This is a genomic window from Erythrobacter sp. SD-21 (assembly GCF_000181515.1).
GTDB lineage: Bacteria > Pseudomonadota > Alphaproteobacteria > Sphingomonadales > Sphingomonadaceae > Qipengyuania.
Genome location: NZ_ABCG01000002.1, coordinates 454,752 through 539,035 on the forward strand (window position 1 = coordinate 454,752; position 84,284 = coordinate 539,035).

Here is an 84,284-nt window from a genome sequence, read left to right on the forward strand (position 1 = left end):
GCGTTGGCCGGTTAGTCGGCGATCAACGCCCGTAGCGCCTCTATCCGATCGGCTTCATGGGGTGGCTTGTCCCAACGGATACGGTGAATGCGGGGAAAGCGCATGGCGAGGCCGGACTTGTGCCGCTTGCTCTCATGGACGCTGTCGAAGGCGACTTCGAAGACAAGGCTCTTGTCAGTCTCACGCACCGGGCCGAAGCGGTTGATCGTGTTCGAGCGTACATGCCGGTCGATTTTTTTCAGTTCATCGTCGGTGAAGCCTGAATAGGCCTTGCCCACCGGCAGCAGGTCGGCGCCCTTGTCGGGATCGCCGTCCCAGCAGCCAAAAGTGTAGTCCGAAAAGAAGCTCGACCGCTTTCCGCTGCCGCGCTGGGCGTACATTAGCACGCAGTCGACCAGCAGCGGGTCGCGCTTCCACTTGTACCAGTATCCTACGCGCCGCCCGGCTATATAGGGACTGTCCTTGCGCTTCAGCATCAGTCCTTCGATCGCGTCCACGCGGCTGCCTTCGCGAATTTGCGCCAGATGGTCGAAATCCTTTGCCTCCACGACGGAACTCAGGTCGAAATGGCTGCCGGGCAGGCGTGACGCCAGCGCTTCGAGCCGCCCGCGCCGCTCGGTCCAGGGGAGGGTGCGGACATCGTCACCCTCTATCAGGAGCGCGTCGTAAAGCCTTATGAAGGCCGGGTATTCCGTGAGCATCTTCTTCGAGACGGTCTTGCGTCCTAGCCGCTGCTGCAAGGCGTTAAAGCTTGCCGCCCCGCCTTCTTCGCCGCCCTGGTGTGTGCCGCGCACCAGCAATTCGCCGTCGAGGACCGCGTTAATCGGCAGAATGTCGAGAAATTCCGGGAAAGTGGTCGAAATATCGTCACCGGAGCGCGAAAACAGGCGCGTTTCGCCGCCTGCGCGCACTAATTGCACGCGAATGCCGTCCCATTTCCACTCGGCCGCGTAATCCTGAAGGTCGACGACCGTCTCCTCCAGCGGATGCGCCAGCATGAAGGGGCGGAAGGTGGGGAGGTTCTCGATATCGGGCGGGTCGGCACCCTCGGCGGCCCACGCGAAGAGATCGGCGTAGGGCGGGGTGAGGCCGTGCCAATACTCCTCTACTTCGTCCACCGAGACGTCGAAGGCTTGCGCAAACGCCGTCTTGGCAAGGCGCGAGGAAACGCCGATCCGCATCCCTCCCGTAGCAAGCTTCAGCAGAGCGTAACGACCCGAAGAATCGAGTCGGTCCAAGAGCTTGGGCAGCTCTGTTAGCACCGTCTTGCGGCTCATCTCTCCGAGCAGCGCCACCGTCTCGCTCATGGTAGGCGGGGACGGCGGCGCATCGGGCGCAGGCCAGAGGAGGCTTGCCGTCTCGGCGGTATCGCCCACGAAATCGCGGCTTAGCGTCCAGAGAACCGGATCGATCCGGTCTTTCAGCAGGTTGCGGATGGTCGAACTCTTCACCGCAGGAAAGTCGAGCCCGTCGGACAGCGCCGCCAGCGCCCAGCCGCGGTCGGGATCGGGCGTGGCGCGCAGATACTCCGCAATCAGGCGCAGCTTTTCGTTTCGGCTGCGGGTGTAGACCAGCGCGTCGATGAGGGCGGCGAACTCTTCCACGCCTAGTCGTCCTCGTCCTCGTAACCGACCAGCGCCAGCGCGCGGGCGCGGCGCTGGTGGAGCTGGCACCAGCGCAGCAGCGCATCCTCGCGGCCGTGGGTAATCCAGTTCTCCTGCGCGTCGACTTCCTTGATTGTCCGCGTCAGTTCGCCCCAGTCGGCGTGGTCGGAAATGACCAGTGGCAGCTCGACATTGCGCTGGCGGGCCCGCTGGCGCACGCGCATCCAGCCCGAGGCCATGGCCGTGATCGGCTCGGGCAGGCGGCGGCTCCAGCGGTCGTTGAGCGCGGAGGGCGGGCAGATCACGATATGGCCGAGGATGTCGTCCTTGGTGGCGTCGGCGACCAGCCGCAACTCGCCGAGATTGACGCCATGCTCTTCATAGAGGCGGCACATCTTCTCCATCGCGCCGTGGAGGTAAATCGGGTCGTGATGGCCTGCCGCGCGCAGTTCGGCGATGACTCTTTGCGCCTTCCCCAGCGCATAGGCGCCGACCAGTACGCAGCGATCGGGATAGGCGCGCAGGCGCTCGAGCAGCTTGGCCATCTCCTCCTCGATCGGTGGATGCTCGAAAACGGGCAAGCCGAAGGTCGCCTCGGTGATGAAGATGTCGCAGGGGGTGACTTCGAAAGGCGGGCAGGTGGGGTCGGCACGGCGCTTGTAGTCGCCAGTGACGATCACCCGTTCGCCCGCGTGTTCGAGCAGGATCTGCGCGCTGCCGAGCACATGGCCAGCGGGAATATAGGTCGCATCGACGCCGCCCTTCAGCCGGATCGTCTCACCATATTCGACCGGCACGGCGCGGTGCGGGATCTCGCCCGCATCGTCCTCCGCCCCGGTGCGATAGCGCAATTCCATGATCGCCAGCGTTTCGGGCGTCGCCACGGTCTCGCCATGGCCGCCGCGCGCGTGATCGGCATGGCCGTGGGTGACCAACGCCCGGTCGACCGCGCGGCTGGGATCGACCCAGCAATCGGCGGGCGGGATGTAAATCCCGTGCGGTTCGGGTTTGATCCAGGAAAAGGGCGCGGCCATCGCTTGGTTAAGCGAGGACGACCCCTGTGCGTTCCCGGTGTGCGTTGCCGTCAGGCGTTCTGGGGCTGGGCGCGCAGCCGCGCGAACACGCGCTTCAATGTCGGCTTATGGCCGGTCGAAAGCAGGCTCGCACGGAACAGGCGGCCGATAAACACGAGTTCGAGCGCAATGGCCACGGCGAGGAGCAGCCCCGAACCGATCAGTACCCAGGTCTCGATCCCCATGCCGAGCCGCGCGAGTACGGCGAAGGGTGTCCACAGCGGGACCCACGTCAGCACCTGCACCATCAGCCCCTCCTTGCCCGCCACGATCATCTGCAGAAGGAAAGTGATCGGCAGCAGGATCCCCAGCAGCACAGGCATGAGATACCCCTGCGCCTCGCTCATCGAATCCACCATCGCCCCGATGGCGACGAAGATCGCCGAAATGCCGATGTAGCCGGCAATGAAGAAATAGAGGATCGCGAGAATGACGCCGGGCGAGGAGACGGGCTCCAGCGCCGGGCGGATCATGTCGGATATCACCCCATGGGTGGCGTAGGCGGCAACCCCGGCGCATCCCGCCCAGACGAGGATCATCAGCAGGCCGACCGACAGGCCACCAAGGAGCTTGCCATACATCAGCTCTTCGGGGCGAATGCAGGCGAGCAGGGATTCCAGCAACTTGTTCGAGCGTTCCTCGACCGAGCCCTGAAGCATCCAGCTGCCCGAGAGCATCAGGCTCATCATCAGGATGTAGGACAGCGCCAGCGGCACGATGGAGCGCACCAGCAGCGCCTCGCGCGCGCCATCACCCGGCGGCGGTGTCGTGACGGCAATGGCGGGCGCGGCCGACTGGATCGCGCGGGCCTCGTCACCGGAAATGCCGCGTTGGGCGAGCAATTGCGTGCGCAAATCCCCGGTGAGGACCTCCTGCAGCACCGTGACGAAGCTCGAACGCGGCTGGTTGGCCGAATAGAGCCCGATGCGCGGGTCCGCAGGATAGTTCTCGCCGATCCGCAGGACCACTTCGGGCGCGTCTGCGGCATCGCTGTCGAAGAGTTCCTGCGCGGCTTCGGCAAATGCCTCGCCCTGAAGCGCGACAAGCCCGGCGGGTGCAGGCTGGAAGGTGTAGATCGGTTCTTCCGGTTCGAATTCGGGCACGCCTTCGGGACGCACTGCCTCGATCTTTTCGATGGCGGCATCAACTCCGCCGGCTTCGCGGAAGGCAGCAATATCCTCGGCGGTGTACCAGCGGTCGTGCTGCGCCCAGGGCGCGTCGGCATCGGCGCTCTCGAGGTCGTAGCGCTGCACATGGCGCGAGAGATTGCGCAGCGTGTTGCGGTCGTCATCCTCGGCAAAGCGGACTTCGAGCGCTTCGGCCACGCCGCTCTGCGAACGATCGACGACGGCGACTCGGGTCGGCTCCTCGTTCGACAGGCTGTTGCCAAGCAAAGGCCCCAGTGCCAGCGCCACGGGCAGGATGAGCAGGGTAAGCCAGAAGCTCTTCATCGCCAGGATCTGGCGGATTTCGCGCTTGGCGACGAGCAGGACGTTGGTCATCATTCCTCGACTCCTTCCCCGCCGACCAGTTCGACAAAGATATCGTGCAGGCTGGCGTGGCGTTCGTCCCAGCGGCGCAGGGCAATGCCGTGGGTGCTGCAATGTTCGAGCACGCTGGCCGCTTCCACGCTCTGATCGAGCTCGACCTGCCATTCCTGCCAGCCGTCCTGCGGTGCGCCGACCGGCTCGGCCGAGGCGACTCCGGGGAGGGCGGAAAGATCGCCCTTGCTGCTGGCGACAAGGCTGGCGGGAAGCTGGCGGCGGACCTCTGTCAGCGTACCCTCGAAGCGCTTGCGCCCTTTGCGCAGCAGCAACAGTCGGTCGCAGAGCCGCTCGGCGTGCTGCATGACGTGGGTCGAAAAGATGACCGCCGCGCCGCGCTGCGACGCGCGCAGGATCTCGTTTTCGAGCAGCCCCTGGTTGACGGGATCTAGGCCGGAGAAAGGCTCGTCCAGCATCAGCAATTGCGGTTGGTTCACCAGGCTGGTCGCAAGCTGGACCTTTTGCGCCATGCCCTTGGACATATCGCCGATATCGCTCTTGGCGCGGTCGGCGAGGTCGAAGCGTTCGAGCAGTTCCATGCCGCAGCTGCGCGCGGAGGCTGTGTCCATCCCTTTGAGGCGACCGAAATAGACGATCGTGTCGATCGCGCTCATGCCGGAATAAAGGCCGCGCTCTTCGGGCAGGAAGCCGATGGCGGCAGCCTGGCGCCGGTCGGGCGCGCTGCCGAGCACGGAAATTTCACCCGAAGTGGGGCGGATTATGTCGAGCACCATGCGCAAGGTCGTGGTCTTGCCCGCGCCATTGCCACCAAGAAAACCGAAGATCTCGCCAGGCGCGACGGAGAAGGACAAATTGTTCACGGCGAGGACATCGCCGAAGCGCTTGACCAGATTGCGTACTTCCAGAACCGGCGTGCTCATGTCGTTCCCCAAAACCCAGTGCAGGGCTATGGTGGAATTGCCCGAGCCACAAGGTTTCGCGCGACCAAACCGCAAAAGGGGCCGACCAACGCCGATCCCTTTCTTGGTGAGTTACGGAAGCAGGCTCAGCTTTCGCCGTCGCCCTCGCTCTTGCCTTCGCTGGCGCCCGCTTCCGGCTTCTGCTTTGCGGCGGGTTTTTTCTTGGCAGCCGGCTTCTTCTTGGGCTTTTCCTTCGGCGGGGCGGGGGTGAGTTCGAAAGACGGTTTGCCGTCCTTCATCGTCACTGAGACCTCGCCGCCATCGGCGAGCTTGCCGAACAGCAGTTCTTCCGCCAGCGGCTGCTTGATTTTTTCCTGGATCAGGCGGCCCATGGGCCTCGCTCCGTAGAGCTTGTCATAGCCCTTGTCGGCCAGCCAGGCGCGGCTTTCCTTGTCGAACTGGATGTCGACGTTCTGTTCGGCCAGCTGCAGTTCGAGCTGGAGGATGAACTTGTCGACAACGCGCGCGACGGTGCTCTTGCCGAGGTAGCCGAAGGGCACGATCGCATCGAGGCGGTTGCGGAATTCCGGCGTGAACATGCGCTTCACAGCCTCTTCGCTCGCATCTTCCTTCGACACGTCGCCAAAACCGATACCCTGCTTGGCCATGTCGGACGCGCCCGCGTTGGTGGTCATGATGAGGACCACGTTGCGGAAGTCGACCGTCTTGCCGTGATGGTCGGTCAGGCGGCCGTTATCCATCACCTGCAGCAGGATGTTGAAGAGGTCGGGATGCGCCTTCTCGATTTCGTCCAGGAGCAGCACGCAATGCGGGTTCTGGTCGATGGCATCGGTGAGCAGGCCACCCTGATCGTATCCCACATAGCCCGGAGGCGCACCGATCAGGCGCGAAACGCTGTGGCGCTCCATATATTCGGACATGTCGAAGCGCTTCAATTCGATACCCATGATCGAGGCGAGCTGGCGCGCGACTTCGGTCTTGCCGACGCCGGTGGGGCCGCTGAACAGGAACGAGCCGATCGGCTTGTCCGGATCGCGCAGGCCTGCGCGGCTCAATTTCATCGCGGTCGAGAGCTTGTCGACAGCGGCATCCTGGCCAAACACGACGTGCTTTAGATCGCGATCGAGGTTCTGGAGCGCCTTCTTGTCGTCGCTCGACACCGATTTGGGCGGGATGCGCGCCATGGTCGCGATCACAGCCTCGATTTCCTTGGCTGTGATCTTTTTCTTGCGGCGGCTGGGCGGGACCAGCATCTGCATCGCGCCGACTTCGTCGATCACGTCGATCGCCTTGTCGGGCAGCTTGCGGTCGTTGATGTAGCGCGCCGAGAGCTCGACCGCGGTCTTGAGCGCATCGGGCGTGTACTTTACCTTGTGATGCTCCTCGAAGGCCGAGCGCAGGCCCTTGAGGATGGCCACCGTGTCCTCGATCGTCGGTTCGTTGACATCGATCTTCTGGAAGCGCCGCAGCAGCGCGCGGTCCTTCTCGAAGTGGTTGCGGAATTCCTTGTAGGTGGTCGAGCCGATGCACCGGATCGCGCCACTGGAAAGGGCGGGCTTCAAGAGGTTCGAGGCGTCCATCGCCCCGCCGCTGGTCGCACCTGCACCGATGACCGTATGGATTTCGTCGATGAAGAGGATCGCCTCGGGCATGTCCTCCAACTCGTTCACGACCTGCTTCAGCCGCTCCTCGAAATCCCCGCGATAACGGGTACCCGCGAGCAGAGCGCCCATGTCGAGCGAGTAGATCACCGCCTCCTCGAGAACTTCGGGAACGTCGCCCTCGACGATCTTGCGCGCGAGGCCTTCGGCAATCGCAGTCTTGCCCACGCCCGGATCGCCCACGTAAAGCGGGTTGTTCTTCGAGCGGCGGCAGAGGATCTGCACCGTGCGGTCGACTTCGGGGCCACGGCCGATCAGCGGGTCAATACGCCCGTCTTCGGCCTTCTGGTTGAGATTGACCGTGAACTGGTCGAGCGCGGTTTCCTTCTTGTCGCTGGGCTTGCCGGCCTCGGCGCCCGGTTCGCCTTGCGTCTCTTCCGCGCCTTGCGGTGGCTTGCCCTCGACCTGCTTGCCGCCCTTGCCGATGCCATGGCTGATATAGCTCACCGCATCGAGGCGGCTCATGTCCTGCTGCTGGAGGAAATAGACCGCATAGCTGTCGCGCTCGGAGAACAGCGCGACGAGGACGTTGGCGCCCGTCACCGTGTCCTTGCCCGAGGACTGGACATGCAGGATGGCGCGCTGGATCACGCGCTGGAACCCGGCGGTCGGCTGCGGATCGGCGCCTTCCTCGGTCTTGAGCGACTGGTATTCCTGCTCGAGATACTGCTTCACCACTGCCGACAATTCGCCGCTATCGACGCCGCAGGCCGTCATCACTGCGACGGCATCCTCGTCGCCGATCAGCGCGAGCAGCAGGTGCTCGAGCGTGGCGTATTCATGGCGACGCTCGCCCGCATCGGTCAGCGCGGCATGGAGGGTCTTTTCGAGATTGGCGGCAAAACTGGGCATCAGGTCTCTGCTTTCCGAAGGACTCGCGAGGAAGTACGATGACGACAGGCTACCTCTTCAAGGTTAGCCAAAGCTGTATGTTCCGACGATATGGGAACGAGGCGGAGGATTTTCAGCCCCCCGGCCATAGTCAGTCTTTTCGCCCGAACAGCGCATCGGCCGCGTCGCGGTGGGCAGCGGCCTTGAGCCGGTGCGATTCCACACGGGCGATTTCCGCTTCCAGCAGGGCGATGCGTTCATCCAGCTCGTCCTGGGAATAGGGGCCGAGGTCCTCGGCGGCGAGCTTGCTCGCGGCGTCGCCTTTGGGGCGGGGACGATCGTCGTCTTCCATCGCGTCCACAATCCACCGCAGCCCGGTTGCTGTCAACACGCCCCCAAGGTAATGCACCGCTCGTTCAGGCGATGACGCCACGCTTTCAGGGGGCTCTTTTGGCGACTGGCTTACCCAAGACCATGACTGCAATGGGTTTCGATACGCCCGGCGGTCCCGAAGTTTTCCGTGCAGAAAAGCTCGATCTGCCCCAGCCGGGGCCGGACCAGCTGCTGATCGAGGTTAGTCACGCTGGGGTGAACCGTCCCGACGTCATCCAGCGGCAGGGCTTCTATCCGCCGCCCCCGGGGGCCTCGCCGATTCCGGGGCTGGAAGTGTCGGGCAAGGTCGTCGCCATCGGGCCGGGCGTTGCGCCCGAGATGCTCAACCGCCGCGTCTGCGCGCTGGTGAGCGGCGGGGGCTATGCCGAATACTGCCTCGCCCATGCGGCGCATTGCCTCTCGGTGCCGCCGCATATGGACATGGCCGAGGCGGCCGCCATTCCCGAAACGCTGTTTACCGTGTGGCATAACGTCTTCGAACGCGGCTTTGCCGTCGATGGCGAGACCCTGCTGGTCCATGGCGGCACTTCGGGGATCGGCACAATGGCGATCCAGCTCGCCAAGGCCTTCGAACTCGACGTCGTCACGACCGCCGGCAGCGAGGAAAAATGCAACGCCGCCCGCGAGTTGGGCGCGGACCTTGCGATCAATTACAAGACCGAAGACTTCGTCGAGAAGGTCAACGAATTCACGGGCGGCAAGGGCGCCAACGTCATTCTCGACATGGTGTCGGGCGACTATGTCCAGCGCAATCTCGACTGCCTCGCGGTGGACGGACGCCATGTGACCATCGCCGTGCTAGGCGGGCTGAAATCCGAGATCAACATGGCCAAGCTTATGAGCAAGCGGCAGGTCATGACCGGTTCGACGCTGCGTCCGCGCTCGGACGAATTCAAGGCGCTGCTGGCCGACGAGATCTACACCCATGCTTGGCCGCTGTTTGAGGACCGGACCATCGCGCCGGTGATGGACAAGACCTTCCCGCTAACCGAAGTATCCGCCGCCCATGCGCGGATGGAGGCGGGCGACCATATCGGCAAGATCGTGCTCGAGGTGCGTTCGGCTCAGTGACGCCAAAGCGTAGCAATTACCTGATTCCGTAACGGAAAAGAGATTCGCGCGTAACATTCGGCGGCTAACCGTCCCCCGATACAGCTTCGGGGGATGAAGCATGACCGAACTGCCGCGAAACCTGTCCGACTTCACCAGTGTCGCGGGATTTCCGCCCGGCGAACCCAGCGTGCCCGAGCGCACCCTGGGCGAGCGGCGCAAGTATCGAACGATCTGGATCAGCGACGTCCATCTCGGCACCAAGGGCTGCAACGCCGAACTGCTCATCGACTTCCTCGACCATACCGACAGCGAGACGATGTACCTCGTGGGCGACATCATCGACGGATGGCGGCTGAAGAAGAAGTTTTACTGGCCGCCTGAGCATAACGACATCGTCTGGCGCATCCTCAAGCGTGCCAAGCGCGGCACGCGGATCGTCTACATTCCCGGCAATCACGACGAGATGGTGCGTCCCTTCTCAGGCATGGATTTCGGCGGGGTCGAGATCCGCCGCGCCGCCTTCCACGACACAGCCGACGGCCGCCGCCTGATGGTGCTCCACGGGGACGAATTCGACACGATCATGCTCGCCCACCGCTGGCTCGCCTTCGTGGGCGACGCGCTTTACCACATGGTGATGAAGCTCAACGGCTGGGTCGCGAGCGTGCGCAAGCTTTTCGGCCTGCCCTATTGGTCGATTAGCAAGGCGGCCAAGCACAAGGTCAAGAATGCCGTCGAGTTCATCTCGAAATACGAGGAAGTGGTCGCCCGCGCCGCCGGCGAGCGCGGCGTCGACGGGGTCGTCTGCGGGCACATCCACACCGCCGAAATCCGCGAATTCGAGCATGAGGGGCGCGCAATAACCTATTACAACGACGGCGACTGGGTGGAGGGCTGCAACGCGCTGGTCGAACATTTCGACGGCACGATGGAACTGCTCCACTGGCCCGAGGAAGTCACGGCGCGCGAGGCGCGGCTGGCTGCCAAAAACCTGGAAGCGGCGTGAAATTGCCCGAGGACGGCATGCCCGCCCCGCGCATCGCTGCGCAGGAGAAACAGCGGGTCGCCATCGTGACCGACGCCTGGCTGCCGCAGATGAACGGCGTGGTCCGCACGCTTACGACGACGTGCGATCTCCTGCGCACGCAGGGGCACGAACTGCTGGTGGTCTCGCCCGACCAGTTCGCTTCGCTGCCGTGCCCGACCTATCCGGAAATCCGGCTGGCGATCAGTCCTCCGGGCGCGATTTCCCGCAAGCTGCGAGACTTCGCGCCTTCTGCGATCCACATCGCCACCGAGGGCCCGTTGGGCGTGGCGGCACGGCGCTATTGCGCCCGCAGCGGCACGCCCTTCACCACCGCCTATCACACGCAGTTCCCCGAATACCTCGCCCGGCGCACCCATCTGCCCGCCGCGTGGTTCTGGCGCTATATCGAGTGGTTCCATGCGCCCGCGCGGCGGGTGCTTGTTGCGACCGAGAGCATTCGCGAGGAATTGCGCGACCACGGGCTCGGCAAGCTCCATCACTGGACGCGCGGAGTGGATCTTGCCTGTTTCGATCCCGCTGCCCCGCCGCCGAGCGAATACGCCGATCTGCCCAGACCTATCCAGCTTTATGTCGGTCGCGTATCGGTGGAGAAGAATATCGAGGCTTTTCTCGAGGCGAGCCATCCCGGCAGCAAGGTGGTGGTGGGCGATGGCCCGGCGCTCGAGGCGCTGAAGCGCAAATTTCCCGAGGCCCTGTTCCTGGGCCGCAAGTCGGGCCCGGAGCTGGCCGGATGCTACGCCGGGGCGGACGTCTTCGTCTTCCCCAGCCGGACCGACACCTTCGGCCTCGTCATGATCGAGGCGCTGGCCTGCGGCACCCCCGTAGCCGCCTACCCCGTCGCAGGGCCGCGCGATATCGTGACCGACGATGTGGGCGCGCTGTCGGAGGACCTCGACCGGGCGATCGACGCGGCGCTGTATTGCGCCCGCCGGGCCTGCGCCGAATATGGCGCGCGTTTCAGCTGGGAAGCGGCGACCGAGCAATTCCTGTCAGGCCTCGCCACGCTCGATCCCGAGCCGCTGCCGGTCTAGCCCTGGCGATATCGGGCGAAGGGCCCAGGCCCCGGCGCCTCAGTTGCCGTTGTCCGTCTCGCCGCTCGCGTCCGAACCCCAGCCCGCATCGCCAGCAGAGTAGTCGCGCTCGGTGGTTTGGTTGCGCATCATCGCGAGGTTCTGCTCCATCAGCGAAGCGTCGCCCGAGCCGTCGAGCGTTAAGTCGGTGGAATTGGACGATCCGCACCCGGCGAGCGCCAGCGCGGCATACGAAACGACCCATATACGCATGATCGCAAACCCCATCTGTTCGCAACCGCAATTGCCAAGTGGGCTTAAAGCAAGTCTTGCGCGCCGCATTCGCTTGCCGAATCCGCCGCTCTCGCCTACATGAGCCGGGCAATGGCCGCTCCGCGAGGGGCGGCCCTTCTATTTTGAGACATTCGAAAAGGCATATTCCATGGCCGACCAACCCACCCCGCTGATGCCGCATGCGACCGCCACCTGGCTGGTCGACAACACCGGGCTTTCCTTCGAACAGATCGCGGAATTCTGCGGTCTCCACATCCTCGAAGTGCAGGCCATGGCGGACGATCTCGCGAGCAGCAAGTACACGGGCCGCGACCCGCTCCATTCCGGCGAGCTGACGCAGGAAGAAATCGAGAAGGGCCAGCAGGACCCCGAATACCGCCTCAAGATGCAGCGCGCGCCGGTCGCGGTCAGCCGCACCAAGGGCCCGCGCTACACGCCGGTATCCAAGCGCCAGGACAAGCCCGACGGTATCGCCTGGCTGCTGCGGAGCCATCCGGAAGTATCCGACGCGCAGATTTCCAAGCTCATCGGCACCACGCGCAACACGATCACCGCGATCCGCGAGCGCAGCCATTGGAACATCCAGAACATCCAGCCCAAGGACCCGGTAACGCTCGGCCTGTGTTCGCAGCGCGAGCTCGACGCCGTGGTGGCCAAGGCGGCCAAGAACCTGCCGGCTCCCGAGGAAGGCGAAGAGGCGGCTCCCGCCCCCAGCGGCGCGAGCGATCGCGAGAAGCTGATCGAGGAACTGCGCGCCGAGCGTGACGCCAATGAAAAAGCCGCCGCCGAAGCCGCGCAGGAAGCCGAGGCCGAGGCCTGGCTCACCGCCAAGCGGGCCGCCGAGGCCGAAGGGGGCGCGGGCGAGGCCTGAGCCGTAACTGACGATTTGACGAAAGGGCGGGAGGGGCAACAGCTTTTCCCGCCCTTTTTGCTTGCGTTTAGGCGCATTTGCGCCATGCTACTGACATGGATGTAAATAGCTACACCTATCACCATCCCACGTCGTGGGACACGCAGTTCCAGCTGGCGAGCCTGCCCGAGTTGCTGGAGCAGACGCTGGCGAAACACCCGGACAAGCCCTTCCTCCACTTCCTCGGCCGCAGCTACACCTATTCCGAGGTCCATCGCGAAGCGCAGCAGTTCGCCGCGGGGCTGATTGCGCGCGGCATCAAGCCGGGCGACAGGGTCGGTCTTTTCCTGCCCAACGTCCCGATCTACGCCTCCGCCTATTACGGGGCGATGATGGCGGGCGCGATCGTGGTTAATTACTCGCCGCTCTATACGGTGGAGGAACTGGCCTGGCAGGTTGCCGATTCGGGAACACGGTTGCTGGTCTCGCTCGATGTGCCCGAACTCTACACCACCGCCGCAAGTGTGCTCGATTGTTCGGAGCTGGAAACGCTGGTGGTCGGCTCGCTGGCCGACATGCTGCCGTGGTACAAGGGTCTGGCGCTCAAGACGCTGGGCCGGAGCAAGGTAGCCAAGGTCTCCTACTCGAACACAATTCTCGGCTTTGGCGACATGCTGGGCGACCCGGCCAAGACCAGCTTCCCGCCTATCGATGCGGCGGAAGACATCGCGCTGCTGCAGTACACCGGCGGCACCACGGGCCGGCCCAAGGGCGCCATGCTCGGCCATTCCCAGCTGGCGATGAACGCGCAGCAGACCGCCGGGCTCAACCCCTTTGGCGATCCGTCGAGCGAAGTCTTCATGGGCGCGCTGCCCTTTTTCCACGTCTTCGCCAACACCGCGCTGCTAAACCATGCGATGGTCACCGGCGGCTCGATTGCCATGGTGCCGCGCTTCGACGCCGGACAGGTGCTCGACACCATCGCCAAGTACAAGACTACCGGTTTCCCGGGCGTGCCCACGATGTTCCAGGCGCTGCTCGACCATCCCAAACTCGCCAAGACCGATATTTCCTCGATCAAGGTTTGCATTTCCGGCGGCGCGCCCATGCCCGCGCCCGTGCACGACAAGTTCGAGGCGGTAACGGGTGTGCGCGTGGTCGAAGGCTATGGCCTGACCGAAAGTTCGGGCGTGGTTTCGGCCAACCCCTATGAGGGCGTGCGCAAGAAAGGCACCATCGGCCAGCTGGTGATGGGCACAGAGGTCATTTTCCTCGACAAGGAAGACCCCGAAAATCTTGCTCCCGAAGGCGAGCCCGGCGAACTTGCGATCCACGGCCCGCAGGTCATGCGCGGTTACTGGAACAAGCCCGAAGCCGGCAACGACACTTTCGTGGTTCGCGACGGCAAACGTTACCTGCGCACCGGCGATGTCGCGGTCATGGACGAGGACGGCTTCCTCGAGATCGTCGACCGCATCAAGGACATGATCGCCGTCGGCGGCTTCAAGGTCTTTCCGAGCCAGGTCGAGGACGTGCTGCTCGAAAACGAGGCAGTGAAAGAGGTGTTGGTGATCGGCGTACCCGACGAATACCTCGGTGAACGTCCGCGCGCCTATGTGACGCTCAACGACGAAACGGCAACGGCTGAAGACCTGTGCGAATGGCTCAACGCCCGCGTCGGCAAGCACGAGCGAGTCGAAAGCATCGTCATCCGCGAGGAATTGCCGAAGACGCTTGTCGGCAAGCTCGACCGCAAGGCTCTGCGCGCCGAAATCGGCATTTGACCCGCACGTATAGAAAGGGCCGCACCCGTTCTCGCGGGACGGCCCAATCCTCTCCTAGCTGGAGAAAGGCGTAAACTTAGTTCGCGAGCTGGAGCTCCGGCTTCGTGTCACCCTTGGGCGCAGCGGTTGCCGCCTTCTTCGGATTGCGGTGGGCGAAGCGCCCTTCGACCTGTGCACCCTGCTCGATGGTCAGCGCGTCGTAGAACACGTCGCCGGTAATGCGGGCGGTCTTGAGTATCACCAGCTCGCGCGCGGTGATCGAACCGTCGACCGTGCCGGCAAGGCGGGCGGTTTCCGCTTCCACCGCGCCGGTGACCTTGCTGGATTCGCCCTGCACGAGGCTGGTGCAGGCGATGTCGCCCTCGACGTTGCCGTCGATGTGAAGGTCGGCCGAAGCCTTGATATCGCCCTTGATGGCGAGGTCCGAACCGAGGACCGAGAAAGTGGAGCTGTTCTTGGATGCCATGGAGGAAGTGCGTCCTGAATTAGTGGGCGGCGTGGGCGAGCTCTGGGGCTCGGCGGATTTCTTCGAGAACATTGGGGGCTGTCTCCAGGAAGGTACGAGGGTTGAGAGGCCGTCCGTTGCTGCGAACCTCGAAGTGGAGGTGCGGGCCGCTCGAACGTCCGGTGCTGCCAATAGCACCGATGACCTCGCCCGGCTGCACCGTTTCGCCGACCTTGGCCCGGAAAGCCGACATGTGTGCGTAGCGGGTCATGAGGCCGTTGCCATGCGTGATCTCGACCGTGTTGCCGTAACCGCCCTTGCGGCCGACGAAGGTGACGCGGCCCTTGGCGGCGGCGAAGATCGGGGCGCCGGTGGCGCCGCGGAAGTCGAGTCCGTTGTGCATGGCGGCGCGGCGGTTGAACGGATCGCGGCGATAGCCGAACTTCGAGGTGATGATGCCTTTGGCCGGAGCGAACTGGGGGACGCCTTCGAGCGCCTGCTCGAGCGCGCTCATGCGGGCCATCGAAAGGCCGAGGCGTTCGAAACGCGGATCGATCGTGCCGTTGGCATCGGTGGCGAGGCCTTCGAGCGGACCACCCATCGCCTGACGTTCGCTGCGGCGCACGACGGCGTCGGGGTTGATTTCGAGCTTCTTGAGCGCGTCGGCGGCGCGCTGGGCGCGCCAGTCGGCGTAACGGGTCAGCCCTTCGACGACGGCAAGCTGGCGGGCTTCGATGCGGGCGAGTTCGGCGGCCTGCGGGAAGGCGGCGCTGACTTTTTCGACCGTGGCGGCGGCTTCGCCCGAGGAATCGCTGATGCGGGTGTCGACCTTCATGTCGGCCGGCAGCAGTTCGGCGACACCTTCGATGAATTCCATGCGGCGATCGAGATCGCTGCTGACCGCTTCGAGATTGTCACCGTAAGCGGCGAGACGTTCTTCGGAGGTGGCGACCTTGGCTTCGCGGCTCAGCAGGCTCGCGCGGTCGGCGCTGGCGCTGTACTGCGCCCAGCCGGCGATCGCGAGCGACACCGCCCACACGAACGCAACGAACACGGCGGTAGCCGCCGCAGCCTTCTGCACCCGCGAGGAGATGGTGATGAATCGAACCTGGCCTTCCGAACGCATGAAAAATTCGCGATCCGGAAACCAGCTGTTGATACGGCTTACCCAGCCGAGCTTGGCTTGTGTGTTGTCCAAAACGACCCGTCCCTTGGTCTTTTATCCCTGAGACTGGTCGTATGCGAGAATCCTAACAAAATCGAATCCGGGTTCCCGGGGAATCCACGAGTTGAGCAATCGACGGGACGAAGCGTTTCGACACAGGAAAATTTTCGAAAATTGGCAGGCTTAAAAAGTTTCAAAGTGGTTAACCATAAGCTCGCGATTCGTGAATGCCCGCACGCGCTGACAACTGGGGTGCGGCCTGATAGGGCGGAGGCATGACCGTGCGAATCCTGCAAGCCGCCGCCAACGCAAGCCCGTGAACCGAACTGGCCCGAAAATCGGCCTGCTCGGCGGTAGCTTCAATCCGGCGCATGGCGGGCATCGCCGCGTGTCGCTGTTCGCAAGGGACGCCTTGGGGCTCGACGAGGTCTGGTGGCTGGTGTCGCCCGGAAACCCGCTGAAGCCGAAAAAGGGCATGGCGCCGCTGGCGGCGCGATTCGCGGCCGCAACCGCGCAGGCAAGAAGAGCCCCGATCCGCGTCACCGCAATCGAGCGCGAGCTTGGCACGCGCTATACCGTCGACACGCTGCGCGCGATCACCAGCCGCTTTCCCAAGCGCCGGTTCGTGTGGCTGATGGGGGCGGACAACCTCGCCCAGTTTCACCTCTGGCGCGATTGGCGGGGGATCGCCCGCAGGATGCCGATTGCGGTGATCGCGCGGCCCGGCTATGATGCCCAGGCTGTCGCAAGCCCCGCGACGGCCTGGCTCAGGCGCTTCCAGCGGCCTTTGTCCAGTTTTCGAAATGGGGGCGAATGGAGCGCACCGGCACTGGTGACATTGCGTTTCGATCCCGACCCGCGTTCGGCCACGGCGATCCGCCGCGTCGACCCCGACTGGGCATCGCGCCACGCCGGTTTTTCCCCGCGAGACCAGGTTACACACCGTCTGATTCCCGCAAGGGAGGAAACGACCACGTGAGGAATCGCGTTGTTCTTTCCATGACGCACCCTATCTCAAGGGCCTACCAACTCAGGAGCAAGACAAACGCCTATGACTCAGGCGCATACAGACCCGGCTGCCTCCGGAACCACGAGTGCGAAGGTTATTCGCATGACTGACGCCGACAAACAGGAACTGCTCGACTTCGTGCTGAAACAGCTCGACGACGACCAGGCGCAGGAGGTCGTGACCATCGATCTCGCAGGCAAGAGCTCGATCGCCGATTACATGGTGATCGCCTCTGGCCGTTCGACGCGCCAGGTTGCCTCGATCGCGCAGAAACTCGCCGAAAAGCTGAAGCAGAACGGCTATGGCCCGGTTAAGCTCGAAGGGCTTCCGGCGGCCGACTGGGTGCTGCTCGACGCGGGCGACATCGTCGTCCACCTGTTCCGCCCCGAAGTCCGCAGCTTCTACAATTTGGAGCGCATGTGGGCCTTCGGCGACGCGCCGCCCGTGGCCGGCACGGCGTAAGCGCTTTTGCTTTCCGCTCGCGCCTCCGCGCGAGCGTCCTCGGCGCTATTTCGACGCTTGCAGCGTCGAGCACCTGTGGGCGGGCGGTCGCCCTTTGACTGCCGTGACCCGGGACAGGTGCGCTTCGTGAGGTATGTCTTTGCTTCTCCACGTCATCGCGCGCGGCAAAATCGCTCGGTCTCCCGAGGCCGATCTCGTCGCGCGGTATGAAAAGCGGCTGACGTGGCCGGTGAAGTTTACCGAACTCCCGGAGACGGGCGGGCGCATTCCTGATCCGCAGACGCCATACAAGACCGTCCTGCTCGACGAGCGGGGCAAGGATCTCCCTTCCGAAAAACTCGCCGAAATTCTCGAACGTTGGCGCGACGACGGCATGCGCGAATGTCGCTTCGTGCTGGGGGCGGCCGACGGGCATTCGGAAGCGGAGCGGCGCGATGCGGATCTGCTGCTCGCTTTCGGCAAGGCGACCTGGCCGCACCTGCTCGCGCGCGCCATGCTGGCCGAACAGCTTTATCGCGCGACGACGATCATTGCCGGACACCCCTACCATCGCAGCGGATAATCGGGCAGAGCCTGTGACGCTATGAACCGCGCCGCCGCCTACCTGCTTGCCGTCAGCCTGGCGATTTTCGCCGGATGGCAAGGGCTTGCGCCGCTTGCCGCACAAACGGCCTCGACCGCGCCAGACCTCGAGAGCGCGCGCCAGGCGCTCGACATCGCGCGCCAGCAGCAGCGCAACGCCCGCCGCCGCGCGGAAAATCTCGAACAGGAAAGCGCGCGCGCCGAGGAAGCGGAGGCCAAGGCGCTCAGCCAGGCGGCCGCGCTCGCCGCGCGCGTGCAGCAGGCCGAAGCCGGCGTTGCCGCCGCGCAGGCGGAAGTGGCGCTGGTCACGCGCGAAAGGCGCACACTCGACCGCCGCCTTGCCGAGCGCCGCGAGCCGCTCGTCCGCCTGACTGCCGCGCTCGAGACCATGGCGCGCCGCCCGCTGGCGCTGGCTGCGCTCCAGCCCGGATCGCTGCGCGACGTCGTCCACACCCGTGCGGTCCTAGGCAGCGCGATCCCCGTCGTCCGCCAGCGCACGGCAGGCCTGCGCGGCGAACTGGCGCGCGCACGCGACCTCGAGAACCAGCGCCGCGCCGCCCTGGGCGAGAGGCGCGAGGCCGAAACACGGCTCGAAACGCGCCGCCGAGACATGGCGGCGCTCGCCGAAAGAGAGCGTGTCCTCGCAGCCCAGGCAGCTGGCGGCGCGAATCGCGAAGCGGCTCGCGCCCTCGCCTTGGCCGAGGAGGCGCGCGACCTCGACGCGCTGGTCGGCGGCTTCGAACAGAACGCCGCGCTGCGCACGCGGCTCGCCGCGCTCGACGGACCCATTGCCCGCCCCTCCGAACCGGGCGCCGCCCCACTGCCCGCTCCTGCACGGCGTGCCGAGAGCAGCGGCGGCCTCGAAGGCTACATCCTCCCGGTCACCGGGCGCGTAAGCGCGGGCTTCGGTGAACAGATCGCGGGCGGCTCGCGCCGTCCCGGCATCGTCATGGCGCCGCGCCCGGGTGCGCAGGTAGTCGCTCCGGGCGCGGGACGGATCGCTTTTGCAGGGCAATACGAGGGTTATGGCAGCATCGTTATCATAGAGCATGAGGGAGGCTGGACGAGTCTCCTGACCGGGCTTGCCTCGATTTCTGTGCGCACGGGGCAGGGGGTCGGCGCGGGCTCCCCGCTCGGCCTTGCGCCGCGCAGCAACCCCTCGATAGGCCTCGAATTGAGCCGCGGTGGCACGCCCGTAAACCCGCTTGATCGCGTGCGCTGATCGACCCTGCGAGTGCTCGGTCGAAAAACCATAGCGCTCGAGGGCCTTTGCGGCTCATCTTTCATTCACTGGCGATGCGATATAGACTTCGCTCAAAGCCTGGAGTCCTCTCTTTTATGAAATTTGCCGCCCTCGTCCGTTCGGCCGCTCTCGTCACCGCCGTCGCGCTCGTGCCCGCTACCACTGCCGGCATGGCCCGTGTGGATGGCAGCGCCGGTCCGGAATTTTCCAAGCTTTTTGCTGTCTATCAGCGGGTTAAGGCCAGTTACGTCGAGCCGGTGGAGGACGATGTCCTGATCAACGGCGCGATCAGCGGGATGCTGACCGCGCTCGATCCGCATTCGGCCTATCTCGACGGCAGCGACCTGCAGCGCCTCGAAACCATGATCGACGGCAATTACTCCGGCCTCGGCCTCTCGGTCGTGGGCGAGGATGGCGCCGTCAAGGTGATCTCGCCCTTCCGTGGGAGCCCGGCGGACAAGGCCGGCATCAAGGCGGGCGACTATATCACCCATCTCGACGGCGAGCTGATCTACGGTCTCGAACTGGACGAGGCGGTCGCCCGCATGCGTGGTCAGGCTGGCACCTCGATCCGCCTGACCGTATTCCGCCCCGGCGCGGAGGAGCCGCTCGAAGTCGATGTGACGCGCGGCGTTATCGAACTGGAGCCGGTGACCTGGGAGCTCCAAGACGGCAATATCGGCCATATCATGATCAACGAGTTCTCGCGCGATGTCGGCAGCGATGTCTTTGCCGCGTGGAAGGACTTGCAGGAACAGGCCACCGGCCGCCTCAACGGGCTGGTGCTCGACATGCGTTCGAACCCCGGCGGCTCGCTCGACGAGGCGGTGGCGCTGTCGGACTTGTTCCTTTCCAAGGGGCAGATCGTCTCGCAGCGCGGCCGCGCCCGGGGCGAATCGATCACCTACGACGCCGAAACCGTATTCCGCGGCGATATTGCCGAGGGCCTGCCGATCGTCGTCCTGATCGACGCCGGATCGGCCTCGGCCAGCGAAATCGTGGCGGGCGCACTGCAAGACCACCGCCGCGCCGTGGTCATGGGGCAGCGCAGCTTCGGCAAGGGCAGCGTCCAGTCGCTGCTGCCGCTGGGCCGCGACGCCGCCCTGAAGCTCACCACCGCGCGCTATTACACCCCTTCGGGCCACTCGGTGCAGGAAGGCGGCATCAAGCCGGACATAAAGGTCCCGCAGCTGACCGATCCCGATCTGGCCAAGCGCAGCAAGTTCACCATGCGCGAAAGCGATTTGCGCGGCCATCTGATCAACGAACTCGGCATCAAGGACGAGGAACTGGAGAACGACACGCGCTCCGACCCCCGCTTCCAGCTGACCGCCGAGGAGCTGGAAGAGCGGGGTATCGAGGATTTCCAGCTGCATTACGCCGTGCAGACCTTGCGCCGGACCAGCCCGAGCGCCGTTGCCAGCCGCAAGAAGTGAGGCTAGCGCTCGCCGGGTGAGCATGATCGACAGTCCGCATCTGCGCCTTGCGCAGCGCCTCGCCCTGGCGGTCCCCGCGCTGTTGCTGGCGGGGGCCTATATCTCGCAATTTGGGTTCGGCCTCTATCCATGCGAGATGTGCTGGTGGCAGCGGTACCCGCATTTTGCCGCAGTCGGCCTCGCGCTGATCTCGTTTTTCGTCGCGCCCAAGCGCCTGTGGGTGGCGCTGGCGGCGGGCGGCATCCTCACCTCTGGCCTCATCGGCTTCTTCCACGCAGGTGTCGAATACGATCTGTGGGAAGGGGTGACCTCCTGCGCCGCCGTGCCCCAGCTCGAAGAGGGCCAGAGCGCGCTCGACGCGATCATGAACGCCCCCGTGGTGCGCTGCGACGAGGCCCCGTGGACGCTGGTGGGCATCAGCCTGGCCGGGTTCAACTTCCTGATCTCGACCGGCGCGGCCCTGTTCATCCTTTCCCTGCTGCGCAAGGACGCCAAAGCATGACTACGACGCGCAAAACCGCCACGCCCGATCACATCGCCCGGATGATCCGGGTCGACCAGGCCGGCGAATTCGGGGCCACTCGGATCTATGCCGGACAGCTTGCCGTCATGGGCGATCGCGGCCCCGACTCGGCGGAAATCGCCGGCATGGCCGAGCAGGAGGCGGGGCACCGCGCCAAGTTCGATGCGCTGATGGCGCGCCGCAGCGTGCGTCCCACCGTACTCCAGCCCTTCTGGGACAAGGCCGGGTTCGCGCTCGGTGCCGCCACGGCGCTGATCGGTCCCGAAGCGGCAATGGCCTGCACCGCCGCGGTCGAAACCGAGATCGACAAGCACTATTCGAAACAGCTGGACGAGCTCGAAGCCACCAACGAAGATCCCGAACTCGCCGCGATGATCGAGGAATTCCGCGAAGACGAGCGCGAGCATCGCGACGCCGCGCTAGCCGCCGGAGCCGAGCGTGCGCCCGCCTATCCCGTGCTGTCCGGCCTCATCCGCCTGGGGTGCAAGGCGGCGATCAGGATTTCCGAACGTATCTGACGGGAACGAGCCCGCTTCCCCAAGCGCTTCATTGACAGTTCACCCTCCCGCGCGCCTAATCCGCCGGTCCCCAGCCAAGAGGCATCCGATGACCCGTTTCCTGTTCGCCCCCATCGCCCTTTCCGCCGCCGCGCTCACCACGCCCGCGCAGGCTCAGACCCCGGTCGATACGGGAGACGAGAGCTACAATATGGTTATCGTCTATGGCGACGACGAATGCCCGCAAAGCGATGACGGCACCATCGTCGTCTGCGCGCGGCAGGCCGAAAGTGAGCGCTACCGCATTCCCGAAAGCCTGCGGTTTACCGACGGCCCGCAGGCCCAGAGCTGGGCCGAACGCGTCGAGCGGCTCGAAATGGTAGGCGATTTCGGCACGCTGTCCTGCTCGCCTGCAGGCGCCGGTGGCATGACCGGCTGCACGCAGGAAATGATCCGCAAGGCCTATGCCGACAAGGAGGATTCCTCCGACGTACGCTTCAGCGAAGTGATTGCCGCCACGCGCGCCGAGCGCCTTTCGACGATCGATGCCGATGCCGAGCGCACGCAGGAAGAGGTCGAAATGATCGAGCGCGAATATATGGAGCGGCTCGAACGCGAACGCGCGGCCGCCACGCCGGGCGAGGAAGAGGCGCTTCCGGAAGTCGGCCCGCCGGCCGAGGCGGAGGTCGTCGCGGGCGATCCGGACGGCTGATTTTCCTTTGTAGGACGGGGGTTTGCGGTTAGCCCATCACGGATGAGCAGGCCCCGCATCCTCACCGTTTTCGGTACGCGTCCCGAAGCGATCAAGCTCTTTCCTCTGGTCCACGCGCTGGAAGCGGACGACCGCTTCGAGAGCCGCGTTTGCGTATCAGCGCAGCATCGCGATATGCTCGACCAGGTGCTCGCCATCGCGGCCATCTCGCTTCACCACGATCTCGACCTGATGACCGATCGGCAGACGCTCGACTCGCTGACGGCGCGGGCGTTGATGGGAATTGGCGCGGTGCTCGACGAGGAAAGGCCCGACTGGGTGGTGGTGCAGGGCGATACGACCACGGTCATGGCGGGCGCGCTGGCTGCCTATTATCGCAAAATCCCGGTCTGCCATGTCGAGGCGGGCCTGAGGAGCGGCGATATCCACCAGCCTTGGCCCGAAGAGGTGAACCGGCGCATGGTGGGGACCTTCGCCAGGCTTCATTGCGCGCCGACGCGGGCCGCCGCCGAGGCCTTGCTAAGGGAAAACACCAATCCGGCGACGGTGCATGTTACCGGCAATACGGTGATCGACGCGCTGGAATGGGTGACGAAGCGGATCGAGGAGCACCCCTCGCTCGCGCAGGGCCTTGCCGGACTGGAAGCGCGCTTCGCTGGCAAGCGCATCATTGGCATGACCGCCCACCGGCGCGAGAATTTCGGCGAGGGCATGCAGAATATCGCCAATGGGGTTAAACGCATCGCCTCTCGTGATGACGTGGCGGTTATTTGCCCGGTCCATAGGAATCCCAATGTCCGCGCGGTGATGAGCGCCGAACTCGAGGGGCTCGAAAATGTCGCGTTGATCGAGCCGCTCGACTACCCGCATTTCGCCCGCCTGCTCGGTCTCAGCCACTTGATGCTGAGCGATAGCGGGGGAGTGCAGGAAGAAGCGCCCGCGCTGGGCAAGCCGGTGCTGGTACTGCGCGAGACCACCGAACGCCCCGAAGGGGTCAAAGCGGGCACGGCAAAGCTGGTTGGCACAAATGCCGACACTATCGTGCGCGAAACCTTCCGCCTGCTCGACGACGAGGCCGCCTATGCCGAAATGGCACGCGCGCATAATCCCTTCGGCGACGGAAAATCTGCGCAGCGCATCTGCGACCTGCTGGCAGAGAGCGAGCGCTGATCACCGGACTCATCATCCTCGCCTTCGTCGCCTACATGCTGGGGCGGTTATTGCGGGTGGATTGCCGGCGGGTGACGCGGCCGAATGTGGCAGTCGACGCGGAAGTGATCGAGAACCCCCGCCACTCAGGGTTCCTCTACTGGGAGGGGCCAACCACCCGCTATCGTTTCGAGTACGAAGGGCAAAAATACGAAGCGGACCGGTTTTTCCAGGCTCGGTCCGAGATTGGTTCGACCGAGAGGCTCACCTTCGCACAAGGGCATCCCGAAGACGCGCGCGAGCGACAATTGATTCCGCGCAGCTTCCTATATTTCTTGTTGCTGGCGGCTCTCGTCTACGCAGTGAGCTTGATAATGGGCTGGGTCTAAAAGCTAGACCCCGTGGTACTCACGGTACCACTCGACGAATTTCGGAATGCCGTCCTCGATCCGCGTGGTCGGCTGGTAGCCGAGATCGCGCTGGATCGCGTCGATATCGGCATAGGTCCGCGCGACATCGCCCGGCTGCATCGGAAGCAGTTCGACCTTCGCCTTCCTGCCGCAAGCCTCCTCGATCAGTTCGATCACGCGGGTGAGCTTCTCGCTGCGATGATTGCCGATGTTGTAGAGCGCATGGGCCTTGGTGCTGCCGCCGGGCTTGGGCGCGCCGTCATTGGCGGGCGGGCTGTCGATACAGGCGAGAACGCCCGCGACGATATCGTCGATATAGGTGAAGTCGCGCCACATTTCCCCCTTGTTGAACACCTTGATCGGCTCGCCCTTGAGGATCGCCTCGGTGAAGAGCCAGGCGGCCATGTCGGGGCGCCCCCAGGGGCCATAGACGGTGAAGAACCGCAGGCCCGTTAGCGGGATGCCGTATAGATGGGCGTATGTCTCGCTCATCAGCTCGTCGGCGCGCTTGGTCGCGGCGTAGAGCGAGACGGGGTGGTCGACCCGGTCCTCCACTGCAAAGGGCAGCTGCTCGTTGCCGCCATAGACGGAGGAGGAGCTTGCATAGACCATGTGCGAACTGCCGCGCGCGCGGGCGACCTCGAGGAGGTTCAAATGCCCCAACAGATTCGCCTCGACATAGGCACGCGGGTTTTCAAGGCTGTAGCGCACGCCGGCCTGCGCGCCGACGTGGACGATGCGGTCGAAGCTCTCGCCTTCCAGCGCCGCGCTCAGCGCGGACCAGTCTGCAAAGTCGACCTGCTTGAAAGCGAAGCGCCCCGCCGCGCCGTCCTCGACATGCGCCACGCGGTCGCGCTTCAGCGATACCTGATAATAGTCGTTGAGGCTGTCGATCCCCAGAACCTCGTCGCCGCGCGTGCAAAGCCGCTCGGCGACGGCCGCGCCGATAAAGCCCGCCGCCCCGGTGACAAGGATCCGCATGAAGCCGTCAGCCCTTGTCGAGCGCGATGTCGGGCGCGTCTTCCTGCTTCATGCCCACGATATGGTAGCCGGCATCAACGTGATGCGTTTCGCCCGTCACGCCGGAGGAAAGATCGGAGAGGAAATAGAGGCCCGAGCCGCCGACGTCGTCGATAGTGACGTTGCGGCGCAGGGGCGAATTCAACTCGTTCCACTTGAGGATGTAACGGAAGTCGCCAATGCCGCTGGCGGCCAGCGTCTTGATCGGCCCGGCACTGATGGCGTTCACACGGATGCCCTCGGGGCCAAGATCGTTGGCGAGGTACTGGACGCTGGTTTCCAGCGCAGCCTTGGCCACGCCCATCACGTTGTAATGCGGCATGACCTTTTCCGCGCCATAATAGGTCAGCGTCAGGATCGATCCGCCATTGGGCATCATTTCCCGCGCCCGCTTGGCCACGGCAACCAGAGAATAGGCCGAGATGTTCATCGTCACGAGGAAGTTGTCGAGGCTGGTATCGAGATATTTGCCGCGCAGTTCGTTCTTGTCGGAAAAACCGATGGCATGCACCACGAAATCGATCGTGTCCCAGCGCTCCTTCAACGTGTCGAAAGCGCGGTCGAGCGCGTCCATGTCAGATACGTCGCATTCGAAGGTAAAATCACTGCCGAGCTGCTCGGCGAGGGGGATGACCCGCTTCTTCAGCGCATCGCCCTGGTAGGAGAACGCCATTTCCGCGCCATGTTCGTGCAGCTTCTTGGCGATGCCCCAGGCCAGCGATTTGTCATTGGCCAACCCCATGATGAGGCCGCGCTTGCCCTTCGTCAGACCGCTCATTCCTCAATTCCTTCCCGTTCTTCCAGCATTTCCCTGGCGAGCTGCGCCCTTCGCCGATCGTCTTTCTGCCCGACCATGGTCATCTCCTCTTCCGGAGTTTCCGCAAGGGCAGCGTTCAGTTCCGCGCCGATAACGACACCGAGGCCGACAAGCCAGAAAAAGAACAGCGCGATCATCACGCCCGCCAGACCGCCATAGGTGAGATCGTAGGTAAAAAAGCTACTCAGCACTGCGGGCATGATCGTCGTCACCGCGATCCACCACAGCGTCGTCAGCAGGACACCCGGCCATTTGGGGTAGCGGTGGCGGCGGTATTTCGACGGGGTCAGCGTGTAGAAGATAAGGTAGAGCGAACCGAACAGGCCGAAGGCGGGCACGATGCGCGACAGTTGCAGTTCGAGCAGCCGGTCGACTAGCTGGGGGAAATAGGCCTCGATCACCTGCTGCGCCGTGCCGATCACGAATTGCGCCATCAGACTCAGCATGAGCAGGAAAACCGCACCGAGGATCACGCCGGTCGAAAACAGGCGGTACTTCCAGAACGCCTTCGTCGCCTCTGTGCCATAAGCGCGGCGCAGGATGTCGCGAATGGTTTCGACGAGGCTGCCGACAGTCCACAAGGCGACGAAAGCCCCGGCCCAGAGCAACCAGCCGCTGCGCGCCTGCACGACGTCGCGCGCGACCGGCTCAATGACGTTGCCGACCACCGGGGGCAGGGCGTAGAGGACGGCGTTGATCGTGGCCGCCCGCTCGCTTTCCTCGCCGATGGCGGAAAACACGGCCGCACCGAGGATGAAGAAGGGGAAAATCGCCAGCATCGCCAGATAGGCGAGGTTGCCGGCGTGGATGAAACCGTCGTTATAGGTGCCGACCAACGTGCGCTTGGCCACTTGCCAGGCGCGCGTTCCCGGGCCGACGTGGTTCTTGATCCGCCCGCTGAGGTGATGCGCTTCCTTGCGGCGTGCCTCGGGCGAGAGCGAATAGATTTCGCGCTCTTGCGGCGGGGGAAGGTGGGAGGGAGACAGTCCTTAGGCTCCGAGGTCGGCTCGCGGGTCGCTGTCGTCCTTCCACCCATCGAGCCGCTTGGCAAGTTCGCCGAGGTCTTTCGGCAGCTGAATTTCCAGCGTCACCAGCTGGTCGCCGCGGCTGCCGTCCTTCCTGGTGAAGCCCTTGCCCTTGAGGCGCAGCACGGTCCCGCCACTCGTGCCTGCCTTGATGCTCATCATCACCGGCCCGTCGACCGTGGGCACGCGGACCTTGCCCCCGTTCACCGCCTCGTCGAGCGTGATCGGCAGGTCGAAACGCACGTCGAAACCGTCGCGCGTGAAGAGCTTGTGCCGGTCGACCTTGATGGTGACGAGGCCGTCACCCGCGCCGCCGGGGCCCTGCTGGCCCTTGCCCTTGAGGCGCATCTGCGTGCCGTCCTCGAGCCCCTTGGGCAGTTTCAGGTCGATCGTCTTGCCGTCGGCCAGCGTGATCCGCTGGTCCTTCAGCGTGGCGGCGTCGGTGAAGGCGACCCGCAGATTATAGGCAATGTCCGCGCCCTTCTGGGGTGGGGGGCGCCGGCCACCGAAGGGGTCACCGCCCATGCCGCCGGAACGTCCGCGCGCGCCGCCCCGGCCACCGCCGAAGAGGCCTTCGAAAATGTCACCGAGGTCGACGTTCTCGTTGCCGAAGCCTTCGAAATCCTCCGCCCGGAAGCCGCGCTGGCCACCGGATCCACGCGCGCCGCCGAAACCGCCACCGTTGAAGCCGCCGCCGCCCATGCCTCCGAAGGGATTGGTCGGATTGCCTTCCATGTCGATCTCACCGCGGTCGAACTGGGCGCGCTTGTCCTTGTCGGACAAGAGGTCATAGGCCTTGGTCACGTCGGAGAACTTCTCCGAAGCCTTGGGATTGTCCTTGTTCTTGTCAGGATGCAGTTCCTTGGCGAGCTTGCGATAGGCGCTCTTGATCGCCTTTTCGTCTGCGCTGCGCGCGACGCCGAGGGTGGAATAGGGGTCTGCCATGGTGTGTTAGCTAGTTGCGACGGTGGCAGCGCGCAAGTGGGGCGCTGGCGAGCGACGGCCCGATCGGCCTTTCCTACTTTTTGCAAGGGGGCTAGGGGTGCGCATCATGTGCTTCTCAAACCGTCCGAAAACCGCAGAAGTTCCGCATTTGACGGGCGAATTCGGCGGTCCGCGCTTTTTCCCGCAGGACCGTGTTCCATCTGTTCCAAGCTGTAGGACGGTCCGATGAACGAGACCGAAAGCGCGATTCCCGTCACGGACCCCTTCACGCTGTTCGAGGCATGGTTCGCTGAAGCGAAGGAAGCGGAGCCGAACGATCCCAACGCCATGGCGCTGGCCACGGCGACGCCCGAAGGACGACCATCGGTGCGTATGGTTCTGCTGAAAGGGCATGGCAGCCATTGGGGCGATGGCGGTGGTTTCGTCTTCTATACCAACGCGGAGAGCCGCAAAGGCGAGGAAATCCGGGCGAACATGCAGGCCAGCCTGCTGTTCCACTGGAAGAGCCTGCGCCGCCAGATCCGCATCGAAGGCCCGCTGACCGAGGTGTCGAGCGAGCAGGCAGATTCCTATTTCCATTCGCGCCCGCGCGTTTCGCAGATCGGCTCTGCGGCCAGCGACCAGTCGCGGCCCCTGCCGGACCGGCAGGTCTATCTCGACCGCGTGGCCGCGCTGGAGGAGCGCTATCCCGAAGGCGACATTCCGCGCCCGCAGCACTGGACCGGCTTCCTGCTGACCCCGACGGCCATCGAGTTCTGGTCCGACCGCGAATTCCGCCTCCACGACCGCCGCCGCTTCACCCGCGAAGGGCCGGGCGAGGCGTGGACCAACACGCTGCTCTATCCATGACCGACAATCGCGCTCGCCTCGCCCGCTCGGCGGCGATAGCCTCGATATTGGTGGCGGTCATCCTCGTCGCGCTGAAGGCTTGGGCGAGCTGGAAGACCGGCTCGACCGCCATGCTCGGCAGCCTTGCCGATTCGGCGCTCGATCTGATCGCATCGATCGCAACGCTCACCGGGGTCTGGATCGCTTCCATGCCCGCCGACGAGGATCATCGCTTCGGCCACGGCAAGGCCGAAGCGCTGGCGGCGATCTTCCAGGTCATGCTGATCGCGCTTTCCGCCTTCGGCATCGCGGCGCGCGCCATCACGCAGCTGGTGGATGGCGGGCAGACCTCCGCGGCCGAGGAAGGGATCGCCGTCTCGGTAATTGCCATCGCGCTCACCTTCGCGCTGCTCGGCTGGCAGCGCTATGTGATGAACCGGACGCGCAGCCTGGCGATCCAGACCGATCACCTGCATTACAAGTCCGACCTCTTCCTTAACCTCGCCGTCATCGCGGCGCTGGTGCTCGACCAGTTTGCGGGTTTCGGCAGGGCCGATCCGCTGTTCGGCCTTGCAATCGCAGCCTGGCTCGGCTGGGGCGCGTTCACCGCCGCGCGCGATGCGGTGGACGATCTGATGGACCGCGAATGGCCGGAGGAAAAGCGGCTCGCCTTCGTGGAAGCCGCGGCGCGCCATCCGGAGCTTTCCAACCTCCACGATTTGCGTACGCGCACCAGCGGCAACCGCGATTTCGTGCAGTTCCATGTCGACCTGCCCGGCGCGATGACCGTCGAAGAGGCGCATGACATCATCGAGCGGGTGGAAGAGGATCTGTGCAAGCGCTTCCCGCACATGGAGCTGCTGATCCACATCGACCCCGAAGGCCATGTCGACGAGCCCGGCAACCTGCTGGTCGAGGAAGACGAATTCGCAAAGCTGGAACAGGACGAGCAATGAAACTGCCCTATACCCATGTCGATGCCTTCGCCTCGCGGCCCTTCACCGGCAATCAGGCGGCGGTGATGCCGCTCGATGCGTGGCTCGACGATGCGACGCTGCTGGCCATCGCGGAAGAGAACAACTTCGCCGAAACCGCCTTCCTCGTGAAGGACGGCAGCGGCGAGGCCGAGTACGAGCTGCGCTGGTTCACCCCGACCGAGGAAGTGCGCCTGTGCGGCCATGCGACTCTGGCAAGCGGGCATGTCCTCCTCACCCGCGACGGCGGCGACGCGGTGACCTTCCGCACGCGGCAGGCGGGCGTCCTCGAAGTGCGCCGGAGCGAAGCGGGTTACGAGCTCGCCCTCCCTCTCATCCCGACCGAAAGGGGCGAATGGGACGAGGCGGTGGCCCTGCTGGGTGCGAAACCGAGGGAAGTCTGGCTCAACCCCGATGGATACGGCATCTACTTGTTCGGCAGCGAGGCCGAGGTGCTGGCCCTCGATCCCGACCTCAAGGGCCTGAAGGCGCTCGGGAACGACCAGTTCATCTGCACCGCCTTCGGCCAGAACACCGACGTCGTCAGCCGCGTCTTCGTGCCCGGCGGCGGGGTGGATGAGGACAGCTTCACCGGCTCGGCGCACGCCTGCCTCACCGATTTCTGGACCATGAAGCTGGGGCGGGAGAGCTTCAGCGCCTTCCAGGCCTCTCAGCGGGGTGGCTATGCGCAATGCCGCAAGGATGGCGACAAAGCCGTGCTCGGCGGCCAGTGCGTGACCGTGGTGGAGGGAAGCTTTTACCTGCCCTCGTAGGGATAGAGCTCCACGACATCGGCGAGCTGCTGGAGCATCGCCATCCGCTCCTCGCGGTTGGAATGGCCCAGCCGCACCACCGTAAGCCCCTGTTCGGGCGAAACGAACACATATTGCCCCATATGGCCGATCATCGAGAACGCCGATTGCGGCGCGCGGTCCGGGAACAGCGGGTGTTCGGCTTCACCCGTCGGGCGGTTGAGCCAGGTCTGCAGCCCGTAATGCGGCGACTTGGGGCTGGGCGTGACCATCGCCTCGACCCAGCTGCGCGGGATCAGCTGCTCGCCCTCGTGCGAACCCTTGCGGCGCATCAGTTCGCCGAGCCTGGCCCAGTCGCGCGCGGTGGCGTGCATCAGGCTGCCGCCGACCAGCGTGCCCGCGCGGTCGAATTCGGGGACCATCGAGGTCGCGCCCAGCGGCTCGAACAGCCGGGCGTAGAGATAGTCGCTCACCGCGCGCCGGCGCGCTGCGGGATGGTCGGCATCGCTGAGCGCCCGCGCGGCGATGTCGGCGAGGATGACCGTGGTGTTGGAGGAGTATTCGAAGCGCTCGCCCGGCTCGGCCTCGGGCGGCTGCGCGGTGGCGTAATCGGCCATGTCGTCGCGCCCGTCGAGGAAGAGCATGCGGACCTCGCTGCTCTCGTAAGGAATGGGGCCGGCCTCGGTATGCTCCAGCCCGCTGCGCATCTGGAGGAGGTGGCGCAAGGTAATGTCGGCGCGCGGATCGCCGCTGCGCTGCCAGCGCGGGACGGGGGCAGGCTGGTCGAGACGCAGCAGGCCGTCGCCCACCAGTTGGCCGATCAGCAGCGCGGTGACCGTCTTGGCCATCGACCAGCTGACGAAGCGCGTGTCCGCGTCATAACCCTCGGCGTAGCGTTCGGCCGCGATCTTGCCGTCCTTCATGACGATCAGCGCGCGCGTTTCGCCAAGGCCTTCCATGGTGAAGAGATCGTCCACCTCGCGCGCCAGCGCCTTGGCCGGCGCGCCAGCGTCCTTGGTGATGGCGGAGAGCGCTTCCTCGCTCAACTCGGGCGCTTCGGCAGGGCCGGGCGAACCGCACGCGGCAAGGCTTGTCGTAGCAAGGGCAAGGGCGATAAGGGGGCGCGACCGAGTGAACATGGTGTCGCGTCACTCGCATGAGGAAATGACCCGCGCAATGGCCAAAAAACGCTCTCTCCTGTCCCGCTGGTGGTTCTGGCTGGCGCTGCTCGTGGTGCTGGCGCTGGGCGCCGCCTGGCTCTTGCGCGGAGAGGCGCTCACGCGCACCGGCGAGGCGGGTACGGCCTATGCCGCGCGGGTCGGGTGCTCGTGCCGCTTCGTCGCGGGCCGAAGCCTAGAGGATTGCGCTAAGGACAAGCTGGAAGGCATGGAGCTGGTCTCGCTGAGCGACAACGAGACGACCAAGAGCGTCACCGCTTCGATTCCCTTCGTCGCCTCCGACACGGCGAGCTATCGCGAAGGCTACGGCTGCGTGCTCAAGAAGTGGGAAGACTAGGCGGCAGGCTAGTCGCAGCGCGTGGTGGAATCGATCCAGCCGCCGCCGAGGACGCGGTCCCCGGCATAGATGACCGCCGCCTGCCCTGGCGCCACGCCGAATTCGGGCGTTTCGAAGCGCAAGGTGGTTGCCGCCCCTTCGCCGAGCGGTCCGTCGAGCGTGATTGGGACCGGCTTGGCGAGGCTGCGGACCTTGGCGGTCAGCGGGACGTCAGGCAGCGGCCCGATGCGATTGGTTTCGACCAGATGCGCCGCGGAAACGGCCAGCATGCGCTTGGGGCCAACCTTCACTTGCGCCTGGTCCGCGTCGATGCCGACGACATAGAGCGGTTCGGGCTGGCCACCGATCTCGAGGCCGCGGCGCTGGCCGACGGTGTAATGGACGACGCCCTTGTGAGTCCCCAGCTCCTCGCCCGTAGCGGCGTGGACGATTGCCCCGGGTGCCGCGCCTTCGGGGCGCATCTTCTTGACGATCTTGGCGTAATCGCCGTCGGGCACGAAGCAGATGTCCTGGCTGTCCGGCTTGGCCGCGTTGCGCAGACCGGCGGCTTCGGCCAGCTCGCGCACCTGCGCCTTGGGCAGGCCGCCCAACGGGAAGCGCAGGAAATTGAGCTGGTCTTCGGTCGTCGCGTAAAGGAAATAGGACTGGTCGCGTGCCGGATCGTTTGCGCGATGCAGTTCGGGACCCGCCGGCCCCATCAGCCGCTGGACGTAATGGCCGGTCGCAAGGCAGTCCGCGCCGAGCTCCCGCGCCATGGCGAACAAATCGGTGAACTTGGGCCCCATGTTGCAGCGGATACAGGGCACCGGCGTGCGCCCGGCGAGATATTCGTCGGCGAACGTCTCGACCACCTCCTCGCGAAATGCGCTCTCATGGTCGGAGACGTAATGCGCGATTCCCAGCCGGTCGGCCACGGCGCGTGCATCGGCGATATCGTCGCCCGCGCAGCAGGCGCCCTTGCGCCCCGTTGCCGCGCCATAATCGTAAAGTTGCAGCGTTATTCCGATGACTTCCGCGCCGCTTTTGGCCGCCAGCGCCGCGACGACCGACGAATCGACGCCGCCCGACATGGCGACCACGATCCGGCTTTCGGATGCAGGCTTTTCAAGATCGAACAATCCGGCGGCGAGCGCCGGTTCGAGAAGGCGGGATTCGGGCATAGCGGCCCTGTACACAAGCTTGGCCGCGCTCGCCAGTATTAGCGGGATTGCGCGGCAGACGATGATTCACAGTCCTTTTACCATGTCGCCCTATCAAGGCAGCATGTTTGAGGGGCACATCAAGAAGAAGACGCTCGGAGACGCGCGCGAAAGCACGGGTCTGCACCAGTTTCGCTGGACGGAACTGGTGGCAAAGCTCTCCGCGACTCGCGAACTTCGCGAGGAGCTTTCGAGGGGAGAACCCGGGGGATTCGAGGCGTTTGGCGATGTCCGCCGGGAAAACGGCGAGGAAAGTAAACGGGCTGTTAACCACACTGCTTTAGCGCATGGCAAAGACGAGGCGCTAGGTCAGGACCGAGCCGCAACTGGTGCGGTGCAAGGCGACCGAGAGAAATAGATGATCGAAAATCAGGACATCCGCCCTGCACAGGTGATCGGCCCGCTTGGCGAGCCGCTGACCCTTGAGGATTTGCCGTCCCCCTCGACGAGACGTTGGGTGGTGCGCCGGAAGGCTGAAGTCGTGGCTGCCGTGAACGGCGGGCTACTGACGATCGACGAGGTCCTCGAACGTTACGGTCTGACGCTGGAGGAATTCGCTTCCTGGCAGCGCGCCGTCGATCGTTCGGGCATGCAGGGCCTGCGCGTGACGCGTATCCAGCATTATCGAGATCTCTACGAACGCCAGTTCAAGTACTGATCCGGAGCCTTTCCGCTGTATGGCGGGAACCAAAACCTCCTGAATCCGCTCCCTTTCTGCCCCCATGCAGACAAGGGGAACCGCCGATCCTGCCCAACGTTGGGATAATACAGGGTCGGACGGTAGAGAAACAGGAGGATTTGCAATGGGTTGGATTATCGCAATTATCGTCGGCGGCGTCGCCGGCTGGCTCGCTAGCTTGGTCATGGCGCGTGATGCGTCGATGGGCATTTTCTGGAATATCATCGTCGGCATCATCGGCGCGCTGATCGGTAACTTCCTTGCAGGCGCTTTGTTCGGCATCGAAGGCACGATCCAGTCCTTCAACTTGACCGGCTTTATCATCGCGATCGTCGGCGCCATCGTGCTGCTCGGTATCGCCAATCTCGTCCAGCGCGGCCGCGTCCGCTAAGACAGGTTAGCTTCGAGAAACAGAAGAGGGGCGGTGCAGCAGAAGCTGCGCCGCCCTCTTCGTTTGCGGCATCAATCACGCGACCTGCCATTCGTCCGCGCCCCTTCCACCCCGGTCGAGACGGAGATTGCCCCTCATACGTGCATGATCTACACGGCAATACGCAGACTTGCCTATTGTGATTTACCTCACTAATACACCGGGAATTGACGGAAGTCGGCGCCAGACGGGGCATGAAGAATGACGTATGAATCGGAAATAAGGGCTGAGAACGCGGGCGCGGAGAGCGTGACGCTGGATGGCGAGCCGGTGGTGGGCGCAAAAACGCATCGTAGTCGCAAGCGCCTCTACATCATCATCGCGATCGCCGTGCTGGCGGCCATTGCCGCTGCCTACGTCCTGCTCACGATGGGCGCCACCGAGGAAGAAACCGATCGCGGTTCACAGGCTCCGGCCATCACCGTGGTCTCGCCCGGTCGCACGACCGTCGAAGGCCAAGTGATCGCCACCGGCGTGCTTGCCGCGCGTCGCGAAGCGCCGGTTGGCGTGGTCGGCGAGGGTGGCCGAGTCGTGTCGGTCCCCGTCGAAGCCGGCGACTGGGTCCGCCAGGGCCAGGTTCTCGCGGTCATCGATCGCTCGGTCCAGTCGCAACAGGCACGCGCCGCTTCGGCGCAGGTGCAGGTCGCGCAGGCCGATGCCGATCTCGCCCAGTCGAACCTCGACCGTGCGCTCCAGCTGGTCGAACGCGGCTTCGTATCGAAAGCTGATGTCGATCGTCTGACGGCAACGCGCGATGCCGCCGTTGCCCGCGTTCAGGTGGCCCGCGCGCAGGTCGGTGAACTGCAGGCGCGCAACGCCCGCCTCAATATCGTCGCGCCGTCCGCCGGTCTGATACTCGAACGCAATGTCGAAATCGGTGCAACCGTTTCGGCAGGCTCGGGCGCACTGTTCCGTATTGCGCGCGGAGGCGAACTCGAAATGCTTGCGCAGGTGGGAGAGGAAGAGCTTGCGCGCCTTCGCGCCGGCGTTTCCGCCGAAGTCACGCCGGTTGGGTCCAGCGAAAGCTTCACCGGGCAGGTCTGGCAGGTTGCACCGACGATCGACGGCCGCACCCGCCAGGGAACGGCGCGCATCGCCCTGTCCTACGATCCGGCCCTGCGCCCCGGCGGCTTTGCCACCGCACGCATCCTCAGCGGCACGACGACGGCCCCCCTGCTTCCCGAAAGCGCCGTCCTCTCGGACGACAAGGGCAGCTTCGTCTACGTCATCGACAAGGAAAACAAGGCCCAGCGCGTGGCGGTCGAGACCGGCCTCGTCACCAGCGAGGGCGTCGTCATCACCAGCGGTATCAACGGCACGGAGAAGATCGTGCTGCAGGCGGGCGGCTTCCTCACCGAAGGCGAAACGGTCAACCCGCGCCCGCAGGGCAATTGACGGGAGGCTCGCAATGAACTTCCAGAACATTTCCGCCTGGTCGATCCGCAACCCGGTCATCCCCCTGGTTGCCTTCACCGCACTGTTGCTGGCCGGCATCCTCAGCTTTGCGCGGATGGACGTGGTCAACAACCCGGATATCGACTTTCCGGCTGTCAACGTCACAATTTCGCAGCCCGGTGCCGCGCCGACCGAGATCGAGAACCAGATTACGCAACGGGTGGAATCGGCGGTGCGCGCCGTCAACGGGGTGAACAAGATCACCTCGACCGCGCGCGAAGGAAGTTCCAACACCTTCATCGAATTCGAAATCGGCACCGACACCAACAATGCGGTCGCCGAGGTCAAGAATGCCATCGACGGAGTGCGCTCGAGCCTGCCCGACGGGATTCTCGAGCCGCGTATCGAGAAGGTGAACATCGCCGGCGGCTTCCTCGGCATCTACGCTGTCGAGGCAAGCGACATGACGTTGGAGCAGCTCAGCTGGTTCATCGATGACGCGGTCGCCAAGCGCCTGCTCTCGATCGAGGGTATGGCCGAAGCGGGCCGGTTCGGCGGCGTCGACCGTGAGATCGAGGTCACGCTGGATCTCGCCAAGATGCAGGCCTACGGCGTCACGGCTAGCGAAATCAACCAGGCCCTCCGCCGGGACAATATCGACGCGGCGGGTGGCATGGCCGAAGTGGGAGGCACGCGCCAGTCTGTCCGCGTGCTCGGCAACACCGAAAGTGCGTATGCGCTGTCGCAGCGCCAGATCCGCCTTGCCAATGGCACTACGCTCAAGCTGGCCGACGTCGCTACCGTGCGTGACGGCAATTCCGAACGGAGTTCGATTTCCAAGGTCCGCGACAAGGAAGTCGTCAATTTCTACATGAGCCGCGCCAAGGGCGCCTCGGACGTGACCGTTTTCGAGGACGCGCAAGAGCTGATCGCGCAAGTTGAAGCGGAAAATCCCGACGTCGAATTCATCCAGCTGTTCGACACGGTCAAATACACGAAGGACCAGTATTCCAGCTCGATCGCCGCCATGATCGAAGGCGCGATACTTGCCGTCGTCGTCGTGTTCTTCTTCCTGCGTGACTGGCGCGCGACCTTCATCTCCGCGGTCGCTATCCCGCTTTCGGCGATCCCGACCTTCTGGTTCATGGATTTGCTCGGCTTCAACTTGAACCAGCTTTCTCTGCTGGCGCTGGGGCTTGTGGCCGGAGTGCTGGTCGACGACGCGATTGTGGAAATCGAGAATATCGTACGGCACATGCGGATGGGCAAGACCGCCTATCAGGCGTCGATCGACGCCGCCGATGAAATTGGCCTGCCCGTGGTGGCGACCAGTTTCTGCATTGTCGCGGTATTCCTGCCGGTCGGCCTGATGCCGGGCGTGACCGGGCAATTCTTCAAGAACTTCGGTCTAACGGTCGTCATTGCCGTGCTGATGAGCCTTGCCGTGGCGCGTATGATCACGCCAATGCTGGCGGCCTATTTCCTTCAGGCCAAGGGCCATGCCGCGCATGGCGAGGGCAAGTGGATGGACCGCTACATGCGCGTACTCCACTGGTCGCTCGAACGGGGCAAGATGCACGCGCGCCGCGCCGGTTTGCCTGGCCCCAAACACCGTTGGCTCTACGTCCTCTCGCTGTTCTTCATCGTACTGGCGCTGCTGGCGATTTCCGGCATGGCCGTCTTCATGACGTTCAACATGATCGACGGGCTTGCCGTCCCGCAGACGCTCGCCGATGCGGTGGCCGACGAGGACAGCTTCGTCCACGCGCTGGTCATGCGTCCGCTCCAGTTGATCCAGTTGGCGGTGGCCACCGCAGTCGGTTTTGCGCTGACGTTCCTGTTCCTCAAGCTGCTCGGCCTTATCACTCGTATCTTCGGCGAGCGCCTTGCACAGACCTGGCGCTATCTCGAAGCGCGTTTCTATGACCACCGCGTGTGGATGCTCGGCCTCGGCTGGTTCTCCTTCCTCTTGACAATCCTGCTGTTCGGGCAGACCCCGTTCCAGTTCAATCCGGAGGTCGACAGTGACAATTCGCAGGTGCGGATCGAAATGGTCCCCGGCACCACGCTGGAAAGCACCGAGCGCGTAGCCGACGACGTTGCCGAACTGCTTTACGAACAGCAGGAAGTCGACCTCGTCCTCGAACGCGTCAACGAAGGCAGCGCCACGCTCTACATCACGCTCGCCGAGGATCGTGAGCGGCCGTCCTATGTCTTCGAGCGCGACCTCGCGCCCGAACTGGCCAAGATCCCCGACGCACGCGTGCGCTGGAATTCTATGAATGGTCCCGGGGGCGGTGGAAGCGGGCGTGACCTTACCATCATGCTTGCCGGTTCCGACCCGGTTCTGCTCAACGCTACCGCCTCCTCGCTGGTCGAAGAAATGAAGGATCTCGACACGGTAGTCGCGCCGCGGATTACCGCCGACGTGCCTCGCCCCGAGATCATCATTCGCCCGCGTACGGAACTGATGGCGGATCTCGGCGTATCGACCGCTTCGGTCAGCCAGGCGATCCGCATCGCGACCATGGGCGAAATCGAGCAGAACGCGGCAAAGTTCTCGCTGTCGGACCGACAAATCCCGATCACCGTGCGTCTTCCCGAAGCCGCGCGGGAAGACATCACGACGATACGCAACCTGCCCGTTCCGACCGCCAATGGAAGCTCGGTCCCGCTGGGACGTATCGCCGACATCAGCTTCGGCTCAGGTCCGACGACGATCCAGCGCTACAACCAGAACCGCCGTGTCTTCATTGGTGCAGACCTAGCTAGCGGAGTCCTGCGCGGCAATGCGATGGAGGAGATCAACCAGCTCCCCACACTCGCCAACCTGCCGCAGGGCGTGATCCGCGACCAGGTGGGCGAAGACGAGCTGCAGCAGGAGCTGCTCGACAACTTCAGCGTCGCCCTGCTTGCGGGTATCCTGCTGGTCTTCGCGGTGCTGGTCCTGCTCTACAAGCGCCTGATGAGCCCGCTGGTCAACATGACCTCCCTGGCGCTCGCGCCGCTGGGCGGAATTTTCCTTGTCTGGCTGGTCGGCCAACCGCTCTCCATGCCGGTGCTTATCGGTATCCTGCTGTTGCTGGGCATCGTCTCGAAGAACTCGATCCTGCTGATCGATTTCGCGATTGAGGAGATGGAACGCGGCACACGCAAGATCGACGCGATCATCGATGCCGGGCACAAGCGCGCGCAGCCGATCGTCATGACCACCGTCGCCATGACGGCGGGCATGGTGCCGACCGCGCTAAGCCTTTCGGGCGATGGTGCTTGGCGGGCCCCCATGGGCACGGTGGTGATTGGCGGTCTTATCTTGTCGACGCTGCTCACACTCCTGATCGTCCCGGCGGGCTTCAGCCTCGCCGACGGCTTCGAAAAACGAATCGGGCCGTGGATGCGGACCAAGTTCCTCACCTATCGTCCCGGCGACGAGGACCGCAAGGTTCCCCCGCAAGGCGGACAGCCCGGGATCGAACCGGCGGAGTGAGCGTCGCCTAGGATATGGCGGGCACTACGCGACAAGAGGTAAGTACGGGCGGCGCGCCGCTCCCGCCCGATCGCGCCCGTGCGATGCGCCGGACGGCCACGGGCATGCTCGTGCTCATGGCAGCGATCTTCATTGCCTCGGGGGGCTGGCTCGACGTGCACCCGGCCTGGGGCTACGTCCATGCCTTCGCAGAAGCCGCAATGGTCGGTGGCCTCGCCGACTGGTTCGCGGTCACCGCCCTATTCCGCCGTCCGCTGGGCCTGCCGATCCCGCACACGGCGATCATCCCGGAAAACAAGGACCGGATCGCCGACACCATGGCGGGCTTCCTGCGTGAGAACTTCCTCACGCCGCAGGTGGTCGCGCGCAGGATGGGGGCGATGAACCTCGCGGGCGCGGTCGGCAGCTATCTCGCCGATCCCAAGGCGGTGCGCGATTCGCGCGTCCGCGTGGGGGCAGGCGAGCTTGCGGTCGAGGTCCTCGAGTCGCTCGATCCGGAACGGCTGGGCACGCAGGTTCGCGCCGGACTCGCGGCGCAGATCGAAAAGCTGGAGATAGCGCCGCTGCTCGGCGGCATGCTCGAAGCGATGATCGAGGACGGGAGGCACAAGGCCCTGATCGACAAGATCATCCGCTGGGCCGGCCTCGTGCTAGAGGACAACGAAGAGATGGTCCGCGAAATGGTCCATCGCCGCGCCAACGCCGTGCTGCGTTTCACCGGCCTCGACGAACGCTTGGCCAATTCGGTGATCGACGGGCTCTACAAGCTGCTTGCCGAGGTGCTTGTCGATCCCGAACACCCCTTGCGCGACAAGATCGAAGAGGGGCTGGAAGAGCTCGCCAAGGGCCTGCGCGAAGATCCCGAGATGCAGGCACGCGTGGAGCGCCTGAAAGTCGAACTGCTCAACAATCCGGCGATCGCGAACTGGTGGCAGTCGGTCTGGGAGCGCATCCGCGCCCGGCTTATCCGGTCGATCCGCGAGAGCGGCGGCGCAGGCGGCGGCTATCTCGGCGAAACGCTGGCCGAGTTGGGCGGCGCGCTACGCGACGATATCCGCCTGCAGCAGCAGGTCAACCGCTTTGCCCGCCGCACAGCCGTGGGCGTTGCCACGCGTTACGGCGACCAGATCGTGCAGTTGGTGTCGGAAACCGTCCGCCGCTGGGATGCAACCACGCTGACGGATCGCGTCGAAAGCGCGGTAGGTCGTGACCTGCAGTTCATCCGGATAAACGGGACGCTGGTGGGCGGGCTGGTGGGAGTGACGATCCACACGCTGAGCCATTTGTTCTAGCCGCCCCAGCGCCCACCATGCGCGCCGGAATTCCAGGCGCCATAGGGTGAGAGTCTGATCGAGAGCGTGAAAAGCGAGGGGAAAGCTTCACCCTCTTTATTCAAGGCCGGCTCGAACTGCATCTCCGAAATCTCGGCGCAGATATCGGGAATATCGCTTTGCCCGGCGGCCAGGGTCTCGAACTTGCATTGCGAAACCGAACCGTCGGCTTCGACACGCGCCCGCAGCCGGACCAGCGCCCCATCGCCCGAAAGCTTCTTGGCGCGCAGGAGCTCCCGGTTGAGCCGCGCAAAATAGGTTCGCGGGTTGGGCATTGCGGCGGGCGTGTAATGATCGTCTTCGAAAGGGCTGAGACCCCAGTCGCCGAGCAATTCCGCTGAGCAGGCATTCAGCGCTTCGAATGGTGCGCGCATATTGCCCGTTTCGAAGGAGACGATCCGGGTCGTGCGCTGCAGCACGAGCCGGTCGGACATTTCCGCTGCGTTGAGGTCGATTGCGGTTGCCGCAAGTGGCTTGCCGCTCGGTGTGTCTTCCGGCTCCTCTTCCAAAGCAGCTCCAGCAAGCGTCGCCGCATCGCCGTATCCCGGCAGGTCGAACTCGATTGGTTCGATCGTGATAAGCGGCCAGTCGTTTCGCATTCCGCCGTAGAACCATGCGCCGCGCCGTGCACTGGCGAGATCAGGGGCGGCCATTGTCACGTCGAACCGGCTACCCGGTGCAAACTGCTCGTAGGCAAGCAGCCCAGGACCATCCTCCGAAGAGAACTTGCGCGCGAGGGTGCAGCGATCCGCGCCAGCGTCCAATTGCCACGCAGATAACGGCTTGAGAACAATGGCTCCGTCCTTCTCGGCCAACTCGCCGGGAAGCGTCCGCGCCCCCAAGCCGGCCGGAGCAGTTGCAACTCCCACTGCGAGCGCAGCAAGCAAGAGCGAGCGGGTAGACTTCTTGCTTCCGGTCATTCCTCGTCTTCCGAATCTTCCGAGCCTCGATCATGCCTGATGGCAAATCCATGGGCATCGGCAGAGAACGGTCTTTCTCCGAAATTGATCGCGTAGCGGATCGATTGGAAAGCAAAATCCTTCGCCGGATTGCCGTTGGCATCAAGCGCAGGAAAGTAGCGGGCGTGTTCGATCATGCTTTCGCACGCCGTATCCCGCAGGATCTTGGCAGTGAGGAAATCCGTAACATGGCAGTGGCTCACGCGGCCGTTCTCGTCGATGATCAGGCGCAATGGAACCGTACCCTGCCGGTTCGAGCGCAAGGCTTCGCGCGGATAGTCGCGCTGGATCGCCGGGGCCCACTCGGCGAGATCCTTCGGCGTCACATGTTTGCTAAGCTGGCTGTGTGCTTCGAGATCGAAGCCGAACTCGAGAAGCTTCGTTGTGACGCAAGCATCGAGCGCGGTTACGGCCTTATCGATCGCCCGCGTATGGAGGGTGGTCGTCACACCGCGCGGATCGACAATGATGAAATCGGTGACCTCGTCGGGGCGAGTGCGCCGGATATCGTCCTTGGTCCGCGGCAAGAGCCTGCCGGCGAAAACCACACCCTCGCGCTCTCCAATCTAGGCGGCCGCCACGCGCCCAAACCGGTGGAGCTCCTTGCCCGGAACAAAGCCAGCCTCGAGCGACCCGCTCTGTTGCAGGATGGGCGCTCCAATCACTGCGAACTGGACTGCGGAACGCGGATGAATGCGCTTGATCGAAAAGGTCACGCGCTCCTCGCCGCGAGTGAAATCGCGCGCGACCGAGCAGCCGTCCTCAAGTGTATTCAGCCGCCACTGGCCGTCGGGCTGAAAGGTGCGCTGTTGTTCGACTTCCTGTGCGAAAAGCGGACTGCCAGAACAAACATACGCAGCTGCGACAAATAAAAATCGACCCCTCATTCCTTGCGCTTAGCAAGGAAGGGGGGGTCGAAGCAAATCCCGTAGGATCCTATAGTTAGAGCTTCTCGGTCAGCTCCGGCACGATCTTGTAGAGATCGCCGACGATGCCGATGTCCGCAACCTGGAAGATCGGGGCGTCTTCATCCTTGTTGATCGCAATGATCGTCTTGGAATCCTTCATGCCGGCCAAGTGCTGGATGGCGCCCGAAATGCCGATGGCGAAATAGACTTCCGGGGCGACGATCTTGCCGGTCTGGCCGACCTGGTAATCGTTCGGCACATAGCCCGCATCGACCGCGGCGCGCGAGGCCCCGATGCCGGCGCCGAGCTTGTCGGCGAGCGGGGTGATGACCTGCTCGAAAGTTTCCGCGTCCTTGAGCGCGCGGCCACCCGAAACGATGACCTTGGCGCTGGTCAGTTCGGGGCGGTCGCTCTCGGCAATTTCCTCGCTCACGAAGCTGGAGATGCCAGCGTCGGCGGGGCCGGAGATGTCTTCGATCGTGCCCGAACCGCCTTCGGTCGCGGCCTTCTCGAAGGCCGTGCCGCGAACGGTGATGACGAGTTTTTCGTCCGAACTCTCGACCGTGGCGATGGCGTTGCCGGCGTAGATCGGACGGGTGAAGGTCTTGTCGCCTTCGACCGAAAGAATGTCGGAAATCTGCATCACGTCGAGCAGGGCGGCTACGCGCGGGGCGATGTTCTTGCCCGTGGTGGTGGCCGGTGCGACGAAGGCGTCGTGATGGCCCATCTGGTCGGCGATCAGCGGCGCGACGTTTTCGGCCAGCGCATGCTCGTAAGCTGCGTCGTCGGCGAGGTGGACCTTGCCGACGCCTTCGATCTTGGCGGCTTCCTCGGCCACCGCGCGGCAGCCCGAGCCGGCAACGATCAGATGGACTTCGCCCAGCTTCGAGGCAGCGGTCACCGCGGCCAGCGTGGCATCGGCGACGGTCTTGTTGTCATGTTCGACCCAAACGAGGGTTTTCATAGCTTTCGTTCCTTCTCGTCCGTGGGGCTTCAGGCGATGCCGAGCGCTTTGATCTTGGCGACCAGCGCATCGACGTCTTCGACCTTCTCACCCGCCTGGCGGACCGGCGGTTCGGAGACGTTGGTGGTCTTGAGGCGCGGCGCGGTGTCGACGCCGTAATCGGCCGGGCTCTTGGTATCGAGCGGCTTCTTCTTCGCCTTCATGATGTTCGGCAGCGACGCATAGCGCGGCTCGTTGAGGCGCAGGTCGGTGGTGACGATGGCGGGCAGGGTCAGCTTGACCGTCTGCAGGCCGCCATCGACCTCACGCTTCACGGTAACGCTCTCGCCATCGACTTCGACCGTGTTGGCGAAGGTGCCCTGGGGGCGCCCCATGAGGGCGGCGAGCATCTGGCCGGTCTGGTTCGAATCGTCGTCGATCGCCTGCTTGCCGAGCATCACGATGCCCGGGCTCTCTTCCTCGGCAATGGCCTTGAGGATCTTGGCGACGGCGAGCGGTTCGACCTCGTCATCGGTTTCGACGAGAATCGCGCGGTCGGCGCCCATGGCGAGCGCGGTGCGCAGCGTTTCCTGCGCCTTTGCCGGGCCGATGGAGACGGCGACGATTTCTTCCGCCTTGCCGGCTTCCTTGATGCGAATGGCCTCTTCGACTGCGATTTCGTCGAAGGGGTTCATGCTCATCTTGACGTTGGCAAGGTCCACGCCCGAGCCATCGGCTTTAACGCGCGGTTTGACGTTGTAATCGATCACCCGCTTGACGGGGACGAGGATTTTCATGGGTGTACCTTCCTCTCGATAAGAAACTGTGGCGCCCGCCTAGCTTGCGTTTACGTAAACGTCAAGTTGGGCGGAGCGGTATTTCGTGACCCTTCGCGCTGCCCCTCGCCCGCAGGAATGCTGAGGTCAAGCGGCGCTGGGCCGTCCACCTTTACTATGGACGGGGCGGGGAATAGTTTCAGGTGAACGGCAGGAGGTTTGCGATGCGCGGTTGGATGATGATTTCGGTGGCCATGGCCTTGGCGGTGAGCCCGCTCGGCGCGCAGGAAACGCGCGTTGCGCCCGAAGACCACACGCCTCCGCCCGCCACGCTGGAGCAGATGGACTGGCTGGTCGGGCAATGGGTCGGCACCGGCATCGGCGGCGCGCCCGCGATGGAAAGCTGGCTGCCCCCGAGCGGCGGCACCATGGTCGGGTCTTTCGTCCAGCAGACCGGCGAGGGCGCCATCCGTTTCACCGAGCATCTCTACCTGATGGAGGAAGAGGGCACGCTGGTCCTGCGCCTCAAGCACTTCAACGCCGACCTCACCGGTTGGGAGGAGAAGGACGGGATGCTGACCTTCCGCCTGATCGCGATGGAGGACTGCGCAGCCTATTTCCGCTCGCTGACGCTTAGATGCGCCGATCCCGAGAGGCCGGGCGACGGACTTGTGGCAGCGGTACGCATGCGCGAAGGGAACGAGCTGCTTTTCAATTTCAGGGCAATGTAGACGCGAGACCAGATACCTGGTCACGGCAGTCAAAGGGCGACGGCCCGCCCGCAGCGGGCGCATCTCCGATGCGTGTCTAGCGAGGACGAGGGTGCGGATGCGCCCTCGCAACCAAGCTAAGCCGCCTTCTTCACCTCTGCCACGATCTTCCGGGCGGCATCGCCCAGATCGTCTGCCGGAACGATCGGAAGGCCCGAATTGGCGAGGATGTCCTTGCCCTTCTCGACATTGGTGCCTTCGAGGCGAACCACCAGCGGAACATCGAGATCGACTTCCTTGGCCGCTACGACGATGCCTTCTGCGATGGTGTCGCAGCGCATGATGCCGCCGAAAATGTTCACGAGGATACCCTCGACCGCCGGATCCTTGAGGATGATCTTGAACGCCGCGGTGACCTTCTCGGTCGTCGCGCCGCCGCCCACATCGAGGAAGTTCGCCGGGAAGGCGCCATTGAGCTTGATGATGTCCATCGTCGCCATGGCGAGGCCGGCGCCGTTGACCATGCAGCCGATGTTACCGTCCAATTTGATGTAGGCGAGGTCGTATTCCGATGCCTCGACTTCGGCCGGGTCTTCCTCGGTCTCGTCGCGCATCGCTTCCACGTCCTTGTGGCGGTAGAGCGAATTGCCGTCGAAGCTCATCTTGGTGTCGAGGACGAGGAGGTTGCCTTCCTTGTCTTCCACCAGCGGGTTGATCTCGAGCATTTCCATGTCGAGGTCCATGAAGGCGGTATAAAGCTGCTTGGCGAGCTTCTGGCACTGCTTGTTGGTGTCGCCGGTCAGCTTGAGGGCGAAGGCCACCGCGCGGCCGTGGTGGGGCATGAAGCCCTGGGCCGGGTCGATGGTGATGGTGGTGATCTTCTCGGGCGTCTCATGCGCGACGTCCTCGATGTCCATGCCGCCTTCGGTCGAAGCGATCATGGCGACGCGGCCGGTGGCACGGTCGACCAGCATCGAAAGGTAGTATTCCTTTTCGATGTCGACGCCGTCAGTGACATAGAGGCGGTTAACCTGCTTGCCTTCGTCGCCCGTCTGGATCGTCACCAGCGTGTTGCCGAGCATTTCCTTCGCGTTGGCCTCGACGTCATCGATGCTCTTCGACAGGCGGACGCCGCCCCTGGCATCGGGTCCGAGTTCCTTGAATTTGCCCTTGCCGCGGCCACCGGCGTGGATCTGCGCCTTCACGACATAGAGCGGGCCGGGAAGTTTCTTCGCGCCTTCGACAGCCTCTTCGACGGTCATTGCTGCGTGTCCTGCGGGAACGGCGATGCCGTATTTCGCGAGGAGTTCCTTGGCCTGATATTCGTGGATGTTCATGTCGGTCGCTATTCCTTCGCGCGAGGCCGCGCGTTTGGGGGGTAGGGAGTCGATGCGCGCATAAGCATACGTAGGCCTTCTTGAAAAGAGCCGGATTCGGGTGCAGGGCGCTGGCGACTTCCATGATCGACAGCAAACGCCTCGAATCCATCGTCGCTCACGCCGGCGAGATCGCCCTTGGCCTGTGGCCGGGGGCGGGCGCCGAACTGCAATCCTGGGAGAAGTCGCCCGGCAGCCCGGTGTGCGAGGCGGACCTCGCGGTGGACGCCTTCCTCAAGCGCGAACTGGGCGCGCTGTTGCCCTCTGCCGGCTGGCTATCGGAAGAGACCGCCGACGATCCCGCTCGACTCAAGCGGGACCTCATCTGGCTGGTCGATCCGGTCGACGGCACGCGCGATTTCATCCGCGGGCGCAAGGGCTGGGCGGTTTCGGTCGCGCTGATCAGCAACGGGCGGCCGCTGATCGGTTCGCTTTGCGCCCCGGCGCGCGGCGAGGTCTGGCACGCGGTGGCGGGGCAGGGCGCGACTCGCAACGGCGAGAAGCTCGCTGCCTCCACGCGCGACGAGTTTGCCGGTGCCCGCGTACCTGCTGCCGACCTGATGAAGCAGGACCGGATGCTGACCAAGGTCGACCAGCCCAATTCGATTGCGCTGCGCATCGCCATGGTGGCCGCCGACGAAGCGGATCTCGTGGCGACGCTGCGCTGGGGGTTCGAATGGGATATTGCCGCTGCCGGGCTCATCGCGCGCGAAGCGGGGGCAGCGGTGTCGGACAGTTTCGGCCGCAAGCTCGATTACAACAAGCGCGACCCGCGTGCCTTCGGCGTGGTCGCCAGTTCCTCTGCCATCCACCAGGCGACGATCGACCATCTGGCCGAGCGCGCGGCAAAGGTCTCTGCCCAATAAAAAGGGCCGGGCTTGCGCCCGACCCTTCTTCTGTGACAGTCCCGAGGAACTCTCTCGCGAGGTAACCTATTGGTTTGCCTGCGCTGCTTCCACATCCTGCTGGTCGAACGGGATGATCTTGATTTCGACGCGGCGGTTCATCGGCTCGTTCACGCCATCGGCGGTTTTCACCTTGAGGTGTTCATACTGCTCGCCATAACCTTGCCAACGAATGCGCGAAGAGCTGACACCGCGGCTGATCAGGTAGTTGGCAACCGCCTGTGCGCGCTGTTCGGACAGGCGCTGGTTGAGCGAATCCGAGCCGGTCGTATCGGTATAGCCATACACGTCGATAAGGCTGTTGGGATACTGCACGAGGTTCGCTGCAACGTTGTCGAGCGTGTTGCGAAAAGCCGAGTTGATCGTGGCGCTGCCAGTGGCGAAGGTTACGCCATCCGGCAGGTTGACGAGAATCGCGTTGCCGCCATCAGTTTCGCTCACATCGATGCCCGAACCGGCGGTCTGTTCTTCCAGTTCTTTGATCTGCTGGTCCATGCGGTAGCCGACATAGCCGCCTGCCGCGCCGCCGGCAGCGGCGCCGATGATGCGTCCGGTCTTGCCGCCGATAACGCCGCCGAGCAGGCCGCCGGCAACCGCGCCGCCGACACCGCCAAGGACGGTACGCGAAACCTTGCGCTCACCGGTGTTGGGGTCCGTCACACAGGCGGAGGTGCCCAGAAGGGCGATCGAGGAGAGGCCTGCGAGGAAAAAGCGTGATTTTTTCATATGTTCTGTTCCCTTTTGTCGAGCCGGGTTTTGGCGGAGCGCTCCAGCCCCTCCCATGCCCGGTTGCGGTGGGACGCACCCACCGGCGTCTCTAGAAGGGTCAAACCACTCAAAGCACGCAGTGTTCCGAGAGACGCTGGCAGAGCCTGTCTTTTGTGCTAGCGGGGGTGCGTGACACCCTTTCCCTGGACCGACCTTCTCATCATCGCCGGGCTGATCCTGCTCAACGGCATCTTTGCCATGAGCGAGCTCGCCATCGTTTCCGCGCGCACCGGGCGGCTGCGTTCGGCTGCCAACCAGGGGAGCTCCGGCGCGAAGACCGCGATCGACCTTGCCGCGGACCCCGGAAAATTCCTCTCGACCGTGCAGATCGGCATCACGCTGGTGGGGATCATTGCCGGCGCCTATTCGGGCGCGAGCCTTGGCGGGCCGGTGGGCGAGCGGCTTGAAGCCATGGGCGTGCCGTCCGACTGGGCCGACCAGGCGGGCTTTGCGCTGGTGATCGCGCTCACAACCTATTTCAGCCTCGTGGTGGGCGAGCTCGTGCCCAAGCAGGTCGCCCTGCGCGCTGCCGTGCCCATCGCCATCGCCATGTCGCGCGCCATGGCGCTGCTCGCCAAGGTCGCCGCGCCGCTGGTGTGGCTGCTCGATGCGTCCTCGGGCGCGCTTATCCGCCTGCTGGGCGTGAAGCCCGCCGGTCAGAGCGCCGTGACGGCTGAAGAACTCCACATGCTTTTTGCCGAAGCTACCCGGACAGGCATCATTGAAACCGAGCAGCACCAGATGCTCGCCGGTGTCGTGCGGCTAGCCCAGCGCCCCGTGCGCGAAGTGATGACGCCGCGCACCGATCTCGACTGGATCGACGTCAACGCCGACGAAGAGGCGATTCGCGCGCTGCTCGACGAAAGCCCTCACTCTGTGTGGCCGGTGGCGGACGGCACGCCCGACAAGGTGATGGGCCTCGTGCGCGTCCGTGAGGTCCTGGGCGCTCTGCTGGCGGGCGAAGGCATCCGGCTCGAAGAGCTGATGACAAAGGCCGAGGTCGTCCCCGACCAGCTCGACGCGGTCGATGCCCTGCGTGTGCTGCAGCAGGCCGACATCGCCATGGCGATGGTGCACGACGAATACGGACATCTCGACGGTATCGTCACCCCGGTCGACCTGCTCACCGCGCTGGTGGGCGATTTCGCCAGCGACCAGGACCCGGACGACACGCCCGGTATCGTCGAGCGCGACGACGGCTCGCTGCTGGTTGCGGGATCACTCAGCGCCGATGCGCTCGCCGACCGTCTGAGGCTCGATTACGGCGACGACCGCGAATTCGCGACCGTGGCGGGATATTGCCTCGCCGTGCTCAGGAAGCTCCCCGCCGAGGGCGAATGGTTCGAGGAACAGGGCTGGCGCTTCGAAGTGATCGACCTCGACGAACGCCGCATCGACAAGGTGCTTGTAAGCGCGGTCGGACCAGCGAAGGACGAGGACGTCTCGGGGGACTGAGGCGCGGGGGTTTTTTGTTTGCGCGGTTTTTTGTGTTTCGAACCGACCTCCGTCGGTTCGTCCTCGCTAGATGTGCGGCAAGCCGCACCCGCTGCGGGCGGGCGGTCGCCCTTGCGGTCGCCTAGTCGCCGACCGTATCAGCGCAAAATAGCTAGGGCGGTTCTTGGTCGCGGCAGCCAAAGCGCGACCGCGCGCCGCCGCTTATGCGGCGAAGCCAAGCGACGCGGACGCGTCGTGCCCGGCGTTTGAGGGCGCAAGCAAAAAACTGGGAAGCCGCGAGGGCCGCAGGTAAAATACCTACGCCCTAGCGCTCGAAATTATCCCGGGATCACGGCCTGCGCAGTAGCACCGTCGCCTTCGGGGGCGGCGATGATGTCGCGGGTCACGCGGCCCTTGGCGACCGTGTTGGTGCCTTCCGAGCCGACCTGGCTGCGGATGCCGGGTTCGGCCACGCCGGCGCGGTCGAGCGCGCTGGTTTCCACCGTGCTACGCTGGGCCGGACCGCCGAAAAGCGCTTCGAGCGTCTGCTCGGCTGCCGAACCTTCGGCCGGGCGCGGCGCACCCGGAGCGGGCGGCACGAGGTTGAAATCGGGCGGGACCACCAGCGGCGCCTGGCGCTGCACGGCAAACTCGTCCGGACGGTCACGGTCGAGGAAACCGCCGCCGCCACAGGCTGCGAGCAGGCTCGAAGTGGCGCCGAGAAGGGCGATACGGGCGATGGTGTTCATTGCGTATTCTCCGCGGCGTCTGCCGGCTTGCCTTGCATGAGATCGTCGACCTCGTCTTCCTCCTTGTCGCGCATGAAGAAGGCGCGGGCAAGGATAATGAGGACGCCGATGGTGATAGCGGCATCGGCGACGTTGAAAATGAGGAAGGGGCGGAAATCCCCGAAATGCAGGTCGGCGTAGTCGATGACATAGCCGAGCTCGTAGCGGTCCTTGATATTGCCCAGCGCGCCGCCGAGGATCATCGACAGGCCGAGGATGTCGCCGAAAGCCTTCTCGCGGAACATCCAGATGGTGACGACCAGCGCGATCAGCGCGGTCACGCCGACGAGGATCCAGCGTGATTCGAAGCTGTCGGCCTCGAACATGCCCATCGAAACGCCGAAATTCTGCGTCCAGCGCAAGTCGAAGAAGGGCAGCAGTTCGATCACGCGGACCTGCCGCAATTGCAGCGGTGCGACCATCAGCCATTTGACCCACTGGTCGACCGCATAGATCGCAAAGGCGATGACGACGCCGATCAGGCGCAGTTTCAGGAGCGGGTTCATTCAGCTGCGTCCAGTTGGGCGACGACCGTTTCGCAGCGGTCGCAAAGCGCGCCGTCTTCCGCAACGGAAGGCAGCAGGCGCCAGCAGCGGCCGCATTTGTTTTCGTCGGTGCGCGAAACAGTCACCTCGTCGCTCTGCCCACGCGTGACTGACGCGGTGATGAACAGTTCGGCGAGATCCTCGTCGGTAAAGCCTTCGGGCACGGCGCTGGCCGGGACCACCACATCGGCCTCTAGGCTGGAGCGGATGGTCTTGTCGCGGCGCAGCGGCTCTATCGCCTCGGTCACACGTTCGCGCAGCGCCCGCAGCTTGTCCCAGCGCGCGCCGTCGGCAGAGACGCCCGGCACCGGCGGCCAGTCGAGCAGGTGGACGCTGCCACCTTCGGGATAGCGCGTGGTCCAGACCTCTTCCGCCGTGAACACCAGCACCGGCGCGGCGTAGCGCACCAGCGCGTGGAACAGGAGGTCGAGTACGGTGCGATAGGCGTTGCGGCGCGTCGAATCCGGGCCGTCGCAATAGAGCGTGTCCTTGCGGATATCGAAGTAGAAGGCTGAGAGGTCCTCGTTGCAAAAATCGACCAGCAGGCGCGTGTAGGTGTTGAAGTCGTACTCTTCGAGCGCCTTCTTCAGCTTGCCGTCGAGGTCCGCCAGCAGTGCGAGGATGTAGACTTCCAGCTCGGGAATCTCGCCCGCATCGCCCATGTCGCCGACGAAACCGTCAAGCGCGCCAAGGAGGTAGCGGAAGGTGTTGCGCAGGCGGCGGTACTGGTCGCCCACGCCTTTCAGGATCTCGTCGCCGATGCGGTGGTCTTCGGTGAAGTCGACGGAGAGCGCCCAGAGGCGGATGATGTCCGCGCCGTACTGTTCCATGACCTTGAGTGGGTCGATGGTATTGCCGAGGCTCTTCGACATCTTCTTGCCGTCGCTCGCCATGGTGAAGCCGTGGGTCAGCACCGCGTCATAGGGCGCGCGGCCGCGGGTGGCGGAGCTTTCGAGCAGGCTCGACTGGAACCAGCCGCGATGCTGGTCGCTGCCTTCGAGATAGAGGTCGGCGGGCCAGCGCTGGTCGGGCCAGCGGCCGCCTTCCAATGTAAAGGCGTGGGTGCAGCCCGAATCGAACCAGACATCGAGAATGTCGGTCACCATCTCGAACTCGTTGGGGTCGTGATCTGCGCCAAGGTATTCGGCCTTGCGGCTCTCGTCCCAGGCATCGACGCCCTGTTCGCGCACGGCTTTGACGACGCGGGCATTGACCGCAGGGTCCTGCAGATAGGTCCCATCCTGCCGCACGAAGAGCGTGATCGGCACGCCCCATGCGCGCTGGCGCGAAAGTACCCAGTCGGGGCGGCCTTCGACCATGGAGCCGATGCGGCGGCGGCCCTTCTCGGGGTAGAATTTCACCCGCTCGATTTCGCGCATGGCGATTTCGCGCAGGGTCGAGTGGTCCTTGCTCGTGGCCATGGCGACGGCCGCGCCAAAGCCCTCGGGCACGGCCACATCGAAATCGCCCACCTCGAGCGGCTTGTCCATCGGCACGAACCACTGCGGCGTGCAGCGATAGATGACCTTGGCCTTCGAGCGCCACGAATGCGGGTAGGAGTGCGCGTAGTCGTCGCTGGCCGAAAGCAGCGCGCCCGCTTCGCGCAGATCGCTGCAAATCGGCCCATCGGGCGAATTGAAGGTCTTGTTGATCACCGCGCGGCGGCGGTCGTCGCTACCGCCGAGCCATTCCCAGTCGTCGCGATAGCGCCCGTCGCCCAGAACTGCGAAGACCGGCTCGATGCCGTGCTCGCGGCAGAGCAGGAAGTCGTCCTCGCCATGGTCGGGCGACATGTGGACTAGGCCCGTACCGCTGTCGGTGGTGACGAAATCGCCTGCGAGCAGCGGACGTGGGCGAGCATAGAATCCGCCGAAATGGTGCATCGGGTGGCGCGCGATGGTTTGTCCGCCAACAGACTGATCGTCGGTCAGACCGAACATTTCGCCGTCGAAGAGCACGTCGTCGACTTCGTCCTGGATTGAAGGATCGTATTCCAATCCTGCACGTGCGAGAAACTCATCACGCAGACTTTCGGCGACGACGAAGCGGCGACCATCGGCGACGCGAAAAACCTCGTACGTGATGTCGGTGCCGAACGATATCGCCTGGTTCACCGGGATCGTCCACGGTGTAGTCGTCCAGATCACTACCTGAGCGCCGATGAGATTCGGCATCGGGCTTTCCACGATCTCGAAGGCCACGTCGATCTGGGTCGAGGTGATGTCCTCGTATTCGACCTCGGCTTCGGCCAGCGCGGTTTCCTCGACCGGCGACCACATCACCGGCTTCGATCCTCGATAGAGATTTCCGGCTTCGGCGAACTTCATCAGCTCGGCAACGATAGTCGCCTCGCTTTCCGGCTGCATGGTCAGGTACGGATCATCGAAATCCGCCATCAGGCCGAGGCGCTTTAACTGTTCGCGCTGCACGTTCACCCAATGGGCGGCATAGTCGCGGCATTCCTGGCGGAATTCGGCTGCGGGGACGGCCTTCTTATCCTTCTTCTTCTTGCGGTACTGTTCCTCGACCTTCCACTCGATCGGGAGGCCGTGGCAATCCCAGCCGGGCACGAAGGGCGCGTCCTTGCCGAGCAGCGTCTGCGAACGCACCACCATGTCCTTGAGGATACGGTTCAGCGCATGGCCGATATGCATGTCGCCATTGGCGTACGGCGGGCCGTCGTGAAGGATGAACTTCTCGCGGTCCTTGCGGGCCTCGCGCAGCTCTTCGTAGAGGTTTTCTTCCTGCCAGCGCGCAAGGATCTTCGGCTCCTTCTGGGGGAGGCCGGCCTTCATGGGAAAATCGGTCTTGGGAAGGAAGACCGTGTCTCTGTAATCGCGAGTGGCGTCTTTGGGTTCAGTCATTGCCGCGCGCGCTTAGAAGATGGCGCGCATCAGAGCAATCTTTCTCCATCTGCGCGGTCAATTCGTCGAGGTGATCGAATTTCGCCTCACCGCGCAGGAAGTGGTGGAAGGCCACTTCTACCTCCTGACCATACAGATCGCCCGAGAAGTCGAAGAAATAGGGCTCGAGTAATTCCTTGGGTGGCTCGAATTGGGGGCGCACGCCGATATTGGCAGCGCCTTTCAGCTCCTGCCCGGTCGAAAGGATGCGTCCGGTCACGGCATAGATGCCGTATTTCGGGCGCAGGTAGTGTTCGATCGAGAGGTTGGCTGTGGGATAGCCGATCTCGCGGCCGCGCTTGTCGCCGTGCTGGACCACGCCGCGAATCGCGAAGGGGCGGGTGAGCAGGCGCGCAGCCTCCTGCGGGTTGCCCTCACGCAGCGCGTCGCGCACGCGGCTGGAGGAGACGGGCGCGCCGCCGTCCATCACCGGATCGACCGCACGCGCCTCGATGCCGACCTCCTTGCCGAGTTCGACCAGCCGCTCGAAATTGCCGCCGCGCGCCTTGCCGAAGGTAAAATCGCCGCCGGTCACGACGCCCTTCGCGCCCAGCTTTTCGGCCAACAGCACGCGGACGAAATCCTCCGCCGTGGTCCCAGCCAGTTCGCCGTCGAAATGGAACACCAGCATCGCGGTCGCTCCCGCGGCGAGATAGAGTTCCTGTCGCTGTTCGAGCGTGGTCAGGCGGAAGGGCGCGGCGTCGGGCTTGAAGAAGCGCACCGGATGCGGGTCGAAGGTAGCGATGATCGCAGGCCGACCCTCGGCGCGCGCCCAGTCGATCGCTTCCTTCGCCACCGCCTGATGGCCAAGGTGGAAGCCGTCGAAATTGCCCAGCGCAATGATCGCACCGCGCAGGCTTTCGGGCAACGGATCGCGGTGGTCGAGGAACCTCACAGGCTCGCCGCCTCACCGACACGCCGATAAGTGTGGAAGCTGTAGGCGGGGGTGTCGCCATCCGCCTCGAAATCCTCGGTCCCCGCCAGATCCCATTCGGGGCCGAGCGGCGGCATAAAGACATCGCCATCGAAGTCGCGGTGGATTTCGGTCAGCTCGACCTTTTTGGCCAGCGGCATGAAGACATCGAAAATCGCCGCCCCGCCAATGACCGCGATGTCGCCCTCGCCCGCCTTGGCGACAGCTTCCCCGACCGAGCGGACCACTTCCGCACCGGTCGAATCCCAGCGTTCCTTGCGGGTGAGCACGATGTGGCGGCGTCCGGGGAGCAGGCCGGGCAGGCTCTCGAAAGTCTTGCGGCCCATGATCATCGGCTTGCCCATGGTCAGCGCCTTGAAGCGTTTCAAATCGGCGGGAAGGTGCCACGGCAGGCGCCCCTGCTTGCCGATCGCGCCATTGGCGGCGCGCGCATAGATCAGGAACAGGCTCATGCGCGGGTGTCGCGGGAGATCTGGGTGATGTGGCCCATCTTGCGGCCCTCGCTCGCCTCGGCCTTGCCGTAGTCGTGGAGGTGGACGCGCGAATCGGTCAGCTTCGCCGCCGCGCTGTCGATCTCGCTGCCGAGGATGTTGCGCATCTCGACCGCTGCCGAGGATGTTGCGCATCTCGACCGCGGCCACGGTGGTGCGCGTATCGCCCAGCGGCAGGCCGGCGACCGCGCGGATGTGGTTCTCGAACTGGCTGGTGGCCGCGCCTTCGATGGTCCAGTGGCCCGAGTTGTGCACGCGCGGGGCCATCTCGTTGAAGATCGGCCCTTCGCGCGTGGCAAAGAATTCCAGCGTCAGCACGCCGACGTATTTGAGCGCATCGGCGACCTTGCGCGCCAATTCGCGGGCATGGGCGACATGGCGTTCGATCTCGGCTCCCGCCGGATAGCGCGAGGCGGCAAGAATGCCGCCCTCGTGGATGTTGCGGGTCGAATCCCAGAAGCGGATTTCGCCGTCCTGCGTGCGCACGAGGATGACCGAGAATTCCGCGTCGAATTCGACGAAGCCTTCGTAGACGCACGCCACATCGGGTACACGCAGGGCCTGCGCCTCGCGGATCGACATGATGCGCCACTGGCCCTTGCCGTCGTAACCGTCGCGCCGGGTCTTGAGGATGCCGGGCGCGCCATAGCGATCGACCGCGGTGATAAGGTCGTGCGAGGAATCGACCTTGGAATAGGCGGCGGGCTTGCCGCCGAGCCCTTCGATGAAGCGCTTTTCGGTCAGGCGGTCCTGCGCGGTTTCCAGCGCGATGGGGTCGGGAAAGATTTTTTCAGCCGGGATGGCGCGTGCGGCGGTGACAGGGACGTTCTCGAACTCCCAGGTCACGACATCGCATTGCGCGGCGAAACCGGCGAGTGTCACTTCATCGTCCCACTCGGCGGTGACGAAACCATCGCAGACCGCGCTCATCACATTGTCGCCTTCCGGCGCGTAGCCAATGCAGCGATAGCCGAGTTGCGCGGCGCTCATCGCCATCATCCGGCCAAGCTGGCCGCCGCCGAGGATGCCGATGGTGAAGCCGCGCGCGAGCATCAGTCGGCAGGCCTTTCGGTGACGGCGGCGCTCCGGGCGCTGCGCCAGTCCTTCAGGCGCTGCCCGAGTTCCGCGTCGTTATTGGCAAGGATGGCAGCGGCCAGCAGGCCCGCGTTGGTCGCGCCGGCCTCGCCGATGGCCAGCGTGCCGACGGGGACGCCGGCGGGCATCTGGACGATGGAGAGCAGGCTGTCCTGCCCCGAAAGCGCGCGCGACTGGACCGGGACGCCCAGCACGGGGACATGCGTCAGCGCGGCGATCATGCCCGGCAGATGCGCCGCCCCGCCTGCGCCCGCGATGATGACATGGAAGCCCTCGTTCTCGGCGGCCTTTGCGAAATCGTACATCCTTTCGGGCGTCCGGTGAGCCGAAACGATGCGCACATCGGTGGCGACGCCCAGCTCCTCCAGCACGTCGGCGGCGCATTTCATGGTCGACCAGTCCGACTGGCTCCCCATGACGATTGCAATCTTTGCTCCTCCCCCTTGCGCCATCTTATGCGTCCTTCAGGTAATAGCGTTCGCCCGAAACCGTCGCGCCGTCGAATTCGTAGACGATCGGCTGGCCGGTCGGGATTTCGAGGCCGGTTATTTCTTCGTCCGAAATGTTGGAAAGGTGTTTCACCAGCGCACGCAAGGAATTGCCGTGGGCCGAGATAATCACCGTTTCGCCTTTCGCGAGTCGCGGCAGGATCGCCTCTCCCCAATAGGGCAGGACGCGCTCGATAGTGAGCTTCAGGCTTTCGGTCAGCGGCACGTCGATCCCCGCGTAACGCGGGTCGTCCGACAGGTCGAATTCGCTGCCGCGTTTCATCTCGGGCGGCGGCACGTCGAAGCTGCGGCGCCAGATGTGCACCTGCTCGTCGCCATGCTTTTCGCGGGTTTGCTGCTTGTCGAGGCCGGTAAGGCCGCCATAATGGCGCTCGTTCAGATGCCAATCGCGGGTCACCGGGATCCACAGCCGGTCGCATTCCTCCAGCGCCAGGTTGAGCGTCTTGATCGCGCGTTTCTGGAGCGAGGTGAAGGACACCGTCGGCAGCACGCCCTTGGCCTGCATCAGCCGGCCCGCCTCGCGCGCTTCGGCTTCGCCCTTCTCGGTGAGGTCGACATCCCACCAGCCGGTGAAACGGTTGGCGAGGTTCCACTCGCTCTGGCCGTGGCGAACGAGGATCAGCTTCGTCATGACTACTCCGGTTTTCGCTAGGAGTGCCGTGCGTTAGCGCTCCGTATTGGGCTTGGAAACCCCGTCCTCGCCCGATTCGCGCATTTCGCGGTTCTGGGCTTTTCGGCGGCGGAGGTTCTCACGAAGTTTCGTGGCGAGGCGTTCCTCGCGTGTCATCTTGTCGTTTGCGGCGCTCATGGCGCATTCCTTTTGCGAATTTCGTCAATCCGGGCAAGCGAAGGTTGACTTATCCGCCGCGTCTGCCAATAGCGCGCGCCTCCACCCCATCGGTATGACCGACGGGCAGCATGTGCTGCTGTAGCTCAGTGGTAGAGCGCACCCTTGGTAAGGGTGAGGCCGGGAGTTCAATCCTCCCCAGCAGCACCATTTTCTTCGAGAATGTTTCCTGTTTTCGCGCCGACCTCCGTCGGCGCGTCCTCGGCGTGGTTTCGAAGCTTTCGCGTCGAGCACCTGCGGGCGGGCGGTCTCCCTTGCGGGGCCTCCGCCGGCCCGGTTTTGGGTTGCACTTGGCCACCTATCGCGGCACTCCTTTTTCCGAGGGAGAGCTTCATGGATTTCCGCCTTACCGACCAGCAGCGCGAGCTACAGGATGCTGCGCGAACCTTTGCGCGCAAGGAATTGCCCCATCTCGCGCGCGAGATGGAGGAGAAGGATTTCTCCGTGCCGGCCGAGATGGTGCGGCGGTATGGCGAGATGGGCTTCCTCGGGGTCAATCTGCCCGAGCAATATGGCGGGCTGGGGCTCGGCCATCTCGAAGCGCTGCTGGTGCTCGAACAGTTTGCGATGATTTCGAACGCGGTCGCTTTCCCGATTTTCGAGGCGCTGGTGGGTCCGGCCCGCACCATCGAGCGATTCGGTTCGGACGCGCTCAGGGCAAAAATCATACCGCAGGTCGTCAGCGGCGAGGCGACGGTGGCCGTATCCATGTCCGAACCCGATGCGGGAACCGCGCTGACCGATCTTTCCACCCGCGCCCGCGAGGAGGGCGACCAGTTCATCCTCGATGGCAACAAGCGCTGGACCTCGGGCGCGGGCCATGCGCGCTATTATGTCGTCTACACGCGGCTTTCCGATGCGCCGGGTGCCAAGGGGATCGGTGCGCTGCTGGTCGACAAGGAGATGCAAGGCATGTCCTTCGGCTCCCGCGAACAACTGATGGGGTTCCGCGGGATCGAGACGCGCGACATCACCTTCGATGGCGTGAAGGTGCCGCGCGAAAACCTCATCGTGCCTGCAGGCGGTTTCGGGAAACTGATGAGTGCTTTCGGCCTCGAGCGCTGCGGGAATGCGACGCAATCGCTCGGCCTTGCCGCCGCCGCACTCGAACAGGCGACCGAATACGTCCAGGAACGTGCAGCTTTCGGCAAACCCATCGTCGACTTCCAGGCGGTGCAGATGCGGCTTGCCGAAATGGCGATGCAGGTCGAGGCCGCACGCCTCCTCATCTACCGCGCCGCCGCCAACTCCGAGCAGAACGAGGACGGCCTGCCGAGCGTCTACGAAAGCTCCACCGCCAAGTGCTATGCCAACGAGATTGTCCGCAGCGTCACCGCCAACGGCATGCAAGTGATGGGTGGCTACGGCTATCACAAGGAATACGGCATGGAGCAGCGCGTGCGCGACGGCTTTGCCTGGGGCATCGCCGGCGGGACGACCGACGTGCAGAAGACCAACATCGCGGCGGCAATCGTCGGAAGGCGCTTCGATCAAAGGCGTTGATCGGCTCAACTGTGTTGCTTAAGTAAACCGGTATGGACGGACCCGAAGACCTCACCCAGCTCGACCCGCGCTACAAGTCGATGATGCGCCTCGTTGCCGGCCTTTTCGCCATAGCCCTGCTTGTGGCGGCGACCATCGCGGAGATCGCTATTCCCGGCTGGACCGGCGTGGTCTGGGCACCCGTGACACTGGTGGCCGCCTATCTCGTGCTCTACCTCCCGATGCGCCGCTATGCGACGCGCGGCTATTCCATCGCCGAAGAGCGCCTGCGGGTGGTGCGCGGAGTGCTGTTCCACACCGACACCATCGTCCCGTTCGGACGGGTGCAGCATATCGATGTCGACCAGGGGCCGCTCGAACGCGGCTTCGGACTGGCAACGCTCACGGTCCACACCGCCGGCTCGCACAACTCCTCGGTCTCGCTCCCGGGACTGTCGCATTCCGACGCGCTGGCCATGCGGGACGGTATTCGCGCGGCAATCCGGCGCGATACGCTGTGACCACGCGCGAGCCGGAAGCCCGGCGCACCGATCCCAAGGGCTTTGTCGTTCGCGCGGTGACCATGCTCGCCCAGCTGGTGATCCCCCTCGGTGTCGCCGCCGTGACGATTTTTGACGATGGCGGCGCGTCGGCGAAGATCGCCTGGGCGATGCCCTTCGTGATCCTGCTGATCCTGGCCAACCTCGTCATCGCCTATCTCCAGTGGACGCGGCTCACATACACGGTTGGTGACACCGATATCCGGGTCGAAAGCGGCGTCTTGGCGCGCGCCGCGCGGTCGGTTCCCTACGAAAGGATTCAGGACATCAGCCTCGAACAGAAGCTGCTGCCGCGCCTCTTCGGACTGGTGGAAGTGAAGTTCGAGACGGGGGCGGGCGGCAAGGACGACCTTTCGCTGACCTACCTCTCCGAAGCCGAGGGCGAGCGGTTGCGCGAATTGGTACGCGAACGGCGCGAGGGCCCGGCTGCCACGCTCGCGACCGATACCGCGCCGGACGCTGGGCAAAGACCGGCCGAGGCCGAAGTGCTGTTCGCGATGGGCCCGAAGCGCGTGTTGACCTTCGGCCTGTTCGAGTTCTCCCTTGTGGTGGTGGCAGTGATCGGCGGCCTTGCGCAGCAACTGGATTTCCTGCTGCCCTTCGACTTGTGGGATTTCGACGAATGGGAGCAACGGCTCGCGGGGCCCGGCCAGTACCTTTCTGGGCTGGGGCCGCTGGCGCAATTTGCGGGCCTGCTTTTCGCGTTGTTGACGCTGGCTTTCGTCGGCGTTGCTACGGGCCTCGTCCGTACTGCGCTGCGCGAATGGAATTTCCGGCTCGAGCGCACGGCCAAGGGCCTGCGCCGTCGCCGCGGCCTGCTGACGCGCACCGACCTCGTCATGCCGCTGCACCGGGTCCAGGCGCTCCGCCTCGACACCGGCTTTCTGCGGCGGCACTTCGGCTGGCACGGGCTCAAGATCATCAGCCTCGCGAGCGATAGCGGCGGAGCCAATCACGACGCGGTGCCTTTTGGCCGGATGGAGGAAATCCACCCCGTTGTTCGCACCACCGGCTTTTCCCTGCCGCCGGAAGGCACGCAGTGGGACCGAGCGTTGAAGAGTTACCGGACCGACAAGGCGCTGCTGGCGGCGCTGTACCTAGTGCCGGCCACCATCGTAGCGGCGCTTCTGGCAAACAACTGGCTGTGGATTGCCCCGCTCGCGGGCCTGCTGTTCCTGCTGGCGGAGCAATACTGGCGCTGGAAGCACGACTATCGCGCGCTGGGCGAACGCCAGCTTTATTCGCGCCACGGCTGGTTCAGCCCGAGCCTGGCCATTGCCTCGCGGGTGAAACTGCAGTCGGTCGAGATCGCGCAAGGTCCGCTCGCGCAGATGCGGGGATACGCTAGCCTCCACCTGGGCCTTGCGGGGGGCAAGCTGCGCGTACATGGCATGCCGCTGTCCGAGGCGCGGCGCTGGCGCGATGCGCTGGCCGAGAGCATGGCGGGCAGCGATTTTTCCGTCTTGCTGGAAAAGAAGGGCGCGCCCGCACTCTAGGCGCGCAAATCGGACAGATCCTTATGCCTGTCGAAATAGCGTTCGACGTAAGAGCAATCGGGCGCGATCTTGAAGCCCTCCTGGCGCGCATCGGCAACCAGCGCCTTCACCAGCGCCTCGGCCACGCCCTTACCGCGCGCTTCGGGCGGCACGAAGGTGTGTTCGGCATGGCGCACGCCCTGCCGGTCGGTCCAGCTGAGCTTTGCCGTGCTGTCGCTTGTATCCAATTTTGCAATATAATCGCCGTGTGTGACCCGATCGCGGCGTTCTATTTCGATTTCTGCGTGGCTCATGTTCTTTTCTTTCCTTGCTACCCAACCAATGCATAGGTCGCTACACGCGTTCCAATGCAGTTCCTCTCCGACAATGCCGCCAGCGTTCAACCTGCCGTATGGGAGGCGATGCGCAAGGCCGATGCGGCTTCTTCTCCTTACGATGGCGACAGGCTGAGCGTTTCCCTCGACGAAAAGATGGCGGCGTTGTTCGGGCGCCAGTGTGCGGTGTTGTGGGTGGCGACGGGCACGGCTGCCAACTGCCTTGCGCTGGCCACCATGGTGCCGCCGCACGGCGCGGTGGTGTGCCACGAGGAAGCGCATATCGAGATGGACGAGGGCGGGGCGCCCGGCTTCTTTCTCCATGGGGCGAAACTGCTCCTGTGCCAGGGCGAGGGCGCCAAGCTGACGCCCGACGCGATCCGCGCGGTCATCGACCCGATCCGCGACGACGTGCACCAAGTCCAGCCGCACGCGATCTCGATCACGCAGGCGAGCGAATACGGGCGGGTCTATCGGCCCGAAGAACTCGCCGCGATCCGCACGCTAGCCAGCGAGCGGGGGCTCGGCCTCCATATGGACGGCGCGCGCTTCGGCAACGCCGCCGCCTTTCTCGACTCTCCGGCAGGCGATGTTGCGGGCGAGGTCGATGCGCTCAGCTTCGGTTTCGTGAAGAACGGCGCGATGAGCGCGGAAGCCATTGTCTTTTTCGACGAAGGGCAGGCCGATCTCGCGCGCTACCGCCGCAAGCGGGCCGGGCATCTGCAGAGCAAGGGCCGCTTCCTCGCCGCGCAAATCCACGCCATGCTCGACGGCGATCTCTGGCTCGAGAACGCGCGCAGCGCCAACGCCGCGGCTGCGGAAATCGCGGGCGCTTGCGCCGACCGACTGATGCATCCGGTCGAGGCCAACGAACTCTTCGTGCGCTGCACGCCGCAGGAGCGCGAGGCGCTGCGCGGGCGAGGCTTCGGCTTTTACGATTGGGGCGAGGGCGCGGCGCGCTTCGTCACCGCCTGGAACACGCGCGAAGAAGACGCCCTCGCGCTGGCAAAGGCCATTGCAAGCCTATGAGCGCGTCCAGTGGCGGCGAGAGCCTGCTCGCCCCGAAGAACCTTGCCGCCTTCCTGCTGGTGAGCCTGATCTGGGGCGGCACTTGGCTGGTGATCCGCGACCAGATTTCGAGCGTGCCGCCGAGCTGGTCGATCACCTGGCGCTTCATCGTGGCCGCGCTCGGCATGTTCGCCTTGACGGCACTGCGCGGCGAACCGCTGATGCTAAGCTCGGGGGGCTGGCGCTGGGCGGCGGCGCTGGGGCTGTTCCAGTTCACGCTCAACTTCACCTTCGTCTATCATGCCGAGCATTACATCACCTCCGGCCTCGTCGCGGTAATGTTCGCGCTGCTGGTGGTGCCCAACGCGATCCTCGGCAAATTTGTGCTCGGCCAGCCGATCCGGCGCGAGTTTGTCATCGGCTCACTGATCGCGGCCATCGGCGTGGCCATGCTGTTCGCGCAGGAATACCGCGCCACGCCTGCTACGCTCGGGCAGGTGCTGCTCGGCGCAGGCCTGACGGTGGGCGGTATCCTGTCGGCGAGCGCCGCCAATATCGTGCAGGCGATGGAGGGGGCGAAAAGGCAGCCGCTGCTGACGCTGCTCGCCTGGTCGATGGTGATCGGCGTGGTGCTCAACACGATTTACGCGCTGGCGACGCAGGGGCCGCCACAATGGGACGCGCGCCCCTCCTATGCGCTCGGCATCCTCTATCTCGGCCTCGCCGGTTCGGTAATTACCTTCCCTTTATATTACGGGCTGGTCCGCAAGGTCGGGGCGGGCACGGCGGCCTACAGCTCGGTGATCGTGCCGACCGTGGCCATGATCCTGTCGACGCTGTTCGAAGGCTTTGTCTGGGGCCTGCTTCCCGCAGCGGGCGCAGCAATTACGCTGGTTGGCATGGTCGTTGCCATGCGGGGCCGCGCTGCCCCGCCGCCGCGCCGCGCTACGCCGGAGCCCTGATCGCCGCCAGACCTTCGCGATAGGTCGGATAGCGCGGCTCCCAGTCGAGCACGCGCTTCGCCTTGCCATTCGCCACCCGGCGGTTTTCGGCATAGAAGCCGCGCGCCATGGGCGAGAGGTCGGCCTCCTCGATGGTCTGGAGCGGCGGCGGGGAGACGCCCATCAGACGGCAGGCTTCCTCGATCACGGCGTTCTGGCTGGTCGGGAGATCGTCGGCAAGATTGTACGCCCCTTGAGGCGCCCCGCTTTCGATGGCAGCGACCACGCCTGCGACAATGTCGTCGACATGGACCCGGCTGAAGACCTGTCCGGGCAGGTCGATTCGGTGCGCCTTGCCGCTCTCCACCCGCTCGAAGGCGCTGCGCGAAGGGCCGTAGATCCCGGGCAGCCGAAAGACCCGCGCGCCCGCCTCAAGCCAGCACGCATCGCACTCGGCGCGCGCGCTGCGGCGGCCGCCGTCGGTTGGTGAGCTTTCATCGACCCATGCGCCATCCGCATCGCCGTAGACCCCAGTCGATGAAAGGTATCCCAACCATTGCCCATCAAAGATGTCGTCGTAAAAATCGAGTACGGGGTCCACTCCGTCGTCGCGGTCCGGCGGCACTGAAGAAAGGACATGGGTGGCGCGCTCAAGGTGTTCGACGACGGAAACTGCATCCATCCAGTCGATATTCCCCGCACTTCCCGTCGCGTCGACCTGCCATCCGCGCCCACGCATCTCTTGCGCAAAACGCCCCGCCGTGTAGCCGAGGCCGAAAATGAACAATCGGGCCATCGGGGCGTATTAGCTCACGAACCCGGAAATGACAGGAAAACCATGGATATTGCACGCACCCCCGCAACCCCCGATGGCAATATCGAGATGGCCGACGCCGCCGTCGAACCGAAAGAGCCGGCGATCATCCGCCGGGAGGATTACACGCCTTTCCCCTGGCTCGTGCCGACGACGCACATGGACTTCGTGCTCGGCCTCGAGAAGACCCGCGTCACCACACGGATGGAGGTGGAGCGCAACCCCGACGCAGACCCCTCGCCCACCATCCGCCTCAACGGCGATGGCATCGCGCTCGTCTCCCTGAAATGCGATGGCGGCGAGTGTGCGGGTCATGCGATGGATAACGACGACCTCGTTGTGACGCTCGAGGGCGATAAGCACACACTCGAAATCGTCACCGAGATCCAGCCCGGCGCGAATTCGCAACTGATGGGTCTCTACGCCTCTTCGGGGATGCTTTGTACCCAGTGCGAGGCCGAAGGCTTCCGCCGCATCACCTTCTTCCCCGACCGCCCCGATGTCCTCTCCACCTACACCGTGCGGATGCGCGGACCCAAGGCCCAGTTCCCCGTGCTGCTGTGCAACGGCAACCGCGTCGAAACCGGCGAGGAGGGCGATAGCCACTGGGCCGAATGGCACGATCCCTGGCCCAAGCCGTCCTATCTCTTCGCGCTGGTCGCGGGCGATCTCGTCGCACGAACCGACAGCTTCACGACGATAAACGGCCGCGAGGTCGAGCTGAACGTCTATGTCCGCGATGGCGACCTCGAGCGCACCGAACACGCGATGGAGAGCCTCAAGCGCTCCATGAAATGGGACGAGGATGTCTTCGGGCGCGAATACGACCTCGACCTCTTCAACATCGTCGCGGTAAGCGACTTCAACATGGGTGCGATGGAGAACAAGGGCCTCAACGTCTTCAACACGAAATACGTGCTGGCCGACCCCGAAACCGCCACCGACGGCGATTACGACGGGGTGGAAGGCGTGATCGGCCACGAATACTTCCACAACTGGTCGGGCAACCGCATCACTTGCCGCGACTGGTTCCAGCTTTCGTTGAAGGAAGGCTTCACCGTGCTGCGCGACCAGCTCTTCAGCCAGGACATGGGGTCCGAGCCGGTCAAGCGTATCGAGGACGTGCGCGTCCTTCGCGGCGTGCAGTTCCCCGAGGATTCGGGCCCGCTCGCGCATCCGATCCGCCCTGACAGCTACCGCGAGATCAGCAATTTCTACACCTCGACCGTCTACAACAAGGGCGCCGAAGTCATCCGCATGATGCGCACGATGGCGGGCGAAGAGGCCTTCCGCAAAGGCACCGATCTTTATTTCGACCGCCACGACGGCGAGGCCGCGACCTGCGAGGATTTCGTCAGTTCGATCGAGGACGGCACCGGAATGGACCTCGCCCAGTTCCGCCTCTGGTACAGCCAGGCCGGTACGCCCAAGGTGGCGGTCGAGCTTGCGCATGAAGGCGACGAAGCGGTGCTGACCCTCACCCAGACCGTGCCCGACACGCCGGGTCAGTCGGACAAGCAACCCATGCCGATCCCGCTGAAGATCGCGCTGTTCGATCGGGCCAGCGGCACGCATTCTGATGAGCAGCTGATCGTGCTCGACAAGGCGAGCGACACCTTCCGCTTCGGCGGCTTTGCCGAAAAGCCGGTGCTTTCGATCAACCGCAGCTTCTCCGCGCCCGTCACCATCCAGCGCGACATTTCGGGCGAGGATCTGGTCTTCCTTGCCGCGCGGGACGACGATCCCTTCGCGCGCTACGAGGCGATGCAGGACCTGATGGTCGGCCATCTCGTGGCCGCCAGCACGGACGCGCTTGCCGATGCGGGCCGCGAGGTGGGTCGCAGCGATATCGTCGCGGCGCTCAAGACCATCGTCGAGGACGAAGCGCTCGACGACCTCATGCGCGGCGAGCTTCTTTCCATGCCGAGCCAGACCTATATCTCCGAGCAGATCGAGGCCGCCGATCCGGGACGCATCTTTGCAGAACGCGAGGAGCTGAAGGGCGCTATCGGCAGCGCTCTAAGGGATAAGCTTCATCGCCTCTACGATCGCGCCGAGAAGGTGCCGTATTCGATGAGCGCCGAGGCCAAGGGGGCGCGCAAGCTGAAGACGCTGATCCTCGTCTATGCCGCCGCCAGCGATCCCGAAAAGGCCGCCGAGCTTGCCGCGCACCAGTACGACCGGGCCGACAATATGACCGACCGGCAAGGCGCGCTGATGGTGCTGACCGGCATCGACAGCGCCGAGCGCACGGCGCGGCTGATGAACTTCTACAACCGTTACGAGGGCAATGCGCTGGTGACCGACAAGTGGTTCTCGCTCCAGGCCATGTCGCTGCACCCCAAGGTGATCGAGCATGTAAAGGCGCTGGCCGACCATCCGGACTTCACCATGAAGAACCCGAATCGCGTGCGCTCGCTCTACATGGCCTTCGCCGCCAACCCACACGGCTTCCACGATGCGAGCGGCGAGGGATACCGGATGATCGCGGATCTGATCCTCGAACTCGATCCGATCAACGCCCAGACCGCGGCGCGCTTCATCCCTGCCCTGGGTCGCTGGCGCAAGATGGAGCCGGGGCGCAGCGCCCTGATGCGCGAGCAGCTGGAGCGGATCGCCGCCGCGCCCAAGCTCTCGCGCGACACCTTCGAACAGGTCACCCGCTCGCTTGGCTGAGGTGCTGACCAGCGCGGCACTCGGCGCGGTGCCGCATGGCTTCTCGAACCGCGCGGGGCTGGAAAGCGCCGACGTGTTGCCCGGCGCGCCGCTGGTTAAACTCAAGCAGGTACACTCTGCCGATGTCTGCGTGATGCGCGAAGCAGGCCGCGAGGTGCGCGAAGGCGATGCCATGGTCACCGACAGGCCCGGCCTCCTGCTCGGCATCGTCACCGCCGATTGCGCGCCGGTGCTCTTTGCCGATGCCGAGGCCGGGGTTGTCGGGGCCGCCCATGCGGGATGGAAAGGCGCGCGCGCCGGTGTGCTGGAGGCAACTCTGGAAGCGATGGAAAGCCTCGGCGCGGACCGCGTGCACATCACCGCCGTCATCGGTCCGACCATCGCGCAGGCGAGCTATGAGGTGGGCGAATCCTTCCGCGCGCAGTTCGACGAGGCAGATGATCGCTTCTTCGCACCGGGCCGCGAGGAGCACTGGCAGTTCGACCTGCCCGCTTATGCCGCGCACCGGCTGGAGGCCGCAGGCACGGGGCGAATCGCCGATCTCGGGCTCGACACTTATGCCGACGAGGCGCGCTTCTTCTCCTATCGCCGGGCTACCCATCGCGGCGAGCCGACCGCCGGACGCCAGATCAGCGCCATCGCCCTGCCGTAACGTCCAGCCGCAGGCGAGGCGCTCTCACGCTTGCCCGAACCGGCATCGGTGTTGCCAAAATGGCGGTTGGCAACGCGCGACAGAGAGGCTAGAGGCGCGTCCAAACCGGAACACCGGGGGCTTTCGCGCAGGCTGAATCCGCCTATGCGAGTGCAGCCGGTTCCCGCTCCGGTCAGGTTCGCAACAATTTTCTCCGCCGCGCTTTCATGGCGCGGTATGTAAGGCAGGCAAGGCAAGGCGCTGATGGCAGACACGACTGCAACCGCTACCCCCGAGACGGTGACCACCACCGAAGACGGTATCCGTCGCCGGGATTTCCTCGATATCGCAGCGGTCAGCGCGGCAGGCATCGGCGGTCTCGCCGTGGTCTATCCGCTGGTCAGCCAGATGGCGCCGTCGAAGGACGTGCTTGCCGCCAGCTCGACCGAAGTCGACATCTCGGCCATCGAGCCGGGCCAGGCTATCAAGGCCGTGTTCCGCAAGCAGCCGCTTTTCGTAAAGCGCCTCACGCCTGCGGAAATCCAGGCCGCCAACGCCACCGCCACCGGTTCGCTGCGCGACCCGCAGAGCCTCGCCGACCGCACCAAGGAAGGGCACGAGGACATCCTCGTCACCATGGGCGTCTGCACCCACCTCGGCTGCGTGCCGCTGGGCGCTGCCGAAGGCGAAGTGAAGGGCGAGTTTGGCGGCTATTTCTGCCCCTGCCACGGTTCGCACTACGACACCGCCGGCCGCATCCGCAAAGGCCCGGCGCCGACCAACCTCGAAGTGCCGGAATACGAGTTCACCTCGGATACGGTCATCCAGGTCGGCTGAGTTAGAAGACGAGAGACAGACACATGAGCTTTCCCTGGGCACGCCAGTACGAACCGAAGAACGGTCTGACCAAGTTCCTCGACGAGAAGCTGCCGCTTCCGCGCCTCGTCTACAACGCCGTCGGTGCCGGCTATCCGGTCCCGCGCAACCTTTCGTACTTCTGGAATTTCGGCGTCCTCGCCGGCTTCTTCCTCGTGGTGCAGATCGTCACCGGCGTGGTGCTCGCCATGCACTATGCGGCGAATGCGCAGGTCGCCTTCGCCACTACCGAGCACATCATGCGCGACGTCAACTGGGGTTGGCTGATGCGCTATGCCCACGCCAACGGCGCGAGCTTCTTCTTTATCGTCGTCTACCTCCACATCTTCCGCGGCCTGTTTTATTCGAGCTACAAGGCCCCGCGCGAGATGATCTGGCTGCTTGGCGTCGTCATCTTCCTCCTCATGATGGCCACCGCCTTCATGGGTTACGTGCTGCCCTGGGGCCAGATGAGCTTCTGGGGTGCCAAGGTCATCACCGGCCTCTTCGGCGCAATCCCGCTGGTGGGCGAGCCTATCCAAGTCTGGCTGCTCGGCGGTTTCGCCCCCGATAACGCCGCGCTGAACCGCTTCTTCTCGCTGCACTTCCTGCTGCCCTTCGTGATCGCGGGCGTCGTGATCCTGCACATCTGGGCGCTGCACATCCCCGGCTCGTCGAACCCGACGGGCGTGGAGATCAAGAGCGAAAGCGACACCGTTCCCTTCCACCCGTATTACACGGCGAAGGACGGTTTCGGCCTCGGCATCGCCCTGCTGCTGTATTTTGCGCTGGTCTTCTTCATGCCCAACGCGCTCGGCCACCCGGACAACTACATCGAGGCGAACCCGCTTTCGACACCGGCACACATCGTCCCCGAATGGTATTTCTGGCCATTCTACGCGATCCTGCGCGCCTTCACGGTCGACTTCCTCATCGTGCCCGCCAAGCTGATGGGCGTGATCGCGATGTTCGCGTCGATCCTGCTGTGGTTCTTCCTGCCCTGGCTCGACAAGTCGCCAGTGCGCAGCGGCCACTATCGTCCGCTGTTTCGCAAGTTCTTCTGGTTCGGCCTGATCCCCGCGATGGCAGTCCTGTTCGTCTGCGGCGGCGCCCCGGCGGAAGAGCCCTTCGTGATACTCAGCCAGATCGCGACGGCTTACTACTTCCTCCACTTCCTGGTGATCCTGCCGATCGTCTCGAGCGTCGAGAAACCCGAACCGCTGCCCTATTCGATCACCGAAGCCGTGCTCGGCTCGGACAAGAAGGTCGTCAAAGGCGAAAACACGTCGCCGGCCGTCTAAGCGATACGAGAAAGATTAAAAGGTCATGCTCAAACTCCTCAGCGTCCGCCTCGTTGCAATGCTCGTCGGCCTCGTGTTTGCGGCCGCAGCGCTCTGGGCCCTCGTTATCGGCCTCATCGCGCTTGCCACCGAAGAGCCTGCCGGACACCTGCCTTATGAAAAGCCGATGGACCTTGCCTGGTCCTTCGATGGCCCCTTCGGCAAGTGGGACCAGCAGCAGCTCCAGCGTGGCCTCAAGGTCTACGACGAGGTCTGCGCGGCCTGCCACAGCCTCAAGTTTGTGGCCTTCCGCGATCTCGAACAGCTTGGCTATTCCGAAGGCCAAGTGAAGGCCTATGCCGCTGCCAAACAGGTTCCGGGCATCGATCCGAACACCGGCGAAGACACCATGCGGCCCGGTCTCCCGACCGACTACTTCCCGTCGCCCTATCCGAACGCTGTTGCGGCGGCTGCGGCGAACAACAACGCGATCCCGCCCGACCTCTCGCTGATGACCAAGGCGCGTGGCGACGGCACCAATTACGTTGCCTCGCTGCTGATGGGCTACCAGGATCCCTCGCCCGAACTGCTCGCAGAGCATCCCGAAGCGGCTCCGGGCCCGGGCCTCTATCACAACCCCTATTTCCCGAACCTCAACCTCGCCATGGCTCCGCCCATCGGCATGGACGGCCAGGTTACCTATGACGACGGGACCGAGGCAACGATCAAGCAGATGAGCAAGGACGTTGCGGCCTTCCTCACCTGGACCGCCGAGCCGACGATGGTGAAGCGCAAGCAGACCGGCTGGCCGGTGCTGATATTCCTGCTGTTCGCTACCGTTCTGGCCTATATGTCGAAGCAGCAGATCTGGTCGGCGGTGAAGCCGAAGAAGTAAGCGCTTCTCGCACAGCAAACTTGAAACGCCCCTCCATCCCCGCGATGCGAGGGGCGTTTTCGTTACCGGGAGAAAGCCCATCACGCCGCAGGAACTCAAAGAGCTCGTCCGGACCATCCCGGATTTCCCGATCAAGGGCATCCAGTTCCGCGACATCACGACGCTTATCGGCGACGGGGATGGCTTCGCCGCCACCGTCGATTGGTTGGCGGCGCGCGTGCGGCAAAGCGGTGCCGAAGCGATTGCGGGCATGGAGGCGCGCGGTTTCATTTTCGGGGCAGCGGTAGCGGCTAAACTGGCGCTGCCCTTCCTGCCCGTACGCAAATCGGGCAAATTGCCCTGCGAAACGATTTCGGTCGATTATGCGCTCGAATACGGTTCGGACCGGCTGGAGCTGGACCCGGCCTCGGTGCGCCAGGGTCAGCGTGTGGCGATGGTCGACGATCTTCTCGCCACCGGGGGCACCGCCTGTGCGACGGCCAAGCTGCTCCGGCAGGCCGGTGCGGTGGTCGACCATGCTTTCTTCGTCATCGACCTGCCCGACCTTGGCGGAGCGGCTAAGCTCGCAAAGGTCGGCGTAGCGGTCGCGGCGCTGATGGATTTCGAGGGCGATTGAGGTTTTCCAGCGCGGCCTTGGATATTTCCCGCTCCTAAGGCATTGATGGGACGAGCCGGCCTTTCGTGAGGTCGCAAGCGTTCGAGGGGCATGGAACAGACACTCGTCATAGCCTTGGTGGGCATTCTCGGCATCGGGGCGCAATGGATCGCGTGGCGTACCGGCTGGCCGGCCATCGTGCTGATGCTGGCCGCGGGCTTCCTTGCCGGGCCGGTCTTCGGCGTGTTCGATCCGGAGCACGCCTTTGGCGAGTTGCTTGAACCTATCGTCGCCGTCGGCGTGGCGCTGATCCTGTTCGAGGGCGGTCTCAGCCTCGATTTTCGCGAGCTGAGGCACACCGGTGGAGCGGTCGCGCGGCTGGCGACCATCGGCGTGGTGCTCGGCTGGCTCTTCGGCGCGCTCGCCGGCATCTACATCGCCGGGCTTGCCCCGGAAGTTGCGATCCTGTTCGGCGGCATCCTTGTCGTCACCGGACCGACTGTGGTGATCCCGCTGCTGCGCCAGAGTTCGATCAAGTCGAGGCCCGCCTCGATCCTGAAGTGGGAAGCGATCGTCAACGATCCCACCGGCGCGCTGTGCGCCGTCATCGCCTACGAATATTTCCGCAAAGTCGCCGAAAGCCCGGGTGCCTCGCTCTTCGAAGTCGTCCCGCCGCTGATCATCGCCGCGATCCTCGCCGGCCTCATCGGCTATGTCGCGGCGCTCGCGATTGCCTGGTCCTTCCCGCGCGGCGCAGTGCCCGAATACCTCAAGGTGCCGGTCCTCCTCACCGCGGTTATCGGCGTCTTCGTGATCTCCAACCTAATCGAGCATGAGGCCGGGCTCGTCGCGGTCACCGTGATGGGCGTGGCGCTGGCGAACATGAACGTTACCTCGTTGCGATCGATACATCCCTTCAAGGAAAACATCGCGGTCCTTCTGGTCTCGGGGATCTTCATCCTGCTCTCCGCCTCGCTCAGCATCGAGGACGTGCGCTACATCAACTGGCCCATAGCCTGGTTCCTGCTGGCGCTGCTTTTCCTCGTGCGCCCTGCGACGATCCTGTTGAGCCTGCTCGGCAGCAACATCCCCTGGAACGAGCGGCTGTTCCTTGCCTGGATCGCGCCGCGCGGGATTGTTCTCGTGGCCATTTCCGGCCTTTTCGCATTGCGCCTCTCGGACCTTGGCTTCACCGATGGCAACCTTCTCATCGGCCTCAGCTTCGCGGTGGTTGTCGTGACCATCGTCGCGCATGGCTTCTCGGTCGATTTCGTGGCCAAGCTGCTCAAGGTGAAGGGCGTGACGCGGCCGGGCATGCTGATCGTCGGCAGCACGCCCTGGACTATCGCGCTGGCCGAACAGATGAAAGACATGAAGGCGCCGGTACTTGTCGTGGACCCAAGCTGGCAGCGCCTTGCGCTCGCGCGGCAGAAGGGCATCTCCTTCTATCACGGCGAAATTCTCAATGAGGCGACCGAGCACAATCTTGAACTCGCGCCTTACCAGAACCTTGTCGCGGCGACCGAGAACGAGGCCTACAACGCGCTGGTCTGCAACGAGTTCGCGCATGAGATTGGCCGCGATAGCGTGTTCCAGCTGGGCGAAAGTGCCGATGGCGATGATCGCCACGCACTGCCGGCCTCTCTTCGCGGCCGCGCGCTGTTCGAAAGCGGCTTCGGGGTCGAGGATGTGAGCGAGCGCCAGCGTCAGGGCTGGGTCTTCCGCAAGACCCGCCTGTCGGAGGAATTCGACTTCGAGAAGATGCAGGAGAAGCTGCCCAACGCCGCCAACATGCTGCTGCTGGTGCGCGACAACGGCACGATCCGCTTCTTCACCCACGCCGCCAAGCCCGAGCCGCGTGCGGGCGACGTAATCCTGAGCTTCTCGCCCCCGCAGACGAAGACGGCGGGAAAAATGGCGGCAAAGAAGGCGGGCAAGAAACAGGGAGTTCAGCCGACATGAGGCGGGTAAGGTATACGGCGAAGATCTGCGCCGCTCTGGCGGGCGCGCTCGTGCTCGCAAGCTGCGGGACGAAGGAGGAGGAGGCCCCCGATCCGGCGGCAACCGCCGATGACGGACCGCGTTCGATCTTCCGCGAAGATCCCGCCGAAGCGGGTGAAGGCGTCCTGCCCGCTCCCACGCTGCCTCCGCTCGAAACCACGCTGTCCTTTGCCGACGGCATGCCCGAGCTGACCGAAGCGGTGCGCGCCGAACTGGCGACCATCGTCGATTCCCCGCAGATGGAGGCGGGCGGGGCGATTGTCCTGCGCGGCCACTCCGATTCGGACGGTTCGGACGAAGACAATCTCGAGGCGTCGCGCGAACGCGCCGAAGCGGTGCGCGATTTCTTCGTCGAAAACGGTATCGACGAGGCGCGAATCACGGTGATTGCCTTCGGCGAGCAGAACCCGCTCGCGCCCAACGCGCTGCCTGACGGTTCGCCCAACGAAGAGGGGCGGGCCACCAATCGCCGGGTCGAGGTTACTATCGAGACGGGTCGCAACGCGGAGCGCAAGCAGACGCTAATCGAGACCCTGTCTGAAGAGACGGCGGAAGAGGGCGCGGGCCCTGCCAGAAAGGCAACACCGGCTCCTGCCAAGACACCGGTGCAATGAGCTGTTGACGAAACCCCTGCCGCGGTGGCATCTGCGCCTCCGCTCTAACGGCCAAGCCGCCGGGATGCGGGTATAGCATAGTGGTAATGCTCCAGCCTTCCAAGCTGGCTAGAGGGGTTCGATTCCCCTTACCCGCTCCACTCTCCCCAATCCGCACAAGCAATCCGCTGCCGCCCAAATGAAATGGCCGGATGCGAGCGGGGAGGTGCGCGCATCCGGCCAGGCAACCCGAAGGGCATTCGATGGCCCTAAACGGACTTCAGCCTCTATTTTAGAAAATGCTGATTTGCCAGTCACCCGATGCGGGGACAGCGATGGAAAAACTAACCGTACCTTGGCGCAAGTGCCTGTTGCGAAACGAACAATTGACTTCGCCGTGATCCTGTATCACATACGTATGCGTCGGTGGGGAGTCCATTGGCGCACACGTCAATCGAGGGAGGCTCGATCATGGCATACGAAGCCGATTACGGCGTTTTTATCGGACGCTTCCAGCCGCTACACCTAGGTCACGAACACATTATCCGCGATGCGCTCGAACGCGTTGCGAAGCTGATCGTGCTGGTCGGGTCGGCCAATGTCGCGCGCGATCCGCGCAACCCCTTCACCTTCGAAGAGCGCGAGCACATGCTGCGCGGGTCCTTCGCCTATGAACTGGCGCAGGGGCGTATCGTCGTTCAGCCGCTCGACGACCATCTCTATTCCGACACTGCCTGGGTCGTCGAGGCGCAGCGCCGCGTTAACGAGGTGATCCTGCGCGACGGCAATCCGGAGGGGCTTGGCCTGCACGGGAAGCAGGATTTCAGCGTGGTCCTCGCCGGTTTCGGCAAGGACAACACGAGCTATTACCTCAAGCTCTTTCCCGAATGGGGCTCGATCCAGCTGGAATCGAGCGATTCCACTTTCGGCGCGACCGAGGTGCGCGAGCGCTTATTCCAGCGCATTCCCGAAGTACCGCAGCGCGCGCTGTCGAAGGGCGTAGCCGGGCAGCTCGAGGATTTCGCCCGTAGCGCGGAGTTCCGGCGGCTGCTGGCCGAACGCGAATATCTCGACGCCTATCCGCAGGAATGGGGCGAGGGACCCTTCGTCACAGCCGATGCGGTGGTGGTCCAAGCGGGGCATATCCTGCTCGTCGAGCGCGGCCAGCTACCCGGCAAGGGCCTGCTCGCGCTTCCCGGCGGCTTCGTGAACAAGCACGAGCGCATCCGCGACGCGGCGATCCGAGAATTGCGCGAGGAAACAAGCATTTCGGACAGCAAGGGCCAGATCCCGCCGGCCATGCTGGCCAGCTTCATCGAGGACAGCGAAACCCGCGTCTTCGATGCGCCGAGCCGGTCCTTGCGCGGCCGTATCATCACCCACGCCTTCCTCTTCCGCCTGCCCGAGCGCCGCGAGCTGGCGCTGGTCAAGGGCGGTGACGATGCGGCCCATGCCCAATGGTATCGCCTCGGCGAGCTACGCCCCGAACAGATGTTCGAGGACCACTGGTCGATCATCGAGCAGATGGCAGATTTCTAGAATTTTCACCGGTTCGGAGGAGTTCCGCACCAAATGCAAAGCCAAACGTGAGGAGTTCACATCATGGCCAACAACATCATCCTGTCGACGGATAGCTACAAGCACAGCCACTTCCTCCAGTACCCGCCCGAAGCGCGTGCGATCAGCGCCTATGGCGAGAGCCGCACCAACGATTTCGCGGACGAGGTCCTGTTCCTAGGGCTGCAGGCCTTCCTGCTCGACTATCTCGCCAAGCCTTTGAGCCGCGAGGATATCGAGGAAGCCGCGGCGCTGTGCGAAGCGCATGGCGTTCCGTTTAACCGCGAATGCTGGGAGGCCATCCTCGAAGATCACGGAGGGTACCTCCCGATCGAGATCAGCGCGCTTGAGGAAGGGCGCATGGTGCCGACCTCGGTTCCGCTGTTCCAGGTGGTGAACACGGACCCGCGCATGCCGTGGCTGGCGACCTTCATCGAAACGGCCCTGCTGCGCGCCGTGTGGTATCCCACCACGGTCGGCACGCTCAGCCGCAAGTGCAAGAGCGTGATCGCCGCCGGCCTTGACCGCACGAGCGACGATCCGGCGGGCCAGCTGCCCTTCAAGCTGCACGATTTCGGCGCGCGAGGCGTGTCGAGCGCGGAGAGCGCGGCGCTGGGCGGGTTGGCGCATCTCGTCAATTTCAGCGGCACCGATACGCTGGAAGGCATCCTTGCCGCGCGGCGGTTCTACGGGGCCGACATGCCCGGCTTCTCGATCCCTGCGGCCGAGCACAGCACGATGACGAGCTGGGGGCGGGAGCGCGAGGAAGCGGCCTATAAGAACATGCTCGACCGCTTCGAAGGTGATAACGCGCTCGTGGCGGTGGTCTCGGACAGTTACGATCTCGATCACGCGGTCGAGAAGATCTGGGGCGACAGCCTTCGGAACAAGGTCCTGAACCGCAAGGGCACGCTGGTCGTTCGTCCCGACAGCGGCGATCCGGTCGAAACGCCGCTGCGCACGCTTCAAAAGCTGTGGGACCTGTTTGGCGGCCAGACGAACAGCAAGGGCTACAAGGTGCTCGACCCGCATGTTCGCGTGATTCAAGGCGATGGCATGAATGTTGAGAGCATTGCGCGCCTTGTGCAGGCGGTCGGCGATGCCGGTTTCGCGGTCGACAACATCGCCTTCGGTATGGGCGGCGGGCTGCTCCAGCTGGTCAACCGCGACACGCTGCGCTTCGCGATGAAGGCGAACGCGATGCAGGTCGAGGACGACAGCTGGCACGACGTCTCGAAAAAGCCCGCCACCGATCCGAGCAAGGCCAGCAAGGCTGGGCGCCAGGCGGTGGTCGAAGAGGGCGGCAGGCTGGTCGCCAAAAGGCTCGACTCGATCGATCCGTCGGCGGACCAACTGAAGCCCGTCTGGCGCAATGGCGAACTGCTCGTTCGCCACAGCTTCGACGATCTACGAAAGCGTAGCTGGAGCTAGGTATCAGGCGGCGCGGCTGACCGGCATATTGTCGATCAACCGCGTCCCGCCGATCCGTGCGGCCACGAAGAGGCGGGCGTTGCCATTGTCCGCCTCGAGCCGATCCAGGCTGCCGGCATCGCGTAGCTCGGCGTAGTCGACGCTTTCGAACCCGGATACCTGCAAGACCTCGCGCAGATTGCCGAGCGGTCGGTCGGCTTGGCCGCCTTCGGCGAGCACTGCGATCGCGTCCTTCATCGCGCGCGGCAGGCTTGCGGCGGAAGCGCGCTGCTCTTCCGACAAATAGGCATTGCGGCTGCTCATCGCGAGGCCGTCCTCCTCGCGCACGATTGAGACGCCGTGGATGGCATCGACATGCGGGAGCGTGAGGTCCAAGTCGCGCGCCATGCGGCGGATGACTGCCAGCTGCTGCCAGTCCTTCTCGCCGAAGAAGGCCATGTCGGGCATGACCTGGTTGAAAAGCTTGCACACCACGGTGGCGACCCCGTCGAAATGGCCCGGCCGGTCGCCGCCGCACAGCCCCTCGGACACGCCCGCAACCGAGATGTTCGTCGCATAGCCCTGCGGATACACCTCGTCGGGCATGGGCGCCCAGAGCAGCGCCACGCCTTCCGCCTCCAGCAACTCGGAATCGCGCTGCAGCTGGCGCGGATAGGCGTCGAGATCCTCGCCCGCGCCGAACTGGCGCGGGTTGACGAAGATCGAGGCGACAACGTGCTCGGCCGCCTCTCTGGCCCGCCGGACCAGCGTCAGATGTCCTTCGTGGAGAGCGCCCATTGTAGGCACGAGCGACACACGGCCACCGTCCCGCCGCAGGACAGACAGCGAATTCCTCAACACTTCCAGTGTGCAAGCCGTTTGCAACGCGGAATCCCCTCGGATATGGTTTCGAAAATCTTGCCCTAGCGATTGCGGGGCATTCTGCAAAACCACAAGACGAGCACCCGCTTTTGCCCCACGCCGCGCCTCACTGGATTACCTTCGCCAACGAAAAGGGCGGCACGGGCAAATCGACCACGGCGGTGCATGTGGCGATCGCGCTCGCCTACAAGGGCGCGAAGGTCGTGGGTTTCGATCTCGACCATCGTCAGCGCACCTTCGACCGCTATATCGAGAACCGCGCCGAAACCTCGCATCGCCGGCTCATCAACCTGCCGACCATCGATTGCTTCACCGTCCCGCCCATTCCCGAGGAGGAATTCGGAGAACTGGTGCTAAAGCATGCGGCCGATGCCGATTTCATCCTCATCGACACGCCGGGCCGCGACGATCCGCTGGCGCGCTTTGCCGCGACCCATGCCGATACGCTGGTCACGCCGATGAACGACAGCTTCGTCGATTTCGACCTGATCGGCCAAGTTGAGGGCGAAAGCTTCAAGGTTCGCAAACTGTCCTTCTACGCCGAGCTTATCTGGGAAGCGCGGATCAAGCGCAGCCGCAAGGCGATCGAGGAAAACCGGCCCGAAATGGACTGGGTGGTCGTGCGCAATCGCACCGGCCACACCGAGGCGCGCAACCGGGCACGGATCGAGGACGCGCTCAAGGAAATGTCCAAGCGCGTCGGTTTCCGCGTCTCGAACGGCCTGTCCGAACGCGTCATCTATCGCGAGCTGTTCCCCTCCGGCCTGACGCTGCTCGACAAGGGGCATCTGGGCGATCTCGGCACCAGCCACCTCGTCGCCCGGCAGGAGCTGCGGCAGCTGATGCAGGCGCTGCGCCTGCCCGAGCCCAGGAAACACGAACTGCCGCTGGAAGAAGTCCACGTATGATCAAGTTCCTGATGCTGCTGGCCGTCCTCTCGGTCCTGTGCCGCTGGGCGCTCGGTAAATGGCCTTGGGATTACCTGCGCGCTGTGCCGACCCGCCAGCAGGCGCTCTTCCGCGCACGGCGGCTGCTCAACGTATCGGAGCGCGCCGGTCACAAGGAAATCCGCGAGGCGCACCGGCGCTTGTCGGCCATGAGCCATCCCGATAAGGGCGGCAGCAAGGACGCGATGCAGGAACTCAACGCTGCCCGCGACCTTCTTTTTAATGAACTTCCTTACGAGCCGCCCCAAGAACCACCGGAGCCTCCCCAGTGACCCATACATTCGATCCCACCGTCCTGCGTGAATACGACATTCGGGGGATCATCGGGGAAACGCTGGGGGCGGACGACGCACGCGCGATCGGCCGGACTTTCGGTTCGATGCTGCGCGAAGCGGGCGGCAGCCGCGTGGCGGTGGGCTATGACGGCCGCCGGTCCTCGCCTATGCTCGAACACGCGCTGGTCGAAGGGCTGACCGCGAGCGGTTGCGATGCCGTGCGCGTCGGGCTGGGGGCGACCCCGATGCTATATTACGCCGAGGCAAGCGACGAGGACGTGCACGGCGGCATCCAGATAACCGGCAGCCACAATCCCCCCAATTACAACGGCTTCAAGATGGTGTTCCAGGGTCGCCCGTTTTTCGGCAGCGACATCCAGGAGTTGGGGCGTCGTTCGGCCGCAGGCGAATGGAGTGATGGGGCGGGCGCGGTCGAGGATCGCGAGATCATGGACGAATACGTCGCGCGCATGCTGACCGCGCTCGACGGGATCGACGCGGGCGCGCTCGAAGGCATGCGCATCGGCTGGGACGCGGGCAACGGGGCGGCCGGACCCGCGCTCGAAAAGCTCGTGGCGAAACTGCCGGGTGAGCATCATGTCCTCTTTGCCGAGGTCGACGGCGCGTTTCCCAATCATCATCCCGATCCCACTGTCGAGGAAAACCTTGCAGATTTGAAAAGCCTGGTCTCCGCAAAATCCCTTGATTTCGGCGTGGCCTTCGATGGCGACGGTGACCGGATCGGCGCGATCGACGGTGAGGGACGGGTAATCTGGGGCGACCAGTTGCTGATGATCTATGCCGAGGACCTGCTAAGAACCCGCAGCGGAGCGACGATCATTGCCGATGTGAAGGCGAGCCGCGCGCTCTACGACCATGTGGCGGCCTGCGGGGGCGAACCGCTGATGTGGAAGACCGGCCACAGCCTCATTAAGTCCAAAATGAAGGAAACGGGCTCTCCGCTCGCAGGCGAGATGAGCGGCCACGTGTTTTTTGCCGACGAGTATTACGGCTTCGACGATGCGCTTTACGCCGGTGTGCGCCTGTTGGCGGCCTCGGCGCGGCTGGGCAAATCGGTCACGCAACTGCGCAGCGACATGCCGCAGATGATCAACACGCCCGAAATGCGCTTCCAGGTCGACGAAAGCCGCAAGTTCGCCGCGATTGAAGAGGTCAAGGCGCGCCTCCGTGGCACCGACGCGGACGTGAACGGCACCGACGGGGTCCGCGTCAACACGGCGGACGGCTGGTGGCTGCTGCGCGCCTCGAACACGCAGGATGTGCTAGTGGCGCGCGCCGAGAGCGATAGCGAGGACGGCCTTGAGCGCCTCGTCGGCCAGATAGACGAGCAGCTCAAGCTGAGCGGCCTGGAACGCGGCGAAAGCGTCGGGCATTAGGAACCGGCAAGCGCCCGCCGCGCTCTAGTCTGGTGAGCGCGGCCGCAATCCCTCCCGAAATTGCCGACTGGTTTTCGGCGCGCGATTGGCGTGTGCGGCGGCACCAGTCCGAGATGCTCGCCGCGAGCGATGCGGGGCGGCACGCGCTGCTCGTCGCCGACACCGGCGCAGGCAAGACGCTGGCGGGCTTCCTACCGACGCTGGCCGCCTTTGCGCCTTCGCGCACCGGAGGCGAACCGCCCGAGGGTCTGCACACGCTCTATGTGTCTCCGCTCAAGGCGCTGGCGCATGATGTGCAGCGCAACCTCCTAACGCCGGTGCAGGAGATGGGGCTGCCGATCACGGTCGAGACGCGCAGCGGGGACACGCCGTCGGACCGCAAGAGGCGCCAGCGCACGCGGCCGCCCAATGTCCTCCTGACCACGCCGGAAAGCCTTTCGCTGCTGCTGTCTTATCCTGACAGTTTCGAGATGTTTGCCGGGCTCAAGCGCATCGTGATCGACGAGGTCCACGCTTTCGCGACGGGCAAGCGCGGCGATCTGCTCGCGCTGGCGCTCTCCCGCCTGCAGGCTATCGCGCCCGACATGCAGCGCGCAGCCCTCTCCGCCACCGTGGCTGGCCCGGAAGGCTTCCGCGAGTGGCTCGCGCCCTGGGGCGATCTCGACAGCGTGGAACTGGTCGAGGGGGAGGAAGGCGCGCCTGCCGAGGTCGAAATTCTCCTGCCAGAGGAAGAGCGCGTGCCCTGGGGCGGCCATGCGGCAACCTGGGCGATCCCGCAGCTTTACGAGGAAATCCGTCAAAACAACACGACACTCGTCTTCACTAACACGCGTTTCCTCGCCGAATACATCTTCCAGCACCTGTGGGATGTGAACGAGGAAAACCTCCCCATCGGCATCCACCACGGCTCGCTGTCGAAAGAGGCGCGGCGCAAGGTGGAAGGCGCGATGGCGCGCGGCGAGCTGCGTGCGCTGGTGGCAACCGCCAGCCTCGATCTGGGTGTCGACTGGGGCGATATCGACCTCGTCGTGCAGATGGGGGCGCCCAAGGGATCCTCGCGCCTGCTGCAGAGAATCGGGCGCGCCAACCACCGGCTCGACCAGCCGAGCCGAGCTCTGCTGGTGCCAGGCAATCGCTTCGAATTCCTAGAGGCGACTGCGGCCAAGGAAGCGGTCGACGAGGGCAAGCGCGACGGCGAGGACTTCCGCCCCGGAGGCCTCGACGTTCTCGCCCAGCACGTGATGGCCTGCGCCTGCGCGGCTCCCTTCGAGGAGACGCGGCTGCTTGCCGAAGTGCGGTCCAGCCTTGCCTATGCCTGGGTTGACGAGGAGGTGTGGGAGCGCGTGCTGACCTTCGTCGCCACCGGCGGCTATTCGCTGCAGGCCTACGACAAGTTCAAACGCATTGTGCGTGACAAGGAGGGGGTGTGGCGGCTGACCCATCCCGAGCAGGCCGCGCGGCACCGTCTCAACGCCGGCATCATCATGGTTGGCGAGATGCTGGAGGTGCGGATCAACTCCGGACGAGGCCGCGGCGGGCGCAGTCTCGGCAGGGTGGAGGAGCGCTTCGCAGCGCAGCTATCGCCCGGCGATACCTTCGCCTTCGCTGGCATGAGCCTCGAAGTGGTCAAGTTGCAGGACATGGAGGTGTTGGTGAAGGCCTCGACCTCCAATGCCATGATTCCGAGCTATGGCGGCGCACGCATGCCGCTGACCACCCATCTGGCCGAGCGGGTGCGCACCATGCTGGTCGACCGGGCGGGCTGGGCGCGCTTTCCCGACGATGTGCGCGAATGGCTGGAGGTGCAGGACTGGCGCAGCCAGATGCCGGGGCCGGGGCAATTGCTGGTCGAAAGCTTCCCGCATGCCAAGCGGCATTACAGCGTCTACTATACGTTCGAGGGCTGGAACGCGAACCAGAGCCTCGGCATGCTGATTACGCGGCGGATGGAGGATCGCGGGCTGCTGCCGGGCGGCTTCGTTGCCAACGATTATTCGCTAGCGGTCTGGGGCTTGAAACCGGTGACCGATCCCGCGCCGCTCCTTTCGCCCGACATCCTGCAGGACGAGTTTATCGAGTGGGTGCAGAACTCGCATTTGCTTCGCCGCGCTTTCCGCGAGGTGGCGGTGATCGGCGGGCTCGTCGAACGCCAGCATCCGGGCAAGCGCAAGACGGGCAAGCAGGTCACCTTCTCGACCGACCTCATCTACGACGTGCTGCGCAAATACGAGCCCGACCATGTGCTGCTTGAGGCCGCATGGGCGGACGCGCGGACGCGGATGACCGATGTGGGGCGCCTGGGCGATCTGCTCGACCGGTCGGCGGAACAGCTGGTCCATGTCGAACTCGATCGCGTCAGCCCGCTTGCCGTGCCCGTTATGGTGATGATCGGGCGCGAGGCGACGCCGCAAGGGTCGGTGGACGACGAGCTTCTTCTCGAGGCGGAAAGCCTTGCGGGCGCGGCTATGCGGATGGAGGATTTGCCGGAGCTGTAACTATTCCCGGCATGCGCGGCGGCCGGTCGAACCGGCTGTCGGCGGCAGGATGGCAGGGCCGCATATCGCTCTCCCCGTGCGGTATCGGCGGGCCGGGGTATTTGTCGAAGCCGCGATAGGGGGAGAGGTCTCCAAAGCAGAAGCCGGCCTCGGCATTCCCGGTGGCCTTGATGAGCGCCAGAACGCGCAGGGCGCTGTCGTAATCGACCGATCCGCTGGGATCGAAGACCAGTCCCGACCTATCGCCGCGCTCCGCTCGCTCGACCAGAAGCGCGGTCAATTCGTCCGTTGTGACGGGGACAGCATTCCAAAGTGTCTGTGACTTTTCCGTGAGGACAATCCGGTCGGTCGGGAAGCCTAGTGCGAGCTCGGGTGTAGCGAAGTGAAACGGAAGATCGATCATTACTGCATGCGACCTGAGCAAACCATTGGGCAGCAGCAAGGCACAGGTCACGACGGTGCAGAATATCAGGATGGGCAGGTGCGGTATCCGGTGGATCGGCTCATCTACCGGCATGGGTGGCGGCCTATAGCGCCGGCGGTCCCGGCGACGGGCCGTCAACCATGTCACCGCCCGAAGTCCTTGTACCGCTCGTTGCCGACGAAGGCGAAGTTCTCGGTGCCCGAATCCTTGATCAGCGCGATGGTGCGGGCCGAGGTTGCATAGCTGGCGCGAGCATCGGGTTCGAAGCGCAGGGTCGGTTGCGGGTGGACTTCGGCGGCGGTGACGAGCTGGTTGAGCAATTGCTGGCGGTTGAGCGCGGCGCCGTTCCAGTAGAGCCTGTCGTTGCGATCGATATGGACCACGTTAGTGTCGCGTACCTCGAACTCGCCGCGCCCCTCGGGAAGCGGAATGAGGAGGGCATGGGTAGCGATGGGGATGACCATTATGAACATGATCAAGAGCACCAGCAGCACGTCGATAAAGGGCGTGACATTCATGTCGCTGAACATCGGCGGGCGGGCATGCGCGGAATGGGCCGGGTACGGCATCGGCAGTCTCCTCTTTTCCAATTAATGTGATAACATCACAATACGGTTGAAGAGGTCAAGAGCCATGTCACTCGGGCTTGCCAATGGTTACTGGCAAGCCGTTCAGGCAAAGAAAAAGGGGCGGATCGCTCCGCCCCTCATTCGAGTTCTAAAAACGAACACCGGTTTACTGCATTCCGGCCTTGCCGAAGGTGCGGTAGCGCTCGTTGCCGACGAAGCCGAACTTGGTCACGCCGCTCGCCTTGATGATCTGCAGCACGCGGGCCGACAGGTCGTAGCTGGCAAGAGCTTCCGGTTCGAACTGAAGCTCGGGTTCCGGATTGATCGTCGTCGACTGCTGTAACAGGTTCACGAGGTCGCCCTGATTGATCTCCGTGCCATTCCAAAGCATGCGATCGTCTTGGGTGAGGATCAGCTTGTTCTTGTCAGGCTCGACATCGACCGGGGGCGGGTTCGGGTTGGGTTGTGGAAGGTCGATATCGACGGAGTGCGTCGCGACCGGGATGGTGATGATGAACATGATGAGGAGAACGAGCAGGACGTCGATCAACGGCGTCATGTTCATTTCCATCATCGGGGCGCCATCATCCTTGCCGCCTGCCATTGCCATGGTGGGTTACTCCTGAATTCTTGAACCGGGACCGATACGCCTCGCGGCGATCAGCCGTTCGGGTCGATCGGGTTCGAGATGAAGCCGACAGTCGGGTAACCGGCAGCCTGGATGTTGTAGATTGCACCCGCGACACAGGACCACGGAGCGTTGACGTCGCCGCGGATATGCACCTGCGGGATCGCCTCGGGATCGTTCATGATCGCTTCGGGACCGCCGGCTCGCTGGACGATGGTGTCGAGACGCTCGAACGCCTGGTCGTACAGTTCTTCCGAGGTCACGGGGGTGATGTTGTTGAAGTAGACGCGGCATTCGCCCGTCCGCGAGGCGCCGGCATATCCCGAATCGCCTGCGCTGAGGCCGTTTTCGTCACTGGTGCTGACAGTCAGGAGAAGGTTCTCGACCTTGTCCTTCGATTCGACCGATTCGAGAACCGGGATTTCCAACTGATCGATCGTCTGGATCGCGACCGGGACCGCGATGAGGAAGATGATCAGAAGCACCAGCATCACGTCGACGAGCGGCGTGGTGTTGATGTCCGACATGGGCGTCTCGCCGCCGCCTCCCATCGAAATCGCCATAGCTTACATCCTATCCGTACTGAATTTCACACGCTTGCGAAGGGGGTGG

The 84,284-nt window shown here is 64.4% G+C and carries 84 protein-coding genes, 2 tRNA genes and 1 pseudogene; 49 read left to right on the plus strand and 38 right to left on the minus strand.

The features are described 5' to 3' along the window. Positions 1 to 11: 11 nt before the first annotated feature. The 6 genes from ED21_RS05570 to ED21_RS05595 form a co-directional block, all read right to left on the minus strand. The gene (locus ED21_RS05570; protein ID WP_006832868.1) at positions 12 to 1,604 is read right to left on the minus strand and encodes a cisplatin damage response ATP-dependent DNA ligase; all 1,593 of its coding nucleotides are present in this window, start codon (positions 1,602 to 1,604) and stop codon (positions 12 to 14) included. A gap of 2 nt (positions 1,605 to 1,606) precedes the next feature. Next, positions 1,607 to 2,638, minus strand: coding sequence for a ligase-associated DNA damage response exonuclease (locus tag ED21_RS05575; RefSeq protein WP_006832869.1), 1,032 nt, complete (start codon positions 2,636 to 2,638; stop codon positions 1,607 to 1,609). A 50-nt stretch (positions 2,639 to 2,688) separates the two neighbouring features. Next, positions 2,689 to 4,182 carry an ABC transporter permease gene (locus ED21_RS05580; protein ID WP_083800377.1) on the minus strand — a complete coding sequence of 498 codons (1,494 nt, stop codon included), beginning with the start codon at positions 4,180 to 4,182 and terminating at the stop codon, positions 2,689 to 2,691. Then, a complete protein-coding gene (locus ED21_RS05585) occupies positions 4,179 to 5,102 on the minus strand; it encodes an ABC transporter ATP-binding protein (protein ID WP_006832871.1) in 924 nt (307 codons plus the stop codon). Before ED21_RS05585 ends, ED21_RS05580 begins: the two co-directional genes overlap by 4 nt. 125 nt (positions 5,103 to 5,227) lie before the next feature. After that, the gene (clpA, locus tag ED21_RS05590) at positions 5,228 to 7,615 is read right to left on the minus strand and encodes an ATP-dependent Clp protease ATP-binding subunit ClpA (protein WP_006832872.1); all 2,388 of its coding nucleotides are present in this window, start codon (positions 7,613 to 7,615) and stop codon (positions 5,228 to 5,230) included. 130 nt (positions 7,616 to 7,745) lie between these two features. Further along, positions 7,746 to 7,946, minus strand: a complete 201-nt coding sequence (locus ED21_RS05595) for a DUF1192 domain-containing protein (protein WP_006832873.1) — start codon at positions 7,944 to 7,946, stop codon at positions 7,746 to 7,748. A 131-nt stretch (positions 7,947 to 8,077) separates the two neighbouring features. On the opposite strand from ED21_RS05595, the gene ED21_RS05600 reads away from it, so the two are divergent. The 3 genes from ED21_RS05600 to ED21_RS05610 all read left to right on the plus strand — a co-directional run bounded on the left by ED21_RS05600 (position 8,078) and on the right by ED21_RS05610 (position 11,119). After that, the gene (locus ED21_RS05600) at positions 8,078 to 9,058 is read left to right on the plus strand and encodes an NAD(P)H-quinone oxidoreductase (RefSeq protein WP_006832874.1); all 981 of its coding nucleotides are present in this window, start codon (positions 8,078 to 8,080) and stop codon (positions 9,056 to 9,058) included. Between the two features lie 100 nt (positions 9,059 to 9,158). Continuing rightward, a complete protein-coding gene (locus ED21_RS05605) occupies positions 9,159 to 10,046 on the plus strand; it encodes a UDP-2,3-diacylglucosamine diphosphatase (protein ID WP_006832875.1) in 888 nt (295 codons plus the stop codon). Between the two features lie 17 nt (positions 10,047 to 10,063). Next, complete coding sequence (locus ED21_RS05610; RefSeq protein ID WP_006832876.1) at positions 10,064 to 11,119, plus strand: glycosyltransferase family 1 protein; 1,056 nt, start codon at positions 10,064 to 10,066, stop codon at positions 11,117 to 11,119. A 39-nt stretch (positions 11,120 to 11,158) separates the two neighbouring features. On the opposite strand, the gene ED21_RS05615 is transcribed toward ED21_RS05610, so the two are convergent. Next, complete coding sequence (locus tag ED21_RS05615) at positions 11,159 to 11,371, minus strand: hypothetical protein (RefSeq protein ID WP_156787310.1); 213 nt, start codon at positions 11,369 to 11,371, stop codon at positions 11,159 to 11,161. 169 nt (positions 11,372 to 11,540) lie between these two features. Between ED21_RS05615 and ED21_RS05620 the strand changes: the two genes are divergently transcribed. Further along, positions 11,541 to 12,263: a DUF1013 domain-containing protein gene (locus tag ED21_RS05620; protein WP_006832878.1), complete on the plus strand. Its 723-nt coding sequence runs from the start codon at positions 11,541 to 11,543 to the stop codon at positions 12,261 to 12,263. Between the two features lie 95 nt (positions 12,264 to 12,358). Further along, the gene (locus ED21_RS05625; RefSeq protein WP_006832879.1) at positions 12,359 to 14,026 is read left to right on the plus strand and encodes a long-chain fatty acid--CoA ligase; all 1,668 of its coding nucleotides are present in this window, start codon (positions 12,359 to 12,361) and stop codon (positions 14,024 to 14,026) included. A gap of 76 nt (positions 14,027 to 14,102) precedes the next feature. Here ED21_RS05625 and ED21_RS05630 read toward each other — a convergent pair whose 3' ends face one another. Beyond that, entirely contained in the window at positions 14,103 to 14,492 is a 390-nt protein-coding gene (locus ED21_RS05630) for a polymer-forming cytoskeletal protein (protein ID WP_006832880.1), read from the minus strand. Positions 14,493 to 14,511: 19 nt separating this feature from the next. Then, positions 14,512 to 15,669 carry a M23 family metallopeptidase gene (locus ED21_RS05635; protein WP_006832881.1) on the minus strand — a complete coding sequence of 386 codons (1,158 nt, stop codon included), beginning with the start codon at positions 15,667 to 15,669 and terminating at the stop codon, positions 14,512 to 14,514. Positions 15,670 to 15,952: 283 nt separating this feature from the next. Between ED21_RS05635 and ED21_RS05640 the strand changes: the two genes are divergently transcribed. From ED21_RS05640 to ED21_RS05685, 10 genes are all read left to right on the plus strand, one after another. Then, positions 15,953 to 16,615, plus strand: a complete 663-nt coding sequence (locus ED21_RS05640) for a nicotinate-nucleotide adenylyltransferase (protein WP_006832882.1) — start codon at positions 15,953 to 15,955, stop codon at positions 16,613 to 16,615. Between the two features lie 132 nt (positions 16,616 to 16,747). Further along, positions 16,748 to 17,107 carry a ribosome silencing factor gene (gene rsfS / locus ED21_RS05645; protein ID WP_006832883.1) on the plus strand — a complete coding sequence of 120 codons (360 nt, stop codon included), beginning with the start codon at positions 16,748 to 16,750 and terminating at the stop codon, positions 17,105 to 17,107. 139 nt (positions 17,108 to 17,246) lie between these two features. Beyond that, entirely contained in the window at positions 17,247 to 17,669 is a 423-nt protein-coding gene (locus ED21_RS05650) for a 23S rRNA (pseudouridine(1915)-N(3))-methyltransferase RlmH (protein ID WP_034921652.1), read from the plus strand. A gap of 21 nt (positions 17,670 to 17,690) precedes the next feature. Further along, on the plus strand, positions 17,691 to 18,911 hold the full coding sequence (locus ED21_RS05655; protein ID WP_006832885.1) for a murein hydrolase activator EnvC: 1,221 nt from the start codon (positions 17,691 to 17,693) through the stop codon (positions 18,909 to 18,911). Between the two features lie 116 nt (positions 18,912 to 19,027). Next, entirely contained in the window at positions 19,028 to 20,368 is a 1,341-nt protein-coding gene (locus ED21_RS05660; RefSeq protein WP_006832886.1) for a S41 family peptidase, read from the plus strand. A 22-nt stretch (positions 20,369 to 20,390) separates the two neighbouring features. Continuing rightward, positions 20,391 to 20,870 (plus strand): disulfide bond formation protein B, encoded by a 480-nt coding sequence (locus ED21_RS05665; protein WP_198005817.1) that lies wholly within the window; start codon positions 20,391 to 20,393, stop codon positions 20,868 to 20,870. Further along, positions 20,867 to 21,409, plus strand: coding sequence for a demethoxyubiquinone hydroxylase family protein (locus ED21_RS05670; protein WP_006832888.1), 543 nt, complete (start codon positions 20,867 to 20,869; stop codon positions 21,407 to 21,409). The genes ED21_RS05665 and ED21_RS05670 overlap by 4 nt, the downstream gene beginning before the upstream one ends. 88 nt (positions 21,410 to 21,497) lie before the next feature. After that, on the plus strand, positions 21,498 to 22,100 hold the full coding sequence (locus ED21_RS05675) for a hypothetical protein (RefSeq protein ID WP_006832889.1): 603 nt from the start codon (positions 21,498 to 21,500) through the stop codon (positions 22,098 to 22,100). 42 nt (positions 22,101 to 22,142) lie between these two features. Next, on the plus strand, positions 22,143 to 23,270 hold the full coding sequence (wecB, locus tag ED21_RS05680; protein WP_006832890.1) for a non-hydrolyzing UDP-N-acetylglucosamine 2-epimerase: 1,128 nt from the start codon (positions 22,143 to 22,145) through the stop codon (positions 23,268 to 23,270). Positions 23,271 to 23,356: 86 nt separating this feature from the next. After that, positions 23,357 to 23,638, plus strand: a complete 282-nt coding sequence (locus ED21_RS05685) for a hypothetical protein (RefSeq protein ID WP_006832891.1) — start codon at positions 23,357 to 23,359, stop codon at positions 23,636 to 23,638. 3 nt (positions 23,639 to 23,641) lie between these two features. Here the strand turns inward: ED21_RS05685 and ED21_RS05690 are convergent, their stop codons facing one another. The 4 genes from ED21_RS05690 to ED21_RS05705 all read right to left on the minus strand — a co-directional run bounded on the left by ED21_RS05690 (position 23,642) and on the right by ED21_RS05705 (position 27,466). Beyond that, positions 23,642 to 24,640, minus strand: coding sequence for an NAD-dependent epimerase/dehydratase family protein (locus ED21_RS05690; RefSeq protein WP_006832892.1), 999 nt, complete (start codon positions 24,638 to 24,640; stop codon positions 23,642 to 23,644). Between the two features lie 7 nt (positions 24,641 to 24,647). After that, positions 24,648 to 25,457, minus strand: a complete 810-nt coding sequence (gene fabI / locus ED21_RS05695; RefSeq protein WP_006832893.1) for an enoyl-ACP reductase FabI — start codon at positions 25,455 to 25,457, stop codon at positions 24,648 to 24,650. Beyond that, the gene (locus tag ED21_RS05700) at positions 25,454 to 26,347 is read right to left on the minus strand and encodes a YihY/virulence factor BrkB family protein (RefSeq protein WP_006832894.1); all 894 of its coding nucleotides are present in this window, start codon (positions 26,345 to 26,347) and stop codon (positions 25,454 to 25,456) included. Before ED21_RS05700 ends, fabI begins: the two co-directional genes overlap by 4 nt. 138 nt (positions 26,348 to 26,485) lie before the next feature. After that, a complete protein-coding gene (locus tag ED21_RS05705) occupies positions 26,486 to 27,466 on the minus strand; it encodes a DnaJ C-terminal domain-containing protein (RefSeq protein ID WP_006832895.1) in 981 nt (326 codons plus the stop codon). Positions 27,467 to 27,691: 225 nt separating this feature from the next. Here ED21_RS05705 and pdxH point away from each other — a divergent pair, with 225 nt between their 5' ends. From pdxH to ED21_RS05720, 3 genes are read left to right on the plus strand one after another with little or no spacing between them, the layout of a single operon-like run. After that, positions 27,692 to 28,315 (plus strand): pyridoxamine 5'-phosphate oxidase, encoded by a 624-nt coding sequence (gene pdxH, locus ED21_RS05710; RefSeq protein WP_006832896.1) that lies wholly within the window; start codon positions 27,692 to 27,694, stop codon positions 28,313 to 28,315. Then, positions 28,312 to 29,250 carry a cation diffusion facilitator family transporter gene (locus ED21_RS05715; protein WP_006832897.1) on the plus strand — a complete coding sequence of 313 codons (939 nt, stop codon included), beginning with the start codon at positions 28,312 to 28,314 and terminating at the stop codon, positions 29,248 to 29,250. Before pdxH ends, ED21_RS05715 begins: the two co-directional genes overlap by 4 nt. Further along, positions 29,247 to 30,041 (plus strand): PhzF family phenazine biosynthesis protein, encoded by a 795-nt coding sequence (locus tag ED21_RS05720; protein ID WP_006832898.1) that lies wholly within the window; start codon positions 29,247 to 29,249, stop codon positions 30,039 to 30,041. The genes ED21_RS05715 and ED21_RS05720 overlap by 4 nt, the downstream gene beginning before the upstream one ends. Here ED21_RS05720 and ED21_RS05725 read toward each other — a convergent pair. Then, positions 30,026 to 31,159, minus strand: coding sequence for a serine hydrolase (locus ED21_RS05725; protein ID WP_006832899.1), 1,134 nt, complete (start codon positions 31,157 to 31,159; stop codon positions 30,026 to 30,028). The genes ED21_RS05720 and ED21_RS05725 overlap by 16 nt on opposite strands. A gap of 37 nt (positions 31,160 to 31,196) precedes the next feature. Between ED21_RS05725 and ED21_RS05730 the strand changes: the two genes are divergently transcribed. Next, a complete protein-coding gene (locus ED21_RS05730; protein WP_034921489.1) occupies positions 31,197 to 31,535 on the plus strand; it encodes a hypothetical protein in 339 nt (112 codons plus the stop codon). 8 nt (positions 31,536 to 31,543) lie between these two features. On the opposite strand, the gene mnmA is transcribed toward ED21_RS05730, so the two are convergent. After that, positions 31,544 to 32,695 (minus strand): tRNA 2-thiouridine(34) synthase MnmA, encoded by a 1,152-nt coding sequence (gene mnmA, locus ED21_RS05735; RefSeq protein WP_006832901.1) that lies wholly within the window; start codon positions 32,693 to 32,695, stop codon positions 31,544 to 31,546. Between the two features lie 19 nt (positions 32,696 to 32,714). On the opposite strand from mnmA, the gene ED21_RS05740 reads away from it, so the two are divergent. The 6 genes from ED21_RS05740 (at position 32,715) to ED21_RS05765 (ending at position 40,017) form a co-directional block, all read left to right on the plus strand. Continuing rightward, positions 32,715 to 33,092 carry a hypothetical protein gene (locus ED21_RS05740; protein ID WP_006832902.1) on the plus strand — a complete coding sequence of 126 codons (378 nt, stop codon included), beginning with the start codon at positions 32,715 to 32,717 and terminating at the stop codon, positions 33,090 to 33,092. Then, positions 33,093 to 33,392, plus strand: a complete 300-nt coding sequence (locus ED21_RS05745) for a DUF1153 domain-containing protein (protein ID WP_006832903.1) — start codon at positions 33,093 to 33,095, stop codon at positions 33,390 to 33,392. It abuts the gene before it with no gap. A 145-nt stretch (positions 33,393 to 33,537) separates the two neighbouring features. Further along, on the plus strand, positions 33,538 to 33,804 hold the full coding sequence (locus ED21_RS05750) for a GlsB/YeaQ/YmgE family stress response membrane protein (protein WP_006832904.1): 267 nt from the start codon (positions 33,538 to 33,540) through the stop codon (positions 33,802 to 33,804). A gap of 240 nt (positions 33,805 to 34,044) precedes the next feature. Further along, complete coding sequence (locus ED21_RS05755; protein WP_006832905.1) at positions 34,045 to 35,238, plus strand: efflux RND transporter periplasmic adaptor subunit; 1,194 nt, start codon at positions 34,045 to 34,047, stop codon at positions 35,236 to 35,238. A 13-nt stretch (positions 35,239 to 35,251) separates the two neighbouring features. Then, positions 35,252 to 38,725 (plus strand): efflux RND transporter permease subunit, encoded by a 3,474-nt coding sequence (locus ED21_RS05760; RefSeq protein WP_006832906.1) that lies wholly within the window; start codon positions 35,252 to 35,254, stop codon positions 38,723 to 38,725. Between the two features lie 83 nt (positions 38,726 to 38,808). Then, complete coding sequence (locus ED21_RS05765) at positions 38,809 to 40,017, plus strand: DUF445 domain-containing protein (protein ID WP_006832907.1); 1,209 nt, start codon at positions 38,809 to 38,811, stop codon at positions 40,015 to 40,017. Here the strand turns inward: ED21_RS05765 and ED21_RS05770 are convergent. From ED21_RS05770 to ED21_RS05790, 4 genes are all read right to left on the minus strand, one after another. After that, positions 40,014 to 40,976, minus strand: coding sequence for a hypothetical protein (locus tag ED21_RS05770; RefSeq protein WP_006832908.1), 963 nt, complete (start codon positions 40,974 to 40,976; stop codon positions 40,014 to 40,016). The genes ED21_RS05765 and ED21_RS05770 overlap by 4 nt on opposite strands. Next, positions 40,973 to 41,563, minus strand: a complete 591-nt coding sequence (locus ED21_RS15965; RefSeq protein ID WP_006832909.1) for an energy transducer TonB — start codon at positions 41,561 to 41,563, stop codon at positions 40,973 to 40,975. The genes ED21_RS05770 and ED21_RS15965 overlap by 4 nt, the downstream gene beginning before the upstream one ends. A gap of 394 nt (positions 41,564 to 41,957) precedes the next feature. Further along, positions 41,958 to 42,887, minus strand: coding sequence for an electron transfer flavoprotein subunit alpha/FixB family protein (locus ED21_RS05785; protein WP_006832911.1), 930 nt, complete (start codon positions 42,885 to 42,887; stop codon positions 41,958 to 41,960). 29 nt (positions 42,888 to 42,916) lie between these two features. Continuing rightward, complete coding sequence (locus tag ED21_RS05790) at positions 42,917 to 43,663, minus strand: electron transfer flavoprotein subunit beta/FixA family protein (RefSeq protein WP_006832912.1); 747 nt, start codon at positions 43,661 to 43,663, stop codon at positions 42,917 to 42,919. Between the two features lie 203 nt (positions 43,664 to 43,866). On the opposite strand from ED21_RS05790, the gene ED21_RS05795 reads away from it, so the two are divergent. Then, the gene (locus ED21_RS05795) at positions 43,867 to 44,373 is read left to right on the plus strand and encodes a DUF6265 family protein (RefSeq protein ID WP_006832913.1); all 507 of its coding nucleotides are present in this window, start codon (positions 43,867 to 43,869) and stop codon (positions 44,371 to 44,373) included. A 116-nt stretch (positions 44,374 to 44,489) separates the two neighbouring features. Here the strand turns inward: ED21_RS05795 and sucC are convergent, their stop codons facing one another. Beyond that, on the minus strand, positions 44,490 to 45,689 hold the full coding sequence (sucC, locus tag ED21_RS05800; RefSeq protein ID WP_006832914.1) for an ADP-forming succinate--CoA ligase subunit beta: 1,200 nt from the start codon (positions 45,687 to 45,689) through the stop codon (positions 44,490 to 44,492). Between the two features lie 122 nt (positions 45,690 to 45,811). Here sucC and ED21_RS05805 point away from each other — a divergent pair, with 122 nt between their 5' ends. Continuing rightward, entirely contained in the window at positions 45,812 to 46,594 is a 783-nt protein-coding gene (locus tag ED21_RS05805) for a 3'(2'),5'-bisphosphate nucleotidase CysQ (RefSeq protein WP_002686407.1), read from the plus strand. 66 nt (positions 46,595 to 46,660) lie between these two features. On the opposite strand, the gene ED21_RS05810 is transcribed toward ED21_RS05805, so the two are convergent. Beyond that, entirely contained in the window at positions 46,661 to 47,359 is a 699-nt protein-coding gene (locus ED21_RS05810; protein ID WP_034921497.1) for an OmpA family protein, read from the minus strand. A gap of 171 nt (positions 47,360 to 47,530) precedes the next feature. Between ED21_RS05810 and ED21_RS05815 the strand changes: the two genes are divergently transcribed. Then, positions 47,531 to 48,856 carry a hemolysin family protein gene (locus tag ED21_RS05815; RefSeq protein WP_006832916.1) on the plus strand — a complete coding sequence of 442 codons (1,326 nt, stop codon included), beginning with the start codon at positions 47,531 to 47,533 and terminating at the stop codon, positions 48,854 to 48,856. A 317-nt stretch (positions 48,857 to 49,173) separates the two neighbouring features. On the opposite strand, the gene ED21_RS05820 is transcribed toward ED21_RS05815, so the two are convergent. The 10 genes and pseudogenes from ED21_RS05820 to ED21_RS15600 all read right to left on the minus strand — a co-directional run bounded on the left by ED21_RS05820 (position 49,174) and on the right by ED21_RS15600 (position 56,908). After that, positions 49,174 to 49,584, minus strand: a complete 411-nt coding sequence (locus ED21_RS05820; protein WP_006832917.1) for a DUF3035 domain-containing protein — start codon at positions 49,582 to 49,584, stop codon at positions 49,174 to 49,176. Next, positions 49,581 to 50,129, minus strand: coding sequence for a signal peptidase II (gene lspA / locus ED21_RS05825; protein ID WP_006832918.1), 549 nt, complete (start codon positions 50,127 to 50,129; stop codon positions 49,581 to 49,583). The genes ED21_RS05820 and lspA overlap by 4 nt, the downstream gene beginning before the upstream one ends. Further along, positions 50,126 to 53,032, minus strand: a complete 2,907-nt coding sequence (gene ileS, locus ED21_RS05830; RefSeq protein ID WP_006832919.1) for an isoleucine--tRNA ligase — start codon at positions 53,030 to 53,032, stop codon at positions 50,126 to 50,128. Before ileS ends, lspA begins: the two co-directional genes overlap by 4 nt. After that, positions 53,025 to 53,966 carry a bifunctional riboflavin kinase/FAD synthetase gene (locus ED21_RS05835; protein ID WP_006832920.1) on the minus strand — a complete coding sequence of 314 codons (942 nt, stop codon included), beginning with the start codon at positions 53,964 to 53,966 and terminating at the stop codon, positions 53,025 to 53,027. Before ED21_RS05835 ends, ileS begins: the two co-directional genes overlap by 8 nt. Then, entirely contained in the window at positions 53,963 to 54,457 is a 495-nt protein-coding gene (locus ED21_RS05840; RefSeq protein ID WP_034921500.1) for a dihydrofolate reductase, read from the minus strand. The genes ED21_RS05835 and ED21_RS05840 overlap by 4 nt, the downstream gene beginning before the upstream one ends. Next, positions 54,454 to 54,603 (minus strand): hypothetical protein, encoded by a 150-nt coding sequence (locus ED21_RS15970; protein WP_006832922.1) that lies wholly within the window; start codon positions 54,601 to 54,603, stop codon positions 54,454 to 54,456. Before ED21_RS15970 ends, ED21_RS05840 begins: the two co-directional genes overlap by 4 nt. A 64-nt stretch (positions 54,604 to 54,667) precedes the next feature. Further along, positions 54,668 to 55,549: pseudogene (locus ED21_RS05845) on the minus strand (5-(carboxyamino)imidazole ribonucleotide synthase); the annotation flags it as partial. Next, entirely contained in the window at positions 55,549 to 56,043 is a 495-nt protein-coding gene (gene purE, locus ED21_RS05850; RefSeq protein ID WP_006832923.1) for a 5-(carboxyamino)imidazole ribonucleotide mutase, read from the minus strand. The pseudogene ED21_RS05845 and the gene purE, both read right to left, overlap by 1 nt. A gap of 1 nt (position 56,044) precedes the next feature. After that, a complete protein-coding gene (gpmA, locus tag ED21_RS05855; protein ID WP_006832924.1) occupies positions 56,045 to 56,731 on the minus strand; it encodes a 2,3-diphosphoglycerate-dependent phosphoglycerate mutase in 687 nt (228 codons plus the stop codon). Between the two features lie 33 nt (positions 56,732 to 56,764). Continuing rightward, on the minus strand, positions 56,765 to 56,908 hold the full coding sequence (locus ED21_RS15600; protein ID WP_006832925.1) for a hypothetical protein: 144 nt from the start codon (positions 56,906 to 56,908) through the stop codon (positions 56,765 to 56,767). A gap of 114 nt (positions 56,909 to 57,022) precedes the next feature. Here ED21_RS15600 and ED21_RS05860 point away from each other — a divergent pair. From ED21_RS05860 to ED21_RS05875, 4 genes are all read left to right on the plus strand, one after another. Continuing rightward, positions 57,023 to 57,097: transfer RNA gene (locus tag ED21_RS05860), tRNA-Thr, on the plus strand. A 183-nt stretch (positions 57,098 to 57,280) separates the two neighbouring features. Continuing rightward, positions 57,281 to 58,450, plus strand: coding sequence for an acyl-CoA dehydrogenase family protein (locus ED21_RS05865; protein ID WP_006832926.1), 1,170 nt, complete (start codon positions 57,281 to 57,283; stop codon positions 58,448 to 58,450). 32 nt (positions 58,451 to 58,482) lie between these two features. Next, a complete protein-coding gene (locus ED21_RS05870; RefSeq protein WP_006832927.1) occupies positions 58,483 to 58,950 on the plus strand; it encodes a PH domain-containing protein in 468 nt (155 codons plus the stop codon). Further along, entirely contained in the window at positions 58,947 to 60,485 is a 1,539-nt protein-coding gene (locus ED21_RS05875) for a PH domain-containing protein (protein ID WP_006832928.1), read from the plus strand. Before ED21_RS05870 ends, ED21_RS05875 begins: the two co-directional genes overlap by 4 nt. On the opposite strand, the gene ED21_RS05880 is transcribed toward ED21_RS05875, so the two are convergent. Further along, positions 60,482 to 60,778, minus strand: a complete 297-nt coding sequence (locus tag ED21_RS05880) for a GNAT family N-acetyltransferase (RefSeq protein ID WP_006832929.1) — start codon at positions 60,776 to 60,778, stop codon at positions 60,482 to 60,484. The genes ED21_RS05875 and ED21_RS05880 overlap by 4 nt on opposite strands. Before the next feature lie 54 nt (positions 60,779 to 60,832). On the opposite strand from ED21_RS05880, the gene ED21_RS05885 reads away from it, so the two are divergent. Further along, positions 60,833 to 61,828, plus strand: coding sequence for a low specificity L-threonine aldolase (locus ED21_RS05885; RefSeq protein ID WP_006832930.1), 996 nt, complete (start codon positions 60,833 to 60,835; stop codon positions 61,826 to 61,828). Further along, entirely contained in the window at positions 61,825 to 62,769 is a 945-nt protein-coding gene (locus ED21_RS05890) for a DMT family transporter (protein ID WP_006832931.1), read from the plus strand. The genes ED21_RS05885 and ED21_RS05890 overlap by 4 nt, the downstream gene beginning before the upstream one ends. Here the strand turns inward: ED21_RS05890 and ED21_RS05895 are convergent. Continuing rightward, the gene (locus ED21_RS05895; protein WP_006832932.1) at positions 62,753 to 63,544 is read right to left on the minus strand and encodes a hypothetical protein; all 792 of its coding nucleotides are present in this window, start codon (positions 63,542 to 63,544) and stop codon (positions 62,753 to 62,755) included. The genes ED21_RS05890 and ED21_RS05895 overlap by 17 nt on opposite strands. Positions 63,545 to 63,586: 42 nt before the next feature. On the opposite strand from ED21_RS05895, the gene pepN reads away from it, so the two are divergent. The 11 genes from pepN (at position 63,587) to ED21_RS05950 (ending at position 76,076) form a co-directional block, all read left to right on the plus strand. Next, on the plus strand, positions 63,587 to 66,238 hold the full coding sequence (gene pepN, locus ED21_RS05900) for an aminopeptidase N (RefSeq protein ID WP_006832933.1): 2,652 nt from the start codon (positions 63,587 to 63,589) through the stop codon (positions 66,236 to 66,238). Further along, positions 66,231 to 66,890 (plus strand): peptidoglycan editing factor PgeF, encoded by a 660-nt coding sequence (gene pgeF / locus ED21_RS05905; RefSeq protein WP_006832934.1) that lies wholly within the window; start codon positions 66,231 to 66,233, stop codon positions 66,888 to 66,890. The genes pepN and pgeF overlap by 8 nt, the downstream gene beginning before the upstream one ends. A gap of 243 nt (positions 66,891 to 67,133) precedes the next feature. Further along, positions 67,134 to 67,706 carry a ubiquinol-cytochrome c reductase iron-sulfur subunit gene (gene petA, locus ED21_RS05910; RefSeq protein WP_006832935.1) on the plus strand — a complete coding sequence of 191 codons (573 nt, stop codon included), beginning with the start codon at positions 67,134 to 67,136 and terminating at the stop codon, positions 67,704 to 67,706. 23 nt (positions 67,707 to 67,729) lie between these two features. Continuing rightward, positions 67,730 to 69,025 carry a cytochrome b/b6 gene (locus ED21_RS05915; protein ID WP_006832936.1) on the plus strand — a complete coding sequence of 432 codons (1,296 nt, stop codon included), beginning with the start codon at positions 67,730 to 67,732 and terminating at the stop codon, positions 69,023 to 69,025. Between the two features lie 25 nt (positions 69,026 to 69,050). After that, entirely contained in the window at positions 69,051 to 69,899 is an 849-nt protein-coding gene (locus ED21_RS05920) for a cytochrome c1 (protein WP_006832937.1), read from the plus strand. 79 nt (positions 69,900 to 69,978) lie between these two features. Next, positions 69,979 to 70,515, plus strand: a complete 537-nt coding sequence (locus ED21_RS05925) for an adenine phosphoribosyltransferase (protein ID WP_034921503.1) — start codon at positions 69,979 to 69,981, stop codon at positions 70,513 to 70,515. Positions 70,516 to 70,605: 90 nt separating this feature from the next. Continuing rightward, positions 70,606 to 72,456 (plus strand): sodium:proton antiporter, encoded by a 1,851-nt coding sequence (locus tag ED21_RS05930; RefSeq protein ID WP_006832939.1) that lies wholly within the window; start codon positions 70,606 to 70,608, stop codon positions 72,454 to 72,456. Beyond that, positions 72,453 to 73,109 (plus strand): OmpA family protein, encoded by a 657-nt coding sequence (locus tag ED21_RS05935; RefSeq protein ID WP_006832940.1) that lies wholly within the window; start codon positions 72,453 to 72,455, stop codon positions 73,107 to 73,109. The genes ED21_RS05930 and ED21_RS05935 overlap by 4 nt, the downstream gene beginning before the upstream one ends. A gap of 66 nt (positions 73,110 to 73,175) precedes the next feature. Continuing rightward, positions 73,176 to 73,249: transfer RNA gene (locus tag ED21_RS05940), tRNA-Gly, on the plus strand. 310 nt (positions 73,250 to 73,559) lie between these two features. Beyond that, complete coding sequence (locus ED21_RS05945; protein ID WP_006832941.1) at positions 73,560 to 74,627, plus strand: bifunctional nicotinamide-nucleotide adenylyltransferase/Nudix hydroxylase; 1,068 nt, start codon at positions 73,560 to 73,562, stop codon at positions 74,625 to 74,627. Between the two features lie 63 nt (positions 74,628 to 74,690). Continuing rightward, positions 74,691 to 76,076 (plus strand): nicotinate phosphoribosyltransferase, encoded by a 1,386-nt coding sequence (locus tag ED21_RS05950; protein ID WP_006832942.1) that lies wholly within the window; start codon positions 74,691 to 74,693, stop codon positions 76,074 to 76,076. 3 nt (positions 76,077 to 76,079) lie between these two features. Here the strand turns inward: ED21_RS05950 and panC are convergent, their stop codons facing one another. Further along, positions 76,080 to 76,940: a pantoate--beta-alanine ligase gene (gene panC / locus ED21_RS05955; RefSeq protein WP_034921506.1), complete on the minus strand. Its 861-nt coding sequence runs from the start codon at positions 76,938 to 76,940 to the stop codon at positions 76,080 to 76,082. 86 nt (positions 76,941 to 77,026) lie between these two features. Between panC and ED21_RS05960 the strand changes: the two genes are divergently transcribed. From ED21_RS05960 to ED21_RS05975, 4 genes are read left to right on the plus strand one after another with little or no spacing between them, the layout of a single operon-like run. After that, positions 77,027 to 77,845 carry a division plane positioning ATPase MipZ gene (locus ED21_RS05960; protein ID WP_006832944.1) on the plus strand — a complete coding sequence of 273 codons (819 nt, stop codon included), beginning with the start codon at positions 77,027 to 77,029 and terminating at the stop codon, positions 77,843 to 77,845. Further along, positions 77,842 to 78,156, plus strand: coding sequence for a J domain-containing protein (locus ED21_RS05965; protein WP_006832945.1), 315 nt, complete (start codon positions 77,842 to 77,844; stop codon positions 78,154 to 78,156). Before ED21_RS05960 ends, ED21_RS05965 begins: the two co-directional genes overlap by 4 nt. Further along, a complete protein-coding gene (gene pgmG, locus ED21_RS05970; RefSeq protein WP_006832946.1) occupies positions 78,153 to 79,556 on the plus strand; it encodes a phosphoglucomutase/phosphomannomutase PgmG in 1,404 nt (467 codons plus the stop codon). The genes ED21_RS05965 and pgmG overlap by 4 nt, the downstream gene beginning before the upstream one ends. A gap of 32 nt (positions 79,557 to 79,588) precedes the next feature. Then, on the plus strand, positions 79,589 to 82,051 hold the full coding sequence (locus ED21_RS05975) for a ligase-associated DNA damage response DEXH box helicase (RefSeq protein ID WP_006832947.1): 2,463 nt from the start codon (positions 79,589 to 79,591) through the stop codon (positions 82,049 to 82,051). On the opposite strand, the gene ED21_RS05980 is transcribed toward ED21_RS05975, so the two are convergent. From ED21_RS05980 to ED21_RS05995, 4 genes are all read right to left on the minus strand, one after another. Next, the gene (locus ED21_RS05980; RefSeq protein WP_156787312.1) at positions 82,020 to 82,568 is read right to left on the minus strand and encodes a biopolymer transporter ExbD; all 549 of its coding nucleotides are present in this window, start codon (positions 82,566 to 82,568) and stop codon (positions 82,020 to 82,022) included. The genes ED21_RS05975 and ED21_RS05980 overlap by 32 nt on opposite strands. A gap of 50 nt (positions 82,569 to 82,618) precedes the next feature. Beyond that, the gene (locus ED21_RS05985) at positions 82,619 to 83,044 is read right to left on the minus strand and encodes a biopolymer transporter ExbD (RefSeq protein WP_006832949.1); all 426 of its coding nucleotides are present in this window, start codon (positions 83,042 to 83,044) and stop codon (positions 82,619 to 82,621) included. A gap of 166 nt (positions 83,045 to 83,210) precedes the next feature. After that, positions 83,211 to 83,654: a biopolymer transporter ExbD gene (locus ED21_RS05990; RefSeq protein ID WP_006832950.1), complete on the minus strand. Its 444-nt coding sequence runs from the start codon at positions 83,652 to 83,654 to the stop codon at positions 83,211 to 83,213. A gap of 50 nt (positions 83,655 to 83,704) precedes the next feature. Beyond that, entirely contained in the window at positions 83,705 to 84,235 is a 531-nt protein-coding gene (locus ED21_RS05995; RefSeq protein ID WP_006832951.1) for a biopolymer transporter ExbD, read from the minus strand. Positions 84,236 to 84,284: the final 49 nt, after the last annotated feature.

Excerpts from the sequence above, each read along its gene's own strand:
- ED21_RS05575 (WP_006832869.1), bottom strand. The coding sequence starts at position 2,638 with ATGGCCGCGCCCTTTTCCTGGATCAAACCCGAACCGCACGGGATTTAC.
- ED21_RS05580 (WP_083800377.1), bottom strand. The coding sequence starts at position 4,182 with ATGATGACCAACGTCCTGCTCGTCGCCAAGCGCGAAATCCGCCAGATC.
- ED21_RS05585 (WP_006832871.1), bottom strand. The coding sequence starts at position 5,102 with ATGAGCACGCCGGTTCTGGAAGTACGCAATCTGGTCAAGCGCTTCGGC.
- clpA (WP_006832872.1), bottom strand. The coding sequence starts at position 7,615 with ATGCCCAGTTTTGCCGCCAATCTCGAAAAGACCCTCCATGCCGCGCTG.
- ED21_RS05595 (WP_006832873.1), bottom strand. The coding sequence starts at position 7,946 with ATGGAAGACGACGATCGTCCCCGCCCCAAAGGCGACGCCGCGAGCAAG.
- ED21_RS05600 (WP_006832874.1), top strand. The coding sequence starts at position 8,078 with ATGGGTTTCGATACGCCCGGCGGTCCCGAAGTTTTCCGTGCAGAAAAG.
- ED21_RS05605 (WP_006832875.1), top strand. The coding sequence starts at position 9,159 with ATGACCGAACTGCCGCGAAACCTGTCCGACTTCACCAGTGTCGCGGGA.
- ED21_RS05610 (WP_006832876.1), top strand. The coding sequence starts at position 10,064 with ATGCCCGCCCCGCGCATCGCTGCGCAGGAGAAACAGCGGGTCGCCATC.
- ED21_RS05615 (WP_156787310.1), bottom strand. The coding sequence starts at position 11,371 with ATGCGTATATGGGTCGTTTCGTATGCCGCGCTGGCGCTCGCCGGGTGC.
- ED21_RS05620 (WP_006832878.1), top strand. The coding sequence starts at position 11,541 with ATGGCCGACCAACCCACCCCGCTGATGCCGCATGCGACCGCCACCTGG.
- ED21_RS05625 (WP_006832879.1), top strand. The coding sequence starts at position 12,359 with ATGGATGTAAATAGCTACACCTATCACCATCCCACGTCGTGGGACACG.
- ED21_RS05630 (WP_006832880.1), bottom strand. The coding sequence starts at position 14,492 with ATGGCATCCAAGAACAGCTCCACTTTCTCGGTCCTCGGTTCGGACCTC.
- rsfS (WP_006832883.1), top strand. The coding sequence starts at position 16,748 with ATGACTGACGCCGACAAACAGGAACTGCTCGACTTCGTGCTGAAACAG.
- ED21_RS05655 (WP_006832885.1), top strand. The coding sequence starts at position 17,691 with ATGAACCGCGCCGCCGCCTACCTGCTTGCCGTCAGCCTGGCGATTTTC.
- ED21_RS05660 (WP_006832886.1), top strand. The coding sequence starts at position 19,028 with ATGAAATTTGCCGCCCTCGTCCGTTCGGCCGCTCTCGTCACCGCCGTC.
- ED21_RS05665 (WP_198005817.1), top strand. The coding sequence starts at position 20,391 with ATGATCGACAGTCCGCATCTGCGCCTTGCGCAGCGCCTCGCCCTGGCG.
- ED21_RS05670 (WP_006832888.1), top strand. The coding sequence starts at position 20,867 with ATGACTACGACGCGCAAAACCGCCACGCCCGATCACATCGCCCGGATG.
- ED21_RS05675 (WP_006832889.1), top strand. The coding sequence starts at position 21,498 with ATGACCCGTTTCCTGTTCGCCCCCATCGCCCTTTCCGCCGCCGCGCTC.
- wecB (WP_006832890.1), top strand. The coding sequence starts at position 22,143 with ATGAGCAGGCCCCGCATCCTCACCGTTTTCGGTACGCGTCCCGAAGCG.
- ED21_RS05690 (WP_006832892.1), bottom strand. The coding sequence starts at position 24,640 with ATGCGGATCCTTGTCACCGGGGCGGCGGGCTTTATCGGCGCGGCCGTC.
- fabI (WP_006832893.1), bottom strand. The coding sequence starts at position 25,457 with ATGAGCGGTCTGACGAAGGGCAAGCGCGGCCTCATCATGGGGTTGGCC.
- ED21_RS05705 (WP_006832895.1), bottom strand. The coding sequence starts at position 27,466 with ATGGCAGACCCCTATTCCACCCTCGGCGTCGCGCGCAGCGCAGACGAA.
- pdxH (WP_006832896.1), top strand. The coding sequence starts at position 27,692 with ATGAACGAGACCGAAAGCGCGATTCCCGTCACGGACCCCTTCACGCTG.
- ED21_RS05715 (WP_006832897.1), top strand. The coding sequence starts at position 28,312 with ATGACCGACAATCGCGCTCGCCTCGCCCGCTCGGCGGCGATAGCCTCG.
- ED21_RS05720 (WP_006832898.1), top strand. The coding sequence starts at position 29,247 with ATGAAACTGCCCTATACCCATGTCGATGCCTTCGCCTCGCGGCCCTTC.
- ED21_RS05725 (WP_006832899.1), bottom strand. The coding sequence starts at position 31,159 with ATGTTCACTCGGTCGCGCCCCCTTATCGCCCTTGCCCTTGCTACGACA.
- ED21_RS05730 (WP_034921489.1), top strand. The coding sequence starts at position 31,197 with ATGGCCAAAAAACGCTCTCTCCTGTCCCGCTGGTGGTTCTGGCTGGCG.
- mnmA (WP_006832901.1), bottom strand. The coding sequence starts at position 32,695 with ATGCCCGAATCCCGCCTTCTCGAACCGGCGCTCGCCGCCGGATTGTTC.
- ED21_RS05745 (WP_006832903.1), top strand. The coding sequence starts at position 33,093 with ATGATCGAAAATCAGGACATCCGCCCTGCACAGGTGATCGGCCCGCTT.
- ED21_RS05750 (WP_006832904.1), top strand. The coding sequence starts at position 33,538 with ATGGGTTGGATTATCGCAATTATCGTCGGCGGCGTCGCCGGCTGGCTC.
- ED21_RS05755 (WP_006832905.1), top strand. The coding sequence starts at position 34,045 with ATGACGTATGAATCGGAAATAAGGGCTGAGAACGCGGGCGCGGAGAGC.
- ED21_RS05760 (WP_006832906.1), top strand. The coding sequence starts at position 35,252 with ATGAACTTCCAGAACATTTCCGCCTGGTCGATCCGCAACCCGGTCATC.
- ED21_RS05765 (WP_006832907.1), top strand. The coding sequence starts at position 38,809 with ATGCGCCGGACGGCCACGGGCATGCTCGTGCTCATGGCAGCGATCTTC.
- ED21_RS05770 (WP_006832908.1), bottom strand. The coding sequence starts at position 40,976 with ATGACCGGAAGCAAGAAGTCTACCCGCTCGCTCTTGCTTGCTGCGCTC.
- ED21_RS05785 (WP_006832911.1), bottom strand. The coding sequence starts at position 42,887 with ATGAAAACCCTCGTTTGGGTCGAACATGACAACAAGACCGTCGCCGAT.
- ED21_RS05790 (WP_006832912.1), bottom strand. The coding sequence starts at position 43,663 with ATGAAAATCCTCGTCCCCGTCAAGCGGGTGATCGATTACAACGTCAAA.
- ED21_RS05795 (WP_006832913.1), top strand. The coding sequence starts at position 43,867 with ATGCGCGGTTGGATGATGATTTCGGTGGCCATGGCCTTGGCGGTGAGC.
- sucC (WP_006832914.1), bottom strand. The coding sequence starts at position 45,689 with ATGAACATCCACGAATATCAGGCCAAGGAACTCCTCGCGAAATACGGC.
- ED21_RS05805 (WP_002686407.1), top strand. The coding sequence starts at position 45,812 with ATGATCGACAGCAAACGCCTCGAATCCATCGTCGCTCACGCCGGCGAG.
- ED21_RS05810 (WP_034921497.1), bottom strand. The coding sequence starts at position 47,359 with ATGAAAAAATCACGCTTTTTCCTCGCAGGCCTCTCCTCGATCGCCCTT.
- ED21_RS05820 (WP_006832917.1), bottom strand. The coding sequence starts at position 49,584 with ATGAACACCATCGCCCGTATCGCCCTTCTCGGCGCCACTTCGAGCCTG.
- lspA (WP_006832918.1), bottom strand. The coding sequence starts at position 50,129 with ATGAACCCGCTCCTGAAACTGCGCCTGATCGGCGTCGTCATCGCCTTT.
- ileS (WP_006832919.1), bottom strand. The coding sequence starts at position 53,032 with ATGACTGAACCCAAAGACGCCACTCGCGATTACAGAGACACGGTCTTC.
- ED21_RS05840 (WP_034921500.1), bottom strand. The coding sequence starts at position 54,457 with ATGAGCCTGTTCCTGATCTATGCGCGCGCCGCCAATGGCGCGATCGGC.
- ED21_RS15970 (WP_006832922.1), bottom strand. The coding sequence starts at position 54,603 with ATGCGCAACATCCTCGGCAGCGAGATCGACAGCGCGGCGGCGAAGCTG.
- purE (WP_006832923.1), bottom strand. The coding sequence starts at position 56,043 with ATGGCGCAAGGGGGAGGAGCAAAGATTGCAATCGTCATGGGGAGCCAG.
- gpmA (WP_006832924.1), bottom strand. The coding sequence starts at position 56,731 with ATGACGAAGCTGATCCTCGTTCGCCACGGCCAGAGCGAGTGGAACCTC.
- ED21_RS15600 (WP_006832925.1), bottom strand. The coding sequence starts at position 56,908 with ATGAGCGCCGCAAACGACAAGATGACACGCGAGGAACGCCTCGCCACG.
- ED21_RS05865 (WP_006832926.1), top strand. The coding sequence starts at position 57,281 with ATGGATTTCCGCCTTACCGACCAGCAGCGCGAGCTACAGGATGCTGCG.
- ED21_RS05870 (WP_006832927.1), top strand. The coding sequence starts at position 58,483 with ATGGACGGACCCGAAGACCTCACCCAGCTCGACCCGCGCTACAAGTCG.
- ED21_RS05880 (WP_006832929.1), bottom strand. The coding sequence starts at position 60,778 with ATGAGCCACGCAGAAATCGAAATAGAACGCCGCGATCGGGTCACACAC.
- ED21_RS05885 (WP_006832930.1), top strand. The coding sequence starts at position 60,833 with ATGCAGTTCCTCTCCGACAATGCCGCCAGCGTTCAACCTGCCGTATGG.
- ED21_RS05890 (WP_006832931.1), top strand. The coding sequence starts at position 61,825 with ATGAGCGCGTCCAGTGGCGGCGAGAGCCTGCTCGCCCCGAAGAACCTT.
- ED21_RS05895 (WP_006832932.1), bottom strand. The coding sequence starts at position 63,544 with ATGGCCCGATTGTTCATTTTCGGCCTCGGCTACACGGCGGGGCGTTTT.
- pepN (WP_006832933.1), top strand. The coding sequence starts at position 63,587 with ATGGATATTGCACGCACCCCCGCAACCCCCGATGGCAATATCGAGATG.
- petA (WP_006832935.1), top strand. The coding sequence starts at position 67,134 with ATGGCAGACACGACTGCAACCGCTACCCCCGAGACGGTGACCACCACC.
- ED21_RS05915 (WP_006832936.1), top strand. The coding sequence starts at position 67,730 with ATGAGCTTTCCCTGGGCACGCCAGTACGAACCGAAGAACGGTCTGACC.
- ED21_RS05920 (WP_006832937.1), top strand. The coding sequence starts at position 69,051 with ATGCTCAAACTCCTCAGCGTCCGCCTCGTTGCAATGCTCGTCGGCCTC.
- ED21_RS05930 (WP_006832939.1), top strand. The coding sequence starts at position 70,606 with ATGGAACAGACACTCGTCATAGCCTTGGTGGGCATTCTCGGCATCGGG.
- ED21_RS05935 (WP_006832940.1), top strand. The coding sequence starts at position 72,453 with ATGAGGCGGGTAAGGTATACGGCGAAGATCTGCGCCGCTCTGGCGGGC.
- ED21_RS05945 (WP_006832941.1), top strand. The coding sequence starts at position 73,560 with ATGGCATACGAAGCCGATTACGGCGTTTTTATCGGACGCTTCCAGCCG.
- ED21_RS05950 (WP_006832942.1), top strand. The coding sequence starts at position 74,691 with ATGGCCAACAACATCATCCTGTCGACGGATAGCTACAAGCACAGCCAC.
- ED21_RS05965 (WP_006832945.1), top strand. The coding sequence starts at position 77,842 with ATGATCAAGTTCCTGATGCTGCTGGCCGTCCTCTCGGTCCTGTGCCGC.
- ED21_RS05980 (WP_156787312.1), bottom strand. The coding sequence starts at position 82,568 with ATGCCGGTAGATGAGCCGATCCACCGGATACCGCACCTGCCCATCCTG.
- ED21_RS05985 (WP_006832949.1), bottom strand. The coding sequence starts at position 83,044 with ATGCCGTACCCGGCCCATTCCGCGCATGCCCGCCCGCCGATGTTCAGC.
- ED21_RS05990 (WP_006832950.1), bottom strand. The coding sequence starts at position 83,654 with ATGGCAATGGCAGGCGGCAAGGATGATGGCGCCCCGATGATGGAAATG.
- ED21_RS05995 (WP_006832951.1), bottom strand. The coding sequence starts at position 84,235 with ATGGCGATTTCGATGGGAGGCGGCGGCGAGACGCCCATGTCGGACATC.